The sequence below is a fragment of the Paraburkholderia sp. Ac-20347 genome, from assembly GCF_017104805.1.
Taxonomy (GTDB): Bacteria; Pseudomonadota; Gammaproteobacteria; order Burkholderiales; family Burkholderiaceae; genus Paraburkholderia; species Paraburkholderia tropica.
In genome coordinates this window covers 1-80769 of sequence record NZ_JAAGPN010000007.1, presented here as the reverse complement: position 1 = coordinate 80769, position 80769 = coordinate 1, and the positions used below count along the sequence as shown (strand labels likewise).

The 80769-nt window shown below is 63.4% G+C and carries 68 protein-coding genes, 1 tRNA gene and 2 pseudogenes; 25 read left to right on the top strand and 46 right to left on the bottom strand.

From position 1 onward, the window contains the following. Nucleotides 1-98 precede the first annotated feature (98 nt). Nucleotides 99-1250 (top strand): DUF1501 domain-containing protein, encoded by a 1152-nt coding sequence (locus tag G3N97_RS02950; protein WP_205991830.1) that lies wholly within the window; start codon nucleotides 99-101, stop codon nucleotides 1248-1250. A gap of 88 nt (nucleotides 1251-1338) precedes the next feature. Continuing rightward, nucleotides 1339-1554, top strand: coding sequence for a YXWGXW repeat-containing protein (locus tag G3N97_RS02945; protein WP_065059919.1), 216 nt, complete (start codon nucleotides 1339-1341; stop codon nucleotides 1552-1554). Between the two features lie 93 nt (nucleotides 1555-1647). Here G3N97_RS02945 and G3N97_RS02940 read toward each other — a convergent pair whose 3' ends face one another. Together G3N97_RS02940 and G3N97_RS02935 are read right to left on the bottom strand one after the other, a co-directional pair. Continuing rightward, nucleotides 1648-3093, bottom strand: coding sequence for a carbohydrate porin (locus tag G3N97_RS02940; RefSeq protein WP_205991829.1), 1446 nt, complete (start codon nucleotides 3091-3093; stop codon nucleotides 1648-1650). A 102-nt stretch (nucleotides 3094-3195) separates the two neighbouring features. Continuing rightward, nucleotides 3196-3351, bottom strand: coding sequence for a hypothetical protein (locus tag G3N97_RS02935; RefSeq protein WP_205991828.1), 156 nt, complete (start codon nucleotides 3349-3351; stop codon nucleotides 3196-3198). Between the two features lie 1080 nt (nucleotides 3352-4431). Between G3N97_RS02935 and G3N97_RS02930 the strand changes: the two genes are divergently transcribed. The 6 genes from G3N97_RS02930 (at nucleotide 4432) to G3N97_RS02905 (ending at nucleotide 10660) form a co-directional block, all read left to right on the top strand. After that, nucleotides 4432-4599: a hypothetical protein gene (locus G3N97_RS02930; RefSeq protein WP_205991827.1), complete on the top strand. Its 168-nt coding sequence runs from the start codon at nucleotides 4432-4434 to the stop codon at nucleotides 4597-4599. A gap of 117 nt (nucleotides 4600-4716) precedes the next feature. Next, nucleotides 4717-6375, top strand: coding sequence for an NRAMP family divalent metal transporter (locus G3N97_RS02925; protein ID WP_205991826.1), 1659 nt, complete (start codon nucleotides 4717-4719; stop codon nucleotides 6373-6375). 246 nt (nucleotides 6376-6621) lie between these two features. After that, nucleotides 6622-7884: a multidrug effflux MFS transporter gene (locus G3N97_RS02920; RefSeq protein ID WP_205991825.1), complete on the top strand. Its 1263-nt coding sequence runs from the start codon at nucleotides 6622-6624 to the stop codon at nucleotides 7882-7884. 288 nt (nucleotides 7885-8172) lie between these two features. Continuing rightward, on the top strand, nucleotides 8173-9051 hold the full coding sequence (gene purU / locus G3N97_RS02915) for a formyltetrahydrofolate deformylase (RefSeq protein ID WP_205991824.1): 879 nt from the start codon (nucleotides 8173-8175) through the stop codon (nucleotides 9049-9051). A gap of 36 nt (nucleotides 9052-9087) precedes the next feature. Continuing rightward, entirely contained in the window at nucleotides 9088-9405 is a 318-nt protein-coding gene (locus G3N97_RS40100; RefSeq protein ID WP_205991823.1) for a hypothetical protein, read from the top strand. A 148-nt stretch (nucleotides 9406-9553) separates the two neighbouring features. After that, a complete protein-coding gene (locus tag G3N97_RS02905; RefSeq protein WP_205991822.1) occupies nucleotides 9554-10660 on the top strand; it encodes a GlxA family transcriptional regulator in 1107 nt (368 codons plus the stop codon). 10 nt (nucleotides 10661-10670) lie between these two features. Here the strand turns inward: G3N97_RS02905 and G3N97_RS02900 are convergent, their stop codons facing one another. The 13 genes and pseudogenes from G3N97_RS02900 to G3N97_RS39925 form a co-directional block, all read right to left on the bottom strand. Next, a complete protein-coding gene (locus G3N97_RS02900; protein WP_205991821.1) occupies nucleotides 10671-11663 on the bottom strand; it encodes a GlxA family transcriptional regulator in 993 nt (330 codons plus the stop codon). A gap of 137 nt (nucleotides 11664-11800) precedes the next feature. Beyond that, the gene (gene choW / locus G3N97_RS02895) at nucleotides 11801-12697 is read right to left on the bottom strand and encodes a choline ABC transporter permease subunit (protein WP_205991820.1); all 897 of its coding nucleotides are present in this window, start codon (nucleotides 12695-12697) and stop codon (nucleotides 11801-11803) included. Further along, a pseudogene (locus G3N97_RS02890) lies at nucleotides 12690-13967 on the bottom strand (glycine betaine/L-proline ABC transporter ATP-binding protein); the annotation flags it as partial. The gene choW and the pseudogene G3N97_RS02890, both read right to left, overlap by 8 nt. A 244-nt stretch (nucleotides 13968-14211) precedes the next feature. Then, nucleotides 14212-15072 (bottom strand): glycine betaine ABC transporter substrate-binding protein, encoded by an 861-nt coding sequence (locus G3N97_RS02885; RefSeq protein ID WP_241030343.1) that lies wholly within the window; start codon nucleotides 15070-15072, stop codon nucleotides 14212-14214. A gap of 124 nt (nucleotides 15073-15196) precedes the next feature. Continuing rightward, the gene (locus tag G3N97_RS02880) at nucleotides 15197-16345 is read right to left on the bottom strand and encodes a hybrid-cluster NAD(P)-dependent oxidoreductase (protein ID WP_205991818.1); all 1149 of its coding nucleotides are present in this window, start codon (nucleotides 16343-16345) and stop codon (nucleotides 15197-15199) included. A 31-nt stretch (nucleotides 16346-16376) separates the two neighbouring features. Further along, entirely contained in the window at nucleotides 16377-17618 is a 1242-nt protein-coding gene (locus G3N97_RS02875; protein ID WP_205991817.1) for an aromatic ring-hydroxylating dioxygenase subunit alpha, read from the bottom strand. Between the two features lie 50 nt (nucleotides 17619-17668). Further along, complete coding sequence (locus tag G3N97_RS02870; protein WP_205991816.1) at nucleotides 17669-18460, bottom strand: electron transfer flavoprotein subunit beta/FixA family protein; 792 nt, start codon at nucleotides 18458-18460, stop codon at nucleotides 17669-17671. Beyond that, nucleotides 18457-19650 (bottom strand): electron transfer flavoprotein subunit alpha/FixB family protein, encoded by a 1194-nt coding sequence (locus G3N97_RS02865; RefSeq protein ID WP_205991815.1) that lies wholly within the window; start codon nucleotides 19648-19650, stop codon nucleotides 18457-18459. Before G3N97_RS02865 ends, G3N97_RS02870 begins: the two co-directional genes overlap by 4 nt. 4 nt (nucleotides 19651-19654) lie before the next feature. Beyond that, nucleotides 19655-21583: a (Fe-S)-binding protein gene (locus G3N97_RS02860; protein ID WP_205991814.1), complete on the bottom strand. Its 1929-nt coding sequence runs from the start codon at nucleotides 21581-21583 to the stop codon at nucleotides 19655-19657. Between the two features lie 3 nt (nucleotides 21584-21586). After that, nucleotides 21587-23650, bottom strand: a complete 2064-nt coding sequence (locus G3N97_RS02855) for an NADH:flavin oxidoreductase (RefSeq protein ID WP_205991813.1) — start codon at nucleotides 23648-23650, stop codon at nucleotides 21587-21589. An 86-nt stretch (nucleotides 23651-23736) separates the two neighbouring features. Beyond that, the gene (locus tag G3N97_RS02850; RefSeq protein WP_205991812.1) at nucleotides 23737-24270 is read right to left on the bottom strand and encodes a DUF5943 domain-containing protein; all 534 of its coding nucleotides are present in this window, start codon (nucleotides 24268-24270) and stop codon (nucleotides 23737-23739) included. A 100-nt stretch (nucleotides 24271-24370) separates the two neighbouring features. Then, nucleotides 24371-25342, bottom strand: coding sequence for a dipeptidase (locus G3N97_RS02845; protein ID WP_205991811.1), 972 nt, complete (start codon nucleotides 25340-25342; stop codon nucleotides 24371-24373). A 65-nt stretch (nucleotides 25343-25407) separates the two neighbouring features. Continuing rightward, nucleotides 25408-25800, bottom strand: coding sequence for a hypothetical protein (locus tag G3N97_RS39925; protein WP_205991810.1), 393 nt, complete (start codon nucleotides 25798-25800; stop codon nucleotides 25408-25410). Nucleotides 25801-26351: 551 nt separating this feature from the next. On the opposite strand from G3N97_RS39925, the gene G3N97_RS02835 reads away from it, so the two are divergent. Further along, nucleotides 26352-27374: a GlxA family transcriptional regulator gene (locus G3N97_RS02835; protein ID WP_183713804.1), complete on the top strand. Its 1023-nt coding sequence runs from the start codon at nucleotides 26352-26354 to the stop codon at nucleotides 27372-27374. Between the two features lie 98 nt (nucleotides 27375-27472). Here G3N97_RS02835 and fdhA read toward each other — a convergent pair whose 3' ends face one another. The 8 genes from fdhA to G3N97_RS02795 form a co-directional block, all read right to left on the bottom strand. Next, on the bottom strand, nucleotides 27473-28669 hold the full coding sequence (gene fdhA / locus G3N97_RS02830; RefSeq protein WP_110326705.1) for a formaldehyde dehydrogenase, glutathione-independent: 1197 nt from the start codon (nucleotides 28667-28669) through the stop codon (nucleotides 27473-27475). Nucleotides 28670-28829: 160 nt separating this feature from the next. Next, nucleotides 28830-29273 (bottom strand): dihydroneopterin aldolase, encoded by a 444-nt coding sequence (locus tag G3N97_RS02825; protein ID WP_205991809.1) that lies wholly within the window; start codon nucleotides 29271-29273, stop codon nucleotides 28830-28832. Continuing rightward, nucleotides 29270-29905 (bottom strand): sarcosine oxidase subunit gamma, encoded by a 636-nt coding sequence (locus G3N97_RS02820; protein WP_205991808.1) that lies wholly within the window; start codon nucleotides 29903-29905, stop codon nucleotides 29270-29272. The genes G3N97_RS02825 and G3N97_RS02820 overlap by 4 nt, the downstream gene beginning before the upstream one ends. After that, nucleotides 29895-32903: a sarcosine oxidase subunit alpha family protein gene (locus G3N97_RS02815; RefSeq protein ID WP_205991807.1), complete on the bottom strand. Its 3009-nt coding sequence runs from the start codon at nucleotides 32901-32903 to the stop codon at nucleotides 29895-29897. The genes G3N97_RS02820 and G3N97_RS02815 overlap by 11 nt, the downstream gene beginning before the upstream one ends. Next, nucleotides 32900-33211 (bottom strand): sarcosine oxidase subunit delta, encoded by a 312-nt coding sequence (locus G3N97_RS02810; RefSeq protein ID WP_205991806.1) that lies wholly within the window; start codon nucleotides 33209-33211, stop codon nucleotides 32900-32902. The genes G3N97_RS02815 and G3N97_RS02810 overlap by 4 nt, the downstream gene beginning before the upstream one ends. A gap of 22 nt (nucleotides 33212-33233) precedes the next feature. Next, nucleotides 33234-34478, bottom strand: coding sequence for a sarcosine oxidase subunit beta family protein (locus G3N97_RS02805; RefSeq protein WP_205991805.1), 1245 nt, complete (start codon nucleotides 34476-34478; stop codon nucleotides 33234-33236). Between the two features lie 40 nt (nucleotides 34479-34518). Next, a complete protein-coding gene (locus G3N97_RS02800) occupies nucleotides 34519-35904 on the bottom strand; it encodes an L-serine ammonia-lyase (protein ID WP_205991804.1) in 1386 nt (461 codons plus the stop codon). Between the two features lie 244 nt (nucleotides 35905-36148). Next, nucleotides 36149-37291, bottom strand: a complete 1143-nt coding sequence (locus G3N97_RS02795) for a porin (RefSeq protein WP_205991803.1) — start codon at nucleotides 37289-37291, stop codon at nucleotides 36149-36151. 355 nt (nucleotides 37292-37646) lie between these two features. Between G3N97_RS02795 and betI the strand changes: the two genes are divergently transcribed. From betI to betA, 3 genes are read left to right on the top strand one after another with little or no spacing between them, the layout of a single operon-like run. After that, nucleotides 37647-38258 (top strand): transcriptional regulator BetI, encoded by a 612-nt coding sequence (gene betI / locus G3N97_RS02790; RefSeq protein ID WP_065059945.1) that lies wholly within the window; start codon nucleotides 37647-37649, stop codon nucleotides 38256-38258. Between the two features lie 16 nt (nucleotides 38259-38274). Beyond that, nucleotides 38275-39744: a betaine-aldehyde dehydrogenase gene (gene betB / locus G3N97_RS02785; protein ID WP_205991802.1), complete on the top strand. Its 1470-nt coding sequence runs from the start codon at nucleotides 38275-38277 to the stop codon at nucleotides 39742-39744. A gap of 11 nt (nucleotides 39745-39755) precedes the next feature. After that, nucleotides 39756-41477, top strand: a complete 1722-nt coding sequence (gene betA / locus G3N97_RS02780; protein ID WP_205991801.1) for a choline dehydrogenase — start codon at nucleotides 39756-39758, stop codon at nucleotides 41475-41477. A 127-nt stretch (nucleotides 41478-41604) separates the two neighbouring features. Here the strand turns inward: betA and G3N97_RS02775 are convergent. From G3N97_RS02775 to rpoD, 6 genes and pseudogenes are all read right to left on the bottom strand, one after another. Beyond that, nucleotides 41605-43191 (bottom strand): annotated as a pseudogene (locus G3N97_RS02775) (APC family permease); the annotation flags it as partial. Between the two features lie 278 nt (nucleotides 43192-43469). Next, nucleotides 43470-44420, bottom strand: coding sequence for a choline ABC transporter substrate-binding protein (locus G3N97_RS02770; protein ID WP_205991799.1), 951 nt, complete (start codon nucleotides 44418-44420; stop codon nucleotides 43470-43472). A gap of 374 nt (nucleotides 44421-44794) precedes the next feature. Then, entirely contained in the window at nucleotides 44795-46087 is a 1293-nt protein-coding gene (locus G3N97_RS02765) for a lactonase family protein (protein ID WP_205991798.1), read from the bottom strand. Nucleotides 46088-46158: 71 nt separating this feature from the next. Next, the gene (locus G3N97_RS02760; RefSeq protein ID WP_205991797.1) at nucleotides 46159-47340 is read right to left on the bottom strand and encodes a transglycosylase SLT domain-containing protein; all 1182 of its coding nucleotides are present in this window, start codon (nucleotides 47338-47340) and stop codon (nucleotides 46159-46161) included. 322 nt (nucleotides 47341-47662) lie between these two features. Beyond that, a tRNA-Ile gene (locus tag G3N97_RS02755) sits at nucleotides 47663-47750 on the bottom strand. A 167-nt stretch (nucleotides 47751-47917) separates the two neighbouring features. Beyond that, nucleotides 47918-50179: an RNA polymerase sigma factor RpoD gene (gene rpoD, locus G3N97_RS02750; protein ID WP_241030342.1), complete on the bottom strand. Its 2262-nt coding sequence runs from the start codon at nucleotides 50177-50179 to the stop codon at nucleotides 47918-47920. Between rpoD and G3N97_RS39280 the strand changes: the two genes are divergently transcribed. Continuing rightward, nucleotides 50178-50459 (top strand): hypothetical protein, encoded by a 282-nt coding sequence (locus G3N97_RS39280; RefSeq protein WP_241030341.1) that lies wholly within the window; start codon nucleotides 50178-50180, stop codon nucleotides 50457-50459. The genes rpoD and G3N97_RS39280 overlap by 2 nt on opposite strands. A gap of 34 nt (nucleotides 50460-50493) precedes the next feature. Here G3N97_RS39280 and dnaG read toward each other — a convergent pair whose 3' ends face one another. The 4 genes from dnaG to G3N97_RS02730 all read right to left on the bottom strand — a co-directional run bounded on the left by dnaG (nucleotide 50494) and on the right by G3N97_RS02730 (nucleotide 54782). Continuing rightward, entirely contained in the window at nucleotides 50494-52398 is a 1905-nt protein-coding gene (gene dnaG / locus G3N97_RS02745; protein WP_205991795.1) for a DNA primase, read from the bottom strand. Between the two features lie 123 nt (nucleotides 52399-52521). Further along, the gene (locus G3N97_RS02740; protein WP_065059952.1) at nucleotides 52522-52968 is read right to left on the bottom strand and encodes a GatB/YqeY domain-containing protein; all 447 of its coding nucleotides are present in this window, start codon (nucleotides 52966-52968) and stop codon (nucleotides 52522-52524) included. Nucleotides 52969-53251: 283 nt separating this feature from the next. Beyond that, nucleotides 53252-53464, bottom strand: a complete 213-nt coding sequence (rpsU, locus tag G3N97_RS02735; RefSeq protein ID WP_065059953.1) for a 30S ribosomal protein S21 — start codon at nucleotides 53462-53464, stop codon at nucleotides 53252-53254. 100 nt (nucleotides 53465-53564) lie between these two features. Further along, a complete protein-coding gene (locus tag G3N97_RS02730; protein WP_205991794.1) occupies nucleotides 53565-54782 on the bottom strand; it encodes an NAD(P)/FAD-dependent oxidoreductase in 1218 nt (405 codons plus the stop codon). A gap of 138 nt (nucleotides 54783-54920) precedes the next feature. Here G3N97_RS02730 and tsaD point away from each other — a divergent pair, with 138 nt between their 5' ends. Continuing rightward, the gene (gene tsaD, locus G3N97_RS02725) at nucleotides 54921-55949 is read left to right on the top strand and encodes a tRNA (adenosine(37)-N6)-threonylcarbamoyltransferase complex transferase subunit TsaD (protein ID WP_205991793.1); all 1029 of its coding nucleotides are present in this window, start codon (nucleotides 54921-54923) and stop codon (nucleotides 55947-55949) included. Between the two features lie 76 nt (nucleotides 55950-56025). On the opposite strand, the gene folE2 is transcribed toward tsaD, so the two are convergent. From folE2 to G3N97_RS02705, 4 genes are all read right to left on the bottom strand, one after another. After that, nucleotides 56026-56835 carry a GTP cyclohydrolase FolE2 gene (folE2, locus tag G3N97_RS02720; protein WP_205991792.1) on the bottom strand — a complete coding sequence of 270 codons (810 nt, stop codon included), beginning with the start codon at nucleotides 56833-56835 and terminating at the stop codon, nucleotides 56026-56028. Between the two features lie 182 nt (nucleotides 56836-57017). Then, nucleotides 57018-58925 (bottom strand): 1-deoxy-D-xylulose-5-phosphate synthase, encoded by a 1908-nt coding sequence (gene dxs / locus G3N97_RS02715; RefSeq protein ID WP_110326689.1) that lies wholly within the window; start codon nucleotides 58923-58925, stop codon nucleotides 57018-57020. Between the two features lie 85 nt (nucleotides 58926-59010). Then, nucleotides 59011-59892 (bottom strand): farnesyl diphosphate synthase, encoded by an 882-nt coding sequence (locus G3N97_RS02710; protein WP_065059958.1) that lies wholly within the window; start codon nucleotides 59890-59892, stop codon nucleotides 59011-59013. After that, nucleotides 59889-60203 carry an exodeoxyribonuclease VII small subunit gene (locus G3N97_RS02705; protein ID WP_205991791.1) on the bottom strand — a complete coding sequence of 105 codons (315 nt, stop codon included), beginning with the start codon at nucleotides 60201-60203 and terminating at the stop codon, nucleotides 59889-59891. The genes G3N97_RS02710 and G3N97_RS02705 overlap by 4 nt, the downstream gene beginning before the upstream one ends. A 309-nt stretch (nucleotides 60204-60512) precedes the next feature. Between G3N97_RS02705 and G3N97_RS02700 the strand changes: the two genes are divergently transcribed. Together G3N97_RS02700 and G3N97_RS02695 are read left to right on the top strand one after the other, a co-directional pair. Then, nucleotides 60513-61619 carry an aromatic ring-hydroxylating dioxygenase subunit alpha gene (locus G3N97_RS02700; protein ID WP_205991790.1) on the top strand — a complete coding sequence of 369 codons (1107 nt, stop codon included), beginning with the start codon at nucleotides 60513-60515 and terminating at the stop codon, nucleotides 61617-61619. Between the two features lie 164 nt (nucleotides 61620-61783). Further along, entirely contained in the window at nucleotides 61784-62653 is an 870-nt protein-coding gene (locus G3N97_RS02695) for a sulfurtransferase (protein WP_205991789.1), read from the top strand. Nucleotides 62654-62719: 66 nt separating this feature from the next. On the opposite strand, the gene G3N97_RS02690 is transcribed toward G3N97_RS02695, so the two are convergent. The 3 genes from G3N97_RS02690 to polA form a co-directional block, all read right to left on the bottom strand. Next, entirely contained in the window at nucleotides 62720-63592 is an 873-nt protein-coding gene (locus G3N97_RS02690; RefSeq protein ID WP_205991788.1) for a dienelactone hydrolase family protein, read from the bottom strand. A 65-nt stretch (nucleotides 63593-63657) separates the two neighbouring features. Then, nucleotides 63658-65004: an NAD(P)/FAD-dependent oxidoreductase gene (locus G3N97_RS02685; protein ID WP_205991787.1), complete on the bottom strand. Its 1347-nt coding sequence runs from the start codon at nucleotides 65002-65004 to the stop codon at nucleotides 63658-63660. A 267-nt stretch (nucleotides 65005-65271) separates the two neighbouring features. After that, nucleotides 65272-68073: a DNA polymerase I gene (polA, locus tag G3N97_RS02680; protein WP_205991786.1), complete on the bottom strand. Its 2802-nt coding sequence runs from the start codon at nucleotides 68071-68073 to the stop codon at nucleotides 65272-65274. Nucleotide 68074: 1 nt separating this feature from the next. Between polA and G3N97_RS02675 the strand changes: the two genes are divergently transcribed. After that, nucleotides 68075-68830 (top strand): TIGR00730 family Rossman fold protein, encoded by a 756-nt coding sequence (locus G3N97_RS02675; RefSeq protein WP_065059965.1) that lies wholly within the window; start codon nucleotides 68075-68077, stop codon nucleotides 68828-68830. Between the two features lie 189 nt (nucleotides 68831-69019). On the opposite strand, the gene G3N97_RS02670 is transcribed toward G3N97_RS02675, so the two are convergent. Then, complete coding sequence (locus G3N97_RS02670; protein ID WP_205991785.1) at nucleotides 69020-69931, bottom strand: transcriptional regulator GcvA; 912 nt, start codon at nucleotides 69929-69931, stop codon at nucleotides 69020-69022. Between the two features lie 95 nt (nucleotides 69932-70026). Between G3N97_RS02670 and G3N97_RS02665 the strand changes: the two genes are divergently transcribed. The 4 genes from G3N97_RS02665 (at nucleotide 70027) to G3N97_RS02650 (ending at nucleotide 72503) form a co-directional block, all read left to right on the top strand. Then, nucleotides 70027-70635: a chromate transporter gene (locus G3N97_RS02665; protein WP_205991784.1), complete on the top strand. Its 609-nt coding sequence runs from the start codon at nucleotides 70027-70029 to the stop codon at nucleotides 70633-70635. Beyond that, on the top strand, nucleotides 70632-71159 hold the full coding sequence (locus G3N97_RS02660; RefSeq protein ID WP_205991783.1) for a chromate transporter: 528 nt from the start codon (nucleotides 70632-70634) through the stop codon (nucleotides 71157-71159). The genes G3N97_RS02665 and G3N97_RS02660 overlap by 4 nt, the downstream gene beginning before the upstream one ends. Nucleotides 71160-71703: 544 nt before the next feature. After that, nucleotides 71704-72201 (top strand): hypothetical protein, encoded by a 498-nt coding sequence (locus G3N97_RS02655; RefSeq protein WP_205991782.1) that lies wholly within the window; start codon nucleotides 71704-71706, stop codon nucleotides 72199-72201. Further along, complete coding sequence (locus G3N97_RS02650; RefSeq protein ID WP_065059970.1) at nucleotides 72198-72503, top strand: hypothetical protein; 306 nt, start codon at nucleotides 72198-72200, stop codon at nucleotides 72501-72503. Before G3N97_RS02655 ends, G3N97_RS02650 begins: the two co-directional genes overlap by 4 nt. 64 nt (nucleotides 72504-72567) lie before the next feature. Here the strand turns inward: G3N97_RS02650 and G3N97_RS02645 are convergent, their stop codons facing one another. Continuing rightward, on the bottom strand, nucleotides 72568-74094 hold the full coding sequence (locus tag G3N97_RS02645; protein ID WP_205991781.1) for an AMP nucleosidase: 1527 nt from the start codon (nucleotides 74092-74094) through the stop codon (nucleotides 72568-72570). Nucleotides 74095-74342: 248 nt separating this feature from the next. On the opposite strand from G3N97_RS02645, the gene G3N97_RS02640 reads away from it, so the two are divergent. The 3 genes from G3N97_RS02640 (at nucleotide 74343) to G3N97_RS02630 (ending at nucleotide 76709) form a co-directional block, all read left to right on the top strand. Continuing rightward, entirely contained in the window at nucleotides 74343-74756 is a 414-nt protein-coding gene (locus G3N97_RS02640; protein ID WP_065059972.1) for a hypothetical protein, read from the top strand. Nucleotides 74757-74892: 136 nt separating this feature from the next. After that, the gene (locus G3N97_RS02635; protein ID WP_205991780.1) at nucleotides 74893-75897 is read left to right on the top strand and encodes a homoserine kinase; all 1005 of its coding nucleotides are present in this window, start codon (nucleotides 74893-74895) and stop codon (nucleotides 75895-75897) included. Then, nucleotides 75888-76709 (top strand): BPSS1780 family membrane protein, encoded by an 822-nt coding sequence (locus G3N97_RS02630; RefSeq protein WP_205991779.1) that lies wholly within the window; start codon nucleotides 75888-75890, stop codon nucleotides 76707-76709. The genes G3N97_RS02635 and G3N97_RS02630 overlap by 10 nt, the downstream gene beginning before the upstream one ends. A gap of 90 nt (nucleotides 76710-76799) precedes the next feature. Here the strand turns inward: G3N97_RS02630 and G3N97_RS02625 are convergent, their stop codons facing one another. Both G3N97_RS02625 and G3N97_RS02620 read right to left on the bottom strand, forming a co-directional pair. Next, the gene (locus G3N97_RS02625; RefSeq protein ID WP_205991778.1) at nucleotides 76800-76979 is read right to left on the bottom strand and encodes a DUF3563 family protein; all 180 of its coding nucleotides are present in this window, start codon (nucleotides 76977-76979) and stop codon (nucleotides 76800-76802) included. Between the two features lie 124 nt (nucleotides 76980-77103). Further along, nucleotides 77104-78309, bottom strand: a complete 1206-nt coding sequence (locus G3N97_RS02620; RefSeq protein ID WP_205991777.1) for a PHB depolymerase family esterase — start codon at nucleotides 78307-78309, stop codon at nucleotides 77104-77106. Between the two features lie 271 nt (nucleotides 78310-78580). On the opposite strand from G3N97_RS02620, the gene G3N97_RS02615 reads away from it, so the two are divergent. Next, on the top strand, nucleotides 78581-79291 hold the full coding sequence (locus G3N97_RS02615) for a phosphatase PAP2 family protein (protein ID WP_205991776.1): 711 nt from the start codon (nucleotides 78581-78583) through the stop codon (nucleotides 79289-79291). Between the two features lie 58 nt (nucleotides 79292-79349). Here G3N97_RS02615 and G3N97_RS02610 read toward each other — a convergent pair whose 3' ends face one another. Both G3N97_RS02610 and G3N97_RS02605 read right to left on the bottom strand, forming a co-directional pair. After that, nucleotides 79350-80219, bottom strand: coding sequence for a TOBE domain-containing protein (locus G3N97_RS02610; RefSeq protein ID WP_205991775.1), 870 nt, complete (start codon nucleotides 80217-80219; stop codon nucleotides 79350-79352). A 66-nt stretch (nucleotides 80220-80285) separates the two neighbouring features. Then, the coding region (locus tag G3N97_RS02605; RefSeq protein ID WP_205991774.1) for a CHAD domain-containing protein at nucleotides 80286-80769 on the bottom strand (484 nt) is incomplete at its 5' end.

The following is an 80769-nucleotide window of genomic DNA, read 5'->3' as shown; positions in this document are numbered from 1 at the left end:
TCGGCGCGCCCACGGCCACGGCCGTCGCGCACGCCGAAAGCGCGCAGACCGCCGTCGCGCTGCTGCTCGTTTCACCCGACTTTTTGAGGAGATAACCCATGCTCTCCCGCCGCCACTTTCTGCGCGTCGCCGCCGCCGGCGCGGGCGCGATGCTCGTCGCGCCGCAACTCGTTTTCGCGAGCGCGCCCACCGATCGCCGCTTCGTGTTCGTGATCCAGCGCGGCGCGGCCGACGGCCTCAACATCGTCGTGCCCTATGCCGATCCCGCTTACGCGTCGCTGCGCGGCGCGCTCGCCATCGACACGGACAAGGCCGCGAAACTCGACGGCACGTTCGCGCTGCATCCGTCGCTCGCGCAAACCGCGCAACTGTATCGATCGGGGCAGGCGCTGTTCGTGCATGCGATCGCTTCGCCGTATCGCGACCGCTCGCATTTCGACGGCCAGAACGTGCTCGAAACAGGCGGACGCGCGCCGTATCAGGTGAAGGACGGCTGGCTCAATCGCCTTGTCGCGCAGATAGGCCCGACGCACGGCGACAGCGCCATCGCGCTCGCGCCCACCGTGCCGCTCGCGTTGCGCGGCGCGGCGCACGCGACGTCGTATGCGCCCTCCGCGTTGCCCGCCGCGTCGGACGACCTGCTCACGCGCGTCTCCGCGCTTTACGAGAGCGACGCGCAATTGCGCGGCCTCTGGACCTCGGCGATGAACGCGCGCGGCCTCGCGGGCGACGCGAGCGCGAAGCAGGACCCGGCCAGTCTCGGCAAGCTCGCCGCCGATTTTCTGGCGCGCCCGGACGGCCCGCGCATCGCGATGATCGAGACCGGCGGCTGGGACACGCATAGCGCGCAGAACGCGCGGCTCGGCAATCAGCTGAAGGCGCTCGACACGATGCTCGCCGCGCTGCGCAGCGGGCTCGGTCCGGCGTGGGACAAGACCAGCGTGCTGGTGGCGACGGAGTTCGGCCGCACCGCCGCCGCGAACGGCACCGGCGGCACCGACCACGGCCAGGGATCCGTGGCGATGCTGATGGGCGGCGCGGTCGCGGGCGGACGCGTGATCGCCGACTGGCCGGGCCTGCGCAACGCCGACCTCTACGAAGGACGCGATCTCAAACCGACCGCTTCGCTCGACGCGCTCATTGCGGGCGCCGCTGCGGAAAGCCTCGGCCTCGATCCGCAACGCACGGCCGCCGCGCTGTTCGCCCAAGCGGGCACGACAAAGCCGATGACGGGTTTGATCCGCACATGACAAGAGGCCTGGCGCGATGCAAACAGGCGCGCCGGACACATCCCCGCACGACCAGCAATCCAATCACACATCAAGGAGGAACCCGATCATGAAAACGAAGCCGATGCTTCTCACCGCGTTGTTCACGAGCGCCGCGCTGCTTTCGGCCTGCGTGGTGGAGCCCGCGCGGCCACCCGAGCCTGCCCCGCGCGTCGAGGTCGTGCCGCCCGCGCCGTCGCCCGGTTATCACTGGGTGAAGGGCCATTACCGCTGGGAAGGCAATCACTGGGCGTGGGTGCCCGGGCACTGGGTTGCGGCGTATTGATCGCCACGAATCAGGAAACGAATCAGGATCTGAAACGATAAAAAAGGAGCGCCACGCACGGCGCTCCTTTTTATTGGCATCGATCCGCATCGGTCAGAACGCAACGACGGTCCTTATGCCGACCACCGCCGCATCGCCGATACGACGCGACGTATTCTGCGGATCGGGCACGCCGCCGCCCGGGCGGAACACGTACTGAAAGTCGGCCTGCACCTGCCACCACGGCGCAATCTGAAACTGATACGTCGCTTCCAACACGGTCTCCGCACTGCGCGCCGGATAGCCGGGCGTGAAAGCCGCCGTATCGCTCGCGAGACCTTGCGCGTGCGAACCGATTTTCGCGTAGCCCACCGCCAGCCCCGCCACGTCGTTGTCGCGACCCTTGAACGGCGCCTTGAGCGTGACGCCTGCATTGACCGCAAGATCGACGAGATTGCGATCGCCGGGCGCGCCCATCACGCGCGCGAACACGCCGAGCGATTGCGGGCTTTGCGCCGAGGGACGCCAGACCATCTGATCGGCCACGGCGTAAAGGCCGTAATCGCCGCGATGCGATTGCGCCACGCCCGTACTGGCGGGATTCGCGAGCGAGACACCGTTATTATCGAATTGCTGATCGGCGAAATGTTGCGTGTTGTACCAGAAGCCCAGTTTGTAGGTACCTGGTAATCCTGATGATTTTGCGTCGGGTGCGGAAATATCGGGCGCATTCAGCGCATACTGCACTTCACCGATGAACAGCGCGCCATCGTGCAGATTGAAATTCGTACCGTGCGCGTCGCCGCTGCTGTTGACGTTGCCGCTTCCGCTCCCCGCCGGACTGCCGTCGAACACGCCCGCGAGCACGGTCCACGCATTCGACGGCGTCACGCGCAGCCGCGCGCCGAGCGACGAAAGCGGATACGCGGGGCCGCCCGCGGGCATATCCATCGACGGCAGCACGGGCCAGCCGAACGTGGCGTTCATGAACGCGCCCGCGTACTGGCTGGCCATGAATTCCTGATCGACGCTTTGCTGGCCGACTTTAATGTCGGCCTTGCCGCCCGCGAACGACTGCTGATACCAGAGTTCCCACAGACGCGTACCGGCATCGGCTTCGACGCCGGACACCGCCTGCAGCGCCTGAAGATTGCGTTGCGTGAGGTTCGTGCCGTGTATCTGCAGCGCGGACACGTTGAAAATGCCGCCGGGCAATCCGAATGCCTTCTGCGTATCGACGCCGACGCTCATTTCCGTGAGTCCGTCGTACGCGCCGCTACGGTGTACGCCGCCCGAAAGATTGTTCAGATACTCGCTGGTATCCTGCAGCCCGAACGTCACGCCACGGGCATCGAGCCACGGACGCAGGCCGCCCGTGTCGCCGAACAGGGTCGAGCGATCCCACAAGCCGGTGGGCGCGGGCGGCGTGCCGTCCGCCGCTGCGGCGGGTGCTTCCATGCTTTGCGCGAAGGCGGACTGCGCGAGACCGAGTGCGATCAGCGCGCCGAGGCGGACGGGCGTCGCTGCATTCATCAGCGAATGTTTGCAGGGCTTTTTCATGATTATCGAGGCGAGTGTGCCCGGCGCAATAGCCGGGACGATTGCGAGGTCATTAAGCGATTTCTTTTTTAAAGCCGCGTGAAATGCGGCGAGTGCGCCAAGCTAGGAGAACCACCAGCTCAAACGCAAGGCGCGATCAATCTCGCGCGCCGCGACGGACGCGCACAGCACGGCCGCCAGCGCGACGGACAAGGCCATGCCGCCGCAGATCAGCGCGGCGGCGCCACTGCGCGATGCCAGGAAATGTTTGACGAACATAAGCCCACCTCCGCCCGGCCAGGCGAACCGGGTCGGCGAATGACGACGCGACGGCGCCACGCAAGACGCGTGTACGCACGACGGCGATTCAATTCAAAAGGGAGCGTGCTGATGGCGGCGCCGATGCGAGCCCTGGCTCGACAACCGGCGCGACGATGAAGCGCGCTAACCCGACAAGGCGAGTTAGCGGCGAAGGACGTGTCCTGTGGGACGAATCGCGGCTAACTCGCGGCTGCGACGCCGGCGTGGACCGGCATCGAACTTCCACTGCTAGAGCATGTGTCCACGAGGGACTCCTTTCGTTGTGACGCGGCGGATTGTATTCGGGTCTCGTGCAAAACCGCAAGCAAAAAAAGCCGCCGATGTTGCATCGCGTCCGCATTCGAACGAAGTGATTCTCAATGCGCAGGTCTCCTGTGCATTTAACCCAACGCTACTCACGATTCTCACGATGATTCGAATGGACATGACCCTTCCCTTTCAATTTCCCGGCTTCATTCTGACCGGAAGATTATTCGGGTCGCGGCATAAAAAACGGGTTGACGCGTGATTCGCGCGGTGCCTAAAATTCGCCCATCTTCACGAAAGGGGCTGACGCCTTGGACTCCAGCAGTCGTCGATCTTCGAATCGAACTTCGCATTCTTTCGCCGCCTGAGCGGCAAGACGCCCGCGCTCTCCTTTCCCAGCCGCCGTCTTGCCCGCAGGCAGACGGTGCGCGCCGTAGTGAATTCTCCCGTGCACCTTTGAATCGCGCCCAGCGGACGCTGCTTTCGCACGTCCGTCCGCGCAAGCGTTGCGAGCCCGTGGCCCGCAACGGCGTGCGTGCGCGCCTGCCCGATGCGGGCGGCGCGCGCACGTCCGGATCAACCCGCGCCGCCGAACACGGCTTCGCGCACGACGCATCGAGGAGCCGCCATGCCGGACAGTGACAGTCATCCCTTACGCACCCTGTCTTTACCCCATTCGATTCTGAACAGGGCAAGCGAGTAGACGGATGCCGTAGCGCGCAAGGCGCGCGGCCGCCCGGGTCTGCTGGCTTTCCCGCGATTCGCGTCGCGCCAGACGCCCGGAGCATCATCATGCATTTCGCCCTTCTCGTTTCCCGCCTTCCGCACCTTCCGCCTATCGAAGCGGCCAGCGGTCACGAACTCGACCGCCTCGCGCTGCAAACGCGCGCGCCCGGCAGACTCGCCGCGCTCTGGCGCCGCCTTGCCGCCTTCGGCGCATTCAGGCGCTTCGTTTCGTAAACCGCGCCGCGTGTGCGTGCCGCTTCGGCGTCGTTTCGACATTGTTTCGACGTCGCTTTGACGGCACGCGTCGGCACGCGCACGCACCGGACCGCTTCCAACCAAGACGAGAACATCATGTCCACGCCAACCAACTTCCCCCACGCCGACGTGTCGCCGCCACGCAGCGCCGTGCTCGACGACGCCCATCTCGGCGACATCCACGGTGCGCTCGGCACCATCTCCCGTCACGACCTCGCGCCGCGCGCCACGTGGTGGGCGCGTCTGCGCACGCTGCTCGCGATACTCGGCCCCGGCCTGATCGTGATGGTCGGCGACAACGACGCGGGCGCCTTCGGCACCTACACGCAGGCGGGCCAGAATTACGGCACCACGCTGCTCTGGACGCTGTTGCTGCTCGTCCCCGTTCTGTATGTGAACCAGGAAATGGTGCTGCGTCTGGGCGCCGTCACTGGCGTCGGTCACGCGCGCCTGATCTTCGAACGCTTCGGCAAATTCTGGGGGGCGTTCAGCGTGATCGATCTATTCGTGCTGAACGCGCTCACCATCGTCACCGAATTTATCGGCATTACGTTTGTGCTCAACTTCTTCGGTTTGCCGAAGATTGCGGGCGTATGCGTGGCCGCCGCATTGACCATGGCCGCCGTGAGCACCGGTAATTTCCGCCGCTTCGAACGCTTCGCGATCGTGCTCTGTTTGCTGAGCCTGCTGCTCGTGCCCGTGCTCGTGTCGATTCATCCGCCCGTCGCGCAGATGACACGTGACTTCTTTATTCCGAACTGGCCCGCGCATTCGAAACTCTCCGACGTCATGCTGCTCGTGATCGGTATCGTCGGCACGACGGTCGCGCCGTGGCAATTGTTCTTTCAGCAAAGCTATGTCATCGACAAGCGCATCACGCCGCGCTTCATGAAGTACGAGAAAGCCGATTTGTGGATCGGCATTGCATTCGTGCTGATTGGCGCGGTGGCGATGATTGCGTTCTGCGCGCAGCTTTTCGCGGGCAAGCCCGAATTCGGCAATTTCACCGATGCGGGCGGCGTGATCGCCGGGCTCGATCAATATGCGGGTCATACGTCGGCGGTGTTGTTTGCCGTCGCGTTGTTCGACGCGGCCATCATCGGCGCGGCGGCCGTGTCGCTTTCGACGGCCTATGCCATCGGCGACGTCTTCAAGATCCGTCACTCGCTGCATCGCGGCGTGAGCGACGCGAAGGGCTTCTATCTGGTCTATTTCGGCATCGTGGCCGCAGCCGCCGCCATCGTGCTGATTCCGGGCAGCCCGCTCGGCCTGCTGACCGAAGCCGTGCAGACGCTCGCCGGCGTGCTGCTGCCAAGCGCCACGGTGTTTCTGCTGCTGCTCTGCAACGACCGCGCCGTGCTGGGGCCGTGGGTCAATTCGAAAGCGCTGAACCTCTTCACGGGCGCGGTCGTGTGGGTGCTGGTGATGTTGTCGATCGTGCTCACGGCCTCGGTCATGTACCCGGACATGAGCGGCGAAACCATTCTCGTCATGCTCGGCGGCGGCACACTGCTGGCGATCGCCGGTTATGCGGCCACGCTCGCGCTGCGCAAACTGCGCGGTGAAACGCAGCCGCCCGCGCAATCCTGGCCGCCGGGCGCGCGCGATATGTGGCGCATGCCGCCGCTCGCCGAACTGCCGTCGCCGAATTTGACGCTTTCAAAACGCGTCTGGATGGGCGTATTGCGCGGTTATCTTTTGATCGCCGTAATTCTCGTAATCGTGAAAGTCGTCCAGATGACGTTTTTTGCGTGATATTCACCGCGCGAAGGAGAAAAAAAGCGCGCGTTCATCGCGCCGCCGCCGTCCGCAATGAATAACGGCGGCGCGGTAATTCCGATCCGCGCGAAACCGCGTCGAGCAGACTGGCGCAAGCACAGGCACAATATCGGTTATTCACGCGGTAAAAACACGCGGCGTGCGCGGATCTCGTGCACGCCGCGCTCTCGCATCCGGCCCCACCCCCGCCGCGCCGCCGCATTCCGCCTTTTCGACGCTGTGATGAACCACGATAACGCCAATCCGCCCGCCATTGCCCGGCGCGCCACGAATACGCCGGGCTTTTTGCTGTTCATGATCTGCCTGTTTTCCTCGGCCGGACAACTCGCGATCGATATTTACGTGCCGGCGCTGCCCGCCATGGCGCACTTCTTCACGACTTCGCCGCAAGCGATCCAGTCGAGCGTGTCCGGTTATATGGCCGCGTACGCGCTCGGCCAGCTGATTTTCGGCCCGATTGCCGACGCTCACGGACGCAAGCGCGTGCTCGCCTTCGGCATTGCGATCTTTACGATTGGCTGTCTGCTGTCGCTCGTCGCGCCGAATCTGGAAACCTTCGTGCTCGCGCGCTGCCTGCAAGGCTTCGGCATCGCGACCACGAATCTGCTGGCGAAAGCGATCATCACCGATTCGTTTTCCGGCACCGCGCTGCTGCACGCGTTCACGTATATGTCGATTGCGTGGGGACTCGCGCCGATTATCGCGCCCGTAATCGGGGCGCATTTGCAGACGTGGTTCGGCTGGCGTTCGTGCCTCGTGTTTCTGCTTATCTGGGCCGTGGTGATGTGGGGCGTGCTGTGGCGCTATCACGATACGTTGCGCCAGCCGGTGAAACTCGAAACGCGCACGCTCGTCGCGAATGCGCGCAAGGTGCTCGCGAGCCCGGTGTTTCAGAGCTGTTTTCTCGCGCAAGGCCTCTGCTACAGCATCTTGCTGGTGTTCAATATCGTCGGGCCGTTCATGGTGCAGAGCACGCTGCACAAGCCGCCGACGTTTTTCGGCTATCTCGCGCTCGGCATCGGCCTGATGTATTTCCTCGGCGGACTCTCGAACCGTCTGCACGGCCCGCGTATGCCGACGCCCGAAGTGCGCTTGCGCGCAGGTTCGTTCGCGATGGCGACATCGGCCATCGTCATGCTCGTGCTCGCGCTGACCGTTGGCCTGCGTGTGTGGGCGCTCGCGACGCCGGTGCTGTTCATGGGCTTCTGCGCGGGCGCGATGTACCCCACGCTGATGGCCAAGGGCAACTCGCTGTTCCCCGAAGTGGCCGGGCTGACGAGTGCGATTCTCGGCTGCGCGCTGCTGCTGGTTTCCTCGGCGATGATGGCGCTCGCGGGGTTTGTCTCCGTGCAGATTCTCACGCCGCTCGCGGTGTTTTTTGTCGTGCTCGCGCTGACGGTCGTGATGATGGTGTCGAAGCTGTTGCGCCATCTCGCGCAGCTGGAGAGCGTGCAGGCGTTGCAGCGGGAGGGGAAGGCGGCGTGAGGCCACTCAGGCCGGTATAACCAGAATAAGCGCCGCCCGCCTCCACTCGCGCGCGCCCCTACCTACGTGGCGCGCGAACTTCCAATCGAAGCCCCCCGCTTCGCCCCAAATCATCACCGGACGAAAAACCCACAACGCGATAAAAAAGCGACACAGCACGACCTGGCGTTTCCATACGTGCTAAAGAGCGCAACCGTTCTATCTGTCATGCACCAAACAATGGCTTACTCGCGACATCGCCTTTCGCGTGCCATGTGAAAGGCGCATCACGATAACCGGAGAAACCGCATGTCCGCCGACGTTCGTCCGCATCAATACGTCCTCACGCTGTCCTGCCCGAGCGCCGCCGGCCAGGTGGCCGCCGTCGCGAGCTTTCTGGACCGGCACCGCTGCTATATCGACGAACTCACCGTTTTCGACGACGACATCAGCGCGCGATTCTTTCTGCGCTGCGTCTTTCACGAAGTCGTGCGCGACACGGCGGCACGCTGCAATCTCGCGAGTCTGCGCGACGAATTCGCGCCAACCGCGCGCGAGCACGCGATGACGTGGGCCATCCACGATCTTCAGGTGCGCCCGAAAGTGCTCATCATGGTTTCGCGGCTCGAACATTGCCTCGCCGATCTGCTGTTTCGCTGGCGCATGGGCGAATTGCCGATGGATATTGCCGGCATCGCATCGAATCACCGTGATTTCGAATCGCTCGCGCATCAGCACGATTTGCCGTTTCATTATTTGCCGATCACGCCCGACACGAAACGCGAGCAGGAAGCCGCGATTCTCGATCTATTCGAGTCGACCGGTTCCGAATTACTCGTGCTCGCGCGCTATATGCAGATTCTTTCCGACGAAACGAGCCGCCGCCTCGCGGGCCGCGCGATCAATATTCATCATTCATTTCTGCCCGGTTTCAAAGGCGCGCGGCCTTATCACCAGGCGCACGTGCGCGGCGTCAAACTGATTGGCGCGACCGCGCATTTCGTCACCGACGATCTCGACGAAGGACCGATCATCGAACAGGAAGTGCAGCGCGTCGATCACAGCTTCGATCCGGAGCGGCTACTGGCCGTGGGGCGCGATGTCGAATGCGTGGTGCTCGCGCGCGCCGTGAAGGCGTTTCTGGAGCGACGCGTGTTCATCAACGACGGGCGCACGGTCGTGCTCTGACGCGCTCGCCCGCGTCGCGGCGGCGGACTCGCCGCGATGGCGCCGCTGCGCCTGCGCCGCGAGTCCCGCAAGGGCTCGATCGCTCATTTTTTCGGCCACACGCCGCGCATAATCATGATGCCGCCGCGCCAGCGCGGCACCCAGTTGGCGCGCCTGCCAGTAACGCAACAGCCCGATGCGCCCGTGGCCGCGCGCGATGCTTTGCTCCAGCAGCGCAAGCGCCGCGGCGGCATCGCCGTGACAGGCGCGGTCGTTCAGTTCAACGGTATGGGCACGCGGCACGCGGGGCTCCTTTCGGTGCAGAGAACGCTGACCACGCAGTTGACCAAAGGCCGCGTCAAACCGATAGAATGAAAACGCCAGCGCGACGGTACGCCGTCGCCAGCACGCCCGCGATGTGCGCTTTTGCGAAAGTCGATGGCGGAAAAACACAAGCGCGCGCCCTTTCGATCGGCGACGCTTGCGAAAACCGCCTCGCGCCTCCCCACTTTCACGCGCCGCCATGCCCGACACGCTCCCGATCGCTCCCTCGTCCGAGTCCGCCGCGAAGGCGCGCATCCGCTTCGGCATCGTGCTGCTGCCCAATTTCACGCTGACCGCCTTTTCCGGTTTCGTGGACATGCTGCGGCTCTCCGCCGACGACGGCGATTTCAGCAAGCCGGTGCGCTGCTCGTGGCGCGTGCTGGGCGAAACGCTCGCGCCGGTACGCGCGAGTTGCGGCATTCAGATCACGCCCTGGGAAACTTTCGACAATGCGGAGCCGGTCGACTACCTCGTGATCGTTGGCGGCCTGCTGCATTCCGGACCGCAAGCCAGCGAGGCCACGCTTCACTATATCCGCCGCGCCGCCGCGGGCACGACCACCGTCGTCGGCATCTGCACCGGCGTAGTCACGCTGATGCGCGCGGGCGTGCTCGATGCGCATCGCATCTGCGTGAGCTGGTTTCACTATTGGGACTTTATCGAGCGCTTTCCGACCGTCAACGCGGATGCGATCGTGGCCGACCGTCTCTTCGTGATCGACCGGCGGCGCATTACCTGTTCGGGCGGACGCGCGTCGATCGACGTGGCCGCCGCCATTCTGCTGCGTCATTTCGATCACGCTACCGTGCAAAAAGCGCTGCGTATTCTGCTGGTGGGCGAAATGCAGAAAGGCAACGCGCCGCAACCGCATCCACCAGGACTCGAGCCCGCCACACATCCGAAAGTCAAACGCGCGATCCTGCTGATGGAGCAACAGGTCGGACGAAATGTGCCGCTCGAAGAACTGGCCTGCAAGCTCAATCTTTCCGCGCGTCAGCTCGAACGTCTGTTCAAATCGGAAACGGGCAAAAGTCCGCGCACGTTCGCCAATGCGCTGCGTCTACGCACCGCCGCGTGGCTGCTCACGAGTTCCGACCGTACCGTGGCCGATATTGCGTCGAGTTGCGGCTTTTCGGATGCCTCGCATCTCGGGCGAGAATTCCGCAAGCAATTCGGCGTGCCGCCGAATATGTTTCGCGAGCAGCGCAGCGGCCAGGAGCCCACGCAATTCCCCGACCTCGACGCGTTCTTCCGCCCTGAAACCTCGCTGACAAGCGACGTGGAACCGGGCGCGTCGCTGCACTAAGCGCGGATCGTCATTCCGGCGCGCGCCGCTCGTGGCTCGGCGCGTGCCCGAATTGCACGCGATACGCCTTGCTGAAATGACACGGCGAATTGAATCCGCAAATCGACGTCACGCGTGCAATCGACGTATCGGTCGTGCGCAGTAATTCGCGCGCGCGTTTCAATCGCAAATTCAAATAATAATGTGTCGGCGACACGTTCAAGTATTCCTTGAACATGCGCTGTAAATGGCGTTGCGATAGCCGTACGAGGCGCGCGAGTTCTTCGAGCGAAAGCGGCTCCTTGATATTGGCTTCCATGAGCCGCACGACTTCGACGAGTTCAGCACGCGAAAATCCCACCCGCGCGTCCACGGGAATCGGCTGCAGATCGGTCGAGCCGCGAATGCGTTCGAGAATGAATTGCTCGGAAACTTTTGCGGCCGTTTGTCGCCCGAGACGCGCGCCCACCAGTTCAAGCATGAGATCGAGCGGCGCGGTGCCGCCCGTGCACGTGAGCCGGTCGCGATCGATCACGAAGAGTTCGTCGGCGAATTGCACGTCGGGAAACGACTCGTAAAACGTCGAGAGATTTTCCCAATGCACGGCACAGCGATAACCATCGAGCAAACCGCTCGTAATCAGCGCATAAGCGGCCGTGCAGATGCTGCCGAGCGGAACGTCGCGGGCCGCCACCTCGCCCAGCACGGCGCGAACGCGCTCGTCCACGGCTTCCTGAATGCGAATGCCGCCGCACACGATCAACACGTCGGGCAGGTTGTTCAGATCGAGGCGTTGCGCGGGACGCACCGCAATTCCATTGCTCGCGCGCGCGGGCTCGCCGTCGAGCGTATAGACCGACCATCGATAATGCTCGCCACGGCCCACGTAATTCGCCATGCGCAAGACTTCGACCGCGCTGGAAAACGCGATCATCGAAAAGTTCGGCAGCGTCAGGAAACCGAAATGCTCAAGCGTCGATTCAATCGCCGGTTGCTCGGCGATCGAGGCGAGGGCGGACGTCACATTGCGCTCCTGCTGGGCGCGCCGGGCCAATATTCATGTGCCCGCGACGGACAGAATAAACCGGCTTTCGCGCGCGATCGCGGCAAGCCGGGCAAGCCGTCCGCGCGCCAAAACCGCCGCGCGCGGACCTTCATACTTCAAGCCTCGGCGATCATGGGCCGCGGGCGAAACCATTGCTTGATGCCGGAGAACAGCGGCGCTTTCACGGCGCCGGGCGCACGGCCAAAGCTCTCGGTAATCCGGTCGAGCATGATGGCGAGCAGCACGACCGACAAACCGCTCTCGAAACCGAGCCCGATATCGAGGCGCTGAATACTCGCCAGCACATCGTTGCCGAGACCGCCCGCCCCTACCATCGACGCGATGATCACCATCGACAGCGCCATCATGATGGTCTGGTTCACGCCTTGCATGATCGACGGCAGCGCATTGGGAAACTGCACCTTGTAAAGCAATTGCCACGGCGTGCAGCCGAATGCCTGCCCGGCTTCCACGATTTCGCGATTCACGTGCTTGATGCCGAGGCTCGTGAGGCGCACGGCCGGCGGCATCGCGAAGATCACCGTGGAGAGAATGCCCGGCACGCGGCCGAGGCCAAACAGCATCGCGGCGGGAATCAGATAAACGAAAGCCGGCATCGTTTGCATGAGGTCGAGAATCGGCCTTACGATGGTTTGCACGAGTTTGTTCTTTGCCGTCCAGATACCGAGCGGAATCCCGACTATGAGACTGATCAGCGTCGACGACAACGTCAGCCCGAGCGTGACGACGGTTTGATCCCAGAAGCCGGTCGCGTAGATCAGCAATAGCGACGCCGTGGCGAAAATCGCGAAGCGCCAGCCCACGCGCCACAAACCGACCGCGATGAAAAACGCCATCAGCGCCCACATGGGAATGGCCTGCAAGCCGTGCTCGATAAACGCCGCGAAGCTCTCGATGGCCTTGCCGACTGCGTCGAAACTATTCGCGTCGTGATCGAGCAGATAGTGAACCGACTGATCGACCCAGCGGCCAAGGGGAATGATCTCAGACATGGGCACTCCTGTTGCGCGTAATGACCTTCAGGACCGCGGCCTGATCGATGGAGCCGCAATAGCGGCCCTCGTCGTCGACCACGGGCAGCGCGGTGGCGTTCGCGCACACGCGCGAGACGACCTGTTCGAGCGGCGCGCCGAGCGAAATGCATTCGACCTTGCGCACCGACGGTTGCGCCACGCCGATCGCGTCGCGCGTGACGAAACCGCTGATCCGGCGTTGCGCGTCGAGCACGAACGCGTAGTCGGCACTGCCGTTCAACGAAGCGGCCACGCTTTTCGGATCGAGGGTGCGGATGAGTGGCACGGCTTCGCGCTGCATGAGATCGCCCGCGGTGAGATAGCGGCTCGTATCCACGCCATCGAAAAACGCTCGTACATATTCATCGGCAGGATTACTGATGATTTCCTGTGGCGTGCCGATCTGCACGATGCGGCCGCCTTCCATGATCGCGATACGCGTGCCGATGCGCAGCGCTTCTTCCAGATCGTGCGATACGAACATGATGGTGCGCTGCTGCTCCTTCTGCAATTGCAGCAACACGTTCTGCATTTCCTTGCGCTTGAGCGGATCGAGCGCGGAAAACGCTTCATCCATGATCATCAGCGACGGATTCACGGCCAGCGCGCGCGCGAGGCCCACACGCTGCTGCATGCCGCCGGAAAGTTCGGCGGGCAGCTTCTGCGCGAACGCGGCCAGCCCGACCTGCTCGAGCACCGCTAGTGCACGCCGCTCGCGCTCCTTGCGCCCCACGCCCGCCACTTCGAGGCCGAACGCCGCATTCGAAAGCACCGTGCGTTGCGGCATCAGCGCAAACGACTGGAACACCATGCTCATATCGGTGCGGCGCAGCGAAACCAGCTCGGAGCGCTTCACCGCCGCAATATCGCGGCCGTCGATCACGACTTTGCCCGCCGTGGGTTCGACGAGGCGGTTGATCAGACGAATCAGCGTGGATTTTCCGGAACCCGAGAGGCCCATCAGCACGAAGATCTCGCCTTCCTGCACCGAGAACGACGCCTTGTTCACGCCGAGCACGTAACCGGTTCTGGCGAACATGTCGTCTTTCGTCGCGCCGCTCATGAGCAAATCGCGCGCGACTTTCGGATTCGGTCCGAAGACCTTACTGAGTCCTTCGACTACGATCTTGGGGGATTTCATCGATTCCGTCTCCTCGTGCCGCACGCGCCGCACACTGTATCTACATGGTTGCCAGAAAAAACCCCGCGGGGATGGCGATTTGCGACAGACGCTTACGCAAAAGCGACACGGCCATTCAATGCGCGCTGCAATCGGCGCAGCGAACCGGCCGCGCCACAAGCGCGCGCACCGTAACGGGGCACTGTGTGGGCGAAACACCGCTGATAAAACACGCTGATTGAAAGACGAACGAAGGCGCGTTGCGCGCCTCGCGCATGCTGCATTGCACTGCACCCGGCGCGGCGCCGCGCCCGTCGCGAAGCGTCAAGCCGGTTCGCTTCGCGACTCGCATGCGCGTGGTGCCGGCTCACACTTACTGCGCCGCAACCCAGGTATTCACGCGGTCGCCATGAGCGGCGATCCACGTATCGGCGGCGGCATCCGGTTTTTCGCCGTTTTGAATCGCGAGCATCACGCTATCGATTTCGCCCGGCTTCCATTGAAACTTCTTCAGGAACGACACGACTTGCGGCGCCTTCGTTTCCAGTTCCGGATTCGCCACGTTGTCGACATGCTCCGCCGCGCCATACACATTCTTCGGATCGTCGAGGAAGCGCAGTTTGTATTTCGCAAACATCCAGTGCGGCGTCCAGCCCGTGACGATCACCGGCTTTTTCGCATTCAACGAACGCGCGAGTTCCGCCGTCATCGCGCTGCCCGAACTCGGCATCACGGTATAGCTCAGATCGTATTGCTTGACGGCCTGATCGGTCTTGGTCATCACGCCTGCACCGGCGTCGATCCCCACGATACGGCCGCCGAATGCGCTCTTTTGCGCATTGAGATCGTCGATGCTCTTCGCGCCCACATAATCCGGCACGACGAGCCCGATTTTCGCGCCCGGAAAGTTCGTGCCGAGATCGACGACCTTGTCCTTGAACTGCGCCCAGTACGCGCACTGCGTCACCGGCAGCCACGCGGAGAGCGTCGCGTCGAGATCGCCGCGCGCCACGCCCTGCCACATGATGCCCGCGGCCACGGGCACGAGTTGCACCTGATAGCCGAAGCGCTTTTCGATAATGCGCGCCGCGACGTTGGATGTCGCCACGCTATCGTCCCAGCCTTCGACGTAGCCGATTTTCAGCGTCGGCTTGCCGTCGGCCCACGCAGGGGCGCTCAGGCCCACCATCGCCGACAGCACGCCGGCCCACACATATTTTCCTGGCAGCTTCAAGGTCGATCTCCTGTAACCGGGCAACGCGCCCCGTGCACCTCCAGATTCCCCCGCCACAATTTGTCGATATCGTCGATTTCCGACGCGATCTTGTCGTGTAGCGACGCGGGCTTTTCCCCTGCTTTTATTTATCGACGACGAGATCCGAAAGCGGCTTCGAACAGCACAGCAACGCCATGCCCTGATCGATTTCACGCTGACGAATTCCGCCGCTATGTTTCATTTCCACCTGCCCGGAAACGAGTTTGACCTTGCAGGTCCCGCACATACCTTGCGCACACGACGAAGCGAGTCGCACACCGGCCTGGCGCGCGGCTTCGAGTATGGTTTGCTGCGAGTTGCAGGCAATCTCGCGACGGCTTTTCGCGAAGGTGATCGTGTACGTGGTGGCGTCGGCGAAAGTTTGCGTGCTCGCCTGCGCGAGTTCGTGTGTCTGCGTTTCGGGTTCGTCCGCAGTGAGCGTTTCGAACGAAAAGCTCTCTTCGTGATAGCGCTCGCGCCCATAGCCCGCTTCGTCCAGCAGATTACGCACGGCCTGCATATAAGGCGCGGGACCACAACAGAATATCTCGCGCTCCATGAAGTCCGGCGCGATCAATTTAAGCAAGGGCAGAGAGAGAAAACCCGTCACGCCATGCCAGTCCGTTCGCGCGCCCACGCGTTCGCAGACGAACGCCGTGCGGAAATGCGCATGACTCGATGCAATCAATTCGAGTTCGCGCGCGAAAATAATATCGTCGGGCGTGCGCGCGCTATGGGCGAACACGATGTCGCGATCTTCGGCGAGATCGTGATGTGCGCGGCTCATCGACATCAGCGGTGTGACGCCCGAGCCCGCCGAAAGAAAGAGAAATTTGTTCGCCGGATGCCGCGCACACGTGAATTCGCCTGCGGGACCCAGCACGCGCAACGTCGCGCCCGGTTGCAGATTATCGTGCAGCCAGTTGGAGACTTTTCCGCCCGGCACGCGCTTCACCGTAATGGATATTGTATGCGGCCGCGCGGGCGACGACGAAATCGTATAACAGCGATTCAACGACTCGCCATCGATTTCCAGCTCGAGCGTCACGAACTGACCGGGTTCGAACGAGAACGTACGCCCTTGCGGCGAGCGCAGGAAAAAACTCTTCACGTCGTGCGTTTCCTGCCGCACGTGACAGCATACGAGGGTTTCCTCGATGTCGCTCGTCCAGCGTTCGGGCAGCGCGCCCCAGAACGCCGGGCGCGTCACCCGGCTGTCCGTGGGATCGAATTGGGCCGCATCTCGCATCATGTCAGACTCTCCGCGTCACACGCGTTCCACGTTATGCGCCGATCTTCTCGGCAAGACGGCCGACATACCAGGCCGTGAACTTCTCCACCAGCCCTTCCGTGTACGGCGAATACGGGCCCGGCTCATACGCGCTGCTGGCCGCGCCGCGCTGCGAATATTCCACCAGCGTGCGGTCCTGATCGTTGGTCGCATTCCAGACCGCCGTGAGATTCGCCACGTCGTAATCGATGCCTTCGCGCGCTTCCTGATGCACGAGCCAGCGCGTGCGCACGAGCGTCTCGCCCGCCGACAGCGGGATCACCGAAAACGACACGATGTGATCGCTCATGAAGTGATGCCATGAATTAGGCTGCGTCCAGAACGACAAACCGCCCAGATCGGCATTGCGAAATTCACCGAGCAATTTCTTCGACGCCACTTTCGCATCGAGCGTCTGCGATTCACCGCTGCGATCGAGCGGCAGACGCTGCGTGCGAAAACCCGTCACGTCCAGCAGTTTTTCGATTTCCACCGAGGGCAGATTCATCTGCTCCCATTGCTGCGCGCGTTCCGTGCAGGTGCGCTCGAACGCGTCCATGCCTTCGGCGTTTGCCGTCGTGCGCTGATAGCCGAAGCCGTATTCGTAGAGCGAAATCGTGAGTTCGGGATGGTTCGCAACGCAGTGATAGCACTCGCGATTGTTTTCCATCACGAGCTTCCAGTTGCCTTTCTCGATGATGTCGACCTGCGCGGCGACCTTGCATGCGGGCAAATCGTGCGGCAGCAAATACGGCTCCATGGCGGCGCGCATCATGGCGAAGTCGGCGGGCGGTTCGTCGGCGAGACACACGAAGATCAGGCCGGCGAGATTTTCTACATGGACCGGCTTCAGGCTGTGTTTGCAGCGGTCGAACTGCTCGCCCATATGCTCGGCGAACATCAGTTCGCCCGTGAGGTTGTAAGTCCAGCTGTGATACGGGCACACGATATTGCCCACCGTGCCCTTCTGCTCGTTGCACAAACGCGCGCCGCGATGGCGACAAACGTTATGAAACGCGCGCACCTGCATGTCGTCGTCGCGCACGATCAGAATCGAATCGCCGCCCAGTTCCACGGTCACATAATCGCCCGGCTCCGGCACTTCCGGCTCCACAGCGACCTGAATCCAGTGTTGGCGAAAAATCGCCTCCATATCGAGCGCAAAAATCTCTTCGCTGCGGTAAAACGGTGCTTCGAGGCTATACCCTTCTTCGCGGCGCGCCAGCAGTGCGCGAATGTCTGCCGATACGTTCATCGTGTGCTCCGGATTTTGCATCCCTGGTTCTTGCCGACAGACCGGCAAATTCAGTAATCGATGAGTTGATGCTCGCGCAAATACGCGAGAATCACTTGTGCTTTTTCGACCGAACTCCCTTCAATTACGACGTTGCCGCCGCGGCTTTCGGTCGTGGTGGCGGAGAGCATGCGCGCGTGGCCCGAGCGCTTTTCGGCGGCGGCGAATTTCACCGGTTTGCGCTCCACCGGCCCCACGCGCCACGCGTCCGATTCTTCAGACTTGAACCGTCCGATCACGGCGGGCTGGATCGTGCCAGCGCGCAACCGCGCGTAGGCATAGCGCGGTTGCGCGTTCGCCAGCGGATGCACGGCAATCACGGCGGGCAGCGCGGTTTGCACACGGCGGCGCAAACCTTTCGGCAAGAACTGGCGCACGATGGCGCTGCCGCTCGCCGCGTCGATATCGATATCAACCGCGCCGCCGACGATCGGCAACGCCAGCGCCGCCGCCACGCCATACGGCAACATGCCCGAATCGTGCGCGCCTTCCGCGCGCGTGCCGGTCAGCACGAGGTCGTAGCCGCGCACGCGTTCGGCCAGCGCGCGCGCCGCGTCGTCGTTTTCCGCACAGGCGAGCACTTCCACTTCGCGCGCGCCGAGCGCGAGGTAGTCGTTCAACGCAGGATCATGCGGGTCGCCCGCATGAATCACGTCGATCGATGCACGATGGCGTTCCGCGAGCTGCCGACCGAGTTCGAGCGCGAGCGCATCGTTACGGCTATAGCGCAGCGTACCGCTCACCGGATGGCGTCCTGTCGAGACGAGCACCGCGATGCGTTCGATCCGTCGTTGTACGTTCATGCGGCCACTCCTGCGGGCTGACGTTCGCGCGCGGCGACGCGCGTTTCAGCAGGCGTCGCGCGAGTCGCACCGCGCGCCGCCTGCACCTGTTCGATCAACGCGGCGATGGTCGCCTGTGCATCGCCGACCACGGTGAGATTTGCGCGTTTGGCAATGGGCGCGCTGCCGTCGAGATTCACGGCAATCACGTGACGGCAATCCTTGATGCCCTGCAAATGCTGCACGGCGCCCGAAATGCCGAACGCGATATACACGCTGGCCTCCACCGTCTTGCCGGTCGCGCCCACCTGCTTGTCACGCGTGAAATGGCCGCTGTCGACGGCCACGCGACTCGCGCCGATGGCCGCGCCGAACACGCCTGCGAGGCGTTCGAACTGCGCGACATCGCTTACGCCGTTGCCCGCAGCGACGATAAAATCCGCCTCTTCCAGCGCGACCTGCGCCGCGTCGATCTCTTCGATGCCGAGGTCGCGATACGGTTGAGCGATATCGCTCGCCGGGCGAATGAAATCGCCAGCGAGCCGCTCGCCCGCGCCGACGAACGGCAGCTTCGCCTCAACTGCGTTAGGTGCCAGCAACATCACATCCGGCAGCGCGCGCGTCGCGAATGCACGCTTCGCCTGCTCGTAGACGCCCACATGTTTCGCGTCGATTTCCACCACATGCGCGGCCACGCTCGCGCCGGTCGACGCCGCATAACGGCGGCCGAGATCGCCGTCGCCACTCGCGTTATCCGGCAGCAGCACGTGACGCGGCGCGAGCGCCGCCGCACACGCCTGCAGCGCGCGCAACTCACTTTCGGGCGCGAACGTTCGGCGATCGTAGTCCGGCAACTCGATCAACTTGTCCACGCCCAGCGTGGCCGCGTCGTCCTTGAGCTCGCCGAATACCAGAAGCGCGACTTCGGTTCGCGCATCGGCAATTAACGCGGCGGCGGCGATGGCCTGGCACGCGTGGTCGTCGAGCGAACCGCGTTCCGTGTGCGCCGCCACCAATATAATTTGATTCGGATGACTGATCGTTCGACGAGGTTTGACGATTCCGCCATGGGCGCGATTCGCGTCCCACTGACCATCATTCGTATTGGCGTTGCCGATCTCGCCCAGCGTGATCCGCTTGAGCCCCGCCGCCGTGATAATAAAAGGCCGGCGCGGATCGATCCGCTTGATGGCATTCGTCGTTGCGTTCATCGATTTACTCCAGCGAAGCGGCTACGAGTTCGGCCACGTCTAGCACTTCCGCGCGCGGCCCCACGACGCCTTCGAGCATTGCCGTGCAATTCGGGCACGCCACGGCGACGACTTCCGCACCTACGGCACGCGCATCGGCCATGCGAATATCGGGAATGCGCTGCTTGCCCGGAATATCCGTAAGCGGTGCGCCGCCGCCGCCACCGCAGCATCGTCCGCGCAGACCGTTGCGTTCCATTTCCACGACCTGAATGCCAATGGTCTTGAGCAATTTGCGCGGCGCGTCGATCTCGCCGTTGTAGCGGCCCAGATAGCAGGGATCGTGATACGTCGTGCGCTTCTCGCGCAGCGCTTCAGCGGCCTTCGGCGCGATGCGCCCGCTCGCGGCCAGCTCGGCGAGCAAGGTCGTGTGATGCAGCACGTCGTAGCGCGCGCCCAGCGCGCGATATTCGTTGCGCAGGCTGTGCATCACGTGCGGATCGGCGGTGACGATGCGCGCGAAACTCAGCGTCGCCAGCGTGCGCATCATCTGCTGCGCCATGTGCTGGAACGTGGCCTCGTCGCCGAGACGACGCGCGACGTCACCCGTATCCGCTTCCTGCGCGCCGAGCACGGCATAATTCACGCCTGCCTTGTTCAGCACTTTCACGAGCGCACGCAAGGTGCGTTGATAACGCATGTCGAACGCGCCTTCGCCCGCCACGAGCAACACGTCAACGCGCTTGCCCGCTTGCGCAATCGGCGCATTCAGATCGACGGACCAGTCGTAGCGCGCGGCCTTGTCGTAGCCGCCCGCCGTGCCCGTTTCGCGCAGATTCGCCAGCACTTCCGGGCCCTTTCCCGGCACGGTGCCATGCACGAGCGTCTGATTGCGGCGCATATCGACGATGGCATCGACGTGCTCGATCAGCATCGGGCACTCTTGCACACACGCGCGACAGGTGGTGCACGACCACAGCGTTTGCGCTTCTATCAGGCCGGAAACGATCGGACCATTCGGCGTGCCGCGATGCTGCCCGACGGGAATGCCAGGCGTCGGGCTGCCCGCATATGCGGCGTCCGTTCCACCCGCCATGCCCACGACAAGATCCTGAATCAGCTTCTTCGGATTGAGCGGTTGACCGGCCGCGAACGCTGGACACGCGGCCTCGCATTTACCGCATTGCACGCAGGCGTCGAAACTCAGCAATTGATTCCAGCGGAATTCCACCGCTTTCGCCACGCCATATTCCTGTTGCTGCTCGACATCGGCGAGTTTAAGTGCAGTCGGCGGCGTTGCCGTGCCATTGCCGGTCCACGCTTCACGTGTAGCTGAAAATCGCTCCTGACGCGGATGAAACGCGAGATGCAGCAAACCTGCCACCGCGTGTTTCATCGGGCCGCCCTTTGCAGCACCGAACGTCATCGCGAACGCACCCACGCCGATCAGCGCCGCGCACAGCACCGCGAATCCGCCCGACATCGCGCTCGCGGGCACCAGTGTGAAGAGCGCAACGCCCAGCGCGAACGAACCCAGCAGCCATGGCAACGCATTCCAGGAACCGCGCGAAAGCCGTGCCGGCACCTGCTTCGCATGACGTCGACGCCACACAAACACCACGCCAATCAGCATGGCAAGTGCCGCGAGAAAGATCAGCTTGTCGAGCCACGGCGAATAAATGGCCAGCCCGTAATTGATAAACACGAGTGCGAGAGCCGCAATCGCACCGCCCGCCGTCGCGACGTGCGTTTTGGCGATATACGGATCGCGCGCGACCACATGATGCAGGTCGACGAAGTAACGCTTCGGAATGCTGAACAGCTTGTCGACGCCAGTAGACGAAGACGCTGCTGCGCGCCCCACTCGCCAGTACGATGCGCGTCTGGCGACCGCGAACGCCAGCCCCGCCATCGACAGCCACAGTAACGCGGTAATCAGCCAGGTCGGGTTCATGGTTCAGAAGTCCTTCGCGAGGCGCAGCGCGTCGTAAATCGCACCGTGGATGTTGTGCATCGAAATGCAGTCGCCCACCCGGAACAGCAAGAAACGCCCATTGCCCAGTTCTTCGGACAACGAGGGCTGCGGTTCGGCAGCAAAAAGTTTACGCACGTCCACCTGGCCGCGATTGAGCGACTCCGGTTTGAGTTTCCAGTACAGCGCGTCGTTGGGCGTGCTGCCGTTTTCGATCACCACCTGATCGACCGCGCGCTCCTCCTGCTCTTCCGTATATTCGTTGCGCAATACGGCGATCTTCTTGCCGTCTTCTTCGTACACGCGGTCGAGCCAATAATTCGGCGTGTGAATGACGCCTTGCGCGTAAAGGCGGCGATAGAAGATCGGGAAGGTCGTGCCGCCGACGTCGTCGGCAACTTTCACGTCCGGCGTGACGATTTCCACCTTCGAGCCGCGGCTCGACATGAAATCGGCCACGCCCGCGCCCGCATGCGTGCTCACGCCGTCGTAGACGAGTACATTCTGCTTCGGCTCCACGCGGCCCGAAAGAATGTCCCACGAACTCACGGCGAGCCCCGTATCGACGCCCCACGCAGGCACCTGTTGCGTGAAGGCGGAACCGCCGGTGGCGAGCACGATGATGTCGGGCTTTTCAGCGAGAATGGTTTTGTCGTCCGCTTCCACACCGAGCCGCCGATCGACGCCAAGGCGCTTCGTTTCCATATCGAACCAGCGGACGATGCCGGCCATCTGTTCGCGCTGCGGCGCTTTCGCGGCAAGCAGAATCTGGCCGCCAACGGCATCGTTCTTTTCGAACAGCACGACATCGTGGCCGCGCAAACGCGCGACGCGCGCCGCTTCTAGTCCCGCCGGACCCGCACCCACGACGACCACCTTGCGCTTCGGTCCACGCGATTTTTCGATGACGTGCGGCATGGTCGCTTCACGCGACGTCGCCGCGTTCTGCACGCAGAGCACGTCGAGCCCGTTGTACTGGCGGTCGATGCAATAATTCGCGCCCACGCATTGTTTGATCTCGTCTTCGCGGCCGTCGCGAATCTTGATGACCATATGCGGGTCGGCGATCTGCGCGCGCGTCATGCCCACGAGATCGACCATGCCGTTCGCGAGCAGGCGCTCGGCCTGGCCCGCATCGCGAATGCTCTGTGCGTGCATCACGGGCAGATTGACCACCGACTTGATACCCGCCGCGAGATGCACGAACGGCTCGGGCGGCAAGGCCATCGGCGGCATGCAATTCGCGAGCGTGTTGTGCGTATCCGCGCCCGAACCGATCACGCCGAGATAATCGATCAAACCGGTTTCCGCCATGGCCTGCGCGATCTCTTTCAATTGCTCGTGATCGAGACCGTCTTCGTGGAATTCGTCGCCGCACATGCGCAAGCCCACGCAAAAATCCTTACCTACCGCTTCGCGCACGGCTTCGAGCACTTCCACGCCGAAGCGCAAACGGTTCTTCAACGAACCGCCCCATTCGTCGGTGCGAAAATTGGTGCGCGGGCTCCAGAATTGGTCGATCAAATGCTGATGTGCGGCGGAGATTTCGATGCCGTCCATACCCGCATCTTTCACGCGCTTTGCCGCCGCCGCAAAGTCCGCGATGATGCGGCGAATTTCTTCCACTTCGATGATCTTCGCATTGCCGCGATGCACTGGTTCGCGCACGCCCGAAGGCGTCATCAGATGCGGCCAGTGCTCGCCATGAAACGCCGAACGGCGTCCCATGTGCGTGGCCTGAATCATGATCTTCGCGCCATGACGATGCATCGCTTCGGCGAGACGCGCGAGCGGATCGACAATCTTGTCGGTCGAGAGATTCACCGACTTCCACCAGCCTTGCGGACTGTCGATCGACACCGGACTCGAACCGCCGCACACCGCGAGGCCCACACCGCCCTTGGCCTTCTCCTCGTAGTAGCGGATATAGCGGTCGCCCGGCAGTCCGCCCGGCTCGGCATAGACTTCGGCGTGGGCGGTGCTCACGATGCGGTTGCGCAGCGTAAGCTGATTGAGCGTCAAAGGTTTGAACAGGTGGGGATAGCGCATCGCTGACGGCCTCGGGTGTTCGGGTAATTCGTCGTGTGATTCGTATTGCGGGTTTTTACGGCTAATAATCGGGTCGCGAGAATGCGTCAGGACGTAATCGGCGACACTTCGAAGACGCAATGCGCGTGGCATTCGGCGGCGCATTGCACTTCCTTCGATTGCGCACGCGGCGCATGCGCGCCTGCACCGGCCGTGTCGTTGACCCAGTCCATCGCGCCTGCGAACCAGCCCGCGAACATGTAGCAGAGTTTGCCCTGCTTGCCCGGCTGCGCGAGCACGAACGACGAATGGCGCAGTTCGATGCGCGCATGCGCTGTCGCCGGATCGGCTTCAATGATCGTGAAGAGACCCCATCCGCGTTGCGAAAGGCGCTTCAGATAATGCTCGAAGACGGGCATGCCGCTCATACCGTGCTTTTCGGCTTCCTTCGCGCACCAGTGATAAGCCGACTTATAACCGGCTTTATAGAGAATCTCCGCGTAAGTCTCGCGGCCCAGCGCCTCTTCGACAGCCGTGTGATTGTTGGTGAAGAAGTGACGCGGCACATACAGCATGGGCAGTGCGTCGGTGGTCCAGACGCCGGTATTCGCGTCGACGTCGATCGGCAATTGCGGTTGCATTTCGTGGGGCTCCGGGATAATCGTTTTATCGGCTTGCAGCTTTTCGAGTTCGGAATGGCTAAATTTATTTTTTGTTTTCGTGTCACGAGCCACCAGAAATTCAGGCGCCCCAGACGTCGCGAAACACACGCACCCAGTTTTCACCCATGATCTTGCGGATACGCGACTCTTTCCAGCCGGCGCGCTCCATCGCCGCCGTGAGATTCGGAAATTCGCCGATCGTGCGAATGCCTTCCGGATTCACGACCTTGCCGAAATTCGTCAGGCGGCGATAACGGCCCTTGTCGTGCGTGAGCCAGTCGAAGAAGTCCACGCTATAACCCTGCGTGAAGTCGGTGCCGATGCCGACCGTATCCTCGCCGATCAGATTCACGACGTAATCGATCGCTTCGATATAGTCGTCGACGCTCGCGTCGATGCCGCGCTTGAGAAACGGCGCAAACATCGTCACGCCGACAAAGCCGCCCGCATCGGCGATTTCCTTGAGCTGGGCGTCGCTCTTGTTGCGCGGATGTTCCTTCAGGCCCGATGGCAGACAGTGCGAATAGCACACAGGCTTCTTCGAAAAAGCGATGGCTTCCGACGACGTATTGCCACCCACGTGTGAAAGATCGACCATGATCCCCACGCGATTCATTTCCGTGATCACTTCGCGGCCGAAATCGGAGAGACCGCCGTCGCGCTCATAGCAACCTGTGCCCACAAGATTCTGCGTGTTGTAGCAGAGCTGTACCACGCGCACACCCATATCGGCGAATGCTTCGATATAGCCGATGTTGTCCTCGAACGCGTGCGCGTTCTGGAAGCCGAGAATCACGCCCGTGCGGTTTTCTTTTTTCGCGCGCAGGATGTCGTCGGTCGTGCGCACGAGCGTCAGCAATTCGCCGTTGTCGCGAATCTGCTGTTTCATCTGCGCAATATTATCGACAGTCTTCGTAAAGCTCTCCCACACGGACACTGTGCAGTTCGCCGCGGTAATCCCACCTTTGCGCATGTCTTCGAATACCGAGCGGTCGAACTTCGAAATGTTCAGACCATCGATGATGATGCTGTTTTCGTGCAGATTGCTCATTGCCGACTCCGAAACGGGCGTGGGGTTTGAATGCTGGGTGTTTTGCTTGAAGCGAATGATGCGAGTTACGTGTGCGTATAAATCGGAAAGCGCTCGCAGAGCGCGAATATTCCCATCGGCGTCCCCAGACGAATGCCGGACGTGACCGTGGGCTTTTCAGTATCGAAAGGAATGCCGTTCTTGTTGCAGGTAATGCCCGTGCGTTCGAGCGCGAGCTTGACTGCACCATTGGCCTGCGCACCCGAATGCGGCTGGACGTTGGCAAACTCTGCGCTGAAGCGTTTCTTCAGACGATCGATGGCGAGCGCTTCGATTTCGTCTGCAAATTCACAACCGCCGTAATAGCGCTTGCCCGGATAGCCTTCGGCATATTTATTTGTCAGCAACGAGCTGCTGCCGCGCACGGCTGAGTCGTGCTGCGCGAGCGTCTGCGAGAAGAAAGCTTCAGTGTTCGACATAAGGCGTCCGTGACGAATGGAGTCGCGTTTCCCGTACCGCGCAAGGCCCGTCCCACCTGGCTTTGCCGCCGCCGCGCAAGGTTCTGGCCGACGGCTCTATTCTTGTCGTTCGAATTCCCCGCCGATGTATGAATTCAGACGCGTTCTTTTCCTTTTCCGCCATCCGCGTCCATTTTTTACAAGTCAGCCCGAATGCGATTCCATGTATGACTCGCGCAAGCGTTCGATGCAAGTGGACTTAAAGTGGATATGTGGATATGCCAAATCGAATACTTCCCGATCCGAAACAAGTTTTTGATGCACCGCGCGTGGGCGACGTGCATCTGATGGTGCAAGCTGTCGGTGTTTTGTTCACGCTCTGCCAGTTAAGCGGGCAAGGCTGCACCAGCTTCGCCGCACGTTCGTGTTTTTTACGCCAGAGGGATTTTTGACGTCGTGGACTTAGGGTTTTGCCGCATGGCACACTGCCCTTGCCCGATTCCAGAATTGCGGTAGCCTGGCCCGGGACCCCGGCCTTCTCAGGCTACCGACTACAAGGAATGGCCCCCCACATGTTGCCCGACCGCACAGCGTCGTTAGCGCACTTTGCGTTCATGCCGCTGCCCGACTTCACGATGATCGCGTTCACGAACGCCATCGAAGTGCTACGCATGGCTAACTACCTGAGCGGGCAACCCCTCTATCGCTGGTCGATCATCAGCCCGGACGGCGGCCCGGTCGCGTCGAGCAACGGGCTGTCCATCGACAGCGGACCGGCCGAGTGCGCGGGTCAGCCCGACATCGTGTTCGTCTGCGGCGGCGTCGACGTACAGCGCGCGACCACTGCCGCGCATCTCGCCGTATTGCGCCGCTTCGCGCGCTCGGGCGTCGTATTGGGCAGCCTGTGCACGGGCACCTACGCGCTCGCCAAAGCCGGTCTGCTGGCCGGCTACGCATGCGCGATTCATTGGGAAAACATGTCGGCGCTGAAGGAAGAATTTCCGTCCACGCGCTTTCTCAAAGAGCTATTCGTGATCGACCGGGACCGCGTGACCTGCACGGGCGGCGTTGCGCCGCTCGACATGATGCTCAATCTCATCACCACGCGCGTGGGGACGGCGCGCGTCACGCAGATCGCCGAACAGTTCGTGGTCGAGCACGTTCGCGACACCAGCGCGCAGCAGCGCATGCCGCTCGTGGCGCGACTCGGGTCCGCGAACAAATCGCTTTTTGAAGTCATCTCGCTCATGGAGAACAACATCGAAGAGCCGCTTTCGCGCGAGGAGCTCGCACGGCTCGCGAACATGTCGCAACGGCAATTGCAGCGGCTCTTTCACGAGCATCTGGGCATGACGCCCACGCATTACTATCTGACTTTACGCCTGCGCCGCGCGCGTGAATTGCTGCTGCAAACCGACATGTCGATCATGCAGATCACGATGGCCTGCGGCTTTCAGTCGGCGTGTCATTTCAGCAAGAGCTATCGCGACGCATTCGGCAGCGCGCCCACCGGCGAGCGTCGCAAGCGTCTGGCGCCACTTTCGGGTGCCGATACACCGAAACCCTTACTGCCGATGCTTAGCGCACACGTCTAGCGATGTTGTGCGTTCATGCAACGCAGAGCGGGCGACCGGCTTGAACCGGTTGCCCGTTTTTTATTGCGCGAGGGCGCAAATAAATTGAATGCTTCCGATCACGCGGCCAGCATGCCGTGCGGATCGATCACAAACTTGCGCGGCGCACCGCCATCGAATTGCTTATAGCCTTGCGGCGCTTCATCGAGCGAAATCACCGAGACGTTGACGATTTTCGCAATCGGCAAGCGGTCGAACAGAATCGCCTGCATGAGATTGCGGTTGTATTTGAGCACCGGCGTCTGACCGGTATGGAACGTATGCGATTTTGCCCAGCCGAGTCCGAAGCGGATGCTCAGGCTGCCGTGCTGCGCGGCGAGATCGCGCGCGCCCGGATCGTCGGTGACGTAGAGACCCGGAATGCCGATCATGCCTGCGGGCCGCGTGATTTCCATCAGCGAATTGAGCACGGTGGCGGGCGCCTCTTCCGCGTGTCCCGATGCGCCGTGACCATGCGCTTCGAAACCCACGCAGTCGACCGCACAATCGACTTCGGGCTTGCCGAGAATCTGCTCGACCTGCTCGCCGAGCGTGGCGTCTTTCGACAAATCGACGACTTCGAATCCCATCGCTTTCGCGTGCGCGAGACGTTCCGCGTTCATGTCGCCGACGATCGTGCAGGCCGCGCCAAGCAGCCGCGCCGATGCGGCCGCCGCCATGCCGACCGGTCCCGCGCCCGCGATATAAACCGTCGAGCCCGGCTTCACGCCAGCCGTCACGGCGCCGTGATAGCCCGTGGGCAGAATATCGGAGAGACAGGTGAGATCGCGAATCTTCGACATCGCCTGATCGCGATCGGGGAATTTGAGCAGATTGAAATCGGCGTACGGCACGAGCACGTATTCGGCCTGACCGCCGATCCAGCCGCCCATATCGACATAACCATAGGCACCGCCCGCGCGCGACGGATTCACGTTCAGGCACACGCCGGTATTCTGGTCCTTGCACATCGCGCAGCGTCCGCACGCGACGTTGAACGGCACGGAAACGAGATCGCCGAGTTTGAGGGTTTCGACATCGTTGCCGATCTCGACCACTTCGCCCGTGATTTCATGGCCGAGCACGAGGCCGACCGGCGCCGTCGTGCGCCCGCGCACCATATGCTGATCCGAGCCGCAGATATTTGTGCTGACGACCTTGAGAATCACGCCATGACCGATCTTGCGGCCGCTCGGGTCCACCATCTTCGGATAGTCGATCTTCTGCACATCGACCTTGCCCGGTCCCATGTACACGACGCCTCGATTGCCACTCATCGCTTGTCTCCGTTTCGTTGTTGATGAAAAGCGCCGCTGCGTCTTTGCGCACGCGCTGCAACGGCGATGATTCGAGCGTAGCGCCGTGTGCCCTCTTCAAACCATACAAAACCCGACGTACGTTTGCACGGCACCGACACTCACGTGCATGACGATGTCTTTATGCGTGGGCGTGCATCTCTGCTGCCGTTGCGCTCCATTGCAGATAATCCGCGCGCGTCCAGTCGAGCGACACACCCACGCGACGCGTGCCGGGGCGGATCTTCGGCTTGTGCACGGCCAGCGTGAGCGTTTCGAGCGCGGGCCATTCGCGAAACGACAGCGCCGCCACATCGGCCACCAGCGTTTCGAGCAAACGCGTATGGGCTTTGTGCGCGAGGAAATCCGCGATGCGCGCACACCAGCTTTCGTAATCGATCCAGTCGCCCGCCTCTTTTGGCGCGCGGCCATATCCGAGCTGCGCGTCGATCACGAGCGGCTGCGACTGACCGTGTTCATGCGGATGAATGCCGATGCGCGCCGGCACGCTGAGCGCGTCGACGAACACGCTCCAGCCGCGCCCGCATGCAGGCGCATTGTCGAAGGTACCATCGACGATCTTCATGGCGCGAGCGATGCCGCGGCATCGAGCATGATGCGGCAAAAGTAATCGGCGAAACTGCGTCGCACGACCAGTTCGTAACGATCCGCTGCAATCGGAATCAATACGATCGAGGCCTTGAAATACAGGCTCTGCGCGCATTGCCCCGCTTTGAACAGTGACGGATGCAGATCGAGCGGACAGCCGCGCGACAGCACTTCGCGCACGCGCGTGCCTTCGACTTCGACCACGGTATAACCGCTGCCGACGTCGACGGCCGCCGCATAGCATTCGCCGATTTCGGGCGCGAGTTTCGCTTCGAGCACACCCGCACGCACAGGCGCGCTCGAACGCACGAGCCATTCATCGGGGCCGAGCCACAGCACGTCGTAATTGGCGCTGCGCGCGACGGTATTCGGTGCAGCGGGCGGACGGCAACCGACCGTCCGCTCGAATGCCTCGACAAAAGCCGCATCGCTCAATTCGCCGCGCACATTCACCAGATCGCGAAACGGCTGCTCGCGCATCGCGAATGCTTTCGATCCGCGCGCGTCCTGCACCTTGAGCAGATCGTCCACGCCGATAAACGGCGACTCCAGGTTCACACTCTCCGCTCGCTCCGCGAGGGGCATCGGATCTCTCGTTTCATTCCACATGCTGACGCACCCCTTCGATGTCGTAGAAAACCGGGCTGACGATCTTCGCGCCCACGCGCCGCCCATCGGCGAGCGGAATCACGACGCGTTCGCCCATTCTGCCCAAACCGCCTTTAATTACCGCGAGCGCAATCGAACGTTCGAGTATCGGGCTCTGATAACTGGACGTGACGTGACCGAGCATCGGCATCGTGCCGTCGTGACCGGCGCGCGCGCTTTCCTCGACGATCTGGCTGCCTTCGGTCAGCACGAAATGCGGATCGTCGGTGAGCAGACCCACGAACTGCTTACGCCCTTCTTTTGCCGTATCGGAACGCTTGAGCGAGCGGCGGCCGAGGAAGTCCTTGGTTTGCGAAACCAGACCACCCATGCCGAGATCGAACGGCGTTACCGAACCATCGGTGTCCTGGCCGACGATGATGTAACCCTTCTCCGCGCGCAGCACGTGCATCGTTTCCGTGCCATAAGGCGTGATGTCGAATTCGGCGCCCGCTGCCATCAACGCTTCCCACACGGCGCGCCCCGCATTCGCCGGCACATTCACTTCATAAGCGAGTTCGCCCGAGAAGCTGATGCGCATGACGCGCGACTTCACGCCCGCGACCGTGCCATTGCGATACGACATGAACGGGAACGCCGCATTGTCGAAATCGATATCGTCACAAACCTTTCGCAGCACCTTCCGGCTCTTCGGGCCAACCACTGCGAAGGTCGCCCAGTGATCGGTCACGGAAGCGAGCCGCACTTTCATATCGGGCCATTCGGTTTGCAGCCAGCGTTCGAGCCACGTGAGCACGCGCGCCGCGCCGCCGGTCGTCGTCGTCATCATGTAATGCTGCGGACCGAGACGCACCGTCACGCCGTCGTCGAACACCATGCCGTTTTCGTCGAGCATGAGACCATAGCGGCATTTACCGACTTCGAGTTTGCTCCACGGATTCGTATAGACCCAGTTGAGCAGTTTCGCCGCGTCCGGTCCCTGAATATCGATCTTGCCGAGCGTCGACGCATCGAGAATGCCCACGCTGTTACGCACCGCGAGACATTCGCGCTTCACCGCCGCGTGAAGATCTTCGCCGCCCTTCGGGAAATACCACGGACGCTTCCAGTTGCCCACGTCCTCGAACAGCGCGCCGTGCTCGACGTGCCATTCGTGCACGCAGGTCTTGCGCACCGGATCGAGAAAATCGCCGAGTTCGCGGCCCGCGAACGTACCGAAAGTCACCGGCGTGTAATTCGGGCGGAACGTCGTGGTGCCGGTTTCCGGAATCGTTTTTCCGAGCGCCGCCGCGAGAATCGCCATGCCGTTGATATTGCCGAGCTTGCCCTGATCGGTGCCGAAACCCATCGCCGTATAACGCTTGACGTGCTCGACCGATTCAAACCCTTCGCGCGCGGCAAGCAGAATATCGGCCGCCGAGACGTCATTCTGGAAATCGACGAACTGCTTCGGGCCGCGCGACGCTTCCGTGCGACTGCCCACGAGCCACAGCGGTTCGAGCGGCGATTCGCTCAGCTCCGCGACCTTCGGCACGTTCGGACGCGCGAGCTTGAAACCGAGACTTTGTGCCGCGTCGATGCCGGCATCGACCGCGAGCGTCAGGCCGCGCGCCAGACTGAATTCGCCGACCGCCGCGCCCACGCTGACTTCGGGCTGCACGCGCTTGCCCGGCATGAAGCACGCTTTCGTGTCGTTCCAGAGCGCCTTGCCGCCCGATTGCGCGAACAGATGCAGCACGGGGCTCAGGCCACCCGACATCGCCACGAGATCGCACGGAATCGTTGCCTGCTTCGCACCGGTCTTGCCGTTCGCATACGCGACCACGTCCACGGCATTCACGCGCAGTTTGCCGTGCGCCGTCATGATCGCGGCGTTGTTCATCACCTTCACACCCTGGCGACGCGCAGCGCTTTGCAATGCGCCACTGCCTTGTGCGCGCGAATCGACGAGCGTCACGTTTGCACCGCACGCCTTGAGATCGAGCGCGCAACGATAGCCCGCATCATTATTCGTGAACACCACGGCATTGCGGCCCGGAATCACGCCATAGCGATGCAGATAAGTCGATACCGACGACGCGAGCATGATGCCCGGCAAATCGTTATTGCCGAATACAACCGGACGCTCCTGCGCGCCCGTGGCGAGAATCACGCGCTTCGCACGAATCTTCCACAGCAGTTCACGCGTGCCGTGACGCGTGGACACCGGCAAATGCTCAGTCAACCGTTGCGCGACGGTCACGAGATTGTGATCCTGATAACCGAATGCCGTGCTGCGCGAGAGAATCTTCACGTCCGGCATGGCGGACAATTCGGCTTCGATCTTTTCGACCCATTGCAGCGCGGGCTTGCCGTCGATCTCCGCCTTGCAGCCGAGCAGGCTGCCGCCGAGTTCGCGCTGATCGTCGATCAGCATCACGCGCGCGCCGCTCAACGCGGCCGTGTGCGCTGCCGCCAGACCCGTCGGGCCGCCGCCGATCACGAGCACGTCGCAATGTGCGAAGCATTTATCGTAGCGATCGCCGTCACGCACTTCAGGCGATTTGCCGAGACCCGCCGCATCGCGAATCTTTTCTTCGTATTTCGGCCACCATTTACGCGGCCACATAAACGTCTTGTAGTAAAAGCCCGCGGGCAAAAAGCGCGAGAACTTTTGATTGATCGCCATGCGATCGTTTTCGAGGTTCGGCTCGGCGTTGACGCTGTTCGCCACCAGCCCCTGATACAACTCGATCTCGGTCGAGCGCGCATTCGGCACGGTATGCGCGCCGCGTTCGAGTTGCACGACCGCATTCGGCTCGGCCACGTCGGCCGTCACGATGCCGCGCGGACGATGGTATTTGAAACTGCGCGCCACGAAATGCACGTCGTTCGCGAGCAGCGCGGAAGCGAGCGTATCGCCCTGATAACCCTGATACGTGCGGCCGTTGAACGTGAATGTCAGCGGAATCGCGCGATTGATGCGCCCACCGGCGCCGAGGCGGTTCTTCTGGCTCATCGCTGTGCGCTCCCTTTTTCCAGATCTTTTTCGTTGCCCGCGTGATTGCCCGCGCCGAACTTCTCGTAGCTTTGAATCTCGTACGTCACCGTATCGCGCGTGGCCATGAACCAGCGGCGGCAGCCTTGTGCGTGCAGCCATTGCTCTTTATGCACGCCGCGCGGATTGTGGCGCATGAACAGGTAATCGCCCCATTCCTTGTCGCTCAGCGCATCGGTATCGAGCGGGCGAGCGATTTCCGCTTCGCCGCCGCAGGTGAATTCGATTTCGGCGCGCGGCCCGCACCAGGGGCATTCGATCAGCAGCATGATGTGTCTATCCTGTGTGCGGTTAATGCGCCACGGCGGCTGCGCCGTGTTCGTCGATCAGATGACCGGTGTAGAAACGGTCGAGCGAGAACGGCGCATTCAGCGGATGCGGTTCGTCGTTCGCAATGGTGTGCGCGAAGACCCAGCCCGAACCCGGCGTCGCCTTGAAACCACCCGTGCCCCAACCGCAATTGAAATACAGGCCTTTAACGTCGGTCTTGCTGATAATCGGGCAGGCGTCCGGCGAGACGTCGACAATGCCGCCCCACTGGCGATTCATGCGCACGCGCGAAAAGACCGGGAACATTTCGACGATGGCCTGCAACGTGCCTTCGATAATGTTGAAACTGCCGCGCTGGCCAAAACCGGTGTATTGGTCGACGCCCGCGCCAATCACGAGATCGCCCTTGTCGGACTGGCTGATATAAGCGTGCACCGCGTTCGACATGATCACCGTATTGACGACCGGTTTGATCGGCTCGGAAACGAGCGCCTGCAACGGATGGCTTTCCAGCGGCAGACGCACACCGGCCATATCGGCGAGCGTGGTGGTATTGCCCGCAGCGACCACGGCCACTTTCTTCGCCTTGATAAAGCCCTTCACCGTATCGACGCCCGTCACGCGGCCGCCATCGCGGCGAATGCCCGTGACCTGGCAATTCTGGATGATGTCCACGCCCGCACGATCCGCGCCGCGCGCAAAACCCCACGCCACGGCGTCGTGACGCGCCACGCCCGCGCGGCGTTGAATCGACGCGCCCAGCACCGGATAGCGGCTATTCAGATTGATCGTCGGCTCGATTTCCTTGATCTGTTCCGGCGTGAGGAATTCAGCGTCCACGCCGTTGAGCCGGTTCGCATTCACGCGGCGCTCGGTATCGCGCACGTCCTGCAGCGTATGAGCGAGATTCATCACGCCGCGCTGACTGAACATCACGTTGTAGTTGAGATCCTGTGCGAGACCTTCCCACAGTTTCATCGCCTTTTCGTAAAGCGCCGCCGACTCGTCCCACAGATAATTCGAACGCACGATGGTCGTATTGCGCGCGGTATTGCCGCCGCCAATCCAGCCTTTCTCCAGAATCGCGATATTCTTCACGCCGTGTTCTTTGGCGAGGTAATACGCGGTCGCGAGACCATGTCCGCCGCCGCCGACGATCACCACGTCGTACTCCTTTTTCGGCTCAGGACTTCTCCACTGCCGCTCCCAGTTCTCGTGATACGACAACCCGTTGCGGAACAGACTGAATATCGAATAGCGGCTCATCTCGCAGACCCCTTTGCGTGTTTCCGTTTGCGCGTTTCCATTAGCACTCGATGACGTTCACGGCGAGTCCACCGCGTGACGTCTCCTTGTATTTCGTCTTCATATCGGCGCCCGTTTCGCGCATCGTCTTGATGACGTTGTCGAGCGTGACGTAATGCTGGCCATTGCCTTTGAGCGCCATGCGCGCGGCATTCAGCGCCTTGATCGCGCCCATCGCGTTGCGCTCGATGCAGGGAATCTGCACGAGGCCGCCGACGGGATCGCACGTCATGCCGAGGTTGTGCTCCATGCCGATCTCGGCGGCGTTCTCGACCTGCAAGGGCGTGCCGCCCATCACGGCCGCGAGCGCGGCGGCGGCCATCGAACAGGCGACGCCCACTTCGCCCTGGCAACCCACTTCGGCCCCTGAAATAGAGGCTGTTTCCTTGTAGATGACGCCGATCGCGGCGGCGGTGAGCAGGAAATCCACGATGCCTTTTTCGTTCGCACCGGGCACGAATTTCACGTAGTAATGGAGCACGGCGGGAATTACACCGGCCGCACCATTGGTCGGCGCGGTGACGACGCGGCCGCCCGCGGCGTTTTCTTCGTTCACCGCCATCGCGTAGAGATTGACCCAGTCGAGCATTGAAAGCGGGTCACGCAACGACTCTTCGGAACGCGCGCGCAATTGCACGGAAAGATCGGCGGCGCGGCGCTTGACCTGCATCGGACCAGGCAGCTGACCGTGCATCTTGCAGCCGCGCTCGACGCACGCGGCCATCGTGCGCCAGATTGCCATCAAGCCTTCGCGCACCTCGTCCGGCGAGCGCGTCGCGCATTCATTGGCGAACGTAATCTCCGCAATGGACAGCCCGCTTTCATTGCAGACGCGCAGCAGATCGTCGCCGGTGCGGAACGGATACGGCATGTCATGCGCGGTGCGCACGCCATTGACGCGATCGCCTTCGCGATTCACCACAAAGCCGCCGCCGACCGAGTAATACTCTTTTTCCACCAGCAACTGGCCGTTTTCGTCGAAGGCCTGAAAGCGCATGCCGTTCGAATGCAAGGTATTCGCGCCGCCCATCGTGCGTCGAAAGAAACCGATACCTTCTTTTTCGTCGAAGCGAATCGATTGCTTGCCGAGCAACATCAGGGCTTTCTCGGCGCGAATAGCGGCGAGGCGCGGTTCGATCTGATCCGGATCGATCGCATCGGGCAGATGACCCTCGAGACCGAGCAGCACGGCCTTGTCGGTTCCGTGGCCCTTGCCGGTGGCGCCCAGCGAGCCGTACAGCTCGACCTTCACGCGACGCACGAAGGCCAGCAAATTGGCGTCCTCGATATGGGACACGAAGCGGCAAGCGGCAACCATCGGACCGACGGTATGCGAGCTCGACGGGCCAATCCCAATCTTGAACAGGTCGAAGACGCTGACATTCATCTGACTTCTCCGGCTTGGCGTGGCACGAGTGACGTTGGAATCAGTAGACCAAATCGCGGCCCGGATCAGATAGAACAAAAGCGCCATTGCGCGTGGACGGCCCCGCCAGACGGGCGTCGCGGCGTCCCGCCATGCGGTTTGACGATGATTCGCGGTCAAAAGGCGTAAGCCGGCGTGACGCCGGCCCGGGTGGGGAAAATTCGAATTGCTGCACCGCGGAAACTGCGTCGATCGATTAAACGTTTCAGAACGAATGGCGCATACCGATTCGCACGTCGGCCTGCGTCGTGGTCGAGGACGGCGTGAAGCTGTAACCGATCACAGCATCGACGCCTTGCGATGCCTTCAGCCAGTCTCCGGACAGATAGACGTCGGTGCGTTTCGAGAGGGCGTAATGCAGGCCCGCCGACAGCTGATTCCAGTGATGGCCATCGAAATGCGTGTACTGGTAGCCGCCAATCAGCGCGAGCGCGGGCGTGATTTGCCAGTCGGCGCCGCCTTCGGCCACGAGCATGTGTTCGCTTTCGCCAAACGCCTTGATTTGCGTATAGGTGAAATCGCTCATCAGCGTGACGTCGCCAATCACATAACTCGCGCCGATGCCGAATGTGCCTTGTTTATCGACGGGAAACGCGCTGTCCGCGTAAAGATCGGTGACCGCGCCCGTGGTGGGATCGACGCTCACGGTCGGGCGGCCGAAGAAGGTATGCACGCCGATCATCGCGTACGGATCGAAGCCGTAAATACCGGACGGATTATTCAGCTGTGTATACGCCGCGCCCATCGCGAATGCGCCGTGCTGATATTGCGCGCCCACGCTCCACGCGCTGCCCGTATGAAAATCGCCAGGCGTATTGCTGAACGAATACATGCCGCCAAACTGGAAACCGCCATACGTGTTCGACATGAACTTCACCGAATTCGGCAGATGATCGCCATTCATGCGGTCGAAGTCGCCTTGATTGATGGCGTAACCGCTCGCCCACGCCGTGACGTTGAAGAGATAAACCATCTCCTGCGTCATGTCGATCTGATTGCCGAACGTGAGCGTGCCCCAATCGCTCTGCAACCCCACATACGCCGCGCGGCCGAATAGCGAACCGCCATTCGCGAGCGTGCCGTTGCCGAGGTGAAATCCGCTTTCCAGATCGAACACGGCTTTCATGCCGCCGCCGAGATCTTCCGTGCCTTTGATGCCCCAACGGTTCGCGTACGAAATACCGTCGTCGAATTTGACTTGATGCGAGCCGCCTGCATTGGTGACGTAAGTCACACCCGCATCGATGATGCCGTACATCGTGACGCTGCTCTGCGCATGACTCGAATTCGATAGTGCGGACAGCGCCAGTGCGATTGCGGTCAGTACCAGTGCGTTTGCTTTTCTCATGGTGTCGGTCTCTCTTGACTCGCGATACGGTTGAAAAGTGCCGCATTTCAGGGCCTGGCAGCGCGCCTGGCAGCTATGCGGACGGACCAAACGTAAGCGTCCAAATCGCGCGCAACCTGCGTTCAAGCGACGCGCACTGGCGCTATCGCGACATGCATGGTGCGTGAAAACCCCTGTAAAAAGCGCTCGAATCCTTATGTAGCAAGGCTCGCGAGACGACGCGCACGGCGCGACCATCGACAATCCGACGCGCGCTTTTGAAAATGCGCCGCGGCACGCGCGCAACGTTTTTATTGATTGATCATTCAATAAAAAATAATTAGAGTGGAGTCCTCCCCGTGCGTCCTGACTCACCATGCCCAAGATCGGAATGCGCGACCTGCGTCGCGCCCAACTCATCGATGCCACCCTGCAGACCATCGACCAGTCTGGTTTGTCGGGTACGACGCTTGCGACCGTTGCGCAGCGCGCGAATATCTCGACCGGTATCGTGAGCCACTATTTCGGCGGCAAGGACGGGCTGCTCGAAGCCACCATGCGCCATGTGCTCCGCGATTTGTGGGAAGCGACCATGCGCCGCCGGCTGGCCGCGAAGCCCGAACCGCGCGCGCGTCTGCGTGCGATCGTCGCCGCCAATTTCGATGTTTCTCAGGTCAATACACCGGTCATGAAGACGTGGCTCGCGTTTTGGGCCGAGAGCATGCATCAGCCCACGCTGCGCCGTTTGCAACGCGTGAATACGCGCCGGCTGTATTCGAATCTGTGCGCGGAATTCGAAAAAGCGCTGCCGCGCGCTGCGTCACGGCGCGCCGCCACCGGGCTCGCCGCCATGATCGACGGCCTCTGGCTGCGCGGCGCAACCACCGGCGAACCCTTCGACACCAAAGCCGCCTTGCGGCTGGCCAACGATTACATCGACTTGCTGCTCGACGCGCGCGCCAAGGCGCGCACGCGCAAGTCGGCCTGACTACGGAGTCCTGGCGATGCCCCATTACCCGCTCGAACGCCTCTTCATTCACGGCGCGTACCTCGACGCCACCAGCGGCGAAACCTTCGAAACGTTCGACCCCGCCACCGGAGAAACGCTGGCGACCGTGCAGCAGGCGAGCGCCGCCGATATCGAGCGCGCCGTGCAATCCGCGCGCGACGGTCAGCGCGTGTGGGCCGCGATGACGGCCATGCAGCGTTCGCGCATCCTGCGCCGCGCCGTCGAGTTGCTGCGCGAGCGTAACGATGCGCTCGCCGAGCTGGAAACGCGCGACACCGGTAAGCCTATCGCCGAAACGCGCGCCGTCGACATCGTCACGGGCGCGGACGTGATCGAATACTATGCGGGCCTCGCGCCCGCACTCGAAGGTCAGCAGATTCCGCTGCGCGAGAGTTCGTTCGTTTATACGCGGCGCGAACCGCTTGGCGTGACGGCGGGCATCGGCGCGTGGAATTACCCGATTCAGATCGCGTGCTGGAAATCGGCGCCCGCTCTTGCAGCCGGCAATGCGATGATTTTCAAGCCCAGCGAAATCACGCCGCTGTCCGCCGCGAAACTCGCGGAGATCTATCTGGAAGCGGGCGTGCCGCCCGGTGTCTTCAACGTGGTGCAAGGCGATGGCCGCGTGGGCGCGCTGCTCAGCAACCATCCGGGCATCGAGAAAATTTCGTTTACCGGCGGCGTGGAAACGGGAAAGAAAGTCATGGCCGCTGCGGCCGCCTCGTCGCTCAAGGAAGTGACGATGGAGCTCGGCGGCAAGTCACCGCTGATCGTGTTCGAAGACGCCGATCTCGACCGTGCCGCCGATATCGCCGTGACAGCCAACTTCTTCAGCGCCGGCCAGGTATGCACGAATGGCACGCGCGTTTTCGTTCAGGCATCCATACGCGACGATTTCGAATCGCGCGTCCTGCAACGCGTGGCGCGCATTCGCGTGGGCAAACCCACCGATCCGTCCACCAATTTCGGCCCGCTCGCGAGCGCGGCGCAACTGGACAAGGTGCTCGCCTTTATCGACAGCGGCAAGCGCGAAGGCGCCCGGCTGATCGCAGGCGGCTCACGGCTGACTGAGGGCGACTTCGCGCGCGGTCAATACGTGGCTCCCACGGTCTTTGCCGATTGCCGCGACGAGATGAAGATCGTGCGCGAAGAAATCTTCGGCCCCGTGATGAGTCTGCTGACGTTCAGCGACGAGGAAGAAGTCATCGCGCGCGCGAACGATACGCTTTATGGACTGGCAGCGGGTGTCGTCACGGAGAATCTCTCGCGCGCGCATCGCGTGATTCATCGCCTGGAAGCAGGTATTTGCTGGATCAATACGTGGGGCGAGTCGCCCGCCGAAATGCCCGTGGGCGGCTACAAGCAATCGGGCGTGGGCCGCGAAAACGGCATCACGACACTCGAGCACTACACGCGCCTCAAATCCGTCCAGGTCGAACTGGGACCGTATCAGCCCGTCTTTTGAGGGAGCCCGGCATGGCAGCGCAAGACTATGACTACATCATCATCGGCGCGGGCTCGGCAGGCAATGTGCTCGCGACGCGGCTGACCGAGGACCGCGATGTTCGCGTGCTCCTGCTCGAAGCGGGCGGTCCCGATTATCGCTTCGATTTCCGCACGCAAATGCCCGCGGCGCTCGCGTATCCGCTGCAGGGGCGGCGCTACAACTGGGCCTACGAAACCGATCCCGAACCGCACATGAACAACCGGCGCATGGAGTGCGGGCGCGGCAAGGGACTGGGCGGCTCGTCGCTGATCAATGGCATGTGCTATATCCGCGGCAACGCGCTGGATTACGACGGTTGGGCCGAGCGCGACGGCCTCGAAAACTGGAGCTATCTGGACTGTCTGCCGTATTTTCGCAAGGCTGAAACGCGCGACATCGGCGCGAACGATTATCACGGCGGCGACGGGCCCGTGCATGTCACCACCAGCAAGCCCGGCGTGAATCCGCTATTCGAGGCCATGATCGAAGCGGGCGTGCAAGCGGGTTATCCGCGTACCGACGATCTCAACGGTTATCGCCAGGAAGGTTTCGGGCCGATGGATCGCACGGTCACAGCGAAAGGCCGGCGCGCGAGCACCGCGCGCGGCTATCTGGATCAGGCGAAGCAACGATCGAACCTCGATATCGTCACGCACGCGGTGACCGACCGCATTCTCTTTAGCGGGAAACGTGCGAACGGTGTGGTGTTTCTGGACGGCAACGCGCGCATCACGCGTCGCGCGCGCCGCGAAGTGTTGCTGTGTGCGGGCGCGATTGCCTCTCCGCAGATCTTGCAGCGCTCGGGCGTCGGTCCCGGTGCATGGCTGCGCGAACTCGATATTCCTGTCGTGCTCGACTTGCCTGGCGTCGGGCAGAATCTTCAGGATCACCTCGAAATGTATATGCAGTACGCGTGCAAGGAGCCTGTTTCGCTCTATCCCGCGCTGCTGATGCGCAATCAACCGGCTATCGGTCTCGAATGGATGTTACGCGGCACGGGCATCGGTGCGAGTAATCATTTCGAAGCGGGCGGTTTTATCCGCACGCGCGATGACGATCCATGGCCGAATATTCAATATCACTTTCTGCCGGTCGCGATCAATTACAACGGCTCGAATGCGATCAAGATGCACGGCTTTCAGGCGCATGTCGGTTCGATGCGATCGCCCAGCCGCGGACGCGTAAAGCTGCGTTCGCGCGATCCGCGTGAACATCCGTCGATTCTCTTCAACTATATGGCCGAGGCGCTCGACTGGCGTGAGTTCCGCGACGCGATTCGCATCACGCGCGAGATCATCGCGCAGCCCGCGCTCGACCGCTTCCGTGGACAGGAGCTGAGTCCCGGCGCGCAATTGAAGAGCGATGCGGAGATCGACGCATTCGTGCGCAGTCGCGCGGAAACCGCGTATCACCCGTCGTGTTCGTGCGCGATGGGCTACGACAACATGGCCGTCGTGGACAACGAAGGCCGCGTGCATGGTCTTGAAGGATTGCGCGTGGTCGATGCGTCGATCATGCCGCGTATCACCACGGGCAATCTCAATGCGCCGACCATCATGATGGCCGAGAAGATCGCCGATCAAATTCGCGGCAAGCAGCCGCTCGCACGTTCGACGGCGGACTACTTCGTGGCAAATGGTGCACCGGCGCGCGGCGGTGCAACGCAACGGTCAACAACGCCGCCCGTGACGCATGTGCATGCGATGTCTTGAAGCCGCGAACTCAATGCGCTGATTCAATCGTTCGTTAAATAGCAATGCCGAAGCTTCTCGCGAAGCTTCGGCATTTTTTTATGATGCTGAAGAAATGAAAAACGCCGCGTCGAATCGGTGAAACAGTTCAAACGCCCGCGGCCCAATGATGCGAAATCGCAATCGTCAACGCCGCCGCAATCAGCGCGCCATACGGTGCAAGATTCAGCCAGATGCTCCGCTTCGGCACGACCACTTCCATATCGAGTGCGCTTCCCGCCGGAAATCGCCCGCGATCCTGCAGATAATGGCGAAACGCGAACACCGGCACGATCAGCAGCATCGCAATCAAACCATCGCGCAAGGTGCCCTCGCCTTGCAGATTCGCACCCGCGCCTACGAACACCAGATTCGCGTAGCCGCACAGCGCGCCGAGCGCGAGCAGCCATGTCGGACAGCGGAACGGGCGCTCCCATTTGCCGCGATCCATGCGGTGTATCCAGCCCGATTGCAGATTGAGAAACACGAACAACATATAGCAGACGTTGGAAATCGACAGCACCGTCATATAGTCCGACATCGCGAGCAGCACGAGATTGAAACCGAGATCGGTCCACATTGCGGCCGTCGGCGCGCCGTGCTCGTTGACGCGCGAAAGATAGCGCGGCAGCCAGCCATCGATCGACGCCTGATACAGCGTGCGCGACGATCCCATCATCGACGTCATGACGATCAGCAGAATCGACAGCATCAGCATGACGACCACGGCGTTGCCGACCCATGCGCCGCCGCCCACCATCGTGGCCATTGCGGTACCGACGCCGGTGCCATCGCCAATGCGCGGATCGAGCATCGCCTGCATGCCCAGCGAACCCTGGAAGGCGAGCGGTACGAGCGTCATCACGACGAGGCACAAGGCGCCCGACCAGAAGATCGCGCGCGCCGTATCGCGACGCGGATCGCGGAATTCGCGCGTGTAGCACACTGCAGTTTCGAAACCATACGAAGCCCAGCCGGCCATGAACATCGCGCCCAGGGCCATCACCACGCCCTGTCCGTTCCATGCGCCGAAGAACGATGCGGTGAGATTGCCGTGCGCATCGTGCCCGAGCGGCAGCAACGGAAAGAGATGCGTGGCCGGCACATCGCCCGTAATGAACGGCACGAGGCCGACGATCAATAGCGGCGTGAGCGACGCAATGCCGAGTATCTTTTGCGTCTTCGCGGCTTTCGAGGCGCCGCTATGTTGAAGGCGAAACGTGATGAGCAGAAACGCTGCGGCGATCAGAAACGTCGCGTTGATGCGCAGCGTGAGGCCCGGTTTGATGAAGTCCAGATGCGCGAGCGTCAAGCGCCATTGCAGGATCGCCGCATCGGGCGAGAACAAGGTGGCAAGCGCGTAATTCGCAGCGAGCCCGCAACCGAGCGCGAGCATGGGCGACCATGCGAGCCAGTTGCACCACACCGAAACGGGCGCAATCATCTTGCCGTAGCGCACCCAGCCAATCGCGCCATACACCGACGCGCCGCCCGATTTATGCGGAAAGAGTCCGGAAATTTCCGCATACGTTGCACTCTGCACGAGGCCCATTGTGATCGACGCAATCCAGATCGCCCACGCGGGCTGACCGATGGTCGCGCACACACCACCGATCGTGAACAGCACGCCCGCAGGCACGCCACTCGTCACCCAGAATGCGTCTTTCCACGTGAGGCCGCGCTGCAATGCGTGGCCCTGGGCGCTGCGAGCGCCGGCCTCGTCGGCCGAGCGCGGACGAAATCCCGCTTGCTCCATCTGCCTCCTCCTCTCGTTGAACGCTAAACAACCAAAATCACCGGGCCAATAGGGAGAAATCGGGAAGTACGGTCATGACGCTGCGTGAAAGCGAATGCGCGAAGATGCAGACGCGCACGCTATTCAACACGTATTTGCAGGCGCCTTTCACGCGCACCGATTCCCTATGCAGCCGCGCGTACTCGCAAGAGGCGCGCCCGGCTCGATGCCTGGTCGAATCAGTTCGCGCCGAGATAGGCGCGCACAGCGGGCAAACCGGGCTTGCCGTCGAGTGTCGTGACACCCGCCAGCCATTTGTCGAGCACTTGCGGATTGCTCTTGAGCCAGTCGGCCGCCGCCTTGTTGGGATCTTCCTTGTTGGCGATCGGCACCATCAGATGATTTTCGATGGCAGTGGTGAATTGCAGATTCGAAACGAATTTCGCCACGTTGGGGCAACGTGCGCTGTAATCGGGCGGTTCGGCCGTGAGCACGCGCGCCGCACCGTAATTGGGACCGAACACGTCGTCGCCGCCCGCGAGATAGTCGATCTTCATCTGCACGTTCATCGGATGCGGCTCCCAGCCGAGAAACACAATCCACTGCTTCTCGCGCGCGGCGCGATTCACCTGCACGAGCATGCCCGCTTCGCTCGACTCGACCAGCTTGAATTTGCCGAGGCCATATTGATTGCCGTCGATCATCTTCTGAATCAGCTGATTGCCGTCGTTACCCGGTTCGATGCCGTAAATGCGGCCCTGTAATTTGTCCGCGTATTTGGCGATGTCCTGAAACGAGCGCAGACCGCCTTGATAAACGTAATCGGGTACCGCCAGCGTGTATTTCGCGCCGGTGAGATTCGGCGTTTGCAGCACCTTGATGGTGCCCGCCTTCCTGAACGGCTCGATGATCGGGTCCATCGTCGGCGACCAGTAACCGAGGAATACGTCGATCTGTTTGCTCTTGAGGCCCGCGAACGTGATCGGCACCGAAGCGATCGTCTTCGTCGGTGCGTAGCCCAGGCCCGCTAGTATCGTCGACGCCACGCCCGTAGTCGCGGCGATATCGGTCCAGCCGACATCGGCGAATCGCACCGCCTTGCACTCGGCCGGATCAGCGGCGAAGGCACTCGAACAGGCGGCTGCGGCAAACAGGAGCGCGCAGGCTTGCAGTGTCTGGAATCGGCACATCTTGTTCTCCTCGGGATTGCACAGCGTCGGCGGTTCCGCATGGACGGGCCGCCGCGACGCCGTGCAGCCCATGACACATGGTCGTCCGGCAAAAAGCCGGTCAACGTAGCAATTGCGACGAGCAATTGCGCGGAAACGACAAGACTTGCCGGCAATACGCGCGGAACAAGGGTTTATGTTGATTGAACGATCAATTTACCTGTGAAGGGACCGGCAAGGCTTTCAGATCGGTTTCGGAACGGTGACGGGAATCGATGAAGCAATCGGGCCGATTGCGGGCGTGACCCGATACGCGCCGAGCAATCATCAGGATGTCGAAATAAATAAAGCGAACAACTCGAAAAAATTCTTCGAGTCATTCGCTTTATCGGCGCTTACACCCACGCAAACGCAATATCCGAGGGACTCCCCACGCCCACATAATTGCCGGTGAAATGCAGCGTGCCGCTCGGTTTATCGACGCTGAAAATCGCAATATGATCGCTGCGCTGATTCAGCGAATAGAGGAAGCGCCCGGACGGATCGAATCGAATCACACGCGGATAATCGCCGCCCGTCGGCGTCTCGCCAATGCGGTGCACGAGGCCGTTCGCACCGATGCCGAACTGCACGATCGTGTCGTGCAAACGGTTCGCGACATAGACGAAGCGGCCATCGTGCGACAGCAGAATCTCCGAGGCGAAACTCGTTCCTTGATAACCGGGCGGCAGCGTGGAAACCGATTGCAATTGCGTGAGCACGCCGCGTTGCGCGTCGTAGCCGTAACAGACGAGCGTCGACGCTTCTTCGGTCACCTGATAGAGAAAGCGGCCGTTCGGATGAAACACGACATGGCGCGGCCCCGCACCGGCCGAAGCCGCCACGAACGGCGGATTGCCCGGCGTGAGCGCGCCGCTCGCTTCATCGAACTTCCACACGTAGGTGCGATCGACGCCCAGATCGGTCGAGATCGCGAAGCGGCCATCGGGCGACGGCACGATCGTATGCGCGTGCGGGCCGTCGTGATCGCTGATCGCGAAACTGCCCGGCACGCCTTCGGCCGCGTGCTGCGCGCCGGCGGGCGCTTGCGGCGCCTGCACGGACACCGCTTCGCCGAGCGTGCCGTCGTTCGCCACGGGCAGCACGGCCACGCTGCCGCTGTTGTAGTTCGCGACCAGCAGGAAACGGCCATTCGGATGCAGGCTCAGATACACCGGCCCCGCGCCCTGCGAATTGACCGTGCCGATCAAACGCAGCGCGCCCGTGCCCGGCTCGATCGCATACGAACTCACGGAGCCATTCGGCGTGCCGTTGTACTGCTTCACCTCGCTCACGCTGAAGAGATAACGCTGCTGCGCATCGATGGCCAGCGCGCTCGGATTCTCGATGCCTTGCACCGGTTCGAGCGCATCGAGCTTGCCGGTGGCGTGATCGACGCGAAAGCGATGGATGCCGAGTCCGTGCGGCGTATAGGTGCCAACGTAGGCGACCAACGTCTTGCCGGCGTGCGCAGCGGGACGCGTGGCATCGTCCGACGCTTGTTCCGCTTGCGCCGATTGAGCGGCATGCGCCGCGCTCGTGCCCGCTACCGAGCCCATGGCGGACGCCGCCGCCATCGCGCCCAGACTTTTGAGCCACACCCGCCGCGTCGTCGAACCGGGGACTTCAACCATCGGCGCCTTGCTCATCGACTTGCCTCCTTTGCCAGATTGAGATCTGGTCGGATTATGTCGCAAGCGCGGCGCGTCGTCGCGAGGGTTTACTTCGTGACGTACCAGAGCGCGCTGGTGCCGGGGTTCGAGGCGGCAGGCTTCGAAGCGGGCGCAGGTGTGGGTGCCGGTGCGGGCGTGGGATTCGAAGGCGCAGTCACCGCGACCGGCTCGACCTGCGCGGCAACCTTCGACGACGCGGGAATCGGATGCGACATGGTCGCGTACCAGAGCGCATCGGCCGATTTATCGGCGGCGTTGCGCGCGCTGGCTTGCGGCGCGGACGACGGCGCTGCGTTGGTCGCCGCGTTGGTCGCCGCGTTCGCCGCCGATTGCGTGGGCAATGGCGGCAGCGTGCCAGTTCGCTGCGCGGTCGCTTCAGCGCCACCGATCTGGAAAATGAGCCGCTGCTCCGACGACACGATCACCGCATACGGCGGCTGCGCTTCCCAGCGCAACACGACGCGTCCGCGCGGCGTATCCGCGAAAATCGCAGGCACGCGCTTCATATCGCTGAACTGAACGTAGATCTTCGCGCCGTCGTCGAACACCTGCACGGGCTTCGCACCATCCGCGCCCGACACCGCCCAGCCGAAGTTGTACGCGCCAGGCGGCGCCGACGCGATCGCCGACGAGCCGGGCTTCGCCACCAACGCTGTCGGCACGCGCGGCGCGGCGCCCGCGTGCGGCTGGTTCACCTCCAGGCTTGCAAACGGGTTGTAGTCCTGAGGCGGAATATACGAAGGCGGCAGAATAGGCATGGACGAATCCGGCGAACTGGAGAGCGATTGGGCAGCAGCATAAACCTTGCGCGCATACGCGAGACGCTTATCCGCCGATGGGGAGTTATACGCGCCAATTGCATTCCATGTCGGCCCGAACTGGCGAATATTTTCCGCGAGTATCCACGCGCCGACATAAGCATTGGTACAGGGATCGAACAGACTCTGCTCGGTAATGCCCTCCTGCGCGAGCCGCGGCAGCCAGGAGCTGTTGATCTGCATGAGACCGATATCGACGGTGCCATTGCTGTTGGTGTTGATGACGCGCGTTTGCGTGCCCGACTCCACTTGCGCAATGGCGCGCATCAGGCTCACGTTGACGTGCTGAAAGGCCGCGGCGTCATCGATGCAATCCGCGAAGGCGAGACCCGGCATCGCGCAGGCGATCAGCGCGCACAGCAGACCGCGGCCGAATGCGACCGCCATCGAAATGATTTTCTGGTACTGCATGTTCTTTGAATGCCCGGTTCGCGCGTGTGTGAGTCGCGTTCGAATCGCGGCGTCTCACTTGTGTTCAATCGTAATATCGGCCGATTTTAAAAAGGTTTGATGATAAATGCCAATCGCGGACAAGCGCGCTGATTCAGAACGCATCGAAATCGTGAAGAAAATCGCGAAATTAAATCGGGCGGGGTCAAGTGACGCGTGAATGGCGCGCGAGTGGCGCTGAGCGGTGGTCGAATCGACGAGGAAATAAAAAACCGGCCACAAGGGCCGGTCTTTTATGTGCGTGAATCGCGGAAATTCACGCGTAATGCGAGTGCGTATAACCTGGTGGGCCGGGTCGGGTTCGAACCGACGACGGGATTTCTCCGGCGGATTATGAGTCCGCTGCCTGCAACCAACACGGCGTCCGGCCCCACGAAGCTACACGAAACAACAAAGACAGCGTCAACAAAAAAGCCCGGTCTGCCAAAGGCCGGGCTTTTCGACGGCAGGCCGACATACTACACGAAACCGGGCCAGCCTGACCATCCGATCCCTGCTTTCGCTTGCGATAAGCACGTATCGCAAGCGTGCAAAGCGATCAATTACCTTCGAGGAACGACTTGAGCTTGTCCGAGCGGCTCGGATGACGCAGCTTGCGCAGCGCCTTCGCCTCGATCTGGCGAATCCGCTCGCGCGTCACGTCGAACTGCTTGCCGACCTCTTCCAGCGTGTGGTCGGTGCTCATCTCGATACCGAAGCGCATGCGCAGCACCTTCGCCTCGCGCGGCGTGAGCGAGTCGAGCACGTCCTTCACCACGTCGCGCATCGAAGCGTGCAGCGCAGCGTCCGACGGCGCCACCGTGTTGGTGTCTTCGATGAAATCGCCCAGATGCGAGTCGTCGTCGTCGCCGATCGGCGTTTCCATGGAGATCGGTTCCTTCGCGATCTTCATGATCTTGCGGATCTTGTCCTCCGGCATTTCCATCTTCTCGGCGAGCGTTGCCGGATCCGGCTCGAGACCGGTTTCCTGCAGGATCTGCCGCGAAATGCGGTTCATCTTGTTGATCGTCTCGATCATGTGAACCGGAATGCGGATCGTGCGCGCCTGGTCCGCGATCGAACGCGTGATGGCCTGACGGATCCACCACGTCGCGTACGTCGAGAACTTGTAGCCGCGCCGATATTCGAACTTGTCCACCGCCTTCATCAGGCCGATATTGCCTTCCTGAATGAGGTCGAGGAACTGCAGACCGCGGTTCGTGTACTTCTTCGCAATCGAGATCACGAGACGCAGATTGGCCTCGGTCATTTCGCGCTTTGCCTGACGCGCCTTCAGTTCGCCCGCCGCCATCTGGCGATTGGTTTCCTTGAGGTCCTTGAGCGGCAGCACCACGCGCGCCTGCAGATCGAGCAGGCGCTGCTGCTGTTCGCGGATCGCCGGAATATTGCGCGACAGAATCGCGCTATACGCGTGATTCTCGCCGACGATCTTCTCGGACCACTCGAGGTCGGTTTCATTGCCCGGGAAACGCGCGATGAACTCCGAGCGCGGCATGCCGCACTTGTCCACGACCGTGTGCAGGATCTGGCGTTCGACCTGGCGCACTTCGTCCACTTGCGCGCGCAACGTGTCGCACAGACGCTCGACGGTACGCGCCGTGAAGCGGATCGACATCAGTTCGGTCTGGATGGTTTCCTGCGCCTTCAGGTAGGCCTTCGACTTGTAGCCTTCCTTCTCGAACGCGCGGCGCATCTTGTCGAACCATTCGCTGATGAGCGCGAATTTTTCGAGCGAGGCGCGCTTGAGGGCTTCGAGCTGCGCCGCGTTGGCCGTCGCCTGCGCCGCGCCGTCGTCGTCCTCTTCTTCTTCCTCTTCTTCCTCTTCCTCTTCGTCTTCCTCGCTTTCGTTCTCGATCTCTTCCGCTTCCTTGGCGTTGAAGCCGTCGGTGTCTTCGGCGTTCGGATCGATCAGGCCGTCGACGAGCTCATCGACGCGAATCTCGTCGTTCGCGACGCGCTCGGCCATGGCGAGGATGTCGGCAATCGTGGTCGGGCAAGCGGAGATCGCCATGACCATGTGCATGAGGCCGTCTTCGATACGCTTGGCGATTTCGATTTCGCCTTCGCGCGTGAGCAGCTCGACCGTGCCCATCTCGCGCATGTACATGCGCACGGGGTCGGTCGTACGGCCGAATTCGGAGTCGACGGTCGAGAGCGCGACTTCGGCTTCTTCCTCGACTTCGTCGTCGGAAGAGGCGTTGGGTGCGTTGTCGTTGAGGAGCAGCGTTTCGGCATCCGGCGCCTGTTCGTAGACGGCGACGCCCATGTCGTTGAACGTGCTGATGATGCCTTCGATCGCCTCGGTTTCCGTGAAATTATCCGGAAGGTGATCGTTGATTTCGGCGTAGGTGAGGTAGCCGCGCTCCTTGCCAAGCTTGATGAGCGCGCGAAGCTTGTTGCGACGCTCTTCGAGTTCCTCGACGGTACCGGGCTGCGACGACGCGAACGCGTCTTTCAGCAGCGCCTTCTCCTTCGCTCGCCGGTCGCGCGCACGGGTGGTTTTCTCACCCTTGGCCGCCGGGGTGGGCGTGCTTTCCTCGCTCTGGTTTGCGTCGTCATCGACGGGCACTTCATTCAGCTTTTTCGTCATGGAGTTCGCCGTACCGGCTGTAGTCTCGACTCGCGGCTGTTGGACATCAGCCTCTTGAACCGTGGATACTGGAGCCTCGCGCTCTGCCGCATCGTCCGCAACGGCAGGCACTTGCCTTGCACTACTCGGACCACCGGACCGCTTCGTTGCCGGATGAGTTGCAGCTTTCGCCGCACGGGTTGGCGCCGCTCGCGCGGCCGAAGCAGCCATGGCTTTCTTCCGGACTGCGGGTACTTCACGACTGGCGGTTGCCGCCTTGCGGCGGGAACTGGCGGATGGGGCGTCCTGGGCATTCGTGACCTTACCGGTCTGCTCCGTCGAGCCTGTGCCTGTCGCCTTTTTTCCGCCTGTAGTCTTTGCCATTGCCATTCCGCCCCTTGCTGGAAACTGGACACCTTTCGGCATCACCCGGCGAAACGACCTCCGAGTGATACTTGAGCTGCCCGCCCGGAAAAAACAAAAACAAACCGCTGAAAACCTTTTATTATAGCACGCACGGTAATAATTACCCCCGCACGCCTCCCTTACAGTCCGAGCTGACGTTTCATGTCCGCTCGCGTCTGATTCAATTTAACGTATTCGGCCAATTCTTCAGGCGTGTGCCTCGATTGCCGCGAAAGCACGTCCAGCCGTTCGCTGCAGGCGTCGAAGCGCATTTTGAGGATGGCAGCCGTCATTTCCTCGCTCACGAGCCGTTCCTGCTCGCGGCGCTCCTCCTGCACGGCACCGTCTTCTGGATTTTTCATCAGCAAATCCCGAACGTTTTCATCATAGTCCAGAATTTCGCGAAAAATCTCCTCGAACGTGGGGGCATTGGCCCCATTGCGCAAGAGATCCGAAAGCAGCTGGAACTCCGCCGCGTCGCCCAGCGCACGCGCATGGGTGGTCACTTCCTCGAACAGCTCGCCGTGGCGCGTGAGCGCGATGAGCGCCTGTTCGGCCTCCTCGTCGAGCTGCGCCACGATGCGCGGATACATCACGAGGTTGCGCAGCGCCTTGCGCTCGATACCGGTCACGAGGTGCCGGTCCTTGCGCGCGGGCGCCTGGCGCGCCGCCTGGGCGATGCGCGCGTCGACCTCGCAGAGCGCCGCCACTTCCTCGAACGGCACGTCGAGCCGGTCGGCGAACATGTGCATGATCTGCGCACGCAGCGCGTTCGCCGGCAGCGCCTGGAGCAGCGGCTTGGCGTCGAACAGCGCGCGGGCGCGGCCTTCCGGCTGATCCAGCTCCTTGCCCGCCAGCACTTCGTTCAGCATGAACTGCGACAGCGGCATGGCGCGATCGACCTGCTCCTTGAACGCCTCCGTGCCGAATTCGCGCACGTAGCTGTCCGGATCGTGTTCCGTGGGCAGGAACAGGAAGCGGATCGTGCGGTTGTCGGCCGCATGCGGCAGGCACGCGTCGAGCGCACGCCGCGCCGCGCGCCGGCCGGCCGAGTCGCCGTCGAAGCTGAAGATCACCGTATCGGTCTGACGCATCAGCTTCTGCACGTGGATCGGCGTGCAGGCGGTGCCGAGCGTGGCCACCGCGTTCTGGAATCCGAGCTGGGCGAGCGCGACCACGTCCATGTAGCCTTCGACCACCAGCACGTAGTGCTGTTCGCGGATCGCGAGACGCGCCTCGAACAGCCCGTACAGCTCGCTGCCCTTGTTAAATAGAGGCGTTTCGGGCGAATTCAAATACTTGGGCTCACCGCCGTCCAGCACGCGACCGCCGAAGCCGATCACCTGCCCCTTCACGTTGCGGATGGGGAACATCACGCGGTCGCGGAAGCGGTCGTAGCGACGCGCCTGGCCTTGCGCATCCTGCTTTTCGCTGACGATCACGAGGCCGGCTTCGACGAGCGAGTCGTCGCGATAATCGGTAAACGCGGTTTCGAGGTTCTGCCATCCATCGGGCGAATAACCGAGCCCGAAGCGGGCCGCGACTTCGCCGGTCAGGCCGCGTTTTTTGAGGTACTGGATCGCATTGGGCGCGCTGCGCAGCTGCTTGCGGTAGTAGTCGCAAGCCGTCTGCATGATGTCCGACAGCGCGTTCGTGACCGCTTTCGAGACACCGGGCGCGTAGCCGCCCTCACCGCTCTGGCCGCCCTGTCCGGGGCGGCCGCCGCCAAAGCCACCGCCGCGCATCGGCGACGGTTCCTGCGGCACGGTCAGGCCGACCGACTGCGCGAGTTCATTGACGGCTTCGGGGAACGTGAGCCCCGCGTGCTCCATCAGAAAGCCGATGGCGGTGCCGTGGGCGCCGCAACCGAAGCAGTGATAGAACTGCTTCGTTGGACTAACAGTAAACGAAGGGCTCTTTTCGTTGTGGAACGGGCAGAGACCCATGAAATTCGCGCCGCCCTTCTTGAGCTGCACGAAGCGTCCCACCACGTCGACGATATCGACGCGGTTTAGCAGATCCTGCAGGAACGAATGCGGAATCATCGGGGCCTGGTCGCTCGGTTGGCGTAAAACGGGGGCGCGCTTGCGCGGCGCCCATGACGGGCGGTCGCCTCGCTGCGGCGGCCGGCTGTCATGCAGACGCCGGCGCCGCGCGAAAGCGTGCCTTTACTTCGAGAGCGCAGCCTTGACGAGGCCGGAGACGGCCGTCATGTCGGCGCGGCCGGCCAGCTTCGGCTTGAGCACGCCCATGACCTTGCCCATGTCCTGCGGGCCCGCCGCGCCCACCTGGGCAACCGCGGCCTGCACTTCGGCGGCGATTTCGGCGTCCGAAAGCTGCTCGGGCATGTAGGCGGCCAGCACGACCAGTTCGGCCTGTTCCTTTTCGACGAGGTCCGCGCGGGCGGCGGCTTCGAACTGGCTGATCGAGTCCTTGCGCTGCTTGATCATCTTGTCGATGACCGCCGTAATGCCCGCGTCGTCGAGCGTCACGCGCTCGTCGACTTCACGTTGCTTGATGGCGGCGAGCAGCAGACGAATCGTGGCGAGACGCTCGCTTTCGCGCGCGCGCATCGCGGCCTTCATGTCGTCGTTGATCCGGTCTTTGAGACTCATCACTCACCTGAATTGCGTTGGTTGCAGAAACCCGGAAAACCGGGGCAGTGAGGTCGTCCTGCCGAAACATCGTACCGAAGCATCGGAGAAACGCAAAAGCGAATGCAAAAACCCGCCTGGAAGCGTTTCCAGGCGGGTCGGTGCGGATTCGGCTGGGTTGCGACCACACCAGAGGACAACACGGCGCGCGACTGGATCCTGCAGGAACCCTGCGGGCCGGCGCGCTGCGCTGCTTGCGCCGTCATGGATTTCCGCGGACGGAAAGGCCATGGCGGCGCGGGAATCAGTACATCTTCTTCGGCAGCATCTGGCTGCGCAGACGCTTGAAGTGCCGCTTTACCGCCGCCGCCTTCTTGCGCTTCCGTTCAGCCGTAGGCTTCTCGTAAAACTCACGCGCACGAAGCTCGGTCAGCAGCCCGTTCTTCTCGATCGTGCGCTTGAAGCGCCGCATGGCGACTTCAAAGGGTTCGTTTTCTTTTACGCGGATGGTCGTCATTTTCCAATAACGGATCGGGGGTAAAGAGGATCGAGTATAGCAGAGGGTTTTTCAAAAGACAGGTAAACGTCGAGCCCGTTTTACCCGCCTCAAAACCCGCTCAAGCCGCGCCGGTAAAGGCTGCGGCGGCTTCGCCCGCTGCCACGCCGGAGGCCCAGGCCCACTGGAAGTTGTAGCCGCCGAGCCAGCCCGTCACGTCCACCGCTTCGCCCACGAAATAGAGTCCCGGCACGCGCTGGCTCATCATCGTCGCCGACGACAGTTCGCGCGTATCCACCCCGCCGCGCGTGACCTCGGCCTTCTTGTAGCCCTCGGTGCCGGTGGGCGTGAGCGTCCACTTCGCGAGGCCGTCGCCGATGCGGCGCAGCGTCTTGTCGGGCAGATCGGCGAGTCGCGCCTCCAGCGGCACCTGATGCGTCTCCAGCCACGCGTGTGCGAGCCGCGCCGGCACCCATTCGGCGAGCAGATTGCCGATCTGGCGTTTCGTCGCGCCCTTCGCCTCGATCAGCGCCTCGGTGGCGTCGCGATCGGGCAGCAGGTTCACGCGGATCGGCTGCCCCGGCTGCCAGAAGCTCGAAATCTGCAGGACGCCGGGGCCGGACAGGCCGCGGTGCGTGAACAGCAAGTCCTCGTCGAAGGCGCCGCCGGTCTTGCGCTCGCCGGTCGCCACGTTCACTTCCAGCGAGACGCCCGCGAGCGGCACGTACGGCGCCCATTCGTCGTGCGCGAAGGTCAGCGGCACGAGCGCCGGACGCGTGTCGATCAGCTTGTGGCCGAACTGTTTGGCGACGCGATAAGCAAAATCCGTCGCGCCGATCTTGGGGATCGACAGACCGCCCGTGGCGATCACGAGCGCCTTCGCGCGGATCTGGCCCTGCGGCGTGCCGAGCACGAAGCCCGTGTCGTCGGCGTGGCCGACCTGCTCGACCGGCAGCGGACGGCGCCACGCGACGCGCCCGGCGTCGCATTCGGCGCGCAGCACGTCGATGATCGCCTCGCTCGACTGGTCGCAGAACAGCTGGCCCTTGTGCTTCTCGTGCCACGTCACGCGATGCTGGCGCAGCAGCGCCAGAAAGTCGCGCGGCGTATAGCGCGCGAGCGCCGAACGGCAGAAATGCGGGTTGTTCGAGAGATAGTTGGCGGGACTGGCGTGCAGATTCGTGAAATTGCAGCGTCCGCCGCCCGAGATGCGGATTTTTTCCGCGAGGCGCGGCGCGTGGTCGATCAGCGCCACGCGGCGTCCCTGCTGGCCGGCCACCGCCGCGCTCATCATGCCGGCCGCCCCTGCGCCGATCACGGCGATGTCGAATGATTCCATGGCGCGCATTTTACCTGTGCGGCCGCCGCCCATCGCCCGCCAGCCGTCTTGCGCCTGCGCTGCTATACTTTCAGGCTTCCCTTTTACTTTGTTTTAGCGACGGTTCGCGCCTCTTTGGCGGCCGTTGCGCGCCCCACCATGCTCGTACTCGGCATCGAAAGCTCCTGCGACGAAACCGGCCTCGCGCTCTACGACAGCGAGCGCGGCCTGCTCGCGCACGCGCTGCATTCGCAGATCGCCATGCATCGCGAGTACGGCGGCGTCGTGCCCGAACTCGCTTCGCGCGACCACATCCGCCGCGCGCTGCCGCTGCTCGAGGAAGTACTCGAGAAAAGCGGCGCGGCGCGCACCGACATCGACGCCATCGCCTTCACGCAGGGCCCGGGTCTCGCGGGCGCGCTGCTGGTGGGCGCGAGCATCGCCAACGCGCTCGCCATGGCGTGGAACCGGCCGACGGTCGGCATCCACCATCTCGAAGGGCATCTGCTCTCGCCTCTGCTGGTGGACGCGCCGCCGCCGTTCCCGTTCGTCGCGCTGCTGGTCTCGGGCGGCCATACGCAGCTCATGCGCGTGACCGGCGTGGGCGTCTACGAAACCCTCGGCGAAACGCTCGACGACGCGGCCGGCGAAGCCTTCGACAAAACCGCCAAGCTGCTCGGCCTCGGCTATCCGGGCGGCCCGGAAGTCTCGCGGCTCGCGGAATTCGGCACGCCGGGCGCGATCGAATTGCCGCGTCCGATGCTGCATTCGGGCGATCTCGACTTCAGCTTCAGCGGCCTGAAGACCGCCGCGCTCACGCATGTGAAGAAGCTCGGCCCGAATATCTGCGAACAGGGCAAGGCCGATATCGCGCGCGGTTTCGTCGATGCCGCCGTGGACGTGCTGGCCGCCAAGTCGCTGGCCGCGCTCAAGCAGACGAAGATGAAGCGCCTCGTGGTCGCGGGCGGCGTGGGCGCGAACAAGCAGTTGCGCGAGAAACTCTCGGCGGCGGCAAAAAAGCGCGGCTTCGAGGTGCATTACCCCGACCTGTCGCTGTGCACCGACAACGGCGCGATGATCGCGCTCGCGGGTGCGCTGCGCCTGCAGCGCTGGCCCGACCAGGCCACGCACGACTACGCCTTCACGGTGAAGCCGCGCTGGGACCTGACCTCGCTCGCGCAGCAGTGAGCGCGACGTCGGCGCAATGAAAAAGCCGCCTTTTCAGGCGGCTTTTTTACGTCAGCAACACACGCTTTCGACCCGATCAGGCCGACACGCGCTTGTCGTGTTCGATCACGGCGTAGGCGCTGTGATTGTGGATCGACTCGAAGTTTTCGGCTTCGAGCGTATAGGCGATCACGCGCGCGTCGGCGTTCAGACGCACGGCCACGTCGCGCACGAGGTCCTCGACGAACTTCGGATTCTCATACGCGCGCTCGGTCACGAACTTCTCGTCCGGACGCTTGAGCAGGCCCCACAGTTCGCACGAGGCTTCCTGCTCGGCGATGACGATCAGTTCTTCGACCGCTAGCTCGCCGTCGAACTCCACGTTCATCGTCACGTGCGAGCGCTGGTTGTGCGCGCCGTACTGCGAGATCTTCTTCGAGCACGGGCACAGGCTCGTGACCGGCACGAGCACCTGCAGGAACAGGCGCGTCACACCGTCGCGCACGTCGCCCGTCAGCGTCACTTCGTAGTCCAGCAGACTTTCGACGCCCGACACCGGCGCAACCTTCTTCACGAAGTACGGGAACGACACTTCGATGCGGCCCGCCTGCGATTCGAGCTTCGCGATCATCGCGGTCAGCATCGCGCGGAACGTCGACGGTTCGAGCGGCTGCTTGTTCTCTTCGAGCAGCGCCACGAAACGCGACATGTGCGTGCCCTTCTGGTCGGCGGGCAGATGAACGTCGAGATTCCACGTGCCGACGCTCGGCTGCACCTCGCCCGCCGCCGTCTTCACGGTCAGCGGATGGCGCACACCCTTCACGCCGACGCGCTGGATCGGGATCTGGCGGGTATCGACGGAACTCTGGACGTCCGGCATCACGAAAGCCGGATTCATCTGATTCATGTTCTTATCCTCAGGCCGCGCCGAACTGCGGCGCGCAAATGGCAAGCGCCGGCATGAGCCGGCGCTGGCTGGCGGAGCGCGGGTGCGAGACCCGTCCGCCGGTTCAATTGTGGAGTGGGCGGCGGCGGCGCACGCGAGGGTTTTCCGATGAAAACCCGCGGCGCCGCTCAGCGCGATCCAACTCAGGCGACGCGCATCACCGACTTGCCGGACGCGTTCGCCGCGCGGTCGAGGAAGCGCTCGCGAATCGACTTCGCGATCCCTGCCGCGTCGAGGCCACAGCCCGCCAGCAGCTTGGCCGGGTCGCCGTGATCGATGAAACGGTCGGGGAGGCCCAATTGTAGTACGGGCTTGATAACCCCACTTTCAAGCAGGGATTCCACGACGGCCGAACCCGCGCCGCCCATGATGCAGCCTTCCTCGACGGTCACGAGGTAATCGTGCGTCTCGGCGAGCTGCTTGACGAGCTCCGCGTCGACCGGCTTCACGAAGCGCATGTTCGCGACGGTGGCGTCCAGCTCTTCGGCGGCGGCCAGCGACGGCGCAACCATCGTGCCGAACGCGAGGATCGCCACGCGCTTGCCTGCCGGCGCGGCGCTTTCGCGGCGCACTTCGCCCTTGCCCACCGGCAGCGCGGCCATCTGCTTGACGGTCGCGACGCCCGTGCCCGCACCGCGCGGATAGCGCACGGCCGTCGGGCAGTCCTGCTGGAGCGCCGTGTACAGCATCTGACGGCATTCGTTTTCGTCCGACGCCGCCATGATCATCATGTTCGGGATGCAGCGCATGAACGCGAGGTCGTAGGCGCCCGCGTGCGTTGCACCGTCCGCACCGACGAGGCCCGCGCGGTCGATCGCGAAGATCACCGGCAGGTTCTGCAGCGCCACGTCGTGGATCAGCTGGTCGTAGCCTCGTTGCAGGAAGGTCGAGTAGATCGCGACCACCGGCTTGAGGCCTTCTGCCGCGAGACCGCCCGCGAACGTCACTGCGTGCTGCTCAGCGATGCCGACGTCGAAGTAGCGATCCGGGAAACGCTTCTCGAACTCGACCATCCCCGAACCTTCGCGCATGGCCGGCGTGATGCCGACGACGCGGTTATCGAGCTCGGCCGCGTCGCACAGCCACTCGCCGAATACCTGCGTGTAGGTCTTCTTGGCGGGCGTGGTGGACGGCTTGATGCCTTCGGCTGGATTGAACTTGCCGGGACCGTGGTACAGGACCGGGTCGGCTTCGGCGAGCTTGTAGCCCTGGCCTTTCTTCGTCACCACGTGCAGGAATTGCGGGCCGCGCAGTTCCTTGATGTTCTGCAGCGTGGGGATCAGCGAGTCGAGGTCGTGACCGTCGATCGGGCCGATGTAGTTGAAGCCGAATTCCTCGAACAGCGTGGCCGGCACGATCATGCCCTTCGCGTGCTCTTCGAGCTTGCGGGCGAGATCGAGCACCGGCGGCGCATGACGCAGCACGCGTTCCACGCCCGCGCGAGCGGCGGCGTAGAAGCGGCCCGACATCAGGCGCGCGAGATGGCGATTGAGCGCGCCCACCGGCGGCGAAATCGACATGTCGTTGTCGTTGAGGATGACGAGCAGCGGCACGTCGTCTTCGACGCCGGCGTTGTTCATCGCCTCGAAGGCCATGCCGGCCGTCATCGCGCCGTCGCCGATCACGGCGATGCCCATGGCGTTGTCGCCCTTGAGCTTGCTCGCGATGGCCATGCCGAGCGCCGCCGAGATCGACGTGCTCGAGTGCGCGGTGCCGAACGTGTCGTAGTCCGATTCGTCGCGTTTCGGGAAGCCCGAGATACCGCCGAACTGACGCAGCGTCGGCATCTGGTCGCGGCGACCCGTGAGAATCTTGTGCGGGTAGGTCTGATGGCCCACGTCCCAGACGATGCGGTCGCGCGGCGTGTCGAACACGTAATGAAGCGCGATCGTCAGTTCGACCGTACCAAGGTTGGACGACAGGTGGCCGCCCGTTTGCGAGACGCTGTCGAGAACGAAGGCACGCAGTTCGTCGGCAAGCGGTTGCAACTGGCGGCGATCAAGGCGGCGCAAATCCGCCGGGTCGTCAATGGTTTTCAGCAAGTCGTACATCGTCGTTCCATTGTAGGAAATCGGGCGCTCCCGCACTTCTGTCGCGCATTACTTCCCGTTCATGCGCGCGGGCGGGTTGGCGCAATCAGCTAACCCGGTTCACCACCAGGTCAGCGAGTTCGGCGAGGCGCTGGGCGCGCGCGCCGAACGGTTCGAGCGCCGCGTGCGCGTCGGCGCGCAACTGCTGCGCGAGGGCGCGGGAAGCATCCAGACCGATGATCGACACGTAGGTCGGCTTGCCGTCCTTCGCGTCCTTGCCCGCGGTCTTGCCCAGCGTGGCCGAGTCTGCGGTCACGTCGAGAATGTCGTCCACCACCTGGAAGGCGAGGCCCACGGCCGCCGCGTACTTGTCCAGTGCGGCGAGGGTGTCGGCGGAAGGCGTTTCGCCCGCCACCGCGCCCATGCGGACCGAGGCGCGCAGCAGCGCGCCCGTCTTCAGACGGTGCATCGTTTCGAGCTGCTCGCGCGTGAGCGAATGGCCCACGCTCGCGAGGTCGATCGCCTGACCGCCGGCCATGCCGATCGAGCCGCTGGCGAGCGCCAGTTCGCGCACGAGCGATGCCTGACGCGGCGCGTCGACCACGTCCGACGTCAGCGTGATGAAAGCCTGCGATTGCAGCGCGTCGCCGACCAGCAGCGCCGTCGGTTCGTCATATTTGACGTGTACCGTGGGCTTGCCGCGGCGCATGTCGTCGTCGTCCATGCAGGGCATGTCGTCATGCACGAGCGAGTAGACGTGGATCATCTCCAGCGCGCAGGCCGCCGCGTCGAGCGCCTCGGGCGTCGCGCCGGTCAGTTCGCCGGCCGCGTGGCACAGCAGCGGGCGCACCCGCTTGCCGCCGCCGAGCACGGCATAGCGCATCGCGTCGTGCAGCGGCGCGGGCTGAACGTCCGCTGCCGGCAAATAGTGATCGAGCGCGCTTTCGACCCGGTCAAGCACCAGCCGGGTCCATTGGTCAAATGTCATAGATCGTCGTCTCCGCCCATTGCGGAGCCTGTCGTATTGAGGGGCACGGGCCGCAGCGTTTCGCCGTCCAGCACGCGCACCTGTTGTTCAACCTTTTCGAGCTGCTGCTGGCAGAACTTCACCAGCACGGCACCGCGACGATACGCGGCCAGCGAATCCTCGAGGCTCAGGCTGCCGCCTTCCATGCGCGCCACGAGCGCGTCGAGTTCGGCGAGCGCGGCCTCGTAGCTGTCCGGCAGAGCCTCGGCTCCGTCCGGTACGCCAGCTTCCTGAGCCGCGCCAGCGCGGTCTTTCGATGCCGTTTTCGCCATCAGTGGTCGCCAAAATGAAACAAGGCGGACATTCTACGGCAAAAGCCCCCCATGCGCCCCGCTCGCCGGCTTCTGTACCGCCATGACCACATGACGCGGGCTTACACAAATCGGTGCCGGAAGGCCGCGGTCGCCGCGATATTGTCGCTTTTTCGTCGCCTTCCTGCCGCAATTCCGCCGCAAATTGGGCAAAAATCAGTCACTTAGCCACCCCACCCCGGGGTAAACCAGTTATACTAGCCGGCTCCCTAAATCGAATCTTCGATGGTTGGGTTGTTCACTGCTTTCACGTCTTCATCGGGAGTGGGAATGTCCAATCTGAGCAATGCATTGCAGCTGAAGTCCATTCAAAGCCAGCTGCCAGTCACGGCTTACTTTGACGATGCGCTTCTCAAGCGCGAAATCGAAACGCTTTTCCAGAAAGGTCCTCGCTACGTCGGCCACGAGTTGATGGTGCCCGAAGCGGGGAATTATTTTGCGCTGCCCGGCGAAAAAGAGGGCCGCGTGCTGGTGCGCAACAAGAGCAACGAGATCGAACTGCTCTCAAACGTTTGCCGCCATCGCCAGGCCATCATGCTAAACGGTCGCGGCACCGCAGACAACATTGTATGTCCGCTGCATCGCTGGACGTACGATCTCAAGGGTGAGCTGCTCGGCGCGCCGCATTTCGCGGACAAGCCCTGCCTCAACCTGAACAACACGCCGCTGCAAAAGTGGAACGGCCTGCTCTTCGAGTCGGCCGGCCGCGACGTCGCGCGCGATCTCGCGCGCCTCGGCCCCGCGAAACACCTCGACTTCACGGACTATATGTTCGATCACGTCGAGGTGCACGAGTGCAACTACAACTGGAAGACCTTCATCGAGGTCTATCTGGAGGACTACCACGTCGTCCCGTTCCATCCGGGTCTCGGCCAGTTCGTCTCCTGCGACGACCTGAAGTGGGAGTTCGGCGAGTGGTACAGCGTGCAGACCGTGGGCGTGCACAGCGAGCTCGGCAAGCCGGGCAGCCCCACGTACCGCAAGTGGCACGACGAGGTCCTGCGCTTTCGCAACGGCGAGCCGCCCGAGTTCGGCGCGATCTGGATGGTCTACTACCCGAATCTGATGATCGAGTGGTATCCGCACGTGCTCGTCTGTTCCTGGCTGATTCCGAACGGCACGCAGAAGACCACCAATATCGTCGAGTTCTATTACCCCGAGGAAATCACGCTGTTCGAGCGTGAGTTCGTCGAGGCCGAGCGCGCCGCCTATATGGAAACGGCCATCGAAGACGACGAGATCGCCGAGCGCATGGACGCCGGCCGCCGCGCGCTCATGGAGCGCGGCGTCTCGGAAGTCGGCCCGTACCAGAGCCCGATGGAAGACGGCATGCAGCACTTTCACGAGTTTCTGCGCCGCGAACTGGGCGACATCTGATCGCGGCTTCGAGGTTGCGCGCGGCCACGCCGGCGCACACTTCATGCCATCGACGGCATCACGGAAAGACGGGCTTCGGCCCGTCTTTTTGTTTAGACTGACGGCATCGGGCCCACGCTGTGCACACGCACAGGCGGCGGCCGCGCACGATACCAGGAGCCGTCATGCCCCACACTCACTACACCACGCTGATCTCCGCCGCCAACCTGCACGAGCGCATGAGCGCCGCGCCGGGCAGCGTGCTCGTCTTCGACTGCCGTTTCGATCTGCTCGATCCCGGCGCGGGCGAAGCGGCCTACGCCGCCGGCCATCTGCCGGGCGCGCGCTATCTGCATCTCGATCGCGATCTGTCCGGCGCCAAAACCGGCACGAACGGCCGCCATCCGCTGCCGGACCGCGCCGCGCTCGTCGCCACGCTGGCGAGCTGGGGTTTGAACGCAGGTCAGCAGGTCGTGGCCTACGACGCGCAAGGCGGCTCGTACGCGGCGCGGCTCTGGTGGCTGCTGCGCTGGCTCGGCCACGACTCGGTCGCGGTGCTCGACGGCGGCCTGCAAGCCTGGGAAGCCGCGGGCCTGCCGCTCGCGAAGGACGTGCCGGCGGCCACGCCGGGCACCTTCAAGGCGGGCGCGCCGCTGCAGGTGACCATCGACGCCGCGGCTGTCGTGCGCAATCTCACGGCACGCGAACTGACCGTGGTCGATGCGCGCGCCAGCGACCGCTATCGCGGCGAGAACGAAACCATCGATCCGGTCGGCGGCCACATTCCCGGCGCGAAGAACCGCTTCTTCAAGGACAACCTGACCGCCGACGGCCGCTTCAAATCGGCCCACACGCTGCGCGAGGAATTCACGGCGCTGCTGCCGGGCGTCACGCCCGAGCATGTGGTGCTGCAATGCGGCTCGGGCGTGACCGCCTGCCACAATGCGCTGGCGATGGAGATCGCCGGCATGCACGGCGCGGCGCTTTACGGCGGCTCGTGGAGCGAATGGGTCGCCGATCCGTCACGCCCGGTGGCGACGGGAGCGAATCCCTGATCGTTGCGGGAATGTCGCGCGAGTCTCACGTGACTAACGTGACTCGTGCGACGAAAGGCGTCGGCCTCAACCGACGCCGTGTTCCTTGAACCACGCGATCGCGCGCTTCCAGCCATCTTCGGCATCGGCCTTGCGATAGCTCGGCCGGTAATCGGCGAAGAACGCATGGCCCGCGTCGTCGTACACCACGAACTGCGAGCCGCGCGCGCCCTGCGGCCCTTGCGCGATTGCCGCCTTCATCTGCTCCAGCGTGTCCTGCGGAATGCTGGTGTCCTGCCGCCCGTACAGCCCGAGCACCGGCACCTGCAGCGTGCCGGCGAGATCGAGCGGATTCTGCGGCGTATTCGCGGTGTGATCGCCCACCACGCGCCCGTACCACGCCACCGCCGTCTTGATGCGCGGATTGTGTTCCGCATAGAGCCACGCGTAACGCCCGCCCCAGCAAAAGCCGTTGACGCCCACGCGATTCACGTCGCCGCCATGCTGGCCCGCCCAGGCGATGGCCGCGTCGATATCGCCGAGCACCTGCGCATCGGGCACCTTGCTCACGATGTTTTCGTTGATCTGCTGGATCGTCGGGTACACCGAGGCATCGCCCTCGCGCACAAAGAAGTCCGGCGCGATCGCCAGATAGCCGAGCTTCGCGAAGCGGCGGCACACATCGGCGATATGTTCGTGCACGCCGAAAATCTCGTGAATCACGATGATCACCGGAAGATGCGTCTTGCCGCGCGGCTGCGCGCGATACGCCGGAATGAGCGTGCCGTTCGACTGGAACGCGACTTCGCCCGCGTCGAGCCCTTCGCTATCGGTGTGGATGGTTTGCGCGGACACCGGCAGCACCGCGGCGGCAAATCCGCTGCCGAGCGCGGCCTTCAGAAAGGTGCGCCGATCGAACGGCACGTGCGGGACGAGACTATCGACTTCGGGCTTGAGCATGCAACGCTCCTCGCGATAAGAACAGCGCCATCAAAAAAGAATGCGCCCGCAGGCGCATCACAGGATCAATGCAGTTTTACGCGCGGCAGCGTCGTACGCCGCAGCCAGTGCGCGACGGTGTCGAGCACCATGCGCGCGTAGCCGTGCAGCGCGGCGATATGCAGCCGGTACAGCGACATGTACATGAAGCGCGCGAACAGGCCTTCGATCAGCATGCTGCCGCCGATCAGCCCGCCCATCAGATTGCCGACCGCGCTGAAGTGACCGAGCGACACCAGCGAGCCGAAATCGCGATAGGTGAATTCAGGCAGCGGCCGACCTTCGAGCCGCATGCCCATCGAACGGAACAGGAACGACGCTTCCTGATGCGCCGCCTGGGCGCGCGGCGGCACGCCGCGTTCGTTGCCGGGCCACTCGCAGGCGGCGCAGTCGCCGAGCGCGAAGACGTTGTCGTCGAGTTCGGTTTGCAGCGTGCGACGCACGATCAGCTGGCCCAGCCGGTTGACGGTCAGGCCGTCGAGTTCCGAGAGAATCTGCGGCGCCTTGATGCCCGCGGCCCACACCGTGAGATCGGCGCGCACAGCCTTGCCGCTCGCCGTGCGCACGACGCCCGGCGCGACCTCGGTCACGCGCTCGCCGCTCAGAATGCGCACACCGAGTTTCTCCAGCAATTCGGTCGTCGCCGACGACACGCGCTCGGGCAGCGCGGGCAGAATGCGCGGCCCCGATTCGATCAGCACGATGCCTACGTCGTGGCTCGGATCGAGCTTGTGCAGACCGTACGCCGAAAGCACCTGCGCCGTGTTGCGCAATTCCGCCGACAGTTCGACGCCGGTCGCGCCCGCGCCAACGATGGCCACCTGCACGCGCGGCTCTTCCTTGCCTTCGTGATCGCGCGTGACGGGTTCGGGCGCCTGATGTTCGGCGCGCATGCACGCGGCAATGAGCTTCTTGCGAAAGCGCTCGGCCTGCCCGACGGTGTCGAGCGCGATAGAATTCTCCGCCGCGCCCGGCACGCCGAAGAAATGCGTCGTGCTGCCGATGGCGAGCACGAGCGTGTCGTATTCGAGCACGCGTTCGGGCAGCAGTTCGGCGCCGTCTTCGTCGTTCACGACGCCGAGCGTGATGCGCCGGGCCGCGCGGTCGATGCCGACGAGTTCGCCCTGCTGAAACTCGAAGCCATGCCAGCGCGCCTGCGCCGCGTACTCGAGTTCCTGCGTGAACGGATCCATGCTGCCCGCGGCCACTTCGTGCAGCAGCGGTTTCCAGATGTGCGTGGGATTGCGGTCGACCAGCGTGACCGAGGCAGTCGGACGGCCGCGCTTCGCGCGCGTTTCGCCGTAACGGTCGCCCAGCCGCGTCGCCAGTTCGAGCCCGCCTGCACCTCCTCCCACTACGATAAAGCGATGCATAGTTTCTCCGTGCATGTCGATTGGCGATAGAACGACCGATGCGCGCCGCCTGTCCGCATCGATACGGACACGATGCACACAGCGGCACGGCCATCGGCCGTCGGTTCATTGTCGGATGACGGAGCGCGCGGCGGCAAGACGGGCGGCACACATGCATCACATGTGCGCCGACCACTTGCGCGTGACCGCGCGCGCGGTTACGGCTTCGTTACGGTTCGACTACTGCGCACACGTCATACGTAAGCTCATTACGTTCTCAGTGCGCCCTCAGTGCGCTTCTTCCCAGTTCGCGCCCACGCCCACTTCGGCGACGAGCGGCACCTTCAGCTTCGCCACCGAGCACATCAGTTCCGGCAGGCACTTGCGCACTTCGGCGAGTTCCGCCTCGGGCACTTCGAGCACCAGTTCATCGTGCACCTGCATGATCATCTTCGTGCCGATCTTGCGCTCGTCGAGCCACTTCTGCACGGCGATCATCGAAAGCTTGATGAGGTCGGCGGCCGTACCCTGCATCGGCGCGTTGATGGCGGCGCGCTCGGCGGCCTGGCGGCGCGGACCATTGCCGCCGTTGATCTCGGGCAGCCACAGTCGGCGGCCGAACACCGTCTCCACGTAGCCGCGCGATTTCGCCTCCATGCGCGTCTCGTCCATGTAACGCGCGACGCCCGGATAGCGCGCGAAATACCGGTCGATATAGAGCTTCGCGGCGTCGCGCGTGATGCCGAGATTCGACGCGAGCCCGAATGCGCTCATGCCGTAAATCAGGCCGAAATTGATGACCTTGGCGATCCGGCGCTGATCGTTGCTCACTTCGAGCGGCGTCACGCCGAACACTTCGGCGGCGGTCGCGCGGTGAATGTCGTCGCCGCGCGCGAAGGCCGCGAGCAGCGATTCGTCGCCCGAAATATGCGCCATGATGCGCAGCTCGATCTGCGAATAATCCGCCGACACGATCTTGCAACCGGGCGACGCGATAAACGCCTCGCGAATGCGCCGGCCTTCGCCGGTACGCACGGGAATGTTTTGCAGATTCGGATCGTTCGACGCGAGACGGCCCGTTACCGCGACGGCCTGCGCGTAGTTCGTGTGCACGCGGCCCGTCTGCGCGTTGACCATGCGCGGCAGCTTGTCCGTATAGGTGGACTTCAGCTTGGCAAGGCCGCGATGTTCGAGCAGCAGCTTCGGCAGCGGATAATCTTCGGCGAGCTTTTGCAGCACTTCTTCGTCGGTGGACGGCGCGCCGCTCGGCGTTTTCTTCACGATCGGCAATTGCAGCTTCTCGAAGAAGATCTGGCCGATCTGCTTGGGCGAACCGAGATTGAACTCGCCGCCCGCGAGCGCGTACGCTTCCTGTTCGAGTTCGACGAGACGCACGGCGATCTGCGCGCTCTGCTTTTCCAGCCGCTCGGTGTCGATCAGCACGCCGTTGCGTTCCATCTTGCGCAGCACGCGCGACGTCGGCAGCTCGATGCTGCGATACACGTAATCGAGGCCCTTCTCCGGCGCGATCTGCGGATAGAGCGCGCGATGCAGTTGCAGCGTGACGTCGGCATCTTCGGCGGCGTATTCGGCGGCTGTTTCCAGCGCCACTTCGTCGAAACCGATCTGCTGCGCGCCCTTGCCCGCCACCTCTTCGTACTTGATCGTCTTGATGCCGAGATGGCGCAGCGCGAGGCTGTCCATGTCGTGCGTGCGATGCGATTCGAGCACGTACGATTCGAGCAGCGTGTCGTGCTCGACGCCGCGGAGTTCGATGCCGTAGTTCGCGAGCACCTGCTCGTCGTACTTCATGTGCTGGCCGACTTTCTTGTGCTGCGCGCTTTCGAGCCACGGCTTCAAACGCGCGAGCACTTCGTCGATCGGCAATTGCTCGGGCGCGTCGGGGCCGCGATGCGCGAGCGGCAGATACGCGGCCACGCCAGGCTCCGTCGAAAACGACATGCCGACGAGCTTCGCAACCATCGGATCGAGCGCGGTGGTTTCGGTATCGAACGCGGTGAGTTCGGCGGCTTCGATCTTCTTGAGCCAGGCGTCGAACTGCTCCCACGTTTGAAGGGTTTCGTAGTGGCGCGGCGCGTCGACGAACAAGGCGGGCTGCACGTTCGCGTCTTTCGCGGGCGCGTCGCCTTGCGTGGCGGCAGGCACCGTTTCGCTCTGCTGAGCCGCTTCGGTCACTTCGCGCAGCCACGTCTTGAAGCCGTGACGCGCGAAGATATCGCGCAGTTCCTCGCGTGCTTCGGGGCGCGTAGCGAGCGAGGTTTCGATCGACTCCAGATGCGGAGCGAGATCGCACGCCGTTTCCACCGTGACGAGTTTTTTCGCCATCGGCAGGAAGTCGAGCGCGTCGCGCAGATAACCGCCGACGGCGCCCTTGATTTCGTCCGCGTGAGCAATCACGCCGTCGAGCGAATCGTATTGCGTGAGCCACTTCACGGCCGTCTTCGGGCCGCACTTGTTCACGCCCGGCACGTTGTCGACCGTGTCGCCGATCAGCGAGAGATAGTCGATGATGCGCTCGGGCGGCACGCCGAACTTCGCGATCACGCCTTCGCGATCGAGCATTTCGTTCGTCATCGTGTTGATAAGCGTGACGCGGTCGGTCACGAGCTGCGCGAGGTCTTTGTCGCCGGTGGAAACGATCACCTTCATGCCGAGCTTTTCGGCCTGCGCCGCGAGCGTGCCGATGACGTCGTCGGCTTCCACGCCGTCGACCATCAGCAGCGGCCAGCCGAGCGCGCGCACCGCCGTATGGATGGGCTCGATTTGTGCTGCGAGCGGTTCCGGCATGGAAGGACGATTGGCCTTGTACTCCGGATACCAGTCGTCGCGAAACGTCTTGCCCTTGGCATCGAACACGCACGCGCTATACTCTGCCGTAACGTCCTTGCGCATTCGACGCAGCATGTTGATGATGCCGTAGAGCGCGCCTGTGGGTTCGCCGTCGGGACCGCGCAGATCCGGCATTGCATGGAAGGCCCGATAGAGATAGCTAGAACCGTCGACCAGTAATAAGGTCTTACCTTCCAGCTCAGTTTGTAGCTTCGTTTCCACGCGTAGGTCTTCAGGCATTATGGACAAGAGAAAAGTGATTCCGAGTCTGCGTTCACTCGCAGATCAAGAGCGCGCAACGGCCAAGAAGGCGCGCGCATCGTGGCAGATGTTCACGATTATGGCAGAGTTTATCGAGGCGACCGAATACCTGTCCGAGATCCGGCCAGCGGTCAGCATCTACGGCTCCGCGCGCCTGAAACCCGACTCGAAGTACTACCAGCTGGCCAGCACGATCGCGCGAAAAGTGTCCGACGCGGGCTTCGCCGTGATCTCCGGCGGCGGCCCCGGCATCATGGAAGCGGCCAACCAGGGCGCGCACGCGGGCAAGTCGCCGTCGGTGGGTCTGAACATCGAGTTGCCGCACGAGCAGTCGGGCAATCAGTGGCAGGACATCTCGCTGCGCTTCCGCCATTTCTTCACGCGCAAAGTCACGTTCGTGAAGAACTCGGACGCGGTCATCGTGATGCCCGGCGGCTTCGGCACGCTCGACGAACTGGCCGAAGTGCTCACGCTCATTCAGACCCGCAAGTCGCGTCACGTCCCCATCATTCTGGTGGGCGCGGAGTTCTGGGCGGGCCTGCTCGCGTGGTTCCGTTCGGCGCTCGTGCCGATGGGCCTCATCAATCCGGAAGACATGGATCTGATGCAGGTGATCGACGACCCCGACCAGGTGCTCGAAGCGGTGCTGAAGTTCTACGAGGACAGCGGCGAGGAAGCGGAGAAGGAACATCCCGCACGCGGCGACTCCGACGAAGACCGCATGTTCTATCTGTGATGGCTTGATGGAGCGTGCTTGACGCAACGGCGCGCGGGCCTTCCGAGGTCCGCGTGGCGCGGCGCAACGCTTTATCGCTATCGAGGCGCGATCGCTGCAAGGCATCGCGCCGTTTTTATTTCTGCGGCTTTCGGCGGCTTTCTTCAGGCTTGCAAGCGCCGATGTTGCGCATGCATGCCCACATGCGCATCACGCCGTCACGGCCTGCGCCATCTGCGCCGGTTGCGCGCGCGCCTGCTCCTCCAGCCAGCCGCAGAACTGCGCGACTTCGGGTACGTCCGCCACTTCGCGGCGCGCCACCCACCAATAGCCGCGCGCATCCAGCAGCGGTCCCGCGAGCGGCGCGACGAGCCGCCCCGACGCCAGTTCGTCGTCGAGCAACGGCAGCGGTCCAAGCGCGACGCCCAGGCCATCGACCGCCGCCTGCAAGGCCAGATAGAAGTGATCGAACGACTGCTTCTTGCGGCAGCGCGCCTTCACGTCCGCCGCCGCGAGCCACGCGCGCCACGCATCCGGACGCGTATCCGAATGCAGCAAAACGTGGCGCGCGAGATCGTCGGCGTGCTGGATCGGCGCACGCTTGAGCAGCGTGGGACTGCAGACCGGCAACTCCATTTCGTCGAGAAAGTGGCCGCTCGCGCAGTCGCGCCAATGCGCCGGACCGCGCCGCACGGCGACGTCGAACGCGGCGAGCGTCTCGACCGGCGCATTCGACGTCGACAGACGCAGCTCGACATTGGGCGCGAGCCGCTGAAACTGCGAAAGACGCGGCAGCAGCCATTTCATCGCGAAGGTGGGCAGCGCGTTCACGCGCAGCACGCGCACGGCGCCCGCGTCGCGCAACTGCTCGGTGGCGCGCGCGATATCGTCGAAGGCGGCCTGCACGGACGCGAGATAGCGCCGCCCGTGCTCGTTGAGCGCGACGCGCTTGCCGTGCCGATGAAACACCTGTACGCCCACCCACGCCTCGAGCGCGGCAACCTGACGACTGATGGCACCGTGAGTCACATGGAGTTCGCCGGCGGCGGCCGTGAAACTGTTATGCCGCGCGGCGGCTTCGAACGCACGCAGCGCCGGAAAGGGAGGAAGCGATCGGGACATGCTTGTGATTCTAGATCACAAGAGACTCGCTAAAAAATCGTTTTGTGGCGCGGCGATTCGGCGCTACGCTCGCTGCTTGTCACAGAGGTCCCCGTATGAATAACTATCCCGCCGACCACCCCCACCACAACGGTCCCGCGCCGCAGAACGCACTCCACGAACCGAGCGTGCGCGAAATCTTCCTCGGCTTTCTCGGTCTTGGCTTCACTTCGTTTGGCGGCGCGCTGCCGCTGGCGCGGCGCACCATCGTCGAGCAGCGACGCTGGCTCAGCGGCGCGGAATTCACCGATCTGCTCGGCTTGTGCCAGTTCCTGCCGGGCGGGAACGTCATCAACCTCTCGGTGGCGATCGGCATGCGCTTTCACGGTTGGCGCGGCGCGCTCGCGGGGCTGCTCGGGTTGATCGCGGGGCCGTCGATCGTCGTGATCGGGCTCGGCGTGCTCTACGAGCGCACGCAAAACGATCCGCACGTGCGTCATCTGTTCGTCGGTCTCGCGGCGGCGGCCGCCGGGCTGCTCGTGTCGATGGCGCTGAAAATCGTGCTGCCGCTGCGGCACGACAAGGCGGCGGCGGTCGTCGCGCTGCTCGGCTTCGTGGCCATCGCCGCGCTGCGTGTGCCGCTCCTGCCGACCATGCTGGTGCTGACGCCGCTCGGCATCGCGCTGGCCGCGCGCGCCGCACGTCGCGAAGGCGGTGCACGATGAGCTCGACACTCGTTGCGCTCGCCGCGATCTTCAGCCAGCTCTCGCTACTCGCTTTCGGCGGCGGCAACACCATCCTGCCGGAAATGCAGCGCCAGGTCGTCGAAGTGCATCACTGGATGCCCGCCAGCGAATTCAGCGCGCTGTTCGCGCTCGCGCAGGCCGCGCCCGGCCCGAACATGATGATCGTGACGCTCGTCGGCTGGCACGTGGCCGGATGGGCGGGCATGCTGGTGACGTCGATCGCCAAGTTCGGCCCGTCGTCGCTCGTGACGATCGCGGCGCTGCACGCGTGGGACCGCTTCAAGGATCGGCCATGGCGCCGCATCGCGCAGCGCGGACTCGTGCCGGTCACGGCGGGCCTCGTCGCGGCGAGCGCCGTGCTGATCGCCAAAGCCTCCGACCCGACGTGGATCGCGTGGGCGATCACCGGCGTCTGCGCCGTGCTGGCGTTCCGCACGAAGATTCATCCGCTCTGGCTGCTCGCGGCGGGCAGCCTTATCGGCCTGACCGGATTCGGGCAGTGACGCAGCGCAATGCGGCCGACCCGGATTGATTCGGAATGCGATTTGAATCGACGAACGCCGCATTGCAACGCGACGAGCAACACACGCCGCGCAATGCTTGCCACGATTTCTTCTGAAGATTATGCGTGCTGATTTTGCAGTGCAGCAATTCGTCGCCTAGAGTGAAACTTGTCTCACTCGTGTGTTTCACAGGCACGATTCGCGGGCCGCTGACGAGCGGCTCTTTTTTTGCGCGCTGGCCGTTCGGCAGACTTGCCCGGCCTCATCGGCACGCGGACGGCGGCCACGCGCATTCGCCACTGGCCGAACGGCCTGCCACGCCGATTTCTCCATCTTTTCCGCAAGCGGCTTGCACGAGCGCACAGCGCGCAGCCGCGACGTGTTGCTCGTCCGCATCAAGCGCTGCCACGCCCTCTCCGCCTGACTAGAGTCCTACGCAGGACAACAGGCGACGGCAGGTGACGAATTGGTGGAACCGCAACCCGACTGCACGATGACGCAGACGTACGAGCCGCGCGCGTGGACATACGGCTGGAATTTGTTCGTGACCGCGATCGTGGTGATCGCGCCGCTCGCGCTCATCCTCATCGAATACAAGTTACGCGACGAGATCTGCGCGCTGCGCGGCCGCGAAGCGTGTCACGCGCTGGAATTCTTCACGCCGGCGATGATGGCCGCTGCGCTCGCCATGGTGCTGCCGTGCATGAATCTCGCGTTCACGCGCCCTCGATTGCAGCCCTTACCGCCCGCGCCTTCGTTCACGCGATTTGCCGCGCGCCGTCGCTGGGCGCGTCGAAATTGCGTCGCCCGACGTCGAAACCGCGCGAATACTTTGATCTGGATACTCGATCACGGCATTGCCTTCTTTACGCTAGTTTTATCGTGCGGCATCTTTGCGATGTGGCTGCTGAGCCTGCATCCCGAAGGCAGCGTCGGTGCCGGAGAAACATGGGGCACACCTCACAAGCTGAGTTGCGCCGCTTATGCGCTGGCCACGCTACTCACCTTGTCCAAAATTACCCTGGAGCGGTACAGAAAATGAATGAATGGCCTGTAGAAGTCCTGTTCGGCATCCCGGCCGCGGCGATCGTCGTTGGCATCATCGGATCGTATGCGCTGCACCGCTGGCTATGCTCGGTCGACCGGATGAACGCGCTCTTCGCTCAGGCGGACGCCGCCGAGCTGGCGTTGCGGCGCGTGTCTTATCGACAACCTACAGCGGTTCCCGTGGATCCCTTCACGCGTATCGGCATGAACGTGAAGGCGCGCGACCTCGCTATCCGCATCGATGGCGGTCGCTACGCGCGCCTGCCCGCAAACGTCATGTATGCCGCGCCGGCTTGAACGGCGGGTTGCGCGATACGCATTCGCGCATTCGCGCAAAGACACCCGCCGCCGAATCGCGCCGTTACTGGAACGCCACTTCCGCGAAGCTGCGCAATTTGCGACTATGGAGCTTATGCAGCCCGTTCGTGCGCAGGATCTCCATCGCCAGCACGCCAATCTGCAGATGCTGATCGACCTGCGCGCGATAGAACGAATCGGCCATACCGGGCAGCTTCAGTTCGCCGTGCAGCGGTTTGTCCGACACGCACAGCAAGGTGCCGTACGGCACGCGGAAACGGAAGCCGTTCGCGGCAATCGTCGCGCTTTCCATGTCGAGCGCGATTGCTCGACTTTGCGACAGGCGCTGCACCGGTTCGCGATGATCGCGCAGTTCCCAGTTGCGATTGTCCACGCTCGCCACCGTGCCCGTGCGCATCACGCGCTTGAGTTCCACGCCGTCGAGCTGCGTGACCTGCGCGACCGCGCGTTCGAGCGCCACCTGCACTTCGGCGAGCGCGGGAATCGGCACCCAGAGCGGCAGGTCGGCGTCGAGCACGTGATCCTCGCGCACATAACCGTGCGCGAGCACGTAATCGCCGAGACGCTGCGTATTGCGAAGCCCCGCGCAATGGCCAAGCATGATCCAGGCGTGCGGACGCAGCACCGCGATGTGATCGGTGATCGTCTTTGCATTCGACGGCCCGACGCCGATGTTCACCATCGTGATGCCGCTGCCATCCGCGCGCTTGAGGTGATACGCGGGCATCTGCGGCAGACGCGCGGGCGTGGTGCCCTCGACGTCCTGTTCGCCGAGGTTCGCGTTGTACGTGACCACGTCGCCAGGTTCGACAAACGAGGTGTATTCGCTGCGATAGTTGCGCAGATCGGCGTCGTCGGTGCGCGCCATCATGGCGCGGCCCAGCTTCACAAACTCGTCGATATAGAACTGATAGTTCGTATAGAGCACGTAGTTCTGGAAGTGCGTGGGCGCCGTGGCCGTATAGTGTTTCAGGCGATGCAGCGAGAAGTCCACGCGCGGCGCCGTGAAGAGCGCCAGCGGAAACGGCTCGCCGGGCGCCGGCTCGTAGGTGCCGTTCACGATGCGGTCGTCGAGTTCCGCGAGGTCGGGCGTATCGAATACGTCGCGCATCGCGAACAGACGTTCGCGGTCGAGATCGCCTTCGAGGTGGATGCCTTCGGCGAACGCGAAGTGAATGGGAATGGGCTGCTGCGAAACGCCTACTTCGATCGACACGTGATGGTTCTTCGCGAGCAAACGCAATTGTTCGCGATAGTAGTTGCCGAACAGGTCCGGGCGCGTGATGGTGGTTTCGAATTCGCCGGGGCCCGCCACGAAACCGTACGAGCGTCGCGAGTCAATATGCGTATTGACGGCCGTGCGAATGCGCACGAACGGATAGCACGCGCGCACGCGCCGCTCGAACGCCTCGCCGCGGCGGTAGCGCGCGAACGCGTCGCGCAGGAACGAGGTGTTTGCTTCGTAGATGGCCGCGAGGCGCGCCACGGCGTCGGCGGCGTCTTCGAAGGCTTCGACGGGAAAGTCGTGTGGAGGCGTCATGAAGGCCCGCCCGTTGATGTCGTTTTTCATTGTCGTTTGCCCTGGTTCGTTTCAACGACATTAGCACGGAAGCAGGACAATCTGACATCGCCCTGCGCGCAAACGGGAGATTCTTCATCGCTGCGCGAGCCCCTGCCGCGCGGGCACGCGGGCCGCCCCGCCGGCGCGGACCGACACGCGAATCGAGGCGCGAATTTGCTAGAATTGGAGGATCCCGGTCTGTGCCGGGACCAGATTACGGCGTTGACCTGCCAAGTCTGGTCAACAGGAGAATCACAATGAAGTCGCACCTTCTAGCCGCCGTCGCGGCGACGCTCGCGTTCAGCGGGTTCGCCATGGCTGCGCCGGCCGACGACGCCCAGACCGCCGTCGAGGCCCAGTCCGCCCAGCCTGCCCAGTCCGAGAACGAACGGGCCGGCTTGCCTAATCTGGAGAAGATCAACCGTCCTGCTGCGCGCGTCAGCTCGAAGGTCGACATCAATGACGTGCCGCGCACGCCGAGCTTTCATGAAGTGAGCCCGACCGGCACCGAAATCACCGAATACCGCGACAAGGGCAAGCCCGTCGAGATCAACGTGCATTCGAACTTCGGCACGCATTACACGATGAGCTCGAACCCCGACACCTCGCCGCAAGTCCGCCAGAACGGCCAGGCCAGCACGCGCCTGCCGTCGATCAACCTGCATTACTGATACGTCCCTTCGCGCGCGGGCGGCGTGTGCTGTCCGCGCCGCCTCCCGCCCGGCACGCCGCCCCTGAAGCTACTCTGGCGCGAGCGGCTACGTCCGCGAACCGGGCCCCGATTACGAACACCTCACGACCTCAGGCATGGCCGTCTTCACCGCTGTCACCGACACCCAGCTTGCCCATTGGCTGCACGACTACGATCTTGGCGACGTGGTCGATTTTCGCGGCATCCAGTCCGGCATTGAAAACAGCAATTTCTTTCTGACGACGACGCGCGGCGAGTACGTCCTGACGATCTTCGAAAAGCTCACGGCGCAGCAACTGCCGTTCTATCTGGACCTGATGCGTCATCTGGCCTCGCACCGCGTGCCGGTGCCCGACCCGATGCCGCGCAAGGACGGCGCGCTGTTCGGCCTGCTCCACGGCAAGCCCGCGGCCATCGTCACGAAGCTCGACGGCGCGCCCGAACTCGCGCCCGGCGTTGAACATTGCACCGAAGTGGGCCAGATGCTGGCGCGCCTTCACCTCGCGGGCCGCGACTTCAGCGGCGACCAGCCGAATCTGCGCAGCCTGCCGTGGTGGGAAGAAACGGTGCCGACGGTCGCGCCGTTCCTCGACGGCGCGCAGCGCGAACTGCTCGAAAGCGAACTGGCGCATCAGCAGCAGTTCTTCGCCAGCGACGATTACGCCGCGCTACCCGGCGGCGCCTGCCACTGCGACCTGTTCCGCGACAACGCCCTGTTCGCGCACGCCGGCCCGGAAACGGGCCACACGGTGCGCCTCGGCGGCTTCTTCGACTTCTATTTCGCGGGCTGCGACAAGTGGGTGTTCGACGTCGCCGTCACCGTGAACGACTGGTGCGTGGACCTCGCGACCGGCGAACTCGACACCGCGCGCGCCGAGGCGCTGCTGCGCGCCTACCAGACCGTGCGGCCGTTCACGCCCGAGGAAAACCGCCACTGGGCCGACATGCTGCGCGCGGGTGCGTACCGCTTCTGGGTCTCGCGCCTGTATGATTTTTACCTGCCGCGATCGGCGGAGCTGCTCAAGCCGCACGACCCGGGCCATTTCGAGCGCATCCTGCGCGCGCGCCGCGCCGGCGTGCCCGACGCTCTTCACGCACACGCTCACCGTTCATGCAACTGATCGAAGTCCCCGCGAAGCAGGGTTATGTGTGGTTCCGCCAGGGCATCTGGCTGTTCCGCCGCAATCCGCTCGCCTTTCTCACGCTGTTCTTCGCGTATCTGCTCACGATGACGCTCATCTCCGCGGTACCGGTGATCGGCGGCGTGCTGCCGCTCATCTTCGTGCCGGGCATCGCCGTGGGTTTTATGGCCGCGTGCCGCGACACCATCGCGGGCAAGCCGGTGTTCCCGACCATCCTCGTCGACGGTTTCCGCTCGTACGGGCAAACAGTCACGAAGCATCTGTTCGTGCTGGGCGGGATTTACGTGGTGGCGATGACGCTGGTGCTCGCGGCATCGGCGCTCGTGGACGGCGGGACGCTGCTGCGCCTGATGACGCTCGGCGGCAACCTCGACACCGAAGCGCTCGAAAACAGCAATGTGCCGCTCGCCGTGCTCGCCTCGCTGGCGGCCTACGTGCCGGTTTCGATGATGTTCTGGTTCGCGCCGGTGCTGACCGCCTGGCACGACGTGCCGCCGGTCAAGGCGATGTTCTTCAGCATCGTGAGTTGCTGGCGCAACAAGGGGGCGTTCGTGGTGTACGGCGCGCTGTGGTCGGCCGTGTCGATCGGGGTGTCGCTGGGACTGTCGACGCTGCTGCGCGCGCTGGGCGCCGGCGACTTCGCGCTGGCCATCCTGATGCCGGCGCTCATTCTGGTCACGACGATGCTTTACTGCTCGTTCTACGCGACCTATCGCGGCTGCTATGGCGTGCAGGAAAAACCGGCCGCCGATCTGCCCGATTCGTCGAATTCGACCGGTTCGGGACGCTGACGCTGGCCGCGCGATGCGGCTGCTCACACCTGCGGGGCGCCATGGTGCGCCCCGTTTGCTTTTCAGACTACTGCCGCGCTGCCGACTGACTTAGCCGTAGTGGTTCATCCACGACGGTTGACGGCCGGCCTTCTCGCGATCGAGCTTGCGCATGCGGAATTCCAGATCATAAATGTCTGCCGATTCCGACAGATAGGCTTCTTCACGCTCTTTGCGCGAGGTTTCGGCGGATTTCGTGAGGAACAGAAAGAGGCGGCTGATCAGGTACATGGTCTGGCTCCGATAATTGGGCACGTGCCCGCGGAAGGAATAGAGCCATTATAGGGAAAACCCTGACTAGGGTAAACCCTGAATGTGACACGGATTGTCGCATCTGTTCAATGAATTGGCCGGATCAGCCCGCGTCTTGGGCCAGTTCGCCGTCTTCGCAGTAATCGTCGCTTACCGCGTCGCGGCGCTTCGATTCGAAAAAGTCCCAGATCATCGCGCTTGCGTCCGGGCCCGCCGACGAGTGGAACGGCACGGTATCGTCGCCGCCGCTCCAGGCGTGGTCGAGCGCGCTCACGCGGCACAGCCGCACCACGCTCTCGCCGTCGCGCGCGTAGTCGTGAAGCGTGTAGCCGTCGCCCTCGCTTTCGTGCGACACGACGCCCTGGCGCACGCCATCGGCATCGGCCAGATCGTTCAGACGCAGGAACTGCACCGCGAGCTGCTCCGCATTGACCGGCGCGACCACCGCATCGGCGTCGCCCTGCAGGATCAGCGCGGGCATGCCCGGGTACGGACGGCCTGCGAGCTGCTCGTCGACGAGTTCGACGGGATCGTGGTGCAGCCCGCGCCGCATCACGTCGAGCGCGGAGACGCCCGAGCGCGCTTCGCCGAACGCCGGTCCCGAATGCAGCGCGACCGCCGCGAAGCGGCCCGGCGCGCGCACCGCCAGCATCGACGCCAGCCCCGCGCCCGCGGACAGCCCCGCCAGATAGACGCGCGAACGGTCGAAACCGTGGCTCTGCGCGAGCGAATCGACGAGCGAGATGATCGCCGTCACCTCGCCGCCGCCCGCCGGCTGACGCGCGTCATACCAGTGCCAGCATTGATGCGGATGCGCTTGCGCCGACTGCTCCGGATAAAGCACGGCGAAACCGTGCTTGTCGGCGAGCAGGTTCATGCGCGTGCCTTCCGCGAACGAATCCATCGTCTGCTTGCAGCCGTGCAGCATGACCACGAGCGGCATGCCCTTCGTATCGAGGCCCGGCGGCAGATACAAGCCGTAGGCGAGCGGCCGCGTCATGCCTTTGGCGAGATACGCGTCGCGCTGCCATTCGCCCGCCGCCCACGCCGCAGCACGCGGACCGACGCGCGATTCGCGCACCGGCGGCCGCGCGGCTGCGAACGACGACGCGGACGACGGCGTCGCCTGCACCGCGCGCGCCACCGCTTCGCCTGCGGCATGCGCGGCATGCTGGGCGTCGCGCCACATGGTCTGCACGTCCGGCGCGTGCACGCCGGCTTCGCGCAACGCCTCGCGGGCGGCGCGTTTCTGGATGGCGAGCAGACGTTGCATGCCACCCGCCCATAGCTTCGTCAGATTCTTCGTCATCAGCGGCCTCGTGAAAGGGGGTCGAACACCCGAGGCGATTTGCCACGGGCATTCTTTGTGCGATGCACAATAACACCATTCCGCGCTGCCTGCAGAAATGCTCATCCGGCTATCTGGCCGTACCGATCCGGCACTTTCGTGCAGTGCACTGCACCGGCTCATTTCGCGACGCCGCTATACTGGAAGATCACGCGATGCCATGTCGGCCTACCCGGCCGCTTGCGCGTTAAACAATGGATACCCTCTAACGCCCGCGTCACGGCGCCATGCCATGCCCGACTTACCCGCACACCTCTGGATCTCGATCACCAACCTCGGCGGCGCAGGCCTGACCTTGCCGCTCGCGCTCGGGATCGCGCTGTGGCTGCTGACCGGCTATTCGTGGCGCATGGCGGCGAGCTGGCTGTTGCTGCTGGGTGCGTCAATCGGACTCGTCACCGTCACGAAAATCGCATTCCTGGGTTGGGGCGTGGGCGTGCGTTCCTACGACTTCACGGGCCTGAGCGGACACGCCATGCTCTCCACGGCGGTCTATCCGGTCGCCTTTTTCCTGATGCTGCAAGGCAGCCGCACGGCGCTGCGCGCCACGGGCGTGGCGATCGGGCTAGCGGTGGGGATCGCGGTCGGGGCATCGCGCGTGGTGCTGGTCGCGCACTCGCCGTCCGAAGCCGTGACGGGCTGCATCGTCGGCGCGCTGACCGCGCTCGCCTTCGTGGTCTATTGGTGGAACACGCCGTCCACGCGCATTTCAGCCGCCGTGGTCACGCTGAGTCTGGCCGTGCTGGCGTTCGCCGTGCACGACATCCGCGTGCCTACGCACCGCTGGGTGACGAATCTCGCGCTCACGGTATCGGGGCACAATCAGCCGTACGTGCGCGCCAAGTGGAAGGCCAATCGCAATACGCGCGCGCCCGGCACGCCGAACGCGCCGGTCTCGCAAACTCGCGACACGCTCACGCCGACGCTGCAACGCCTGGCCTGAGTCTGCTTCGAGCGCACGCGACTGCGGCGCTCGCGCGAAGGCACGCAATCCGGTCACGCTATCCAGCCACACCCAGCAGCACGCTCGACGCCTTGAACGCGGCCGTCGCGGCCACGCCCACTTCCAGCCCGAGCGCGTCCACGCTCACGTCCGTGACGATCGCTGCGATCACCACGCCGCCCGGCAACGCCAGCGTCACCTCCGCATTCACCTCGCCGCGCCGCAGCGCGCTCACGGTCCCGCTCAAGCGATTGCGCGTGGAAAGCCGCGCCGCCTCGCCGTCCGCGCCACCGGCCACCAGCAGCACCGATGACGCCTTCACGAGCGCCACCACATCCGCGCCCACGCCCAGCCCGAGCGACTCGGCGCTCTCGCGCGTCACGATGGCGGCGAGCGTCTGGCCGCCCGGCAGCGCAATCGACACTTCGTCGTTGACGGCGCCGCGCACGATCGCCGTGATCGCACCATAAAGCTGATTGCGCGCGCTGGTGCGCAGACCGAAGCGGCCCAGCACGGCGAGGTCGCCGCTCGCGCCTTCCAGCGCGCCGCCCAGCTCGCTCACGGCCTGCGCCGCGCGTTCGAGGAAACGCCGATGTTCGCGCTCGATGACGCGATACGTGTCGATGAGGCGCAGCGCGCGCGGCGTGAGCGTCGTGCCGCCGCCGCCCTTGCCGCCCGCCGCGCGCTCGACGAGCGGTTCACCGGCGAGGTTGTTCATGGCGTCGATGGTGTCCCACGCGCCCTTGTAGCTCATGCCGACGGCCTTGGCCGCGCCCGTGATCGAGCCGGTCTCGCGAATCGCCGCCAGCAGCGCGATGCGCGCCGCGCCACCGAGCATCTGCGCGCCCGCCTGAAACCAGACCGAGCCGCCGACGCCCAGTTCGCGCGCGTCAGCGTCGGGAACGGGCGGGGGAGGAAAATCGCTCATCGCGCCAACCTGGAAAGAGTTCGGATCGAGCGTGGATTATAGGTATCGCGCCGATGAGCGCAGCGATCACGCGCCGCGCGACACCTTCGGCGGCGGCAACTCGCGCAGCAGCCGCTCGCCCTCTTTCGCCGTGTAGCGCTTGACCGCCTCGCACCAGCCGCGCGCGAAACCGAGCTGATACGGCTCGGCATCCATGCGTTCGAGATAGCGCAGCGCGACGGCCGCGTCGTTGCCGTCGCCGAGCACGCTTTGCAGGCGCGACAGCGTGCGCGCGCTCTGCGTGCGCGTGCGGCGCGAGGTGATCGACGCGAAGAATTCGAGCGTGTAGCGCAGATATTTCGCGGCGATGCGTGCGCGATGGCGGCTGGCTTCGTCGATGGCGGTGAGCTTCTGCGTCTGCGCGAGGCGCTCGTAATAACGCCGCACGCGCTTCCTCGCATGCCGATACAGCGAGCGGCCGTCCTCGTTCGACGCACCGGAGCGGCGCGCCAGCGCCGCCAGCCACTGCAGCCACGCGAGCGCCGCGTGGGCGTAACGCGGCGACGCCAGC

Bases quoted from the DNA above. Each gene is read 5' to 3' on its own strand.
- G3N97_RS02950 (WP_205991830.1), top strand. From the start codon at position 99: ATGCTCTCCCGCCGCCACTTTCTGCGCGTCGCCGCCGCCGGCGCGGGC.
- G3N97_RS02945 (WP_065059919.1), top strand. From the start codon at position 1,339: ATGAAAACGAAGCCGATGCTTCTCACCGCGTTGTTCACGAGCGCCGCG.
- G3N97_RS02940 (WP_205991829.1), bottom strand. From the start codon at position 3,093: ATGAAAAAGCCCTGCAAACATTCGCTGATGAATGCAGCGACGCCCGTC.
- G3N97_RS02935 (WP_205991828.1), bottom strand. From the start codon at position 3,351: ATGTTCGTCAAACATTTCCTGGCATCGCGCAGTGGCGCCGCCGCGCTG.
- G3N97_RS02930 (WP_205991827.1), top strand. From the start codon at position 4,432: ATGCATTTCGCCCTTCTCGTTTCCCGCCTTCCGCACCTTCCGCCTATC.
- G3N97_RS02925 (WP_205991826.1), top strand. From the start codon at position 4,717: ATGTCCACGCCAACCAACTTCCCCCACGCCGACGTGTCGCCGCCACGC.
- G3N97_RS02920 (WP_205991825.1), top strand. From the start codon at position 6,622: ATGAACCACGATAACGCCAATCCGCCCGCCATTGCCCGGCGCGCCACG.
- purU (WP_205991824.1), top strand. From the start codon at position 8,173: ATGTCCGCCGACGTTCGTCCGCATCAATACGTCCTCACGCTGTCCTGC.
- G3N97_RS40100 (WP_205991823.1), top strand. From the start codon at position 9,088: ATGGCGCCGCTGCGCCTGCGCCGCGAGTCCCGCAAGGGCTCGATCGCT.
- G3N97_RS02905 (WP_205991822.1), top strand. From the start codon at position 9,554: ATGCCCGACACGCTCCCGATCGCTCCCTCGTCCGAGTCCGCCGCGAAG.
- choW (WP_205991820.1), bottom strand. From the start codon at position 12,697: ATGTCTGAGATCATTCCCCTTGGCCGCTGGGTCGATCAGTCGGTTCAC.
- G3N97_RS02880 (WP_205991818.1), bottom strand. From the start codon at position 16,345: ATGATGCGAGATGCGGCCCAATTCGATCCCACGGACAGCCGGGTGACG.
- G3N97_RS02875 (WP_205991817.1), bottom strand. From the start codon at position 17,618: ATGAACGTATCGGCAGACATTCGCGCACTGCTGGCGCGCCGCGAAGAA.
- G3N97_RS02870 (WP_205991816.1), bottom strand. From the start codon at position 18,460: ATGAACGTACAACGACGGATCGAACGCATCGCGGTGCTCGTCTCGACA.
- G3N97_RS02865 (WP_205991815.1), bottom strand. From the start codon at position 19,650: ATGAACGCAACGACGAATGCCATCAAGCGGATCGATCCGCGCCGGCCT.
- G3N97_RS02860 (WP_205991814.1), bottom strand. From the start codon at position 21,583: ATGAACCCGACCTGGCTGATTACCGCGTTACTGTGGCTGTCGATGGCG.
- G3N97_RS02855 (WP_205991813.1), bottom strand. From the start codon at position 23,650: ATGCGCTATCCCCACCTGTTCAAACCTTTGACGCTCAATCAGCTTACG.
- G3N97_RS02850 (WP_205991812.1), bottom strand. From the start codon at position 24,270: ATGCAACCGCAATTGCCGATCGACGTCGACGCGAATACCGGCGTCTGG.
- G3N97_RS02845 (WP_205991811.1), bottom strand. From the start codon at position 25,342: ATGAGCAATCTGCACGAAAACAGCATCATCATCGATGGTCTGAACATT.
- G3N97_RS39925 (WP_205991810.1), bottom strand. From the start codon at position 25,800: ATGTCGAACACTGAAGCTTTCTTCTCGCAGACGCTCGCGCAGCACGAC.
- G3N97_RS02835 (WP_183713804.1), top strand. From the start codon at position 26,352: ATGTTGCCCGACCGCACAGCGTCGTTAGCGCACTTTGCGTTCATGCCG.
- fdhA (WP_110326705.1), bottom strand. From the start codon at position 28,669: ATGAGTGGCAATCGAGGCGTCGTGTACATGGGACCGGGCAAGGTCGAT.
- G3N97_RS02825 (WP_205991809.1), bottom strand. From the start codon at position 29,273: ATGAAGATCGTCGATGGTACCTTCGACAATGCGCCTGCATGCGGGCGC.
- G3N97_RS02820 (WP_205991808.1), bottom strand. From the start codon at position 29,905: ATGTGGAATGAAACGAGAGATCCGATGCCCCTCGCGGAGCGAGCGGAG.
- G3N97_RS02815 (WP_205991807.1), bottom strand. From the start codon at position 32,903: ATGAGCCAGAAGAACCGCCTCGGCGCCGGTGGGCGCATCAATCGCGCG.
- G3N97_RS02810 (WP_205991806.1), bottom strand. From the start codon at position 33,211: ATGCTGCTGATCGAATGCCCCTGGTGCGGGCCGCGCGCCGAAATCGAA.
- G3N97_RS02805 (WP_205991805.1), bottom strand. From the start codon at position 34,478: ATGAGCCGCTATTCGATATTCAGTCTGTTCCGCAACGGGTTGTCGTAT.
- G3N97_RS02800 (WP_205991804.1), bottom strand. From the start codon at position 35,904: ATGAATGTCAGCGTCTTCGACCTGTTCAAGATTGGGATTGGCCCGTCG.
- G3N97_RS02795 (WP_205991803.1), bottom strand. From the start codon at position 37,291: ATGAGAAAAGCAAACGCACTGGTACTGACCGCAATCGCACTGGCGCTG.
- betI (WP_065059945.1), top strand. From the start codon at position 37,647: ATGCCCAAGATCGGAATGCGCGACCTGCGTCGCGCCCAACTCATCGAT.
- betB (WP_205991802.1), top strand. From the start codon at position 38,275: ATGCCCCATTACCCGCTCGAACGCCTCTTCATTCACGGCGCGTACCTC.
- betA (WP_205991801.1), top strand. From the start codon at position 39,756: ATGGCAGCGCAAGACTATGACTACATCATCATCGGCGCGGGCTCGGCA.
- G3N97_RS02770 (WP_205991799.1), bottom strand. From the start codon at position 44,420: ATGTGCCGATTCCAGACACTGCAAGCCTGCGCGCTCCTGTTTGCCGCA.
- G3N97_RS02765 (WP_205991798.1), bottom strand. From the start codon at position 46,087: ATGAGCAAGGCGCCGATGGTTGAAGTCCCCGGTTCGACGACGCGGCGG.
- G3N97_RS02760 (WP_205991797.1), bottom strand. From the start codon at position 47,340: ATGCAGTACCAGAAAATCATTTCGATGGCGGTCGCATTCGGCCGCGGT.
- G3N97_RS39280 (WP_241030341.1), top strand. From the start codon at position 50,178: ATGGCTTTCTTCCGGACTGCGGGTACTTCACGACTGGCGGTTGCCGCC.
- rpoD (WP_241030342.1), bottom strand. From the start codon at position 50,179: ATGGCTGCTTCGGCCGCGCGAGCGGCGCCAACCCGTGCGGCGAAAGCT.
- dnaG (WP_205991795.1), bottom strand. From the start codon at position 52,398: ATGATTCCGCATTCGTTCCTGCAGGATCTGCTAAACCGCGTCGATATC.
- G3N97_RS02740 (WP_065059952.1), bottom strand. From the start codon at position 52,968: ATGAGTCTCAAAGACCGGATCAACGACGACATGAAGGCCGCGATGCGC.
- rpsU (WP_065059953.1), bottom strand. From the start codon at position 53,464: ATGACGACCATCCGCGTAAAAGAAAACGAACCCTTTGAAGTCGCCATG.
- G3N97_RS02730 (WP_205991794.1), bottom strand. From the start codon at position 54,782: ATGGAATCATTCGACATCGCCGTGATCGGCGCAGGGGCGGCCGGCATG.
- tsaD (WP_205991793.1), top strand. From the start codon at position 54,921: ATGCTCGTACTCGGCATCGAAAGCTCCTGCGACGAAACCGGCCTCGCG.
- folE2 (WP_205991792.1), bottom strand. From the start codon at position 56,835: ATGAATCAGATGAATCCGGCTTTCGTGATGCCGGACGTCCAGAGTTCC.
- dxs (WP_110326689.1), bottom strand. From the start codon at position 58,925: ATGTACGACTTGCTGAAAACCATTGACGACCCGGCGGATTTGCGCCGC.
- G3N97_RS02710 (WP_065059958.1), bottom strand. From the start codon at position 59,892: ATGACATTTGACCAATGGACCCGGCTGGTGCTTGACCGGGTCGAAAGC.
- G3N97_RS02705 (WP_205991791.1), bottom strand. From the start codon at position 60,203: ATGGCGAAAACGGCATCGAAAGACCGCGCTGGCGCGGCTCAGGAAGCT.
- G3N97_RS02700 (WP_205991790.1), top strand. From the start codon at position 60,513: ATGTCCAATCTGAGCAATGCATTGCAGCTGAAGTCCATTCAAAGCCAG.
- G3N97_RS02695 (WP_205991789.1), top strand. From the start codon at position 61,784: ATGCCCCACACTCACTACACCACGCTGATCTCCGCCGCCAACCTGCAC.
- G3N97_RS02690 (WP_205991788.1), bottom strand. From the start codon at position 63,592: ATGCTCAAGCCCGAAGTCGATAGTCTCGTCCCGCACGTGCCGTTCGAT.
- G3N97_RS02685 (WP_205991787.1), bottom strand. From the start codon at position 65,004: ATGCATCGCTTTATCGTAGTGGGAGGAGGTGCAGGCGGGCTCGAACTG.
- polA (WP_205991786.1), bottom strand. From the start codon at position 68,073: ATGCCTGAAGACCTACGCGTGGAAACGAAGCTACAAACTGAGCTGGAA.
- G3N97_RS02675 (WP_065059965.1), top strand. From the start codon at position 68,075: ATGGACAAGAGAAAAGTGATTCCGAGTCTGCGTTCACTCGCAGATCAA.
- G3N97_RS02670 (WP_205991785.1), bottom strand. From the start codon at position 69,931: ATGTCCCGATCGCTTCCTCCCTTTCCGGCGCTGCGTGCGTTCGAAGCC.
- G3N97_RS02665 (WP_205991784.1), top strand. From the start codon at position 70,027: ATGAATAACTATCCCGCCGACCACCCCCACCACAACGGTCCCGCGCCG.
- G3N97_RS02660 (WP_205991783.1), top strand. From the start codon at position 70,632: ATGAGCTCGACACTCGTTGCGCTCGCCGCGATCTTCAGCCAGCTCTCG.
- G3N97_RS02650 (WP_065059970.1), top strand. From the start codon at position 72,198: ATGAATGAATGGCCTGTAGAAGTCCTGTTCGGCATCCCGGCCGCGGCG.
- G3N97_RS02645 (WP_205991781.1), bottom strand. From the start codon at position 74,094: ATGAAAAACGACATCAACGGGCGGGCCTTCATGACGCCTCCACACGAC.
- G3N97_RS02640 (WP_065059972.1), top strand. From the start codon at position 74,343: ATGAAGTCGCACCTTCTAGCCGCCGTCGCGGCGACGCTCGCGTTCAGC.
- G3N97_RS02635 (WP_205991780.1), top strand. From the start codon at position 74,893: ATGGCCGTCTTCACCGCTGTCACCGACACCCAGCTTGCCCATTGGCTG.
- G3N97_RS02630 (WP_205991779.1), top strand. From the start codon at position 75,888: ATGCAACTGATCGAAGTCCCCGCGAAGCAGGGTTATGTGTGGTTCCGC.
- G3N97_RS02625 (WP_205991778.1), bottom strand. From the start codon at position 76,979: ATGTACCTGATCAGCCGCCTCTTTCTGTTCCTCACGAAATCCGCCGAA.
- G3N97_RS02620 (WP_205991777.1), bottom strand. From the start codon at position 78,309: ATGACGAAGAATCTGACGAAGCTATGGGCGGGTGGCATGCAACGTCTG.
- G3N97_RS02615 (WP_205991776.1), top strand. From the start codon at position 78,581: ATGCCCGACTTACCCGCACACCTCTGGATCTCGATCACCAACCTCGGC.
- G3N97_RS02610 (WP_205991775.1), bottom strand. From the start codon at position 80,219: ATGAGCGATTTTCCTCCCCCGCCCGTTCCCGACGCTGACGCGCGCGAA.